At 61.6% G+C, this 88,651-nt stretch carries 91 protein-coding genes and 1 tRNA gene; 54 read left to right on the top strand and 38 right to left on the bottom strand.

Annotation, left to right across the window (positions count from 1 at the left end):
* Positions 1-92 precede the first annotated feature (92 nt).
* Entirely contained in the window at positions 93-479 is a 387-nt protein-coding gene (locus C8N42_RS15405) for a hypothetical protein (protein ID WP_107817472.1), read from the bottom strand.
* A 308-nt stretch (positions 480-787) separates the two neighbouring features.
* Between C8N42_RS15405 and tig the strand changes: the two genes are divergently transcribed.
* Together tig and aqpZ are read left to right on the top strand one after the other, a co-directional pair.
* A complete protein-coding gene (tig, locus tag C8N42_RS15410; RefSeq protein WP_107817473.1) occupies positions 788-2,116 on the top strand; it encodes a trigger factor in 1,329 nt (442 codons plus the stop codon).
* 176 nt (positions 2,117-2,292) lie between these two features.
* Positions 2,293-2,985, top strand: coding sequence for an aquaporin Z (aqpZ, locus tag C8N42_RS15415; protein ID WP_107817474.1), 693 nt, complete (start codon positions 2,293-2,295; stop codon positions 2,983-2,985).
* 148 nt (positions 2,986-3,133) lie between these two features.
* Here the strand turns inward: aqpZ and C8N42_RS15420 are convergent, their stop codons facing one another.
* The 4 genes from C8N42_RS15420 to rpsF form a co-directional block, all read right to left on the bottom strand.
* On the bottom strand, positions 3,134-3,604 hold the full coding sequence (locus tag C8N42_RS15420) for a transglycosylase SLT domain-containing protein (RefSeq protein ID WP_107817475.1): 471 nt from the start codon (positions 3,602-3,604) through the stop codon (positions 3,134-3,136).
* Positions 3,605-3,886: 282 nt separating this feature from the next.
* Complete coding sequence (gene rplI / locus C8N42_RS15425; protein WP_107817476.1) at positions 3,887-4,495, bottom strand: 50S ribosomal protein L9; 609 nt, start codon at positions 4,493-4,495, stop codon at positions 3,887-3,889.
* A gap of 12 nt (positions 4,496-4,507) precedes the next feature.
* Complete coding sequence (gene rpsR, locus C8N42_RS15430) at positions 4,508-4,735, bottom strand: 30S ribosomal protein S18 (protein ID WP_028957713.1); 228 nt, start codon at positions 4,733-4,735, stop codon at positions 4,508-4,510.
* Positions 4,736-4,759: 24 nt separating this feature from the next.
* Positions 4,760-5,116 (bottom strand): 30S ribosomal protein S6, encoded by a 357-nt coding sequence (gene rpsF / locus C8N42_RS15435; protein WP_107817477.1) that lies wholly within the window; start codon positions 5,114-5,116, stop codon positions 4,760-4,762.
* Positions 5,117-5,453: 337 nt separating this feature from the next.
* Between rpsF and C8N42_RS15440 the strand changes: the two genes are divergently transcribed.
* The 4 genes from C8N42_RS15440 (at position 5,454) to C8N42_RS15455 (ending at position 8,429) form a co-directional block, all read left to right on the top strand.
* Positions 5,454-6,098 carry a hypothetical protein gene (locus C8N42_RS15440; RefSeq protein ID WP_107817478.1) on the top strand — a complete coding sequence of 215 codons (645 nt, stop codon included), beginning with the start codon at positions 5,454-5,456 and terminating at the stop codon, positions 6,096-6,098.
* Positions 6,099-6,210: 112 nt separating this feature from the next.
* Positions 6,211-7,140: an ACP S-malonyltransferase gene (gene fabD, locus C8N42_RS15445; RefSeq protein ID WP_107817479.1), complete on the top strand. Its 930-nt coding sequence runs from the start codon at positions 6,211-6,213 to the stop codon at positions 7,138-7,140.
* A 90-nt stretch (positions 7,141-7,230) separates the two neighbouring features.
* Complete coding sequence (gene fabG, locus C8N42_RS15450) at positions 7,231-7,968, top strand: 3-oxoacyl-ACP reductase FabG (protein WP_107817480.1); 738 nt, start codon at positions 7,231-7,233, stop codon at positions 7,966-7,968.
* Positions 7,969-8,195: 227 nt separating this feature from the next.
* Complete coding sequence (locus C8N42_RS15455; RefSeq protein ID WP_009571390.1) at positions 8,196-8,429, top strand: acyl carrier protein; 234 nt, start codon at positions 8,196-8,198, stop codon at positions 8,427-8,429.
* 85 nt (positions 8,430-8,514) lie between these two features.
* Here the strand turns inward: C8N42_RS15455 and C8N42_RS15460 are convergent, their stop codons facing one another.
* Entirely contained in the window at positions 8,515-9,663 is a 1,149-nt protein-coding gene (locus tag C8N42_RS15460; RefSeq protein WP_107817481.1) for a PilZ domain-containing protein, read from the bottom strand.
* A 137-nt stretch (positions 9,664-9,800) separates the two neighbouring features.
* On the opposite strand from C8N42_RS15460, the gene fabF reads away from it, so the two are divergent.
* The 3 genes from fabF to C8N42_RS15475 all read left to right on the top strand — a co-directional run bounded on the left by fabF (position 9,801) and on the right by C8N42_RS15475 (position 13,494).
* Complete coding sequence (gene fabF, locus C8N42_RS15465) at positions 9,801-11,063, top strand: beta-ketoacyl-ACP synthase II (protein ID WP_107817482.1); 1,263 nt, start codon at positions 9,801-9,803, stop codon at positions 11,061-11,063.
* A 1-nt stretch (position 11,064) separates the two neighbouring features.
* Positions 11,065-12,240 carry an endolytic transglycosylase MltG gene (gene mltG, locus C8N42_RS15470; RefSeq protein ID WP_107817483.1) on the top strand — a complete coding sequence of 392 codons (1,176 nt, stop codon included), beginning with the start codon at positions 11,065-11,067 and terminating at the stop codon, positions 12,238-12,240.
* A 63-nt stretch (positions 12,241-12,303) separates the two neighbouring features.
* Positions 12,304-13,494 carry an APC family permease gene (locus C8N42_RS15475; RefSeq protein WP_107817484.1) on the top strand — a complete coding sequence of 397 codons (1,191 nt, stop codon included), beginning with the start codon at positions 12,304-12,306 and terminating at the stop codon, positions 13,492-13,494.
* Positions 13,495-13,546: 52 nt separating this feature from the next.
* Here the strand turns inward: C8N42_RS15475 and C8N42_RS15480 are convergent, their stop codons facing one another.
* Entirely contained in the window at positions 13,547-14,320 is a 774-nt protein-coding gene (locus C8N42_RS15480) for a potassium channel family protein (RefSeq protein ID WP_107817485.1), read from the bottom strand.
* A gap of 292 nt (positions 14,321-14,612) precedes the next feature.
* Between C8N42_RS15480 and C8N42_RS21400 the strand changes: the two genes are divergently transcribed.
* The 19 genes from C8N42_RS21400 to C8N42_RS15570 all read left to right on the top strand — a co-directional run bounded on the left by C8N42_RS21400 (position 14,613) and on the right by C8N42_RS15570 (position 31,348).
* Entirely contained in the window at positions 14,613-14,939 is a 327-nt protein-coding gene (locus tag C8N42_RS21400) for a hypothetical protein (protein WP_146168281.1), read from the top strand.
* Positions 14,824-16,233: a DNA-packaging protein gene (locus tag C8N42_RS15485; RefSeq protein WP_107817486.1), complete on the top strand. Its 1,410-nt coding sequence runs from the start codon at positions 14,824-14,826 to the stop codon at positions 16,231-16,233. Before C8N42_RS21400 ends, C8N42_RS15485 begins: the two co-directional genes overlap by 116 nt.
* Positions 16,234-16,554: 321 nt before the next feature.
* Entirely contained in the window at positions 16,555-17,796 is a 1,242-nt protein-coding gene (locus C8N42_RS15490; RefSeq protein ID WP_107817487.1) for a phage portal protein, read from the top strand.
* Between the two features lies 1 nt (position 17,797).
* A complete protein-coding gene (locus C8N42_RS15495; protein ID WP_107817488.1) occupies positions 17,798-18,385 on the top strand; it encodes an HK97 family phage prohead protease in 588 nt (195 codons plus the stop codon).
* Between the two features lie 51 nt (positions 18,386-18,436).
* Positions 18,437-19,642: a phage major capsid protein gene (locus C8N42_RS15500; protein ID WP_107817489.1), complete on the top strand. Its 1,206-nt coding sequence runs from the start codon at positions 18,437-18,439 to the stop codon at positions 19,640-19,642.
* Positions 19,643-19,802: 160 nt separating this feature from the next.
* Entirely contained in the window at positions 19,803-20,399 is a 597-nt protein-coding gene (locus tag C8N42_RS15505; RefSeq protein ID WP_107817490.1) for a head-tail connector protein, read from the top strand.
* Entirely contained in the window at positions 20,399-20,740 is a 342-nt protein-coding gene (locus tag C8N42_RS15510) for a head-tail adaptor protein (RefSeq protein WP_107817491.1), read from the top strand. Before C8N42_RS15505 ends, C8N42_RS15510 begins: the two co-directional genes overlap by 1 nt.
* On the top strand, positions 20,737-21,147 hold the full coding sequence (locus C8N42_RS15515; RefSeq protein ID WP_107817492.1) for a DUF3168 domain-containing protein: 411 nt from the start codon (positions 20,737-20,739) through the stop codon (positions 21,145-21,147). The genes C8N42_RS15510 and C8N42_RS15515 overlap by 4 nt, the downstream gene beginning before the upstream one ends.
* 24 nt (positions 21,148-21,171) lie before the next feature.
* Entirely contained in the window at positions 21,172-21,585 is a 414-nt protein-coding gene (locus tag C8N42_RS15520; protein WP_107817493.1) for a phage major tail protein, TP901-1 family, read from the top strand.
* Positions 21,586-21,588: 3 nt separating this feature from the next.
* Entirely contained in the window at positions 21,589-21,903 is a 315-nt protein-coding gene (locus C8N42_RS15525) for a gene transfer agent family protein (protein WP_107817494.1), read from the top strand.
* Between the two features lie 27 nt (positions 21,904-21,930).
* Positions 21,931-22,176, top strand: a complete 246-nt coding sequence (locus C8N42_RS15530; RefSeq protein WP_425430533.1) for a rcc01693 family protein — start codon at positions 21,931-21,933, stop codon at positions 22,174-22,176.
* The gene (locus tag C8N42_RS15535; protein WP_107817496.1) at positions 22,169-22,849 is read left to right on the top strand and encodes a phage tail tape measure protein; all 681 of its coding nucleotides are present in this window, start codon (positions 22,169-22,171) and stop codon (positions 22,847-22,849) included. Before C8N42_RS15530 ends, C8N42_RS15535 begins: the two co-directional genes overlap by 8 nt.
* Positions 22,850-22,867: 18 nt before the next feature.
* Positions 22,868-23,500 (top strand): DUF2460 domain-containing protein, encoded by a 633-nt coding sequence (locus C8N42_RS15540; protein ID WP_107817497.1) that lies wholly within the window; start codon positions 22,868-22,870, stop codon positions 23,498-23,500.
* On the top strand, positions 23,500-24,399 hold the full coding sequence (locus C8N42_RS15545; RefSeq protein ID WP_107817498.1) for a DUF2163 domain-containing protein: 900 nt from the start codon (positions 23,500-23,502) through the stop codon (positions 24,397-24,399). Before C8N42_RS15540 ends, C8N42_RS15545 begins: the two co-directional genes overlap by 1 nt.
* A 10-nt stretch (positions 24,400-24,409) precedes the next feature.
* Positions 24,410-24,865 carry an NlpC/P60 family protein gene (locus C8N42_RS15550; protein ID WP_107817499.1) on the top strand — a complete coding sequence of 152 codons (456 nt, stop codon included), beginning with the start codon at positions 24,410-24,412 and terminating at the stop codon, positions 24,863-24,865.
* Entirely contained in the window at positions 24,865-28,785 is a 3,921-nt protein-coding gene (locus tag C8N42_RS15555) for a baseplate multidomain protein megatron (protein WP_107817500.1), read from the top strand. The genes C8N42_RS15550 and C8N42_RS15555 overlap by 1 nt, the downstream gene beginning before the upstream one ends.
* Complete coding sequence (locus tag C8N42_RS15560; RefSeq protein ID WP_107817501.1) at positions 28,778-29,494, top strand: DUF2793 domain-containing protein; 717 nt, start codon at positions 28,778-28,780, stop codon at positions 29,492-29,494. The genes C8N42_RS15555 and C8N42_RS15560 overlap by 8 nt, the downstream gene beginning before the upstream one ends.
* Positions 29,495-29,616: 122 nt before the next feature.
* A complete protein-coding gene (gene cysE / locus C8N42_RS15565; protein WP_107817502.1) occupies positions 29,617-30,438 on the top strand; it encodes a serine O-acetyltransferase in 822 nt (273 codons plus the stop codon).
* 22 nt (positions 30,439-30,460) lie between these two features.
* Positions 30,461-31,348 (top strand): glycosyltransferase family A protein, encoded by an 888-nt coding sequence (locus tag C8N42_RS15570; RefSeq protein WP_107817503.1) that lies wholly within the window; start codon positions 30,461-30,463, stop codon positions 31,346-31,348.
* Here the strand turns inward: C8N42_RS15570 and C8N42_RS15575 are convergent.
* The 8 genes from C8N42_RS15575 to C8N42_RS15610 form a co-directional block, all read right to left on the bottom strand.
* Entirely contained in the window at positions 31,327-31,662 is a 336-nt protein-coding gene (locus C8N42_RS15575) for a carboxymuconolactone decarboxylase family protein (RefSeq protein WP_107817504.1), read from the bottom strand. The genes C8N42_RS15570 and C8N42_RS15575 overlap by 22 nt on opposite strands.
* A 182-nt stretch (positions 31,663-31,844) precedes the next feature.
* Complete coding sequence (locus tag C8N42_RS15580) at positions 31,845-33,149, bottom strand: pyruvate dehydrogenase complex dihydrolipoamide acetyltransferase (protein ID WP_107817505.1); 1,305 nt, start codon at positions 33,147-33,149, stop codon at positions 31,845-31,847.
* 12 nt (positions 33,150-33,161) lie between these two features.
* A complete protein-coding gene (locus C8N42_RS15585) occupies positions 33,162-34,529 on the bottom strand; it encodes a pyruvate dehydrogenase complex E1 component subunit beta (RefSeq protein WP_107817506.1) in 1,368 nt (455 codons plus the stop codon).
* Between the two features lie 18 nt (positions 34,530-34,547).
* Entirely contained in the window at positions 34,548-35,549 is a 1,002-nt protein-coding gene (pdhA, locus tag C8N42_RS15590; protein ID WP_107817507.1) for a pyruvate dehydrogenase (acetyl-transferring) E1 component subunit alpha, read from the bottom strand.
* A gap of 437 nt (positions 35,550-35,986) precedes the next feature.
* On the bottom strand, positions 35,987-36,559 hold the full coding sequence (locus C8N42_RS15595; RefSeq protein ID WP_107817556.1) for a transglycosylase SLT domain-containing protein: 573 nt from the start codon (positions 36,557-36,559) through the stop codon (positions 35,987-35,989).
* 73 nt (positions 36,560-36,632) lie between these two features.
* A complete protein-coding gene (locus C8N42_RS15600; protein ID WP_107817508.1) occupies positions 36,633-36,935 on the bottom strand; it encodes an FtsB family cell division protein in 303 nt (100 codons plus the stop codon).
* A 211-nt stretch (positions 36,936-37,146) separates the two neighbouring features.
* The gene (locus tag C8N42_RS15605) at positions 37,147-38,040 is read right to left on the bottom strand and encodes a fructose bisphosphate aldolase (protein ID WP_107817509.1); all 894 of its coding nucleotides are present in this window, start codon (positions 38,038-38,040) and stop codon (positions 37,147-37,149) included.
* A 265-nt stretch (positions 38,041-38,305) separates the two neighbouring features.
* A complete protein-coding gene (locus tag C8N42_RS15610; RefSeq protein WP_107817510.1) occupies positions 38,306-39,493 on the bottom strand; it encodes a phosphoglycerate kinase in 1,188 nt (395 codons plus the stop codon).
* Positions 39,494-39,676: 183 nt separating this feature from the next.
* Here C8N42_RS15610 and C8N42_RS15615 point away from each other — a divergent pair, with 183 nt between their 5' ends.
* Positions 39,677-40,183, top strand: a complete 507-nt coding sequence (locus C8N42_RS15615; RefSeq protein ID WP_107817511.1) for a peptidylprolyl isomerase — start codon at positions 39,677-39,679, stop codon at positions 40,181-40,183.
* Entirely contained in the window at positions 40,176-40,733 is a 558-nt protein-coding gene (locus C8N42_RS15620; protein ID WP_107817512.1) for a peptidylprolyl isomerase, read from the top strand. The genes C8N42_RS15615 and C8N42_RS15620 overlap by 8 nt, the downstream gene beginning before the upstream one ends.
* Positions 40,734-40,815: 82 nt before the next feature.
* Here C8N42_RS15620 and C8N42_RS15625 read toward each other — a convergent pair whose 3' ends face one another.
* Together C8N42_RS15625 and tyrS are read right to left on the bottom strand one after the other, a co-directional pair.
* Positions 40,816-41,661, bottom strand: a complete 846-nt coding sequence (locus C8N42_RS15625) for a hypothetical protein (protein ID WP_146168282.1) — start codon at positions 41,659-41,661, stop codon at positions 40,816-40,818.
* A 104-nt stretch (positions 41,662-41,765) separates the two neighbouring features.
* Positions 41,766-43,019 (bottom strand): tyrosine--tRNA ligase, encoded by a 1,254-nt coding sequence (gene tyrS, locus C8N42_RS15630; RefSeq protein WP_107817514.1) that lies wholly within the window; start codon positions 43,017-43,019, stop codon positions 41,766-41,768.
* Between the two features lie 72 nt (positions 43,020-43,091).
* Here tyrS and C8N42_RS15635 point away from each other — a divergent pair, with 72 nt between their 5' ends.
* Entirely contained in the window at positions 43,092-44,198 is a 1,107-nt protein-coding gene (locus tag C8N42_RS15635; RefSeq protein WP_107817515.1) for an anhydro-N-acetylmuramic acid kinase, read from the top strand.
* A 489-nt stretch (positions 44,199-44,687) separates the two neighbouring features.
* Positions 44,688-44,954 carry a DUF2798 domain-containing protein gene (locus tag C8N42_RS15640; RefSeq protein WP_107817516.1) on the top strand — a complete coding sequence of 89 codons (267 nt, stop codon included), beginning with the start codon at positions 44,688-44,690 and terminating at the stop codon, positions 44,952-44,954.
* 118 nt (positions 44,955-45,072) lie between these two features.
* Here C8N42_RS15640 and C8N42_RS15645 read toward each other — a convergent pair whose 3' ends face one another.
* On the bottom strand, positions 45,073-45,510 hold the full coding sequence (locus C8N42_RS15645; RefSeq protein ID WP_107817517.1) for a cupin domain-containing protein: 438 nt from the start codon (positions 45,508-45,510) through the stop codon (positions 45,073-45,075).
* A gap of 128 nt (positions 45,511-45,638) precedes the next feature.
* Between C8N42_RS15645 and C8N42_RS15650 the strand changes: the two genes are divergently transcribed.
* Positions 45,639-45,917, top strand: a complete 279-nt coding sequence (locus tag C8N42_RS15650) for a glycine zipper 2TM domain-containing protein (protein WP_107817518.1) — start codon at positions 45,639-45,641, stop codon at positions 45,915-45,917.
* A 58-nt stretch (positions 45,918-45,975) separates the two neighbouring features.
* Here C8N42_RS15650 and C8N42_RS15655 read toward each other — a convergent pair whose 3' ends face one another.
* The 8 genes from C8N42_RS15655 to C8N42_RS15690 all read right to left on the bottom strand — a co-directional run bounded on the left by C8N42_RS15655 (position 45,976) and on the right by C8N42_RS15690 (position 53,967).
* Entirely contained in the window at positions 45,976-46,584 is a 609-nt protein-coding gene (locus tag C8N42_RS15655) for a DUF2238 domain-containing protein (RefSeq protein WP_107817519.1), read from the bottom strand.
* A 196-nt stretch (positions 46,585-46,780) separates the two neighbouring features.
* Complete coding sequence (locus C8N42_RS15660; RefSeq protein ID WP_107817520.1) at positions 46,781-47,410, bottom strand: GNAT family N-acetyltransferase; 630 nt, start codon at positions 47,408-47,410, stop codon at positions 46,781-46,783.
* Between the two features lie 74 nt (positions 47,411-47,484).
* Positions 47,485-48,270, bottom strand: a complete 786-nt coding sequence (locus C8N42_RS15665; RefSeq protein ID WP_107817521.1) for a DUF4238 domain-containing protein — start codon at positions 48,268-48,270, stop codon at positions 47,485-47,487.
* A gap of 73 nt (positions 48,271-48,343) precedes the next feature.
* Entirely contained in the window at positions 48,344-49,621 is a 1,278-nt protein-coding gene (gene eno, locus C8N42_RS15670) for a phosphopyruvate hydratase (RefSeq protein WP_107817522.1), read from the bottom strand.
* Positions 49,622-49,820: 199 nt separating this feature from the next.
* Positions 49,821-50,729: a DMT family transporter gene (locus tag C8N42_RS15675; RefSeq protein ID WP_107817523.1), complete on the bottom strand. Its 909-nt coding sequence runs from the start codon at positions 50,727-50,729 to the stop codon at positions 49,821-49,823.
* 332 nt (positions 50,730-51,061) lie between these two features.
* Positions 51,062-51,895: a PhzF family phenazine biosynthesis protein gene (locus tag C8N42_RS15680; RefSeq protein ID WP_107817524.1), complete on the bottom strand. Its 834-nt coding sequence runs from the start codon at positions 51,893-51,895 to the stop codon at positions 51,062-51,064.
* On the bottom strand, positions 51,892-53,163 hold the full coding sequence (locus C8N42_RS15685) for a cation:proton antiporter (protein ID WP_107817525.1): 1,272 nt from the start codon (positions 53,161-53,163) through the stop codon (positions 51,892-51,894). Before C8N42_RS15685 ends, C8N42_RS15680 begins: the two co-directional genes overlap by 4 nt.
* Before the next feature lie 102 nt (positions 53,164-53,265).
* Positions 53,266-53,967 carry an endonuclease/exonuclease/phosphatase family protein gene (locus C8N42_RS15690; protein WP_342747977.1) on the bottom strand — a complete coding sequence of 234 codons (702 nt, stop codon included), beginning with the start codon at positions 53,965-53,967 and terminating at the stop codon, positions 53,266-53,268.
* A 63-nt stretch (positions 53,968-54,030) separates the two neighbouring features.
* Between C8N42_RS15690 and C8N42_RS15695 the strand changes: the two genes are divergently transcribed.
* On the top strand, positions 54,031-54,687 hold the full coding sequence (locus C8N42_RS15695; protein ID WP_107817527.1) for a DUF2238 domain-containing protein: 657 nt from the start codon (positions 54,031-54,033) through the stop codon (positions 54,685-54,687).
* A 22-nt stretch (positions 54,688-54,709) separates the two neighbouring features.
* Entirely contained in the window at positions 54,710-55,273 is a 564-nt protein-coding gene (locus tag C8N42_RS15700) for a putative glycolipid-binding domain-containing protein (RefSeq protein WP_107817528.1), read from the top strand.
* A 3-nt stretch (positions 55,274-55,276) separates the two neighbouring features.
* Here the strand turns inward: C8N42_RS15700 and C8N42_RS15705 are convergent, their stop codons facing one another.
* The 3 genes from C8N42_RS15705 to C8N42_RS15715 all read right to left on the bottom strand — a co-directional run bounded on the left by C8N42_RS15705 (position 55,277) and on the right by C8N42_RS15715 (position 58,372).
* Positions 55,277-56,677 (bottom strand): protein adenylyltransferase SelO, encoded by a 1,401-nt coding sequence (locus C8N42_RS15705; RefSeq protein ID WP_107817529.1) that lies wholly within the window; start codon positions 56,675-56,677, stop codon positions 55,277-55,279.
* 170 nt (positions 56,678-56,847) lie between these two features.
* Positions 56,848-57,798, bottom strand: a complete 951-nt coding sequence (locus C8N42_RS15710; RefSeq protein WP_107817530.1) for a nucleoside hydrolase — start codon at positions 57,796-57,798, stop codon at positions 56,848-56,850.
* Between the two features lie 73 nt (positions 57,799-57,871).
* Complete coding sequence (locus tag C8N42_RS15715) at positions 57,872-58,372, bottom strand: hypothetical protein (RefSeq protein WP_107817531.1); 501 nt, start codon at positions 58,370-58,372, stop codon at positions 57,872-57,874.
* A gap of 165 nt (positions 58,373-58,537) precedes the next feature.
* Here C8N42_RS15715 and C8N42_RS15720 point away from each other — a divergent pair, with 165 nt between their 5' ends.
* Positions 58,538-58,948, top strand: coding sequence for a SufE family protein (locus C8N42_RS15720; protein ID WP_107817532.1), 411 nt, complete (start codon positions 58,538-58,540; stop codon positions 58,946-58,948).
* A 31-nt stretch (positions 58,949-58,979) separates the two neighbouring features.
* Here the strand turns inward: C8N42_RS15720 and C8N42_RS15725 are convergent, their stop codons facing one another.
* The 4 genes from C8N42_RS15725 to C8N42_RS15740 all read right to left on the bottom strand — a co-directional run bounded on the left by C8N42_RS15725 (position 58,980) and on the right by C8N42_RS15740 (position 60,935).
* Positions 58,980-59,630, bottom strand: coding sequence for a DUF1638 domain-containing protein (locus tag C8N42_RS15725; RefSeq protein WP_245890191.1), 651 nt, complete (start codon positions 59,628-59,630; stop codon positions 58,980-58,982).
* A complete protein-coding gene (locus C8N42_RS15730; RefSeq protein ID WP_107817533.1) occupies positions 59,627-59,941 on the bottom strand; it encodes a YbjQ family protein in 315 nt (104 codons plus the stop codon). The genes C8N42_RS15725 and C8N42_RS15730 overlap by 4 nt, the downstream gene beginning before the upstream one ends.
* Before the next feature lie 15 nt (positions 59,942-59,956).
* Positions 59,957-60,172 carry a hypothetical protein gene (locus C8N42_RS15735; RefSeq protein WP_107817558.1) on the bottom strand — a complete coding sequence of 72 codons (216 nt, stop codon included), beginning with the start codon at positions 60,170-60,172 and terminating at the stop codon, positions 59,957-59,959.
* 61 nt (positions 60,173-60,233) lie between these two features.
* Positions 60,234-60,935: a corrinoid protein gene (locus C8N42_RS15740; protein WP_107817534.1), complete on the bottom strand. Its 702-nt coding sequence runs from the start codon at positions 60,933-60,935 to the stop codon at positions 60,234-60,236.
* Between the two features lie 88 nt (positions 60,936-61,023).
* Here C8N42_RS15740 and C8N42_RS15745 point away from each other — a divergent pair, with 88 nt between their 5' ends.
* Complete coding sequence (locus C8N42_RS15745) at positions 61,024-62,127, top strand: PA0069 family radical SAM protein (RefSeq protein ID WP_107817535.1); 1,104 nt, start codon at positions 61,024-61,026, stop codon at positions 62,125-62,127.
* A 19-nt stretch (positions 62,128-62,146) separates the two neighbouring features.
* Here C8N42_RS15745 and bmt read toward each other — a convergent pair whose 3' ends face one another.
* From bmt to C8N42_RS15760, 3 genes are all read right to left on the bottom strand, one after another.
* Positions 62,147-63,160 (bottom strand): betaine--homocysteine S-methyltransferase, encoded by a 1,014-nt coding sequence (gene bmt, locus C8N42_RS15750; protein ID WP_107817536.1) that lies wholly within the window; start codon positions 63,158-63,160, stop codon positions 62,147-62,149.
* Positions 63,161-63,336: 176 nt separating this feature from the next.
* Complete coding sequence (locus tag C8N42_RS15755) at positions 63,337-65,376, bottom strand: phosphatidylglycerol lysyltransferase domain-containing protein (RefSeq protein WP_107817537.1); 2,040 nt, start codon at positions 65,374-65,376, stop codon at positions 63,337-63,339.
* Between the two features lie 330 nt (positions 65,377-65,706).
* Positions 65,707-66,018 (bottom strand): DUF1476 domain-containing protein, encoded by a 312-nt coding sequence (locus tag C8N42_RS15760; protein ID WP_107817538.1) that lies wholly within the window; start codon positions 66,016-66,018, stop codon positions 65,707-65,709.
* A gap of 245 nt (positions 66,019-66,263) precedes the next feature.
* Here C8N42_RS15760 and purC point away from each other — a divergent pair, with 245 nt between their 5' ends.
* From purC to C8N42_RS15775, 3 genes are all read left to right on the top strand, one after another.
* On the top strand, positions 66,264-67,031 hold the full coding sequence (purC, locus tag C8N42_RS15765; RefSeq protein WP_107817539.1) for a phosphoribosylaminoimidazolesuccinocarboxamide synthase: 768 nt from the start codon (positions 66,264-66,266) through the stop codon (positions 67,029-67,031).
* Positions 67,032-67,089: 58 nt separating this feature from the next.
* Positions 67,090-67,320 carry a phosphoribosylformylglycinamidine synthase subunit PurS gene (gene purS, locus C8N42_RS15770; protein WP_107817540.1) on the top strand — a complete coding sequence of 77 codons (231 nt, stop codon included), beginning with the start codon at positions 67,090-67,092 and terminating at the stop codon, positions 67,318-67,320.
* Between the two features lie 148 nt (positions 67,321-67,468).
* Positions 67,469-67,795, top strand: a complete 327-nt coding sequence (locus C8N42_RS15775; protein WP_107817541.1) for a hypothetical protein — start codon at positions 67,469-67,471, stop codon at positions 67,793-67,795.
* A gap of 77 nt (positions 67,796-67,872) precedes the next feature.
* Here C8N42_RS15775 and C8N42_RS15780 read toward each other — a convergent pair whose 3' ends face one another.
* Positions 67,873-68,892, bottom strand: a complete 1,020-nt coding sequence (locus tag C8N42_RS15780; protein ID WP_107817542.1) for an LLM class flavin-dependent oxidoreductase — start codon at positions 68,890-68,892, stop codon at positions 67,873-67,875.
* A 202-nt stretch (positions 68,893-69,094) separates the two neighbouring features.
* Here C8N42_RS15780 and C8N42_RS15785 point away from each other — a divergent pair, with 202 nt between their 5' ends.
* From C8N42_RS15785 to C8N42_RS15805, 5 genes are all read left to right on the top strand, one after another.
* Positions 69,095-69,553 carry a DUF1203 domain-containing protein gene (locus tag C8N42_RS15785; RefSeq protein WP_107817543.1) on the top strand — a complete coding sequence of 153 codons (459 nt, stop codon included), beginning with the start codon at positions 69,095-69,097 and terminating at the stop codon, positions 69,551-69,553.
* 76 nt (positions 69,554-69,629) lie between these two features.
* The gene (locus tag C8N42_RS15790) at positions 69,630-70,526 is read left to right on the top strand and encodes a DUF1176 domain-containing protein (protein WP_107817544.1); all 897 of its coding nucleotides are present in this window, start codon (positions 69,630-69,632) and stop codon (positions 70,524-70,526) included.
* Positions 70,527-70,634: 108 nt separating this feature from the next.
* Entirely contained in the window at positions 70,635-71,303 is a 669-nt protein-coding gene (purQ, locus tag C8N42_RS15795) for a phosphoribosylformylglycinamidine synthase subunit PurQ (protein ID WP_107817545.1), read from the top strand.
* Between the two features lie 117 nt (positions 71,304-71,420).
* Positions 71,421-73,202 (top strand): sensor histidine kinase, encoded by a 1,782-nt coding sequence (locus C8N42_RS15800; RefSeq protein ID WP_425430532.1) that lies wholly within the window; start codon positions 71,421-71,423, stop codon positions 73,200-73,202.
* 54 nt (positions 73,203-73,256) lie between these two features.
* A complete protein-coding gene (locus C8N42_RS15805; RefSeq protein ID WP_107817546.1) occupies positions 73,257-74,591 on the top strand; it encodes a sigma-54-dependent transcriptional regulator in 1,335 nt (444 codons plus the stop codon).
* Positions 74,592-74,665: 74 nt separating this feature from the next.
* Here the strand turns inward: C8N42_RS15805 and C8N42_RS15810 are convergent, their stop codons facing one another.
* Positions 74,666-75,214, bottom strand: a complete 549-nt coding sequence (locus C8N42_RS15810) for an NADPH-dependent FMN reductase (protein WP_107817547.1) — start codon at positions 75,212-75,214, stop codon at positions 74,666-74,668.
* A 709-nt stretch (positions 75,215-75,923) separates the two neighbouring features.
* Between C8N42_RS15810 and C8N42_RS15815 the strand changes: the two genes are divergently transcribed.
* From C8N42_RS15815 to C8N42_RS15855, 9 genes are all read left to right on the top strand, one after another.
* The gene (locus tag C8N42_RS15815; protein ID WP_107817548.1) at positions 75,924-78,791 is read left to right on the top strand and encodes an Rne/Rng family ribonuclease; all 2,868 of its coding nucleotides are present in this window, start codon (positions 75,924-75,926) and stop codon (positions 78,789-78,791) included.
* A gap of 149 nt (positions 78,792-78,940) precedes the next feature.
* Positions 78,941-79,693: a cytochrome c biogenesis CcdA family protein gene (locus C8N42_RS15820; protein ID WP_107817549.1), complete on the top strand. Its 753-nt coding sequence runs from the start codon at positions 78,941-78,943 to the stop codon at positions 79,691-79,693.
* 173 nt (positions 79,694-79,866) lie between these two features.
* Positions 79,867-81,075 (top strand): hypothetical protein, encoded by a 1,209-nt coding sequence (locus C8N42_RS15825; protein WP_107817550.1) that lies wholly within the window; start codon positions 79,867-79,869, stop codon positions 81,073-81,075.
* Positions 81,072-82,466 carry a cytochrome P450 gene (locus C8N42_RS15830; protein ID WP_107817551.1) on the top strand — a complete coding sequence of 465 codons (1,395 nt, stop codon included), beginning with the start codon at positions 81,072-81,074 and terminating at the stop codon, positions 82,464-82,466. Before C8N42_RS15825 ends, C8N42_RS15830 begins: the two co-directional genes overlap by 4 nt.
* Positions 82,467-82,590: 124 nt before the next feature.
* Entirely contained in the window at positions 82,591-83,649 is a 1,059-nt protein-coding gene (locus tag C8N42_RS15835) for a cysteine synthase A (RefSeq protein WP_107817552.1), read from the top strand.
* Entirely contained in the window at positions 83,646-86,090 is a 2,445-nt protein-coding gene (locus C8N42_RS15840; RefSeq protein ID WP_107817553.1) for a DUF3772 domain-containing protein, read from the top strand. Before C8N42_RS15835 ends, C8N42_RS15840 begins: the two co-directional genes overlap by 4 nt.
* Positions 86,087-86,803: an alanyl-tRNA editing protein gene (locus tag C8N42_RS15845; RefSeq protein ID WP_107817554.1), complete on the top strand. Its 717-nt coding sequence runs from the start codon at positions 86,087-86,089 to the stop codon at positions 86,801-86,803. The genes C8N42_RS15840 and C8N42_RS15845 overlap by 4 nt, the downstream gene beginning before the upstream one ends.
* Before the next feature lie 136 nt (positions 86,804-86,939).
* Positions 86,940-87,029 (top strand) — tRNA-Ser (locus C8N42_RS15850).
* Positions 87,030-87,303: 274 nt separating this feature from the next.
* Positions 87,304-88,398 carry a tRNA-dihydrouridine synthase gene (locus C8N42_RS15855; RefSeq protein WP_107817555.1) on the top strand — a complete coding sequence of 365 codons (1,095 nt, stop codon included), beginning with the start codon at positions 87,304-87,306 and terminating at the stop codon, positions 88,396-88,398.
* Positions 88,399-88,651: the final 253 nt, after the last annotated feature.

Below are 88,651 nucleotides of genomic sequence, written 5' to 3' on the forward strand. Positions count from 1 at the left end.
CTGCCGCAAGAAGGGAAAAAGTGGACGACTTTTACGCCGCCCGCACCGTCAATACGACGGCGCTACCGTGGTCTAATTTTGCACCGCCGTTCTCAACCGCTCAGAGGGTCATGCGTACTGCCGTAATCGAGGAAGGTGTTGTAGAGTTTGCCTTCCACAGTGCCTTCGCCGAAATCGGCTTCCATGGTCATTTCTCCGACCATGGTTCCGGGAATTCCGCCTGTTGAAGCAATGGTATCAGCCGCAAAGACACCGCTCATCGAGGCGGTGTCCTGAGTGGGTGCGGTGTCAACCCGTGTCGCGGCACTCATATCCGCTGCGACACTGTCTGCCGCCACCGCATTTTCTTCATACCGGTTCCAATCCGGTTGATTGCCGGTCACGCCGCCACCGCTGCCGGACTCTTCATCCGTACTCTCGCCACAGGCGACAAGAGTGAGGCAGGATAGGGCGATCAGGGCGGAGGGGATGAGTTTCATGATGGAACCTGCTCATTGTAAATTCTTGATTGGTGACTGTGTATCAGCCGTATTGTAACCGGAGCAAGGACTTGGGGCGCTTGCGGTATGCCGCCCGGCCAATCGCCTCGGCGGTGTTGCACGCGCTCCACAAAAGCGGTTGAGGCGGCACCGGGATTATCCGGTCTTCAAGGGGGACGGAATCGCCTTGCACGATGGGCTTTGACCGCCTAGAAGGGCGACTGATTTACACGGTCGCCTTTCGTTGCGGCCTGACTGGACGTACAGACGTATCAAACAGACGTACAAGACGTAAGAAGGACGCCAAGATGCAGGTCACCGAGACCCTGAACGAAGGTCTGAAGCGCGGCTATCAGATCACCATCACCGCCGCCGAGCTGGACGACAAAGTTACCGCCAAGCTCAAGGAAGCCCAGCCGGAAGTCGAAATGAAAGGCTTCCGCAAGGGCAAGGTGCCGCTGGCGCTGCTCAAAAAGCAATTCGGCCCGCGCGTTCTGGGCGAAGCCATGCAGGAAACCGTCGATGCGGCGATGAACGACCACTTCGAGGCCTCTGGCGACAAACCGGCGATGCAGCCGAACGTCACCATGGAAGGCGGCGAAGAGTGGAAAGAGGGCGACGATGTCATCGTCACCATGACCTACGAAGCCCTGCCGCAGATTCCGGAAGCCGATCTCTCCACCGTGACGCTCGAAAAGCTCGTTGTCAAAGCCGGTGCGGATGAAATCGAAGATGCGCTGAAGAACCTCGCAGCGACCGCGCAGAACTTCGAGGACAAGGACGGTGCGGCCGAAGATGGCGATCAGGTCGTGATCGACTTCAAAGGGTTCGTCGATGGAGAAGCTTTCGAGGGCGGCGAAGCGGAAGACTACCCGCTGGTGCTGGGCTCCGGCTCCTTCATTCCGGGTTTCGAAGAGCAGCTTGTCGGTCTGAAAGCCGGTGACGCGAAAAACGTCGAAGTGAAATTCCCCGAAGAGTACGGCGCCGCCAACCTCGCCGGTAAAGACGCCACTTTCGAGTGCACTGTCAAAGCCGTGAAAACCCCGGTAGCGGCCGAGATCGACGACGAACTGGCGAAAAAATTCGGAGCCGAAGATCTCGTTGCGCTGAAAAACCAGATCACCGAGCGTCTCGAAGCCGAGTATGCCGGTGCGGCCCGTGCGATCATGAAGCGTGGTCTGCTTGACCAGCTCGACACCAAAGTGTCCTTCGAACTGCCGCCGAGCCTTGTCGAAGCCGAAGCCAAGCAGATTGCGCACCAGCTCTGGCACGAGGAAAACCCGGACGTGCACGGCCACGATCACCCGGAAATCGAGACCACCGAAGAGCACACCAAACTGGCCGAACGCCGCGTGCGCCTTGGTCTCCTGCTGGCTGACATCGGCCAGAAACAGGAAATTCAGGTCACCGACGCCGAGTTCACTCAGGCCGTGCTGACCCAGGCCCGTCAATACCCGGGTCAGGAGCGTCAGTTCTTTGAATTCGTGCAGCAGAACCCGCAGATGCGTCAGCAGATCCAGGCTCCGCTGTTCGAGGACAAAGTGGTCGACTACATCGCCGAGCAGGCTCAGGTGACGGAAAAAGAGGTCTCGAAAGAGGACCTCGAAAAAGCCGTCGAAGCGCTCGACGAAGAATAAGACATAAGCCTGAAAAGGGCATCTCGCATCGAGCGAGGGACAGAGGGCCGCTCCTGAAAAGGAGCGGCCTTTTCCGTCAAAACGGCCATTCGATATGACTGCGCCATCATGGAATTCCCCATGTCAGAGAGACCGCCCGGTGCTACGGGAAAGGAAATCTGTACAGGAGAAACTTCATGATGAAGAAACTTATGGCGGAAGGTCTTGGGACTTTCTGGCTGGTATTCGGCGGATGTGGCAGCGCAATCTATGCCGCCGGGGTACCGGATGTCGGCATCGGTTACGCGGGTGTGGCACTGGCCTTCGGTCTGACGGTGCTAACCATGGCCTATGCGGTCGGGCATATCTCGGGCGGTCATTTCAACCCGGCGGTGACGCTGGGTCTTGTGGTGGCCGGGCGTCACCCGGCCAAAGAGCTGCCGGTCTATTGGGGCGCGCAAGTCGTCGGGGCCATTCTCGCGGGGGCGGCGCTTTATGTCATTGCCTCCGGCATGACCGGGTTCGCGGGCACGGGCGGTTTTGCGTCCAACGGCTACGGCGAACTGTCGCCGCAGGGGTATTCCCTGCTGGCCGCTCTGGTGATCGAGATCATCCTGACCGCAGGGTTCCTCTTCATCATCCTCGGCTCGACCTCGAAAGGCGCACCGGCAGGGTTTGCGCCGATTGCTATCGGTCTCGGTCTGACGCTGATCCACCTGATCTCCATTCCGGTGACCAACACTTCGGTAAACCCGGCACGCTCGACCGGCGTGGCCCTGTTTGCGGAGACGGCCGCGTTGGGTCAACTCTGGCTGTTCTGGGGGGCGCCGCTCGTCGGGGCCGTGATCGGCGGGGTGCTCTGGAAACTGGTGTCGACGACCGAGGATTGATCCTCAGGACCGCTTTGAGACACAGGGAAAGGCTGCTTCGGAAACGAGGTAGCTTTTTTCTATTCGGGATGTGTCACAAGCAAAGAAAAAGGGGGCTCTGCCCCCTCGCTTCGCTCACCCCCGGGATATTTCCGGACAAAAGAAGCGTTTAGCTGCGTAGCCCCGTCTCATACAGAAGGCCTTGTTTCTTGGCCTCATAGTAATAGCCGCGCGCGTACCAGCCCATGGCGCGGTCGATGTCGCCGCCGGAGACGAGATAAGCGCCACGCAGGTATTTGCCCGCGTATTTCAGGTTTACATCTGCGTTCAGAAGGTCTCTCGGTTCGCCCTGAAAGCCCATGGTGCGCGCGGTTTGCGGCAGGATTTGCAGGAGGCCCCAATACGGCCCGTTGCGTGCCGCCGGGTTATGGGTGCTTTCACGCACGGCCTGACGATGTACCAGCTCACGCGGAATTTCGTAATGGTCGGCCCATTTGTTGATCAACGCCCGCAGTTCCGGTGTCTCATTGGGGTAGAGCGGCGGATCGAAGGAGCGGGCACGGGAGACTTCAGCCTTGTTGCCACAGGCTGCGAGGGCGAGGGCGGACAAGAGGAAGGTCCGGCGGGCGACTGCGGTCATTCGAGAACTCTTTGAAAGTTGAACTGAGTTTATTGACCATGTTTCGGACTCTCTGCCAAGTCTCGCGAGAACGTATCGGCAAAACCCCGCCGTTCCGGTTTTTGTGCTTTAAAGCGTTTTTCTTTTTATCTGAGGCAGGGAAAAAGAAAAACGCAGTGCAGCATATAAACGTTGTGAGCTTTTCACACTAAATCTGTGATTCAGCTTTAATGCGAAACGCTTTAGCCAAAGAAAAAGCCCCGCCGGTGAGCGGGGCTTTCAAAATCGTGGAGAGGAAGAAGATTACTCTTCTTCGGTCTCGGCAGCCGGAGCGGCGAAGTCTTCGTCGTCGGAGGCGGCGCCACCGATGTCGTCGAAAAGCTCCGCGATCTCGAATTCGGCCTGGGCTTCGGCTTCGGCGGCAAGTTCCTGAATGGATTTGCCAGCGGACTGAAGCTCGGCTTCTTCTTCCGAGCGGGCCACGTTCAGGATGATCGTGGCGTCGACTTCCGGGTGCAGGAGGACGTGCACTTCGTGCAGGCCAAGTTCCTTGATCGGGGCTTTCAGAGCGACCTGTTTGCGGTCGATGGAGAAGCCGCCGGCGGTCGCGGCCTCGGCGGCGTCACGCGGGGTGACGGAGCCGTAGAGCGAACCGGAGTCGGAGGCGGAGCGAATCACGACGAATTTCTCGCCGTCGAGTTTCGCGGCCAGAGCCTCGGCCTCTTTCTTGGTCTCAAGGTTGCGGGCTTCGAGCTGGGCTTTCTGAGCTTCGAAAGCCTTGATGTTCGCCTCGGAGGCACGCAGCGCCTTTTCCTGCGGCAGCAGGAAATTGCGGGCGTAGCCGTCCTTGACGGACACGACATCGCCCATCTGGCCAAGCTTGGCCACGCGTTCGAGAAGGATAACTTCCATTGGATCTACTCCTTACTTCACAGCGTAGGGCAGCAGGGCGAGGAAGCGAGCGCGTTTGATGGCACGGGCCAGTTCACGCTGTTTCTTCGCAGAGACTGCGGTGATGCGGGACGGGACGATCTTGCCGCGCTCGGAGATGTAGCGCTGGAGAAGACGGGTGTCCTTGTAGTCGATGGCGGGCGCGTTCTCGCCAGAGAACGGGCAGACTTTACGACGGCGGAAAAACGGTTTAGCGGCCATGGGTTAGGTCCTTTCCAAACAAGATTACTGACGACGCGGACGACGCTCTTCGCGGTCGTCGCGTTTCTGCATCTGGACGGAGGGGCCTTCCTCATGAGCGTCGACCTTGATGGTCAGGACGCGCATCACGTCGTCGTGCAGACGCATCAGGCGTTCCATTTCCTGAATGGCATCCGACGGAGCGTCGGTGCGCAGGAAGGCGTAGTGGCCCTTGCGGTTCTTGTTGATCTTGTAGGCCATCGTTTTGACGCCCCAGTATTCGGATTCGACGACTTTACCGCCGTTGTCCGACAGCACGGTGCCAAAATGTTCGATGAGACCTTCGGCCTGCGCGTTGGACAGATCCTGACGCGCAATGAAGACATGCTCGTAAAGCGGCATGGAGACTCCAGTTCATTTCAGGCGCATTTCATAGGGCGGGCGTTTGGCCTTTTCGCGGCCCGTCCACGAGAGACTGCGCGGTTCATACGTGTCTTGCGAAAAGGATGCGCCTTTATACGCATCCTGCGTGTTGGCGCAAGGGAGAATTCCCCGCAATTTGCCCGTGATTTACCAAGGCTTGTCCGGGTCGGACAAGCCAATGCGGAGTTGCCGCTACGGCAATGGGCGAATGGCGGGCAATGGCGCGAAAACTCCGTCTGCAGGCCACAATCCCGCCCAGATTAACCAGGATGACTCAACCTCAGGTGGATGAGACAACAATGAGGGAAAGAAGGTGATGACCTTTTCTTCCGGTCTGGAAAAAGATGCGCACTTCGGAAACGGGACAATCGCCCGTCTCGAACGCGGCTGGGGCTACAGCCTTGTGCGCAAGGATGGGATGGACGGGATGCGGGCGCGGGCGGAAACGCTGTTGCGGATCGGCTCCGTCCTGTGTTTTGCGGGCATGGCCGGGCTCTGGCTTTTGCCGGGGTCGACATTTACGTTCGGCGTTCTGGGGATCAAGGTCGGGCTTTCGGTCGCTCTCGGCCTGATTGGGTTGGCCTTCGGTCATCTCTCTGAGCGCGGGCTGATGCGCGAGGTGCAGGTCGATCTGCAACGCGGGCAGTTGCGCTTGGTCTGGCGCAACCGGAAATCGGAGGCCCGGCTGAACACGGTGATCGGGTTCGCCGAAATCGGATCGGTGTTCCTGCGACGCCTGCCCGGAGCGGGGCGGCTGACCCAGTTGAACCTGCGATACGGACGTTCTGGCGAGGTCATGACGCTGTTCACGGGGGAGGAAAATCTGATGCGTGAGGTCTGGTACGATCTGAACGGCGATCTGCACCCGGAGGAGCAGGAACAGGTGCAGCCGTCGCGGGTGAAGGCCGCGCCCTCGGGACAGACTGGCGTGACACGGAGCCTGCCGCGGGCTTTGCGCTGATCTATCCGCGTTTTGCCGGGTTCACCCTTCTTTCCGTCTGTGCTGCCTTGCCGTGCGGGCGCGGGATCGTTAGACCCGTGTCCGACAGAGACAGACATGTGGAGGGGCGGGCATGACGCGCGCATTCGTGTTTCCGGGGCAAGGCGCCCAGACGATCGGCATGGGCAAGGCTTTGGCCGCGGCCTATCCGGCGGCGAAAGCCATTTTCGATGAGGTGGACGAGGCGCTCGGCGAAAAGCTCTCCGCGCTGATCTGGGAGGGGGATATCGAGACTCTGACCCTGACGCAGAATGCCCAGCCGGCGCTGATGGCGACCTCTCTGGCGGCGATGCGGGCACTTGAGGCCGAAGGGTTTGCGGTGACGGACGCGGCATTCGTGGCCGGGCATTCGCTTGGCGAATATTCCGCGCTGGCGGCGGCGGGCGCGATTTCCGTGGCCGACACGGCGCGGCTTTTGCGCACACGCGGTCAGGCGATGCAGGCCGCCGTTCCGGTGGGCGTGGGCGCGATGGCCGCACTTCTGGGTCTCGATTTCGCGACGGTGAAAGAGGTGGCCGAAGAGGCCGCGCAGGGTCAGGTTTGTCAGGCCGCCAATGACAACGATCCGGGGCAGGTCGTGGTCTCCGGTCACAAGGACGCCGTGGAGCGAGCAGTCGAGATCGCCAAGGAGAAGGGTGCGAAACGCGCGGTGCTTCTGCCGGTATCCGCACCGTTCCATTGTGCTCTGATGGGGCCCGCGGCGGATGTGATGGCCGAGGCGCTGGACGATGTGGAGATTTCGGAGCCGGTTGTGCCGTTGGTGGCCAATGTGCGCGCCGCCGCCGTGACCGATCCGACGCTGATCCGCGCGCTTCTGGTCGAGCAGGTGACGGGGTCGGTGCGCTGGCGCGAATCCGTGGCCTATATGGCGGAGCAGGGTATCACCGAAATCTGGGAAATTGGCGCGGGCAAGGCACTTTCTGGGATGGTGCGGCGGATCGAGAAATCCATCGCCTGCACCGCGATCGGCACGCCTGAGGATATTGCAAAGCTGAAGGAATAAGGGGCGCTGCCCCTCACCGCGCCTTTTGGCGCGGCTCACCCCGGGATATTTAGAGACAAAAGAAGCAGGATGCTTCGGGAGAGAGTGGAAATGTTTGATCTGACTGGGAAAAATGCGCTGATCACCGGTGCGTCCGGCGGCATTGGCGGGGCGATTGCCAAGGCGCTTTACGATGCGGGCGCAACGGTCGCACTGTCCGGCACGCGGGTCGAGCCGCTGGAGGCTTTGGCGGCGGAACTCGGTGAGCGGGCGCATGTGCTACCCTGCAACCTTTCGGACAAGGAGAGTGTCGAGGCGTTGCCGAAACAGGCCGCCGAGGCCATGGGGTCGGTCGATATTCTGGTGAACAACGCCGGCATCACGCGCGACAACCTGTTCATGCGCATGTCGGATGACGAATGGGACAGCGTGCTAAACGTCAATCTGACCTCGACCTTCCGTCTGTGCAAGGGTGTGCTGCGCGGCATGATGAAGGCGCGCTGGGGCCGGATCGTCAATATTTCCTCCATCGTGGGGGCGACCGGCAATCCGGGGCAGGGCAACTATGCTGCGTCCAAGGCGGGTATGGTCGGCATGTCCAAATCGCTCGCTTATGAGGTGGCGACGCGGGGCATCACGGTGAACTGCGTGGCGCCCGGTTTCATCGCAACGGCGATGACCGAAAAGCTGACGGACGACCAGAAAGACAAGATCAACGCCCAGATCCCGGCGGCGCGCATGGGCACGCCGGAAGAGATCGCCGCGGCGGTGTTGTATCTGTCCTCTCAGGAAGCGGGCTATACCACCGGCACGACGCTGCACGTCAACGGCGGCATGGCTATGCTCTGAGCGCATAAGTCCCTTCCCGACGTGGCGTCACAAAACATTTGCCACCGGGGTGGATTGTGCTATGAGCAGCGCAGATTGAGCCACGCGGGCAGGTGTTTGCCAGTTGTTTGTGTGGTGCATGACCCGAGGACGGGGTTGCAATGACCCGGTTCCGGCGGCATGTAGAACGAGTGGCCCGAGGGCCGGATCTAAATTGGGCATCGGGCCCGAAATTGTGAGGAAAGAACATGAGCGACATCGCAGATCGCGTGAAAAAGATCGTTGTCGAGCATCTCGACGTGGAAGAAGACAAAGTGACGGAAACCGCGTCCTTCATCGACGATCTGGGCGCTGACAGCCTCGACACCGTCGAGCTGGTCATGGCTTTTGAGGAAGAGTTCGGCATCGAGATCCCGGACGACGCTGCCGAAACCATCCAGACCTTCGGCGACGCGGTGAAGTTCATCACCGAAGCTTCCTGATCGGATCACTCCGAGCGGGCCCCGTTCGGGGCGGAATTTCAAGACGGCGCGCTCGGTGAGTGCGTCGTTTTCTTTTGTGGGTACCTCAGGCGGCAAGCTCGGGATGAGGATCGCCGCTCCCCGTGTCGTCCGGAGGATCGTCCTCCTTTGCCAGAGCCCCGAAAGCCAGCGCTTCGGCACGATCTGCGGCGATCTGTGCGGCATGGGGGCCGAGCAGGCCCTTGAGTTCCGCCTCGGTCAGTTGGCGGTCGAATTTCAGGCCGAGAAAGTGGTTGTTGCGCCAGATCACGCGGGCTTTGCACTCGACCGGGCCACAGGTCAGTCGCACCCTCTGGCGGAGCTGCAATTCATGGCTGCTTTCGATCTTGCAACCCACCTGGCTGATGTCGAGCACCTCACCGATGACCGGCAACACCCCGTCGAAAATCACCACGGGCAGCGCGCATGGGTAACGAATGGCCCGGCGCTGCACAATGCCGCAGCGCATCCAGATCCAGACGGCGATGGCGGTGATGAAGGTGAACATGCCCAGCACGAAGGCGACGTTGCCCGACGGGCTGAGCGGCATGGCAGACGTTGTACTGCGCGCCGGCTTTTGCCCGGCCGGGCGGAAGTCATCGAAATTGTCCGGATCGACCGGGGGCTCTGGTTCGGTCTCTTCCTGCGACATGGAGGTGACGATTTTCGAAATTTCCTGCATGCCACCGGTGAGACGGGCCATCAGGCTGTCCTTAGGTGTGTCGCTGGCGTTGAGGTGATCGGGCGCGGTTGGGTCGCAGGGCGTGGCGGTGAGATAGCGCGAAAGGCTGTCCGCCTGCGCACCAAAGCGCGGATCGCCGCCGTACCTTTGGGCCATTTCGCCCCAGTTTTCCTGATGCAAATCCAGAAGATGCCGTCGCGAGGAAATGAAATCCATCAGCGGTTTTTCATTGACGCCGAGATCGGCCTCGTGGATCTGTTTCAACAGATGGTCGCGTTCATAGCGCTCCATTTCGGTGCGAAACTGGCGCGCACTGTCGTGCTCCTTCAGGGTGCCGAGGTCGGCGACATAGGAATTGGCGCTGTCGTTGAGTGCCGTGAGCCAGCCTTCCAACCCGCAGGAGGGATCGGCGGAGGCGGTACGCACAACGGGACCGCCAGGTATCGAAACGAGGCAGAGAGCCAGAGTAAACCAGCGCCGGCGCAGGGCGGTGAAGGGCCAAACCTGCCACATATCGGGACCAAAATCGCGCATGTCCCTATTGATATGCCCGAAACCCTCAATATCTGGTTACCGGCATACCGCCGATTTGGGGTTCCGGGTGCGTCCCGGTCTTCCATCGGGGGGCGGAGCCGTGTAAGAAAACGCAGACGAAAAATGAGGGGGCACGGATGCGCCGAGTAGTTGTCACTGGACTTGGGATGGTTTCGCCGCTGGCTTGCGGTGTGGAGGAGACCTGGACGCGAATTCTGGCTGGCGAGTCCGCCGCCGGAACGATCCAGCGGTTCGATGCGAGCGGGCTTGCGACGGATTACGCCTGTGAGGTGAAATTCGGCGACGGGACGAACGGCACGTTCAATCCGGACGACTGGATGGCCCCGAAAGACCGCAAGAAGGTCGACGATTTCATTCTGTTCGGCATGGCGGCGGCGGAACAGGCGCTCACCGATGCCGGGTGGAAACCCGAGGATGAGGAAGATCGTCTGCGCACTGGCGTGCTCATCGGGTCGGGCATCGGGGGGTTGTCCTCCATCGCGGATGCGGCGATCATCCTCAAGGAAAAAGGTCCGCGCCGGATTTCTCCGTTCTTTATCCCCGGTTCTCTGATCAACCTGATCTCCGGTCAGGTGTCGATCCGCTACGGGTTCAAAGGGCCGAACCATGCAGTGGTTACGGCCTGCTCCACGGGCGCGCATGCCATCGGCGATGCATCGCGGCTTATCATGCTGGGCGATGCCGATGTCATGGTCGCGGGCGGTGCGGAAGCGGCGATCTGCGAACTGGGCATTGCGGGCTTCAACGCCTGCAAGGCGCTGTCGACCAAGCGCAAGGACGATCCCTCCCACGCCTCGCGCCCCTATGACGCGGATCGCGACGGGTTCGTCATGGGCGAGGGTGCAGGCATCGTGGTTCTGGAAGAATACGAACACGCCAAGGCGCGCGGCGCGAAAATTTATGCCGAAGTGGTGGGCTATGGCCTGTCGGGCGACGCCTATCACATCACCGCGCCTTCTGAGGACGGGGACGGCGGCTATCGCGCGATGCAGGCGGCACTGGCGCGGGCTGGTCTTGAGCCGAAGGACGTGGATTACATCAACGCCCATGGCACTTCGACCATGGCCGATGTGATCGAACTGGCGGCGGTCGAGCGCCTCTTGGGCGATGCTGCAGACACCGCGACCATGTCCTCGACGAAATCGTCCATCGGTCACCTTCTGGGCGCGGCTGGCGCGGTCGAGGCGATCTTCTGCGTGCTGGCGATCCGCGATCAGGTGGCACCGCCGACGATCAACCTCGAAAACCCGGCGGTCGAGGCCAGACTCGATCTGGCGCCGAATGCCAAGCGCGAGCGCAAGATTGACGTGGCTCTGTCGAACTCCTTCGGCTTCGGCGGCACCAACGCCTCTCTGGTTCTGAAGAAGGTGGACGGCTGACATGTGGCGATCCATCGCCTCGAATGCGCTGACCCTGTTCATCGTCGTCCTCATCGCTCTGGCGGGGGGGATTGCCTGGGGCAAGCGGCAATATGTGGCCAAGGGGCCGCTCGATCAGGCGATCTGCCTGCGTGTGCCGTCGGGCTCGACCATGCGGCGGGTGTCGGAGGATCTGGCGGAACAGGGCGCGATTACCAACCCGTCTGTTTTCCGCATCGGGGCGGAGTATTCCGACAAGTCGCAACAGCTCAAGGCCGGGGCGTTCCTCGTGGACGAGGGCGCGTCGATGGCGCAGATCGTGGATATCATCACTCGTGGGGGGGCCTCGACCTGTGGCACGGAAGTGGTCTATCGGATCGGGGTGAACCGCGCACTGATGCAGGTGCGCGAGCTTGATCCCGCGACCCAGAGCTATGTCGAGACGGTGGAATTCCAGCCCGGTCCCGAGGGCGAGGAAGGCGATGCCATCCCCGAGGGCTACACCAAAGTGCGCAGCGATGCGAACACCCGTTACCGGGTTCTGGTGGCCGAGGGCACGACGGTTTGGCGTGTGGTCGAGAGCCTGAAGGGGGCGGATTTCCTCACGGGGTCCGTCGAGGCGGAGGAGATGCCGTCCGAAGGGATGCTGGCACCCGACAGTTACGAGGTGAGCGAGGGCACTGACGTGGACGATCTGATCGCCCGCATGGTCGCCTTGCAACAACAGCGTATCGACACGGTCTGGGCGACGCGTGTGGACGGGTTGCCGTTCGACACGCCGGAGGAAATGCTCACCATGGCCTCGATCATCGAGAAGGAAACCGGTGTTGCCGAAGAGCGGCGTCAAGTGGCCTCGGTGTTCGAGAACCGCTTGAAACGCGGTATGAGGCTGCAAACCGACCCGACGGTGATTTATGGCGTGACCAATGGGATCGGTGTTCTGGGGCGTGGCCTGCGCCAGTCGGAACTGCAATCGAACAGCCCCTACAACACCTATGTGATCGAAGGGATGCCGCCGGGACCGATCGCCAATCCGGGACTTGAGGCGATGCAGGCGGCGGTGGAGCCGGACGAAACGCCGTATCTGTTCTTCGTGGCCGATGGCACGGGCGGGCATGCGTTTGCGGAAACGCTCGCGGAGCACAACGCCAATGTCGCCAGGTGGCGGGAGATCGAGGCGCAGCGCGCCAGCGAGTAATGTTTTGATATGGATTGAAAAAGGCGCGGCGCGGGTCGCGCCTTTTGTTTTGGGAGAGCGCCCATGGAAACCATCGCCATCATCATCGCGACGCTCGCGGTTGCGGGGCTTTTGAGCTGGCCACGGCTCTCGGGGGCAAAACTCTGGAAAGCGACGATCACGCCGCTCGCGTCAATCATCGGTTCGGGTTTTCTCGTCCTCGGGCCGATCCTGGCACAGGCTTACGGCGCGTGGACCCCGCTCGCCATGGCGCTTCTGTGCGCGCTTGCCTATGCCATCGGTGCCGCGGTGCGGTTCAATATCGCGGCTCTGGCGCGTGCGCCGCATGGCCCGCGTACGGCGTGGATGGAACGGCTCGCCTCCTGGGCTCTGGCCTTCGCCTATGTCATCTCGGTCGCTTATTATCTCAACCTTCTGGGGGCTTTTGCCGTCAGCCTCACGCCATGGGACACGCAATTGGCCGGGCGCATCGTGACCTCGGCAGTGTTCGGCGTGATCCTGATCGTGGGCTGGACGCGGGGGTTCAAGGCGCTGGAGCGGATGGAGCAGGTTTCCGTAGGCCTCAAACTCGCCATTATCGCCGGGCTTTTGATCGGGCTTGGATGGTTCTTTGTGGGCAAGGCGCAGGGCGGGACGCTGATCGTGACGCCCGCGAGCCTGACCGGATGGGCGGGGCTGAGCCTGTTGTTCGGGCTGATCGTCACCGTGCAGGGGTTCGAGACCTCGCGCTATCTGGGCGAGGAGTATGACGCCGCCACGCGGGTGCGTTCGATGAAGCTTGCGCAATGGGTCTCGACCGCGATCTACATGGTCTATGTCGTGCTCATGGCCTACGTGTTCCGTCCCGATCAGATCGAAACCTCGGAAACCGCGATCATCGACATGATGCGGATTGTCGCGCCGGTCCTGCCCGTGATGCTGGTGATCGCGGCGCTTGCGGCACAGTTCTCTGCAGCGGTGGCGGATACCTCTGGCTCCGGTGGACTGGTCGAGGAACTCACAAAGGGGCGTGTGCCTGTGAAGGTGGGCTATGCGGTGCTGGTCGTGCTCGGGCTGGTGCTCACTTGGGCGCTCGACGTGTTCCAGATCATCTCATGGGCATCCAAGGCCTTTGCCGCCTATTACACGGTGCAGGGGGCGATTGCCGTGGGGCTTGCACGGCGGGAGGACAAATCCATAGCCCATGTCGCCTTCTTCACCACTGTCACAGGGATCGCGGCCATGGTGACGCTGTTCGGGACGGCTGTGGAATAAGCCGCGTGGCTTTCCGATGTGAAAATACTCCCGCCGGAGGCATCCCACGTTCTCAGTTCAGCCCTTCGGTGTCGATATGCACCACCGCGCCGCAATGCTTGCAATGCACCGCATCCGCGTCATGCAACATCAGCCCGCAGGTCTGGCATTCGTAACGTACCTTCGAGGGGCGAAACAGCACCTGCGCCAGACGCAGGAAAAGGGTGACGCCGAAAAACATCACTGCGATGGAGACCATCCGTCCCGACGTGCCCGGCAGGGTGATGTCGCCAAAGCCCGTGGTGGTCAGTGTGGTGACGGTGAAATAGAGCGCATCCGCGTAGTTGCGGATCATCGGGTTGTGGCCGTGTTCCAGCGCATAGATCAGCCCGGTGGTGACGAAGATGAACACCAGAAGGTTGATCGCGGCGACGATCACCTCCTCATGTTTACGGAACAGTTTGAAGTCCTGCCGCAGCCGGTTCATCAACTGATAGGTGTGCAACAGCCGCAGCGTGCGCAGGATGCGCAGAAAACCAAGTCCTTCTCCCGCCAGAGGTGCCAGAAAAGAGATCATCGCAACGATATCGGCCAGTGTCGAAGGCCGCGTGAGATAGCGCAGCTTGTTTTTGGCGACATAGACCCGTGCCGTGAAATCCGTCAGGATCAGCACGCCAAAGACCATATCCGTGATTTCGACCCAGAGCGGATGGGGGAAAAAAGAGGTGACGATGACGAAGAGGATCGTCACCAGATCGAAGGCCAAAAGCACATAGCGAAACAGATGCGCGCGGTCGCTGTCGCCTTCGTAAAGCTCGCAGAGCGTATCGTGCAGGGCGCTGGCCATGGTCTTTCTCCTCGTCGGTTCCGAGCAATGCGGGAAAAAAACCGTTCTGACAAGTCCATGGGTTTTTCTCAGGGCGGTTGGGAAAGAGTTAACGGAGATGAAGACACTGCCGCGCGCCGGTTTTAACCAATCTTATGTTCTTTGGATCAGTCTCACAGAAGCTGGAAGACGTGGGCGATGGCGCCTCCGGGACCTGAGGGGGTGTCGGGACCCATCGAAGAGGGAAACGGGGCCCTCGGGAAACGCCTGCGTCTCTCGTGCGGAGATCATTCAGGCATGAGAGGCGAAGACCATGAAAGTGACTTCATCTGTGGGGGATGAGTTCGAAACGGTGGATCAGATCGAGGCGTCGGTCAAACAGAGCCTGCTCTGGGCGATCATGGCGCTGGACGATGTGATCGACAGGCTTCTGGAGGGCGAGAAGGCCGGGAAAGAGGTGAAACCTCTGATCGCCGACCTGATGCGCGCGAAACTGGCCGCTGTCACGGAAAGGCAGAAACTCGATGACGAAAAACGCAAACGTGCAGAGCTTGGCGAGGGAGAAATCGACTTCGACGCCGCAAGAACTGAGATCCTTGATCGGCTGGCTCGCCTCAAGGCCAGAAGCCGAGCAGAGTGAGTTTTTGGAAAGTCTGGGGGAGGGGGCGCTTCTGGCGCTCCCTTACCTGTTCGAGGCATGGGCGCTGGAGCATCAACTGCCGCCCGGGGGCGCGTGGCGCACATGGGTGATCCTGGGCGGGCGCGGTGCGGGCAAGACGCGGGCCGGTTCGGAATGGGTGCGCTCCATGGTCGAGGGGGCCCGCGCGACACAGCCGGGGCGTGCCAAACGTGTGGCCCTGATCGGCGAGACCTACGATCAGGCGCGCGAGGTGATGGTGTTTGGCGACAGCGGTCTCCTCGCATGTTCTCCCCCCGACAGGCGCCCGCAATGGAGCGCGACGCGGCGCACATTGGTGTGGCCGAACGGAGCGGAGGCGACGGTGTTTTCCGGGAGCGACCCGGAAGCCTTGCGCGGGCCGCAATTCGATGCGGCCTGGGTCGATGAACTCGCGAAATGGCGCAAGCCGCAGGAGGCTTGGGACATGCTGCAATTCGGGCTGCGCCTTGGCGACGATCCCCGCGCGGTGGTGACGACCACGCCGCGCAATATCGGCATTCTGAAAGCGCTTTTGACACGCGACAGCACGGTGGTGACGCACGCGCCGACCGAGGCGAATGCGACGAACCTTGCGGCCTCTTTCCTCGAAGAGGTGAAGGCGCGCTATGCGGGCACGCGGCTCGGGCGGCAGGAGCTGGATGGCGTGCTGCTCGATGAGGAGGAGGGGGCTTTGTGGTCGTTGTCGCGGTTTGAGGAAATGCGCGCGGGCCGTCTGCCGGAGTTCGACCGGATCGTCGTGGCGGTCGACCCGCCAGTGACCGGGCACAAAGGGTCGGACGAATGCGGCATTGTCGTGGTGGGCGCGGTGACGAAAGGCCCGTCGCAGGACTGGCGCGCCTATGTGCTGGAGGATGCCTCCGTCTCGGCCTCATCGCCGACGGTCTGGGCCGGTGCTGCGATCAGTGCGCTGGAGCGCTGGGAGGGCGACAGGATCGTGGCGGAGGTCAATCAGGGCGGCGATCTGGTGGAAACCGTGCTGCGCCAGATCGACCCGCTGGTGCCCTATAAATCCGTGCGCGCTTCGCGCGGCAAGGCGGCGCGGGCGGAACCGGTGGCCGCACTCTACGATCAGGGGCGGGTGTATCACACGCGCGGGCTCGGTGCGTTGGAGGATCAGATGATCAGGATGACGGCGCAGGGCTATCAGGCGCCGGGAAGCCCCGACCGGCTGGATGCGCTCGTCTGGGCGATAAGCGAACTGATGATCCTGCCTGCTGCCGGGGCGGGGCGGCCAAGGGTGAGGCTGTTGGGATGACACAGCTCATACATCTGTTGAAAGCCTCGCCATTGCGGCGGGGCTTTTTCTTTTGCGACAGGAAGGCAAGGGGACAGAGCACCCTGTTGCGCCAAACGCCGCCCCGCGCACGCCCTGCTCAGACCTTCTTTCCTCCTCTCCTTTAGAACTCGTTTTCACCGGCGGCGCGGATGTTTTTCACGAGGTCCTGAGCCGACGGGCGACCGGACGGGTGCGGGCTGGGCGCGGCGGATGTCTGCGCCGGTCCCCCGCCCGGGAAGCACGGATTTGAGCGATTGGCAGGTCGGGAAACTGGACCGGAAGATGAGGAGAGACACGGATATGGTGTTTGACTTTCTGAAGCGGGGCGACGTGCCCGAAACGAAAGCCTCGGCGACCGGGCCGGTTGTGGCGGCGGTCTCGGGTGTGGGCCGTGTGGCCTGGAGCCCGCGGGACACGGTGACGCTGACGCGTGTGGGCTTTACCGGCAACCCGGTGGGCTTTCGCGCGGTCAAGCTGATCGCCGAAGCGGCGGCGGCTCTGCCTCTGGTGTTGCAGAACCACGCGGAACGGTTCGAGGTGCACCCGCTTCTCAATGTCATCACCCGTCCGAACCCGGCGCAGGGGCGCGCGGAACTCTTTGAAGCGCTCTATGCGCATTTCCTCCTGTCCGGCAACGGTTATCTCGAAGCGGTGGGTGAATGGGGGCAAATCCCGACCGAACTGCATGTGCTGCGCTCGGATCGCATGGCGCTCGTGCCCGGCGCGGATGGCTGGCCGGTGGCCTATGAATATTCGGTGAGCGGGCGCAAACATCGGTTCGATGTGATCGAGGGCCATTCCCCGATCTGCCACATCAAGGCGTTTCACCCCTCGAACGATCATTACGGCCTTTCGCCCATTCAGGCGGCGGCGACGGCGATTGACGTGCACAATGCGGCGTCTCGCTGGTCGAAATCGCTTCTGGACAATGCCGCACGGCCTTCTGGCGCGATTGTCTACAAGGGCGCGGATGGCAATGCGGCGATGAGCGCGGATCAGTACGACCGCCTGCTCTCTGAGATGGAGAGCCATCATCAGGGCGCGCGCAATGCCGGTCGGCCGATGCTCCTGGAGGGCGGTCTGGACTGGAAACCGATGGGGTTCAGCCCGTCGGATATGGAGTTCCAGAAGACCAAGGAAGCGGCGGGGCGCGAGATTGCGCTCGCCTTCGGGGTGCCGCCGATGCTTTTGGGTATTCCCGGCGACATGACCTACGCGAATTATCAGGAAGCGAACCGGGCGTTTTACCGGCTGACCGTTCTGCCGCTGGTGCAGAAGGTGACGGCGGCGATCGGGCATTGGCTGTCGGAGATGACGGGCGAGCCGGTCGAACTGAAACCCGATCTCGATCAGGTGCCAGCGCTGTCGAGCGAACGCGATGCGCAATGGAACCGGATCGCGGGCGCGGATTTTCTCACCGATGACGAAAAGCGCGCGATGCTGGGCCTGCCGCCTCTGGCGCCGGAACCGGTGTGCGAGGTGCTTCCCGAAGAGATCGGAGAACCGTCGGACGAAGATGTCGGGTCCGGGGAAGGGAACTGAGATGCAAAAGGATTTCTACAGCGGCCTTGAGCACAAATTCGCCCGTCTGGGTGAAGAGGTGACCATTGAAAACGGTGTGAGGATAGAGGGTTACGCCTCTCTCTTCGGGCAGCGTGACAGTGGCGGCGACATCGTGATGCAGGGCGCTTATGCCAAATCTCTCGCGGCGCTGAAGGCCAAGGGGCGCAGCGTGAAGATGCTCTGGCAGCACGACCCGGCGCAACCCATCGGGATCTGGGACGAGGTGCGCGAGGACGCGCGCGGTCTCTATGTCAAAGGACGTTTGCTGACCGACCTGCAAAAAGGTCGCGAGGCGGTGGCGCTGATCGAGGCGGGGGCGATTGACGGGTTGTCGATCGGCTACCGGACCTTGCGCGCCCGGAAGGATCAGAAAGGCGCACGCCTTTTGTCGGAACTGGAGCTTTGGGAGGTCTCTTTGGTGACCTTCCCGATGCTGCCGGAAGCGCGGCTTTCCGCAGAGCAGAAGGGCGATGAGGCCCTGATGTCTGAGGCGGTGCTGCGCGATCTCGCGGAGGCCTTGAACGGTGCCCGCAAGCTGCTGGCCGGAGGTGGCTTCAGAGATGACTGAGGCCAGCGCATTCACCCGCGAAACCCAACATCAGGACAAAGGAATGTTTGGATGAGCACACCCGAAAGAGAGACCCGACAGTCGGGTTCGGCCCCAGATCTGGCCCATGAGGTGAAGACCGCTCTGGCCGGTTTCATGAGTGATCTCAAAGACTTTCAGATCGAAATCAAATCGAAACTTCAGCATCAGGAAGAGCGACTGACCATGCTTGATCGTAAATCTCACAGCTTTGCCACCCCGGCAACCCGTCCGGCCCTGTCCGCGCGGCCCGAGGTGGATCTGTCCCACAAGACGGCCTTCACCACCTATGTGCGCAATGGCGACGACGACGCGCTGCGCGGTCTTGCGCTTGAAGGCAAATCCATGTCCGCCGCTGTGAATGGCGATGGCGGTTACCTTGTCGATCCGCAGACCGCCGACGTGATCAAATCGGTGCTGAAATCCACCGCTTCGATCCGGTCCATCGCCAATGTGGTGAATGTCGAGGCGACCTCCTACGACGTGCTGATCGACACCACCGATCTCGGCTCCGGCTGGGTGACGGAGACCGGCACGGTGGGCGAGACCGCGACCCCGACCATCGACCGCATCTCGATCCCGCTCTATGAGCTGTCCGCCCTGCCGAAAGCTTCTCAGCGTCTGCTGGACGACAGCGCCTTCGACATCGAAGCCTGGCTTGCGGGTCGCATCGCCGACAAGTTCGCCTCCGCCGAGGCGTCTGCCTTCATCAATGGCGATGGCGTCGACAAGCCGACCGGCATTCTGAACCACACGCAGGTGGATAACGACAGCTGGGCCTGGGGCGCGCTGGGTTACATCGTCACCGGCACCGATGGCGGGTTCGACGCCACCGATCCGGCGGATGCGATTGTCGAGCTGGTCTATGCGCTGGGCGCTCAGTACCGCACAAACGGCACCTTCGTGATGAACTCCAAAACGGCGGGTCAGGTGCGCAAGCTCAAAGATGCGGACGGTCGTTTCCTCTGGTCCGACGGTCTCGCCGCCGGTGAACCCGCCCGTCTGATGGGCTACCCGGTTCTGATTGCCGAGGACATGCCGGACATCGCCTCTGACGCCGCCGCGATTGCATTCGGCGACTTCAACGCGGGCTATACCGTGGCCGAGCGTCCGGATGTGCGCATCCTGCGCGATCCGTTCTCCGCGAAACCGCATGTGCTGTTCTACGCGACCAAGCGCGTCGGTGGTGACGTGTCCGATTTCGCGGCGATCAAGCTGCTGAAATTCGGCATCGCCTGAGGTTTCTGAACGACTTGCCCCGGTCCATTGGGCCGGGGCAGCGGATGCGCGGTCCATTTCTCCCCGTGTTGTCTAGCAGCTCCCCCTCCGTCCGAGTGACACGGGGGGCCGCGCATCCGAATTCGCAATTTCAAGGGGGACCCGGATACGGAGTTGTACCATGATGTTGATGGAGCAGACCCAGGTGGCCTCAACGGCGCTGCCGGTCGCTGAGTTCAGGGACCATATGAGACTGGGCACCGGGTTTGACGACGACGGGGTTCAGGACGGGGTTCTGGAGACCTTTCTGCGGGCGGCCATGGCGGCGGTCGAGGCGCGCACGAACAAGGTGCTGATCGCCCGAGATTTTCTTTACACGGTCACCGCATGGCGCGATCTGAGCGCGCAGGTTCTGCCGGTCGCGCCGGTTACGGCGGTCGCGAGCTTTGTCATTGTGGACCGGCTCGGGGCCGAGACCACGGTGGACAGCGCGAAATACATGCTGGAGCAGGACACGCACCGGCCGCGGGTGGTCTCGACCGGCTTCATCCTGCCTCAGATCCCGGTGGCGGGACAGGCGAAGATCGCGTTCACGGCGGGCTTTGCCGCGAGTTGGGGCGATCTGCCCGCCGATCTGGCGCAGGCGGTGTTCCTGCTGGCCGCGCATTATTACGAGCACCGGCATGAGACGGCGGTGGGCGAGGCGGTGATGCCGTTTGGCGTCAGCACGCTTCTGGAGCGCTACCGCAACCTGCGTCTCTTCGGAGGGCGGGGCTGATGTCGGCGGTGGTGCATCTCAATCGCAAGCTCGTGCTTGAAGAGGCCGAACGGGTCTCTGACGGCGCGGGCGGTTATGTCGAAACCTGGGTCCGGCTCGGAACGCTCTGGGCGTCGATCCAGCCCGGCACCGGCTCCGAGACCTCTCAGGATTTCCTCACCGTGTCGCGTGTGCCGATGAAGATCATCGTGCGCGGCGCGCCAGTGGGTTCGAAACGGCGTCCGAAACCGGATCAGCGCTTTGTCGAAGGCGGGCGGGTGTTTCGCATCCTTGCCGTGACCGAAACGGATGCGCAGGGCCATTACCTGACCTGCAATGCGCGTGAGGAGGTGACGTCATGAGCTACGGAGTGGCTGCGGCCCTGCAAACGGCGGTTTATCAGGCGCTTGCCTCTGATGCGACGCTCGCGGGGCTTGTCGGCGGCGCGATCTATGATGCGGCGCCTGCGGGCACGATCCCGGCGCTTTATGTGAGCCTCGGGCCGGAGGACGTCACCGACGCCTCGGACAAGACCGGGCATGGCGCGCGGCACGAGCTCACCGTGTCGGTCGTCTCCGACAGCGCGGGGTTTCTCACCGCGAAACAGGTGGCCGCGCGCCTTTCCGACATCCTCGTGGATGCCGATCTCATCTTGTCGCGGGGCACGCTTGTCGGGCTCTGGTTCGTGTCGGCCAAGGCCCGGCGCGTTCAGGACAGCGATGTGCGCAGGATCGACCTGAAATTCCGCGCGCGCGTCGAAGACAACTGATTTTCCAAGACGGAGTAAACGACCATGGCTGCCCAAAACGGCAAAGACCTCCTGATCAAGCTGGACATGAACGGGTCCGGCACATTCGAGACCATCGCGGGGCTGCGCGCCACGCGGATTTCCTTCAACGCGGAAAGCGTCGATGTCACCTCGCTCGAAAGCTCTGGCGGCTGGCGTGAATTGCTTGGCGGCGCGGGCGTGAAAAGCGCCGCGATTTCCGGCTCGGGCGTCTTCAAGGACGCAAGCACTGACGAGCGCGCGCGTCAGATCTTTTTCGACGGCGAAGTGCCCGAATTCCAGGTGATCATCCCGGATTTCGGCACGGTGCAGGGCGCGTTCATGATCACCTCGATCGAATATGCGGGCGCGTACAATGGCGGGGCGAGCTATGAGCTTGCCATGGCCTCGGCGGGCGCGCTGAGCTTCACGGCGGTGTAAGCCATGGCGAACCCCTTCCAAGGCGAAGTGGCGCTGACGCTGAACGGTGAGCGCCATGTTCTCAAACTCACGCTCGGGGCGCTGGCCGAACTGGAGGCCGGGCTTGAGACCGACACGCTGGTGGCGCTTATCGAGTGCTTTGAAGCGGGGCGGTTTTCTTCGGCGGACGTGCTGCGCGTGGTCGTGGCGGGGCTTCGGGGTGGCGGCTGGAAGGGCGGTTATGACGACATCCTGACCGCGGAGATCAAGGGCGGACCTCTGGAGGCGGCGCGCGTTGGTGCGGAGCTGATCGCGCGCGCTTTCACGGTGCCCGCGTAAGGCCGGAACAGGGAGAACGCCATGAGCATGATTTCCGCCACTGGCGGGTTCGAATGGCCCGCACTGATGCGGCTCGGGATCAGGGGGCTGGGCCTCAAACCCGCCGAGTTCTGGGCGCTCACGCCGGCCGAGCTTTTGCTCATGCTGGGCGCGGGATCGGGCACGGCTCCGATGGGGCGCGCGCGACTTGAGGAACTGGCCAGGGCCTTCCCCGACGAACATGCGGGCGAAGGCGGATTGAAAGGGCAAGACAAGGGGCAACATCATGGCTGACGAGTTGAACGGCACGGATATCAACGGCTTGAGCACGTTCGAGGATCGGGTCGAACAGATGGAGAGTGCCATCGGCGGGGCCGAGGCCATGGCGGCGGCGTTCAATCAGGAAATGACGCGGCTTCAGGCCACGGTGGCGGAGACCCAGCGCGAGGTCTTCAAGTTGGAGAGCGGCATTTCACGCGGGCTCAAGAAGGCGATCGACGGGCTGGTGTTCGATGGCGACACGCTGGCGGAGGCTTTGAAAGGCGTCGGACAGTCGATGCTGACCGCCGCCTATAATGCCGCCGTGACGCCGGTGACGAGCCATGTCGGATCGGTTCTGGGCACCGGGCTTGAGGGCATCATTCAGGGGCTTCTGCCTTTTGAGAAAGGCGGTGCCTTTGCGCAGGGCAAGGTGATGCCATTCGCCAACGGCGGTGTGGTCTCGCAGCCCACCTATTTCCCGATGCGCGGCGCCACGGGTTTGATGGGAGAGGCGGGCGCGGAAGCGATCATGCCGCTCACCCGTGGCGCCAATGGCAAGCTGGGGGTGCAGGCCTCCGGATCGTCGCGGCCTGTCAACATCACGATGAACGTCACCACGCCCGATGTCGCGGGCTTCCAGCGCAGCCAAAGCCAGGTGGCCGCGCAACTGAGCCGCGCTTTGGGGCGCGGTTCGCGCAACCAGTAATCGCAGGAGGGGCAGACCATGGGTTTTCATGAGGTGAGATTTCCCGCCAATCTGAGCTTTGGCTCCGTCGGCGGACCGGAGCGGCGCACCGATGTGGTGACGCTCGCCAACGGGTTCGAGGAGCGCAACACGCCCTGGGCGCATTCGCGCAGGCGCTATGACGCGGGGCTCGGTATGCGCTCGCTCGACGACATCGAGACGCTGATCGCGTTTTTCGAGGCGCGGCAGGGGCAACTCTACGGATTTCGCTGGAAGGACTGGTCGGACTACAAAAGCTGCAAACCCTCCGTGGCGACCGGGTTTCAGGATCAGGTGATCGGCGAGGGCGATGGCGAAACCACGGTGTTTCAGCTCTCCAAGACCTATCGTTCCGGCGATGTCTCCTATGTCCGTCCGGTCAAGAAGCCCGTGTCGGGCACGGTGCTCATCGGTGTGGGCGGGCAACAGGCGTTCGAGGCGATCGACTGGGAGGTGGACACCGCCACCGGTCTGATCACGTTTGGCACGCCACCCACGGGAGGCGCGGAGATCACCGCAGGGTTCGAATTCGACGTGCCGGTGCGCTTTGACACCTCCAGCATCTCCACCTCGGTCTCCTCGTTTCAGGCGGGTGAAGTGCCGAATGTGCCGGTTGTGGAGGTGCGTGTCTGATGGCCTTTTCCGGGGAACTTCAAACCCATCTCGCGTCCGGTGTGACGACGCTGTGCCGCGCCTGGGCGCTGGTGCGCAAGGATGGCACGACCTTTGGCTTTACCGATCACGACAACGATCTGAGTTTCGAGGGCGTGAGCTTCAAGGCCGATACCGGGTTGACCGCCAATGCGCTTGAGCAATCCACCGGGCTTTCCGTGGACAACACCGAAGCGCTGGGCGCGCTCTCGGCGGCGTCTGTCACGGAAGAGGACATCCGCGCGGGGCGGTTCGACGGGGCGCATGTGCGGTCGTGGCTGGTGAACTGGGTCGATGTTTCCGAGCGTGCGCTGTTGTTTCAGGGCACGTTCGGCGAGATCACCCGTGTCTCCGGCGGGTTTCGTGCCGAGTTGCGTGGCCTTACCGAAGAGTTGAACCAGCCGCAGGGGCGCGTCTATCAGTCCGGCTGTTCCGCCGTTCTGGGCGGTAAAGGTTGCGGTTTCAATACGTCGCAGCCGGGCTATTTCACCGAAGTGACGGTCGAGAGTGTCGAGAAGGGCAAGATTTTCGCCTTCGCCGATCTCACCGGTTTTGACGACCGTTGGTTCGAACGTGGGCGTCTGACCGTGCTGTCCGGTGCGGCCAAAGGGCTTGTGGGGATCGTGAAGAACGACCGGCTGTCGGCGGACGGGCGCAGGGTCGAGCTTTGGGAGGAACTGCGCGCCGAAATCACCGTTGGCGACACGATCCGCATCGAGGCGGGCTGTGACAAGCGCGCGGCGACCTGTCGACTCAAGTTCGACAATTTCCTGAATTTTCAGGGGTTTCCGCATATTCCGGGTGATGACTGGCTGGCCACCTATCCGGTCCGCTCGGGCCGGAACGATGGCGGCAGCCTGATGGGCAGCGGATCGGTGTGAGGAGGCGGCGATGACGGATGTGAGCATTGCGGATCGCGCGCGGGCCTGGATCGGGACGCCCTATCTGCATCAGGCCTCCTGCAAGGGGGCGGGGGCGGATTGTCTCGGGCTTTTGCGCGGGGTCTGGCGGGAGATTTACGGCTGTGAGCCGATCAACATTCCGCCTTACACCGCCGACTGGAGCGAACCGCAGCGCGATGAGCGCATGTTGCGCGCCGCGCAGGAAAACCTCGTCGAGAAACCGCTCGCCGAAATGGCGGCGGGCGATGTGTTGCTGTTTCGGATGCGTGACGGGGCGGTCGCCAAACATCTCGGCATCGTCGGGCGCACGGGCGCGGCACCGTCGTTCATCCATGCCTACAGCGGGCATGGTGTGATCGAAAACGCGCTGAGCGGCCCCTGGAAACGCCGGGTCGTCCGGTGTTTCGCCTTTCCGCCTGTTTTAACCACGCAAGGAGGTCTCTGATGGCGACGCTCGTACTTTCCGCCGCAGGCGCGGCAATCGGGGCATCCGTCGGCGGCGGGGTCTTCGGTCTCTCCTCCGTGGTCATCGGTCGCGCGATCGGCGCGACCATCGGGCAGGCCATCGACCAGCGCCTCATGGGCGCCGGCAGTCAGACGGTCGAAACGGGTCGCGTCGAACGTTTTCGCCTCACCGGGGCCTCCGAAGGCGCGTCGGTCGCGCAGGTCTATGGCCGGATGCGGGTCGGCGGACAGGTGATCTGGGCCACCGAATTTCTCGAACATACCTCCACCCGCCGCGTGGGGGGCAAGGGCACGTCTTCCTCCAGCACCAAGGTCACGGAATACAGCTATTCCGTCTCGCTTGCCGTGGCGCTTTGCGAGGGCGAGATTTCGCGCGTGGGCCGGGTCTGGGCCGATGGCTCCGAAGTGGACAAGAGCACGCTGACCATGCGGGTCTATCATGGCACCGGGGATCAGTTGCCGGATGCCAAGATCGAGGCGGTCGAGGGCGCGGGGCGTGTGCCCGCCTATCGCGGTATCGCTTACGTGGTGCTCGAAGATGTGGACCTGACGCCTTTCGGCAACCGGGTGCCGCAGTTCACCTTCGAGGTCATGCGGCCCGATCAGGCCGACGAACCGTCGGATCTGACCCATCTGGTGCCCGCCGTGGCGATGATCCCCGGCACCGGCGAATACGCGCTGGCGACCGAGCCGGTCTATCTCAGGGACGGGGCGGGCACGGTGCTTGTGTCCAACATGAATTCCTCCTCCGGTCAGCCGGATTTCACCACCTCGCTCGACGCCATGACCGGGGAACTGCCGAACTGTGGCTCCACCTCTCTGGTGGTGTCGTGGGTCGGCGACGATCTGCGCTGCGGGTCGTGTCAGATTCAGCCGAAGGTCGAACAGAGGGCGCTTGATTCCTCGGACATGTCGTGGCGCGTGTCCGGTGTGACCCGCTCTGCGGCGGAGGTGATCGCGCGTGACGAGGAGGATCGGGTGATCTACGGCGGCACGCCCACCGATCAATCCGTCGTGCAGGCGATTAGGGCGTTGCATGAGGCGGGGCAGGAAGTGATGTTCTACCCGTTCATCCTGATGGATCAGATGGCGGGCAATGGGTTGACCGATCCGTGGACCGGGACGGGGGAACAGCCCGCACTGCCCTGGCGGGGGCGGATCACCACCTCGCTCGCGCCGGGGATCGGCGGCACGACGGATGGCACCGCCGCCGCCGAGGCGGAGGTTGCGGCCTTCTTCGGCACGGCACAGAGGGGCGATTTCACCGCCTCGGGGCGGACCGTCAACTACACCGGCCCGGCCGAGTTCTCTTTTCGCCGGATGATCCTGCATTACGCGCATCTCTGTGCTCTGGCGGGCGGCGTCGAAGCCTTCTGCATCGGTTCGGAAATGCGGTCTCTGACCCGCATTCGCGGCGCGTCGGGCTTTCCGGCGGTGGATCAGTTCGTGCGGCTTGCCGCCGATGTGCGTGCGATCCTCGGGGCGGGCTGCAAGATCGGCTATGCCGCCGACTGGTCGGAATATTTCGGCTATCAGATCGACGGCAATCTCTATTACAACCTCGATCCCCTGTGGGCGGACGCCAATATCGACTTCATCGGCATCGACAATTACATGCCGCTCTCCGACTGGCGCGAGGGCGACGATCATCTCGATGCGGATTGGGGCGCGATCTACAATCTCGACTACCTCAAATCCAATATCGAGGGCGGCGAGGGCTATGACTGGTATTACGCGCATGACAACCATGACGCGGCCCAGATCCGCACGCCGATCACCGACGGGGCTTACGGCGAGGATTGGGTCTGGCGCTACAAGGACATCCGCAACTGGTGGCAGAACGATCACCACGAGCGCATTGATGGTGTGCGCAGCGAGACGCCGACGCTTTGGGAGCCGCGTTCGAAACCCGTGTGGTTCACCGAAATGGGCTGTGCCGCGATCGACAAGGGCACCAACGAGCCGAACAAGTTTCTGGATGCGAAATCCTCGGAAAGCGCGCTTCCGGCCTATTCCAACGGGCGACGCGACGATTTCATCCAACTGCAATATGTCCGGGCGATGACCGAATACTGGGGGGATGCGGCGCGTAACCCGACGTCCGATGTCTACGGCGGGCCGATGATCGACATGAGCCGTGCCCATGTCTGGGCCTGGGATGCACGGCCCTATCCGGCCTTTCCGGCGACCACCGACGTCTGGTCGGATGGCGACAATTACGCCCGGGGCCATTGGCTCAACGGCCGCTCCACCGCGCGGTCTCTGGCCGATGTGGTGCGCGAAATCTGCGCCCGTTCCGGTGTCGAAGAGGTGGATACCTCGGAACTTTGGGGCGTGCTGCGCGGCTATGACGTTTCCGACATTTCCGGGGCGCGTTCGGCGCTGCAACCTTTGATGCTGGCTTACGGTTTCGAGGCGGTCGAACGGGAGGGGCAGTTGGTGTTCCGCTCGCGCGATGGCAAGTCCCTGCTCGATCTGAGCGAAGAGCAACTGGCCGAGAACGACGAGATGGACGGACTTCTGGAGCGGGTGCGCGCGCCCGAGGCCGAGGTCGCGGGCCGGGTGCAGCTCACCTTCGTGGATGCCGATGACGATTACGGCGCGCGCTCGGAGGCGGCGATCTTCCCCGATGAAGAAACCCGGCTGATCTCACAATCGGAGCTGCCTCTGGCACTCACCCGGGCCGAGGGGCGGCAGATCACCGAACGCTGGCTTTCCGAGGCCCGCGTGGCGCGCGACACGGCGCGGTTCTCCCTGCCGCCCTCTTTGATGGGGATCGGTGCGGGGGACGTGATCACGCTCAAGAGCGCTGAGGGCGATCTGCGCTACCGGATCGACCATGTGACCCTCGGCATGCAGCAACAGATCGAGGCGGTGCGCATCGAGCAGGAGATTTACACCCCTTCCGAGGCGGTGGAGGAGAACGTCGAGGCGCGGGCCTTTTCCGCCCCGGTGCCGGTTTATCCGCTGTTCCTCGATCTGCCGCTTCTGACCGGCGAGGAAGTGCCTTACGCGCCCTATCTTGCGGTGACGGCGGAACCCTGGCCGGGATCGGCGGCGGTCTATACATCGGCCTCCGACAGCGGGTACGAATTCAACACGCTGCTGCCGACCTGGGCCACCATCGGCGTCACGCAGACCGAACTGGACCCCGCCGCGCCCGGGCTTTGGGATCGTGGCGCGGCGCTTCGGGTCAGGCTCACCAAGGGGCAACTGTCCTCCGCCGAGATGCTCGACGTGCTCAACGGGGCCAATATCGCGGTGATCGGGGACGGCACCTCGGCCAATTGGGAAGTGTTCCAATTCGCCACTGCCGAACTGGTTGCCCCGCTGACCTATGATCTGTCGCTGCGCCTGCGCGGGCAGCTTGGTTCCGACGGTCTGGGCGAGGGTGGTCTGGCACCGGGTTGGCCCGCAGGGTCGCGCTTCGTACTTCTCGACAGCGCATTGCGGCAGATCGACCTTGCGCAATCCGCCCGCGGGCTGGCCCGTCATTACCGCATCGGCCCGTCGAGCCGGGGCTATGACGATCCGAGCTATCAGCATTATGTCGAGGCTTTCGAAGGGATCGGCCTGCGCCCCTATGCGCCCGCCCATCTGCGCGCCACAGTGACGAGCGCTGGGGATACGAAGGTGAGCTGGGTGCGGCGCACCCGGATCGACGGCGACAGCTGGCAGTCCTACGAGGTGCCTCTCGGTGAGGCTTTTGAGCTGTACCTCCTGCATGTGGTGCAGGGCGGGGCGGTATTGCGCGAGACCACCGTCGCCAGCACCGTCTGGACCTACACATCCGCTCAGAAAACCAGCGACGGTCTGACCGGCGCCTATGAAATCCATGTCGCCCAGATGTCCGACAGCTTCGGACCGGGCCTCTTCCGGGAGATCGAAATCCATGACTGACACACCCCGCTTCGCCCTGCCGCTGCTTGAGGCCTCTCAGGCGCAGAAACATGTCACCGTGAACGAGGCGCTCGCGCGTCTCGACGGGTTGATGCAGCTCACACTGATCTCCGTGACCGAAACCACGCCGCCCCTGACCCCGCAGGAGGGCGATGCCTATGGCGTGCCGTCCGCCCCGGTCAACGACTGGTCCGGGCAGGGCGGCAAGATCGCGCTCTACGTCAACGGTGGCTGGGTGTTCGTGCCCGTGACGCTCGGTATGCGCGCCTATGTGACCGATCAGAACGGCTGGGCCGGGTTCGATGGCAGCGGCTGGGTGTTGGGCCTCATCACGCTTTCGGCGCATGGCGCGGGGATGGTGCAGAAAGTGATCGAACTGGATCATACGATCACCGCTGGCGCCACTTCCGTCGTGAGTTCCGCCATTCCCGGCCAGTCGGTTGTCTACGGTGTCACGGGCCGGGTCCTGTCGGGGATCACCGGCACCGGGCTCACCGGGTTCTCGCTGGGCGTGGCCTCATCCTCGAACCGGTACGGATCGGGACTGTCGCTGACCCAGGGCAGCTGGCTGCGCGGTCTGACCGGCACTCCGTTGACCTATTACAGTTCCGAGAACCTGATCCTCACCGCCGAAGGTGGAGATTTCAATGCGGGTGGCGTGATCCGGCTCGCGATCCATTGTGCGCAGTTCGCTTTGCCGTCCGAATGACGTTTCAGTCATCCCGGAATATGCCCCGTGCAGAATTGCGCGGGGCTTTTTTATGCCGCTTGCACTTGCGCTTTGGCATCGGGAGCTATCTATAGTAGGCTTCCGCAAAAGAGGACCCGCGCATGGCCAAGATCCGCACCACTCTCAAGGAACTCGATCCCGTCTGGAGCCGCATCGTCTCCGAGGCGCGCGACGCCGTGGCGGAGGAACCGCTTCTCGGCGGGTTGGTCCATGCCTGTATCTTGCATCACGAGACGCTCGAAGATGCGCTGGCCTACCGGATCGCGCAGAAGCTTGCCTCCGGCGACATGTCCGAACAGCTCATCCGGGAGATCGCCGATCAGGCTTATGCCTCCGATCCCTCGATTGCCGAAGCCGCGCGCGCCGACATCTGCGCGGTTTTCGATCGTGACCCGGCCTGCCACCGCTATATCCAGCCTCTGCTCTATTTCAAAGGCTTTCAGGCGACGCAGGCGCATCGCGTCTCGCACTGGCTCTGGAAAGAGGGGCGTCGTGACCTCGCCTATTTCTTCCAGATGCGCATGTCCGAACAGTTTTCCGTCGACATCCATCCGGCCTGTCAGATCGGTAAGGGGCTGTTCCTCGACCATGCTCATGCGCTGGTCTTCGGCGAAACCGCCGTCATCGGCGACAATGTTTCGATCCTGCATGACGTGACGCTCGGCGGCACGGGCAAGGAGGACGAGGACCGTCATCCGAAAATCGGCGACGGCGTGCTGATCGGGGCCGGGGCCAAGGTGCTCGGCAATATCCGGATCGGCTGCTGCTCGCGCATCGCCGCGGGTTCCGTGGTTCTGGCCGAAGTGCCCCCTGCCACCACCGTCGCGGGTGTGCCCGCCAAGGTTGTGGGCGAGGCGGGCTGTTCCCAGCCGTCGATCTCGATGAACCAGTTGATCGGTGCGCGCACCGGCGATCGGGGCTAAGGCACAAAAGGGCGATACCGGAATGGATGTGAAATCGCTGCTCGCCACGGGCTATCGGTGGCTCTTTGCGAAACCGCACCGGCCCGGCTCCTCGCCGCTGATCGTGGTGATGATCCCGCTGATCGGCAAGGCGCGGGCGCAGGACTGGCAACGGGTGTGCGACATTCTCGAAGACACGCTCGCCTCGCTGCGCGCCCAGTCCTATCGGAATTTCGAAGTGCTTCTGTGCTCTCAGGACCGGCCTGACAATTTCCCGGATGGGGAAAACCATCATTTCATCCCTGCACCGCCTCATAATGCTGCGCCGAACGTGTCGGATCATCGGTTGAAAATCCGGTTGATGACGGAATATGCCGCGCGGAGTTTCGACCGGTTCAGCTATGTCATGCACCTCGACGCCGACGATCTGTTACACCCGGACCTGTTTCGCTATGTGGCGCAGGACAATAACGGGCGCGGTTATCTGGTCGGGCAGGGCTATATGATGGATGCGCAAACAAGACGTCTGGCACCTCTGGGGCGCGCCATCGGCGGCAAGACCGAATTCTGGGAACATTGCGGCTCCTGCGCCTTTTTTGCGGTGGACTGGGGCAAACAGCGGTTTCCCGTCTTCTTCCTGCGCCTGATGGGGAAGGGCCATAAGAACTACGCAGATCGGGCCAGACGTCTGGGATATCCTCTGGCCGCCATCCCGTTTCCGGCGATGCTCTATGTGGTCAACCACGGTGACAACTTACAGACCCGCAAGGGCAACGATAAACTGCGCTATCTGACACATCTCGAAATCACGGAGCCCGAACGCCTTGCCGCCATTCGCGCGGAGTTCGGGCTGTCCGAAGGAACTGACGAACATGGCGTGGAGGGCGGGCGGGCTCTGCTTCGTTCCTGTCAGCCGGTCATTTCGTCATAGGCGTCCAGCGCTTTTATGCCATACATATAGGACGGCCCGCCGCCCATCAGGATCGCCACGCCGACGGTTTCGGCGATTTCCTCGCGGGTGGCCCCGGCCTCGATCGAGGCTTTGACGTGGAATCCGATGCAGTTCATGCATTGTTTGGTGATCCCGATGGCAAGCGCCTGCAATTCCTTATGTTTGACAGAAATTGCGCCCTCAGCCGTTGCCGCCGCATGCAGAGCGTTGAAACCCTCCCCGACGGAGGGAAGCGTCGTACCGTAGTCCATCATGCCACTTTGTACGGTTTCAAGTTCCGATGACCAGCTCATGAGAAGCCTCCTTTGTGCAAATCTTTCGCGAGAAATCCGCCACATAGGTGGACCGCAACTTCTCCGAACATGGCGCGACGCTAGCACAGAGTGGCTCAAGGGACCTTAAGCTGGATCAGTTGGCAAGAAAAAGCCCCGCGGACCGTATCTGCGGGGCTTTGGGGTTTGATATATGTGACCGGTCAGGCCAGCATCGCCACCGGGTTTTCCAGGTTCTCGACGATGGCCTTCAGGAGTTCCGCCCCAAGTGCGCCGTCGATCACGCGGTGATCCACCGACATGGTGACGCTCATCACGGTCGCGACCTTGATCTCGCCATCTGCGCCAACCACCGGTTTCTTGACCCCGGTGCCGACCGCCAGAATGCCCGCGTGCGGCGGGTTCACGATGGCGTCGAAATTGTCGATGCCGAACATGCCGAGATTAGAGATCGCAAACGACCCGCCCTGATAGTCCTGCGGTGCGAGCTTGCGGTCGCGGGCGCGGGCGGCGAGGTCTTTCATCTCTTTCGACAGGGCAGAGAGCGATTTTATGTCGGCGTCTTTCAACACCGGCGTGAATAGCCCGCCTTCGACGGCCACGGCCACGGCCACATCGGAGGCTTTCATCTGAAGCACCCGGTCACCGGCCCAGACGGCATTGGCGGTGGGCACCTCTTGCAGCGCGTTCGCCACGGCCTTGATGATGAAATCGTTGACCGAGAGTTTCACTCCCTTGCCTTCGAGCTGTTTGTTCAACTCGCCACGGAATTTCATCAGCGCATCGAGTTGGATGTCGCGGCGCAGGTAGAAATGCGGGATGGTCTGTTTCGCCTCGGAGAGACGCGCGGCGATGGTTTTACGCATGCCGTCGAGCTTGATTTCCTCGTATTCGCGGCCTTCGTACATTTTCGCGACCATATCCGCCGAGGGACCCGCCGGAGCCGCAGCCGCCGGGGCAGCCACAGCAGGAGCGGCGGCTTTCGGGGTCTCAGTTTTCGGTGCGGAGGTGGCACCTTCCACATCCGCTTTCACGATGCGGCCTTTCGGGCCGGAACCCGCAATCGCCGACAGATCGAGACCTTTCTGAGCGGCGATGCGACGCGCGAGCGGCGAGGCAAAGATGCGCTCGCCGGAGGCCGCGACGGGGGCTGCCGGGGCAGGGGTGGCCGCAGGGGCGGGGGCCGGAGCGGCGTCTGCTTTCGGGGCTTCCGCCGCCACAGGGGCGGGCGCTGCACCGACATTGTCTGCCGCCGATGCATCTTCCCCTTCTTCGAGCAGCACCGCGATGGGCGCGTTCACTTTCACGCCCTCGGTGCCCTCGGCCACGAGGATCTTGCCGACGACACCTTCGTCCACGGCTTCGAATTCCATCGTCGCCTTGTCGGTCTCGATCTCCGCGATCACGTCGCCCGACGACACGGTGTCGCCCTCCTTGACGAGCCATTTCGCCAGCGTGCCTTCCTCCATCGTCGGAGACAGGGCGGGCATCAAAAGTTCAATCGCCATGACGGGCTCTCCTTAACGGTAGGTTACTTCTTTGCAGGCGGCCACGACTTCGTCGGTGGTCACAAGCGCGAGTTTTTCGAGGTTGGCGGCGTAAGGCATCGGAACGTCCTTGCCCGTGCAGTTGATCACCGGCGCGTCGAGATAGTCGAAAGCGCGCTGCATGATCGTGGCCGAGATGTGGTTGCCGATGGAACCGACCGGCCAGCCCTCTTCGACGGTGACGCAGCGGTTGGTCTTCATCACAGAGGCCAGCACGGTGTCATAGTCGATGGGCCGCAGCGTCCGCAGGTCGATGACCTCGGCGGAGATGCCCTCGGCGGCCAGCTTGTCGGCGGCTTCCAGAGCATAGGTCATGCCGATGCCGAAGGAGACGATGGTCACATCTGTGCCCTCGCGCCAGATGCGGGCCTTGCCGAACGGGATGGTGAAATCTTCGAGATCCGGCACCTCAAAGGACTTGCCGTAAAGGATTTCATTCTCAAGGAAGATCACCGGGTTTGGATCGCGGATCGCGGTTTTCATCAGGCCTTTGTAGTCGGCGGCCGAGTAGGGCATGACCACTTTGAGGCCCGGAATTTGCGCGTACCAGGCGGCGTAGTCTTGCGAGTGCTGGGCACCCACACGGGCGGCGGCACCGTTCGGGCCACGGAACACCATCGGAGCGCCCATCTGGCCGCCCGACATGTAAAGCGTCTTGGCGGCGGAGTTGATCAGGTGGTCGATGGCCTGCATCGCGAAGTTGAAGGTCATGAATTCGACGATGGGACGCAGACCGCCAAAGGCCGCACCCGTTGCGATGCCCGCAAAGCCGTGCTCGGTGATCGGCGTGTCGATCACGCGTTTCGGGCCGAATTCGTCCAACATCCCCTGAGAGATTTTATAGGCGCCCTGATATTCGGCGACCTCTTCGCCCATGAGGAAAACGGTCTCGTCGCGGCGCATCTCTTCGGACATCGCGTCGCGCAGTGCTTCGCGCACGGTCTGGGTCTTCATCTTGGTGTCTTCCGGGAAATCCGGGGAGGCTTTGGAGATGACTTCGACAGGGGCGGCGGCTTTCGCGGGGGCCGAGGCCGGAGCCTCGACCACCGGCGCGGCCTCAGCGGCGGGGGCCGGGGTCGCCACATCGTCGGCGCTTTCGCCCTCTTCGACGAGCACCGCAATCGGTGTGTTCACTTTCACGCCTTCGGTGCCTTCGGCCACGAGGATCTTGCCGACGATGCCTTCGTCGACCGCCTCGAATTCCATCGTGGCCTTGTCGGTTTCAATTTCCGCGATGATGTCGCCGGCGGAGACGGTGTCGCCTTCCTTGACCAGCCATTTCGCGAGCGTGCCTTCCTCCATGGTCGGAGAGAGGGCGGGCATCAGAAGTTCGGTTGCCATGGTTTCGTTCCTCCCGGATCAGGCGTAAATATCGGTCCAGAGCTCTTCGAGCGCCGGTTCCGGGCTGGTTTTCGCGAATTCTGCGCTCTCGTTGACGACGGCCTTGATGTCCTTGTCGATGGCCTTGAGATCGTCCTCGCTCGCGTGACCGCCGGTCAGCAGGATAGACCGCACCGCCTCAATCGGGTCGCGTTCCTCGCGCATTTTCTGCACTTCCTCGCGGGTGCGGTATTTCGCCGGGTCGGACATGGAGTGACCGCGGTAGCGGTAGGTCTTGACCTCAAGGATGTACGGACCTTTGCCCGCCCGGCAATGCGCTACGGCGCGCTCGCCCGCTTCCTTGACGGCCAGAACGTCCATGCCGTCCACTTCCTCGCCCTCGATGCCGTAGGCAAGGCCGCGACCGTAGAGCGTGGTCGATTTCGTGGATCGTTGAACGGAAGTGCCCATGGCATATTGGTTGTTCTCGATCACGAAAACGACCGGCAGGTCCCAAAGCTCGGCCATGTTATAGGTCTCGTAAACCTGACCCTGGTTCGCCGCGCCATCGCCGAAATAGGCGAAGGTCACATTGTCGTTGCCCTTGTACTTGTCGGAGAAGGCGAGCCCCGCGCCAATCGGCACCTGTGCGCCGACGATGCCGTGACCGCCGTAGAAATGCTTCTCTTTCGAGAACATATGCATCGAGCCGCCCTTGCCCTTGGAATAGCCGCCCTCGCGACCGGTCAGTTCGGCCATCACCCCGTTCGGGTCCATGCCGCAGGCGAGCATATGCCCGTGGTCACGGTAGGAGGTGACGCGCTTGTCACCTTCTTTCGCGGCGGCTTCGAGCCCGACCACGACGGCTTCCTGACCGATGTAGAGGTGGCAGAACCCGCCGATCAGGCCCATGCCGTACAACTGGCCGGCCTTTTCCTCGAAACGACGGATAAGAAGCATGTCTTTGTAATAGGCAAGAAGCTCGTCTTTCGAGACGTTGGCTTTGCTTGCTGGTTTGGATGGTGTTTTCCGGGGTGCCATGCGGCCTCCTCCTCCAAGGTTCGCAGCGAATAGTTTAGCGTTAAACTATATGATAAAGGAGGCGAGCCGCGATTGCACGGATTTTCTGATATGCGCTGTGGGAGGCAGCTATGCGTTTGGGGAATGGCGGGTTTTGCCTGACATTGTTTTATGCAGAAAGAGTGGAAAAGAGACCAAAACGGACAGTCGGGTTTTGTTGTGGACAAGTCTGCCCGTGGGGTGGTGATTTGGGGTATGAGGTCTACGCTGTATCCCGGTCAAATCTATGAAAGTTCAATCTGTTGTGTGCGGGTGACAATGCGTCAGCCCGCCGGAACGGGCAGGCGCAGGCGCGGCGGCTTCGCCTTGTTCCGCGCCGATTGCGGCTTCGTTCGGCGGATCTTGTATTTTGGAGCGTGCGGAGCAGAATGCATGCTTGCATCTAACCGAGCGATCCCTCACCGACGACAATACCCCAGTTGCGCCTCGTACCGTGCCGCCCGTGCCGCAACCCCATCCGCCGTGTTCAAGAGCCATGTTTTGCCATTGTGCGAGCCGCGGGCGTAGCCCGTGCGGCCTTCGTGATAGGCGAGATAGCTGTTGCGCGCATCCGAGTTGGAGATGCCCAGAGCGGCGTTGTTTGTGGACACATACCAGCCGATGAAATCGGTGGCGTCGCGGATGTTGCTGCGGCTGGCGCCTGCGCGGCCCGGGCCGTTGCGGTAGTCGTCCCATGTGCCGTCGAGCGCCTGTGCGTAGCCGCGTGCGGAGCTGGCCCGGCCTTTCGGGATGATGAAGAGCACATAGCGCTTTGGCGGGCGGGCGGTCGCGCGGAACGTGGATTCCTGATAGATCAGTGCCATCTGCACATGGATCGGCACGCCCCATTTGCGTTCCGAGGCCTCAAGGGCGGAGCGGTAATGCGGGCGTTCGCGGAAGATCGCGCAGGCATCTTCGGGGTTTGAGGGCGCGCCGCCATAACCGCCGCCACAGGCGGACAGCGTCAACAGTCCTGCGCTGCCGATAATCATGCGGCGGCGGGTGAGAAGCGGTGTGATATCGGTGGTTCTCTGTGTCATCGGATGCCTTTCGGGGCAGGGGATGTCAGCGGATCACGATCTCGTCGGCGCGCAGATACCCGAGAATGTCGCGCGCCTGTTCGTCCAGCAGATCGAGATCGAGGTAGGTGTCGGACATGCGCAGGGTCTTGTTGCGCATGACGGCCAGCTCATCGTCGAGCTGTCCGCTCACCGTTTGCAGTTGAGACAGTTCTGCCTCGATCTGCAAACGGCGAAACAGCCCATATTCCCCTTGCACGGCGGCAAAGGTGAAATAGCCACCGAGGGTGACCATGACGCCACTGTACAACAGCACAGTCAGCGACGGGCGTTTGCGCGGATGAGCCATGATAGGCTTCTTACCTTGTATGAAAGGTGCCTGATGGCACCTGCTCTGCCTCACGGGGCTCTCTCTTTGGTGGATCGCCTCCGTAAACTGTTTATGACACAGGCGATTCGCCCTGTGAATCCCAAAAACGAATCATCCGCAAAAAAATGCTGAAACGAAAAAGGGCGCCCCGGAGGGACGCCCTGAAAAACCTGATGGTCTTCTCGGGAGATCAGCCCGCGATGGAGGCTTTGTAGATGCTGTCCACGGCGTCCGCGAGCGTCGCGTTGAACTCCTCGTCGGTCTGTTTCGCGTTCAGCCCTTCGGAGAGCGCGCGGGAGAAGGAGGCGATCATGCCGGTGTTTTTGCTAAGGATTTCGTTGGCCTCGTCGCGGGCATAGCCGCCGGAGAGTGCCACGACCTTGAGAACACGCGGGTGATCGACCAGCGGTTTGTAGAAATTGGCCTCAGTCGGCAGGGAAAGCTTGAGCATCACCTGCTTGTTTTCCGGCATGGCGTCGAGATGCTTGAGAATCTCTTCGCGCAGGATGGCTTCGGCCTCGGCCTTGTCGGAAATGGTGATGGTCACCTCGGGTTCGAGGATCGGCATCAGCCCTGCGGCGATGACCTGATCGCCCACGGCGAATTGCTGATCCACCACGGCCTTGATGCCTTCCGGGTTGGCGGCATTGATCACGGAGCGTTCTTTCGTGCCAAACACGCCGAGTTTGTACGCGCGGGCCAGAAGGTCGTCGAGGCCCGGCATCGGTTTCATGAGCTGCACGCCGTTTGCCTCGGCCTCAAGGCCTTTGTCGATCTTCAGGAACGGCACCACGCCCTTCACATCCCAGAGGTAGGAGGGGGTCGGTTTGCCCTCGACCATACGGTCCATGGTCATCTCAAAAAGGATCGCGCCGATCACCTTCTCGCCGGTGAAGGCGGGCGAGGTCATGATGCGGGAGCGCATTTCGTGGATCAGGTCGAACATCTGCTCTTCGCCGGAATATTCGTTTTCCTCGATGCCGTAGAGTTTCAGCGCTTTCGGTGTGGACCCGCCCGACTGGTCGAGTGCTGCGATGAAGCCCTGGCCTTCGCCGATCTTGGCGGTCATTTCCTGAATGGACATGTCTTTCCTCTTTTGGCTCAAATCTGTCCCCTGAGGGGAGTTCCGGAGTTCCCGACCGGGTTAACCCGCCCGGCATTCTGTCGCAATCGTGGTGGCGCTAACGCCTTGATTTTCTTTCCTGTGGTGGCGCTAACGGGCGATTTCGCCCAGAAGCTAGGCCCTTTTGTGGGCATATGGCATGATCTGGCGCAAGCTCCGGTTTCATAACTGCCATGCAGCGGGATCAGAGCATGAAAAAGCCCGCACGCGGCGGGCTTCTCCAGAGTTATCCAAGCGCCACGACGCCCGGAAGGTCCTTGCCTTCCATCCACTCAAGGAAAGCGCCGCCCGCCGTCGAAATATAGGTGAAGTCGTCCGCAGCCCCCGCCTTGTTCAGCGCCGCCACCGTGTCGCCGCCGCCTGCGACCGACACCAGCTTACCGGCCTTGGACAGTTCTGCGGCCTTTTTCGCCGCCGCATTGGTCGCCGCGTCGAAAGGTTCGATCTCAAAGGCTCCGAGCGGGCCGTTCCAGATCAGGGTCTTCGCCTCTTCGAGAATGGCGGAGATTTTTTCGACCGATTTCGGGCCGGCATCGAGAATCATCGCATCCGCCGGGCATTCCGTAGTCGGCACGGTCTCGTTCTCGGCATTGGCCTTGAACTCGCGCGCCACGACCACATCGACCGGCAGCACGATTTCGCAGCCTGCTTCACCAGCTTTCTTGGTGATCTCGCGTGCGGTTTCGGCCAGATCGTGCTCGCACAGCGATTTGCCAACGTCCACGCCCTCGGCGGCGAGGAAGGTGTTCGCCATGCCACCGCCGATCACCAGATAATCGACCTTGCGCACCAGATTGCCCAGAAGGTCCAGCTTGGTCGAGACTTTCGCACCGCCGACAACCGCCACGACAGGGCGTTCCGGGGTGGAAAGTGCGCCTTCGAGCGCAGAAAGCTCGGCCTGCATCAGGCGACCGGCGCAGGAGGGCAGGAGTTTCGCCACACCTTCGGTCGAGCCATGCGCACGGTGCGCGGCGGAGAAGGCGTCGTTCACATAGACATCGCCAAGTGCTGCGAGCGAGGCGGCGAACTGGCCGTCATTGTCGGTTTCGCCCTTGTGGAAGCGGGTGTTTTCCAGGAGCAGAACCTCGCCTTCGCCAAGCTCCGCCACGGCTTCCTTGGCCGGGCCGCCGATGCAGTCGGAGGCGAATTTCACCGGTACGCCGAGCACATCGGCGACCGCGTCCTTGATCAGGCCGAGGCTCATATCGGGGACCACCTGACCTTTCGGACGGCCGAAATGCGCCATCAGAACCGGTTTGCCGCCCTTGGCGAGAATGTCGTCGATGGTGGGCTTGATCCGCTCGATCCGGGTGGCGTCCGTAACTTTGCCGTCCTTGACGGGCACGTTGATGTCGACGCGCGTCAGCACCACCTTGCCGGAGAGATCCATGTCGTCGAGGGTTTTCCAGGCCATGTCGAAAAGTCCTTGTCTAAGAAGGTTGGGCATCTGTCGCTAACTGTTTGACGGCTCCTCACCGCTTCGTCAACCGCGCGTGAGCGGGAGAGGGCATCCGGGCGCAGATCGGCCTTTCCCTTGGTCTTCCGGCACTCTAAACTGCGCAAAAATCTGACCCGTTCTCACCCGGAGGAGGCATTCATGGCCGAGATCAAGGACCCCGAAAACACGATCATCATCACGCTCGACGGCGGTGAGGTGGTTATCGAGCTGCTGCCCGATATCGCCCCGAAACATTGCGAACGGATGAAGGAACTGGCCCGTTCCGGTGCCTATGACGGTGTGGTGTTTCACCGTGTGATCGACGGTTTCATGGCGCAGACGGGCGACGTGAAATTCGGCAATCAGAACAAGGATTTCGAATTGCGGCGCGCGGGCACCGGCGGGTCCGACCTGCCGGATCTTCCGGCCGAATTCTCCGGTATTCCGCACGATCGCGGCACGCTGGGCGCAGCCCGCTCGATGAATCCGAACTCCGCCAACTCGCAGTTCTTCATCAACTTCGCCGACAATCACTTTCTCAACCGGCAGTACACGGTCTATGGCCGCGTGATCTCCGGCATGGACGCGGTGGACAAGATCACCCGTGGCGAGCCGCCGATGTATCCGGATGCGATGATTTCCATGAAGGTGGCCGCCGATGCTTAAGTCTCTGACCCTGATCGCCGCTCTGGCGACCGGCCCGGCCTTTGCCACCGGGCTCGACATCGTGGTGGAAGGCGAGGCCAACGGGCTCGTCCACATCGACCTGTTCGAGGACGTTGCGCCCGGCCATGTCGATCAGATCACCAAGCTCGCCAATGAGGGCGCTTATGACAACGTTGTCTTTCACCGGGTGATCGACGGCTTCATGGCTCAGACGGGCGATGTGCAATATGGCAAGATGGGAACGGCGGATTTCTCCATGCAGATGGCCGGACGCGGCGGGTCGCACTATCCGGACCTCAAGGCCGAGTTTTCCGATCTTTCCTTTGACGAAGGCGTCGTCGGCATGGCGCGCAGCCAGAACCCGAATTCCGCCAATGCACAGTTCTTCATCATGTTCGCCCCCGCGCCGCATCTGAACGGCCAGTACACGGTGGTGGGCAAGGTGACCTCCGGCATGGATGTGGTTCACGCGATCAAGAAGGGCAATGGCCCGAACGGCGCGGTGATCGGTCAGCCGGATGTGATGACCTCGGTGAAGGTCACGGAGTGAAGCGATCTCGCGGAGATTAACGGAAGGGCGTTCTCGGACGCCCTTTTTCTTTGGAGTTTTCCTTGTCTGAGTGGTGTCGGTGTCAGAACTCGAACCGCAAAGCGGCATTCGCAAGCCCGTCTCCGGCCCCGTAGCCACCCGAAACATCGAGGGAGGTGCTGCCCCGGAGGTAGATATTCGCCCCCAGAAGTGCGACCCCATCCTCGGGTTCTTCAATCGGCACGGAAACCAGTTCGGTCAGCGCCACCCGGTCGCTCAGGGCGTGACGATAGGCCAGTTCCATCGCGGCAGGGGCATCGTTCGCCTCGTTATAGGAGAACGTGCCGGTGATTTCACCGGGGCCCAACACACGGCTGCCCTGCACCTTGGCATTGGCGTCGGAGCCATCGCCGTCGATATATTCCAGCGCCGCCTCGATCCGCCAGTCTCCCGCGTTCCAGCCGCCGCCAAGCCCCAGAACCGTGGTGTCGTAATCCTCGACATAATGCAGCGACAGCGCCATTCCCGTATCGCTGTAGCGCAGCCCGTAGGGCAGGTAATTGTCCACGTTGATCGTCCCGTCGGTCAGGCGGCTGAACCCGCTTTCCGTTCGTATCAGTGCTTCCGGCAGCATGACGTTCGAGATCAGCGGACGCGCGAAACTGTCATAAGCGGGGCGGGGATTGCCGATTTCGTAGCACGCGCTTCCAAGGCTGTAGCTCAGCGCGGCATAGGTTTCGTGCTCGCGCCCCAGCGTGCCGAAGGCTCCGAAGGTCAGCCCCAGCCCGTTCCAGGCGGTTCTCCATGTGCCATCGCCGCCCAGCCAGACGTCCTGATCCTCGACCGTCGAGCCGCCAAGCGCAATCCAACCATCGCCGGTCAGCCAAGGCTCGGCCTGTGCCGCGCTGGCGAAGCACAAAACAAGAGGGAGGAGGGCAATTCGCTTCATACGTGTATTCTGCACCTGAAAATGGAAAAAATCCATGAATTTCAAATCACAAAACCGCGCGCGGATTGCTCTGCGCGCGGTTTGCAAAAGATTGGGTGGGGGGGTTAGCCTTTGAGCACCACGAGAGCGTGGCGTTTTTTGCCCGCCGAGAGCTTCATCGGCTCCTTGAGCATCTCCGCCGTGACCAGAAATCCCGCGTCCTTATGATCTTCGTCATTCACCTTGGCACCGCCCTCGGCAAACAACCGTTTTGCCGCTTTGCCAGAGTCCGCCAGACCCGATTTGACAAACAATTGCACGATGGAGATGCCATCGCCGATGTCTGCAGGCGAAAGCTCCACGGTCGGAAGGTCATCACCCACGCCGCCTTTCTCGAACACCTCGCGCGCGGTGGCTTCGGCGGCTTTGGCGGCCTCTTCCCCGTGCAGAAGCGCCGTGACCTCATTGGCGAGGATGATCTTCGCTTCATTGATTTCGGAGCCTTCGAGCGCACCGAGGCGATCACATTCCTCGACCGGCAGATCGGTGTAGAGCTTGAGGAAACGGCCTGTGTCCGCGTCCGTGGTGTTGCGCCAGAACTGCCAGAATTCGTAGGGCGAGAGCATCTCGGCATTGAGCCAGACCGCGCCGCCCTGCGATTTGCCCATCTTGCGCCCGTCGGACGTGGTCAAAAGCGGCGTCGTCAGCCCGTAAATCTCGTTGTCGAGAACCCGGCGTGTCAGGTCGATGCCGTTGACGATGTTGCCCCACTGATCCGATCCGCCCATCTGCAACAGACAGTCGTAGCGGCGGTTCAGTTCGAGGAAGTCGTAGGCCTGAAGGATCATGTAGTTGAATTCGAGGAAAGACAGCGATTGCTCACGGTCCAGACGCGATTTCACGCTCTCAAACGACAGCATCCGGTTGACGGAGAAATGCCGCCCGATGTCACGCAGGAAATCGAGGTAGTTCAGATCGTCGAGCCACTCGGCATTGTTGCGCATGAGCGCTGCGTTCTCGCCATGGTCGTAGTCGAGGTAACGGGCAAAGACCTTTTGCATGCCGTCGATGTTGGCGTCGATCTGTTCCGGCGACAGAAGCGGACGCTCATCGGAACGGAAGGACGGGTCGCCCACTTTCGTCGTGCCGCCGCCCATGAGCGTGATCGGCTTGTGCCCGGTCTTCTGGAACCAGCGCAGGAGCATGATGTTGAGCAAATGGCCCACGTGCAGGGACGCGGCGGTTGCGTCATAGCCGATATAGGCGGTCACCATCCCTTTGCTCAGCGCTTCGTCCAGCTCTTGCAGATTGGTGCAATCGGCCAGAAATCCGCGCTCGATGATCACGCGCAGAAATTCCGATTTGGGATGGTAGGTCATCTCTCACATTTTCCATTCAATGGTCGGTCGCGGCCTGATATATCGGGGCGCGCACCAAAGGGAAAGAGTGTGATGAGCGGTAAGAGCAAAGCGGTGCCCCTGTGGGTTGCGGGCTGTATGTCGGGAACCTCTCTCGACGGGGTGGATGTGGCGCTGTTGCGGACCGACGGGGTGGAGATTTTCGAGTTCGGCGACACGGGCTTTCGCCCCTACAGCACGGCGGAGCAGGAGATGTTCCGCGCCGAGCTTGGCACTTGGCGGGCCTCTGAGGCGCTCACCGAATTGATCGAGACGGCCCATGCAGAGGCGCTTTCAAAGCTCGACGGTTTCGAGCTGATTGGTTTTCATGGCCAGACCCTGGCCCATGCGCCCGACGAGGGGCGGACTTATCAGGCAGGCGACGGTGCGGTTCTGGCCGAGGTCACGGGCGTGCCGGTGGTCTGGGATTTCCGCACGGCGGATGTCGAAATGGGCGGGCAGGGTGCGCCCTTGGCCCCATTCTATCACCATGCGCTGTCGCGGTTCATCGGGGCGCAAGGTCCCGTCGCCTTTCTCAATCTCGGTGGCGTCGGCAATCTGACATGGGTCGATCCCGTGTTGTCCGATCCGGCGGCCAAAGGCGCTTTGCTGGCGTTCGACACCGGGCCCGCCAATGCGCCGGTCAACGATCTGATGCGGGCGCGCAGGGGTGAGACGTTCGATGCAGGCGGGGCACTGGCTTCGGAAGGGCAGCCGGACATGGAGATCGTTGCCAAGGGGCTGGAGCATCCCTATTTCTACAAGATGCCTCCGAAGTCTCTGGACCGGAACGATTTCCATGGTGTGCTCAAGGCTGTCGAAGCACTCCCGGACGCCGATGCCGCCGCCACGCTGACGGCTTTCTCGGCGGCCTCCGTCGCCCGCGCCATGGAGCATTGCCCGTCTCCGCCCGAAGCGCTCTATGTCACTGGCGGCGGGCGGCACAACGCCACGCTGATGGCGATGATCGCGGCGGGGGTGGATTGTCCGGTGATGCCGGTCGAGGAGGTCGGCCTCGATGGCGATATGCTTGAGGCGCAGGCCTTTGCCTATCTGGCGGTCCGTGTTCTGCGGGGCCTGCCGACCTCTGCGCCCACGACAACGGGGGTGCGTGCGGCCATAGGGGGGGGACGGGTGTCCCGTCCGGACGGTCAGGCCTGACCGATCAGACGTGCGGGGATCGACGCTTCGCCACTGTCGGGGCCGCTGGGCACCGGCGCGGGAAATGGGAGGGGAAACAGGCGACTGACAGTGGAAAGATCGGGGCCACCCCTGACTTTCCCCTCATCAGCGCCATACTCGGTACTCCGGGAAAACGAGCGGTCACATGTTTCCCCTCCGGTACTGATTAACCTGCCCAGATTAACCTGACGTCAGTTCAGCGCCAGTGCGGAAAACCTTACCATTCGATGAAATCTGCCGGGAAACGCGAAATGCTTTCCCCTTACTGCTCCGGGCTCTGTGCAAAATCTCTCTCTTGACGGGAAAAAGCTGTGCAGGTAACACGCACACCTGCCGAAAAGCGTTAGGGCGGTTGGTTATCCCGCCCCTCGGATTTCCGAGCGCAAGTCGAAAGAACCCACGGCATCCTTTTCCTGCGGGAGATGGGTGCCAATTGTGCTCCTCCCGCCTAATTTATGAGAGTGAGCTATGCTGGACGACAGAAAACGTAAGAAAGACAAGATCACCATCCTGTTGGCGCAGGCATTCATCTCCTGCATCATGGCATTTCTGATGACCCTGATCGTGAGTGAGTTGATTCCCGGGTTTCAGGAAGGTTTCACGCCGGGATGGCCCCGTGAATGGTTGACGCGCTACATCACCGCCTGGCCGATTGCCTTCGTGCTGTCGCTTGGCGTCGGGCCGATCGCCTTCTTTCTCTCCCATGCCGTCATGGGGCGGTTGATGCCGGAGTGAATACCCGACCCCGGTAGGGCGCAAGTCTTCTGGTGCGGCGAGGAGGAGCGCCGTTACCCGACCGGATCATCTTTCGGATGACTGTCTTGTTCCTCTCCGGGCCCTTCTGTATCCACGCTCATCTCGGAATGTCGAAACCCGGCGCGGCCAGTTCGAAGCCCTCGAAGCGAAATCCCGGTGAGACGGTGCAGCCGACCAGCGTCCATGCGCCCGTGCTACGCGCCGCCTGCCAGTGGTCCTTGGGCACGATGAGTTGCGGTGCCTGACCGGCGACGAGATCAGGGCCGAGGATCAGATCGCGGGCCGGGCCGCTCTCCGTTTCCGCCATCGACAGCACCAGAGGCGCCCCCGCGTAATAATGCCAGATTTCGGTGGCATCGACCCGGTGCCAGTGGCTGTTCTCTCCGGCTCTGAGCAGGAAATAGATGCAGGTGCCAGCGGGGCGTTCATTCCCCTCGGATTCTGCGATCCAGGTTTGGCGATACTGCCCGCCCTCGGGATGAGGTGAGAGGTTCAGCTGTGCGATGATGTCATCGGCCGACAGGTTTTGTGTCATGGTTTCAGTGCTTTGTTAACGTCCTTGGGAGAGCATCTCGGGAAGGCATGTGGCGGCGCGAAAAAAATCGGAACCGAAAGTCGTCGGCTGCGTTATTCTCTCAGAGATAAAGACAACGGGAGACTTCCATGTCCAAGAAAATTCTTCTGGCGCTCGCTTTTGCCGCGCCGACGCTCGCTGCCTGTACCACCATGAGCAACACCGATGCGAGCACTGCGTTCGGTGCGGCTACGGGGGCCGGTCTCGGCTATCTGACCGCCGACGCGCTCGGTTCGAGCGACGAGTGGAAAGTTCTTGCCACGCTGGGTGGTGCGGCCGCCGGTTCGATGGTGGCGAAGAACACCAACTCCGCGACCTGCGCCTATTCCAACGGCGACGGCACCTATTACACGGCGCCGTGCCCGTAAGGGGGTTCAGTTCCCAGTATTCCGGTACGAAAAGGCCCCCTCGCGGGGCCTTTTTGCATCAGTCGGTTGGTTTGACCCTGTTGAGCCGCGTGACCAGAACCATGGCGCAAAGCGCGCCGGAGGCATTGAACACAAGATCGAGCGCCGTGTTGACATAGCCGCCCACGTTGGTGTCGGGAACGAGTAGAACGGCGGTGAATTCGATGATCTCATTCACCGATCCGAGCCCCATTGCACCGAAGGCCGGCAGGGCGAAGGCGGTTTTCGTGCCTTTGAGCACCGGGAAGGTGTGGGTCATGATGTGCCACAAGAGCCACGCGGTCACGCCGAAGCCGTAGAAATGCACGATCTGGTCGTATTTCAGAAGGGTCATCTCGCCCTCGCTGACGATTGGGATCAGTTGCAGCGTGTAGAGCACCGATCCGTTGAGCGGCACGCCGCCGCCCGCCATGTGCAAAAGCCCCCAGAGCGAGAGCGCCCACAGCAGTTTGGGAGGATAGTCCACCATGCGCAGGCTGGTCGCGACGAGGCCGATCAGGATCAGCATGGTCGCGACATAGATGACGAATTCGAAATTCCCGATGGCAAAGAACCACAGGGTGAAACCGAGGACATAGACGGCGGTGAACAGGCCGACCTGTTTTTCCGCGCGGGTGACGGGGCCCATGGGGATCTCCTTCTTTTTCGCCGATCATCTCTGTGATGTGGCGGGAAGGGAAGGGGGAAACTTCACCACTTAAAGTGTTCGCCCAAAAAGCCTCAATCACAGCTTTTGGCCGAACGCCGTGCAACATATGAACGTTGCACGCGCCCTGCCTTTATCTGATGTCTCAGGTTAAAGGCCGGATGCTTTAGGGACGGGTTCAGATCAGCGGAATCTGCGGCGCGGCCGTCTCGGACAGCGGGCCGTTCATGCGCGGATCGTCCATCACCTCGATGGCGCGCCCATAGGGTTTGAAGCCCGAGCGGATGTAGAAACCCACGGCCTGCGGGCTGTCGAGCGTGCAGGTATGGACGAAGAACCGTTTGATCGGGGGCCGTTTTGTCGAGGGGGCAAACGCCTTGTCCAGCGCATGCTCCATCAGCCACCGCCCGGTGCCGCCGCCGATCAGGCCGGTGTCCAGCCCGAAAAACGCCAGTTCGGTGTTGTCGGGATCGCGGAAATCGAGTTCCAGAAGCCCGAGGTCAACACCCTCCTTGCGGACCGAATAGACCTCCACATTCGGGTCGGTCAGGATCGCAGAGAGCTTCGCGTCCTCCATGTACATCCTTGAAAACCAAAGCCAATCCTCGCCGATGCGGCGGTAAAGCGCACGATACCAGTCGAGGGTCGGGGCCTCATGGCGGACAAGCTCCAATCCCGGCTGCTCCGGTACGGACCGGGGCGCAGGGCGGGCGAACATTTCGAGGTAGGTGACAACGGCGGCAAGCTTGCCGGTGGGCAGGTCGTGAATGCCATCGGGGAGGGGGCTGGGGAGATGGGATTTGGTCATGGGGGGACATTGATGTAGGATAACCGGATTGGCAAGTTGTGCTTCTGAGGACATTGCTCGCCTGCGAAATCACTTTATTCGGTATGTTCAAACCTTTTAGCCAAATCGGCTACTTGAGTTTTTGAGCATCCAGCAAAACTTGTGCTTTGTGCGGCCAGTCGTTCATTCCATTCCAAAACTTGTTTGCTTTCCAAATGGACGGTGTTTGGTCCCCTCCAATCTGGGACAAAACCAACGGCGAGCTGAGAGCCGAAAGCTGCCCATAATTCCATTTTCCCGTCGATAAGACTTCCAGATGTCTCTCCTTGGTTCAAGAGGTGCATCACAGGATTGCTGCCGACTATGAAGAAATCTATAGGATTTGACGGTTTTGCAATCACAACTGGTATCATTGATAAAAAGTCGAGAAGATCCTTTGGCTGGTCGCCCAAGGTTTTGACCCGTATGTTGTCGATTTTCTGCGTCGAAAATTCTGTGTCAGGTGCGTGACGCTTTAGCATAGGCCCGTGCACGTCAGGTGAACAAAGCATGTGATTGTAAAAGAATTGAATGAGAATTGTTTCTTCATCGTGGGACAATGCTTCCGGGTTCAACGTAAATTGCGATCTCAATTTTCTTATGATTTGGGGAAGATAGTTCTCGAAATTCCTATCGTAAAAGATTTCAAGTGAATTGTCTTCCATACCATCAGGCAGATGAAGTGTATTCAGGTGCTTTTTGTAAAATATCGTTTTAAACGATCTCCATTTTGTACCTTCTGCTGGTTTCTCCTTGTCGTAGAAAAAGAGTCCCTTTTTGCCTTGTGAAGCAAATTGGCGTTGTAGCGTGACTGGTATGAAATGATGATTATTCTTGCTCATCGGCTTGCCCGCTTTGAAACAAAAAGCCCCACCAATCTGGCGGGGCTTTCTCTATTTCGTCAAGCGATTACGCTCACTTCTTCAAAATCGAAGCCCCGGCATATTCCGCCGTCGCGCCAAGCTGTTCCTCGATACGGATCAGCTGGTTGTATTTCGCCATCCGGTCAGAGCGCGACATGGAGCCGGTTTTGATCTGACCGCAGTTGGTGGCCACAGCGAGGTCGGCAATCGTCGCGTCTTCGGTCTCGCCCGAGCGGTGCGACATCACGTTGGTGTAGCGGGCGCGGTGGGCCATATCGACGGCTTTGAGGGTCTCCGATAGCGAGCCGATCTGGTTCACTTTCACGAGCATGGAGTTCGCAACGCCCTGTTCGATACCCGACGCCAGACGCTCGGGGTTGGTCACGAAGAGATCGTCGCCCACGAGCTGCACCTTGTCCCCCAGCTTGGCGGTCAGGAGTTTCCAGCCATCCCAGTCGTCCTCGGCCATGCCGTCTTCGATGGAGATGATCGGGTAGTCGTTGCACAGCTCGACGAGGTAGTCGGCGTTTTCCTCGGAGGTGAGCGATTTGCCTTCGCCCTTCATCTCGTATTTGCCGCCCTCGTAATATTCGGTCGAGGCGCAGTCGAGGGCGAGGTAAATGTCCTTGCCCGGTTCGTAGCCCGCCTTCTTGATGGCAGCGAGGACGAAATCCAGCGCTTCGCGGGTCGAGGAGATGTTCGGGGCAAAGCCGCCTTCGTCGCCGATCCCGGTGTTGTAGCCCGCCGCCGACAGCTCTTTTTTCAGCGTGTGGAACACTTCGGAGCCCATGCGGATCGCTTCTTTCACGCTGGTCGCGGAGACCGGCATGATCATGAATTCCTGAAAGTCGATCGGGTTGTCGGCATGCTCGCCGCCGTTGATGATGTTCATCATCGGCACCGGCAGGACGCGGGCGGCGGAACCGCCGACGTAGCGGTAAAGCGGCAGGGCGGAGTAATCGGCGGCGGCTTTGGCACAGGCGAGCGAGACGCCGAGGATGGCGTTGGCGCCGAGGCGGCCTTTGTTTGGCGTGCCGTCAAGCTCGATCATCACGGCGTCGATGGCTTCCTGTTCGGTGGCGTCCATGCCGACAAGCGCTTCAAGGATTTCGCCGTTCACGGCGGCCACGGCCTCCAACACGCCCTTGCCCATGTAACGGGACTTGTCGCCGTCCCGTTTTTCCACGGCCTCATGCGCGCCGGTCGAGGCGCCCGAGGGTACGGCGGCGCGGCCCATGGTGCCGTCTTCGAGGATGACGTCCACTTCCACGGTCGGATTGCCGCGGCTGTCGAGGATTTCGCGACCAATGATGTCGATGATGGTGCTCATGGCTTTATGTCCCTTTGCAAAGTTTGATTGGCGGGCCAGTCGCCTGTCTGAATATCAGCCGGGGCGGGCAGGTCAACAAGGCATGCGCTAACATGGCGCGTCTCTTTGCGTGCAAACGTGGGTAAAGCCGCGCAGTGCAAAGCTTTTGTGACGATTGCCCCAAAAATCACCCTGAAAATCGCCTCGGAAACGGGCGCGCTCAGACCCGGGGCGTCTCAAGATCGGCGCTCAGGGTCTCCCGATCCAGCCGCGCCAGTTTGCGTTCCCGAAGGAAGGTGTAAAGCCCGGAGGCGATGATCAGCGCGGAGCCTGCGAGCGTCATCAGATCGGGCCGCTCGCCAAAGATCAGCACGCCGCCGATCATGGTGAATACGAGGCGCGAATAGCGGAACGGGGTCACGGCGGAGGCATCGCCAAGGCGCATCCCCGCGACGATCAGCGTATAACCTGCGGCCCCGGCGACGATTGCAAAGAGCGTCTTGATCATGAGCGGCAGGTCGGGGGCCAGCGGCGTTGCGCCTGAGAGCCAGAGGTTCAGAAGGGCTGCGGGGATCACGGCGAGGAAGGCCTGAAAGGAGACGACGGTGGAGGGCACGGCGGCGTCCATCACCCGGGTCATCAGATCGCGGGTGGCGACCGCAACGACGGAGACGAGCACCCAGAGCGCCTGCGGCTCGAAGCCGGAAACCCCGGGGCGGATGATCATCAATACGCCGATGAAGCCCACGACGATGGCGCACCAACGTCGCCAGCCCACACTTTCCTTGAGAAACACCGCAGCGCCCAGCGTCACGGCCAGAGGCATGGATTGAAACACCGCGCCGACGGTGGAAATGTCCACCCGGGAAAGGGCGGTGACGAAAGCGACGGAGGCGACGGCTTCGGTGGAGGCGCGGATCAGGATCAGCGGTCGCCAGTTGCGCGCCACAAAAACCGGATCATGGCGGACAAGCGCCCAGATCAGGAAAATCGCGGCACTCGCCACGGCGATGGACAACAGCACCTGACCCACCGGGAGAAAACCGGAGAGATGTTTGATGAACATGTCTTCCACGGTGAAAAACGCCATGGAGCCGATGATCAGAAGGATGGCGCGCAGGTTGTGCATGGGAATGTCCTTGGAATGCGTTCTTCTGCCATGCCCTGTGATCGGCGTTCTGGCAATTGCGCAGAGCCGCAGACGGGGGTGCGGGAAAGTTCTCAACTCTTCTTCTGACGTCGTAAGGCGTGCAACGGTGGCTTGAGTTCCTAACCGGGTTTTTCGGCGATGTCATCTCGAAGTGCTTTGCCCTCCGGCTTTCTGCCGAATGCCGGTTCAGAAAGGATTAAGGTTAATCCAGTTAACCTTAATGCGAAAATGCGAAGAAAAAGGGGGACCGGTACGCGGGTTTCGCAAACGCGTCTGCCTCCGGGTGAGCGGAATACGCTGACAGGCCCGTCTCAGAAGACGAGCCTCCCCTCCATCATCCGCAAGGCCCGCCCGCCGATGGTGACACTCCCGGTTTCCACCGAAACCGTGATGCGCGAGGGGCGGCCCATGTCGTCGCCCTGATGGACGGTGAAGGCCAGCGCTTCGCCGGTCTCATCGAACAGCAACCGCCCAAGCGCCGCCGCCGCCGAGCCTGTGGCCGGGTCCTCGGGGATGTCGTCAAGCGGCGCGAACATGCGCATGTGCACGGTGTCGCCATCCCGCCACCATGGCACCTGGGCGAAATCCAATCCCATCGGATAGCGGGCATGGCCCTCGCGGAAACGCGCGACATCGGGGGCGATCCGCGACAGGGCTGCGCGCGAACTAAGTTCGGTGAAGGTGAAGGCCAGCCCCATGCCCGCCATGACGGGAGCGCCATTGAGATCGTCCTCTTCCAGTCCGAGCGCTCTGGCGACCAGCGCGGCGTCGGGCCGGGCGAGGGTGTCGAGCGGTTGACGGGCGGTAAAATGCGCCGCGCCATTCCCGGCCTGTGCGGTGATCAGCCCGACCTTGAGTTCCAGCCGCAAGTCGGGCCCGAAGCCCATCTCGGAGAGCGCAACCGCCGCCCCGATGGTGGGGTGTCCGGCGAAGGGCACCTCCATCGTCGGCGTGAAAATCCTGAGCCGCGCGGTGTTCGCCGCGTTCTCCGGTGGGTAGAGAAACACCGTCTCCGAATAGTTGAACTCGCGGGCGATCTTTTGCAGCCGCTCTTCGGGCAGGTTTTCCGCCTCGGGGACGACCGCAAGGGGATTGCCGCCAAAGGGCCGGTCGGTGAAGACGTCATAGGTGAGATAGCAAGTCATAGTTTCAGCTCCGGTTCGCGCCCGACGCGTTTGGCAAGTGGTCCGACGGTGAGGCCCTGCACGATGATCGAGAAGACGACGATGACATAGGTGGCCGCGAGGATCACGGGTTTCCATTCGCTGTCCGGCAGAGAAAGGGCGAGCGCGACGGAAATCCCGCCCTTGAGACCGCCCCAGGTCATGATCGGCACGGCTCCGCGCGAGAACGGTGTTACATTGTGCAGCAGGATGGCGGGGACGGTGACGGAAATCAGCCGGGCGACGAGCGCCAGCACGATGGCCAGAGCGGCGGCCTTGATCGTGACCATGTCGAAGACCACGGCGAAGACTTCGAACCCGATCATCAGGAAGAGAACGGCGTTGAGGATTTCGTCCACCATGGTCCAGAAAGCGGCGACATATTTGCGGGTTTCTTCCGACATGCCGTATTTCGTGCCGACATCGCCAATCAGAAGTCCGGCGCAAACCGCCATGATCGGGGCGGAAACACCGAGAGCCACGGCGAGTTCGTAGCCGCCGAAGGCGAGCCCCAGCGTGATCAGCACCTCAAGCGAATAATCGTCGATGAGCCGCATCACGCGGAAGGTCAGCCAGCCGAGGACAAGGCCCAGAACCGCGCCGCCCACTGCCTCGCGGAAAAAGAGCTTGCCGACCATGAGCGCCATGTTTTCCTCTTCGCCTGTGCCGCCATGACCCGAAGAGGTGGCACCAAAGGCCAGCCCCGCGAGGATCAGATAGACCACATAGCCGACGCCATCGTTGAACAGGCTCTCCCCGGCGATCTTGGTTTCCAGGCTTTTCGGCAGGTTCGCGTCCTTGAGCACGCCCAGAACCGCCACCGGATCGGTCGGCGAGATCAGTGCGCCGAAGGTGAGCGCGATCAGAAGTGGCATGCCGGTGAGCCAGGAAAATCCCACGCCGACCACGGCCGTGGAGAGCGCCACTCCGAGAGTCGCCATGAGGATGACCGGCAGCCACTGGTCCTTGAGATCGTCGAGTTTCACATGCAGGGCACCGGCGAAGAGCAGGAGGCCCAACATGCCGTCCAGAAGCGTGTCGGTGAAGTCGAACTCCTGTACGGTGGCGCGTATCTCTTCCTCGAACACGGTCGTGGGAAACAGAAGGTCTACGCCAATGATGACCAAAGAGGTGATCAGAGAGACGACGAGAATACCGATGGTGCTGGGCAGGCGTAAAAACAGGTAGTTAATCGCGCCAAAAGCCCCGGCAAGGACGATCAGCAGAGAGGCAAGTTGCAATACGGTCATGGGAGAAGCTCACGGGATGAAAGGCATCTCCTGTGTATCACCTTGGCGAAAATGGAAAAAGGGAGTTTGCGACCGCTGCCGTCTCCCCGCTGTGTTCCCGTATCAGGGCGTTGACACCGCAGGTCTCAAATCGGCCCAGATCGGCAGGTGATCGGAGGCGCGTTGGGACAGGATGGTCTGGACCACCCCGGCATTGCGCATCTCGAACCGGTCGGTGAAGGCGATTCGGTCCAGCGCCGCGACGGGGCGGTTGGCATGAAACGAGCGCCCGGGAGCATGAATCTCGAAAGCGTCCCGCAGCGGATCGAGCCCCTGGCTGCGTGACCATTCGTTGAAATCTCCGAGGATGACGGTGGGTCTCTCGTCAAGGGTTTTGAGATGCGCGCGAATGGCATGGAGCTGTTTCTGCCGTGAACTGCGCAACAGGCCGAGATGCACGCCGACCACCCGCAACTCCGGCAGATCGACCGCCACCGCGCCGCGCGGTTCAAGACCGGGAAGATCGAACCGGTGTACCGCGTCGACCTTTGCCTCCTTGCGCACGAGAATGGCGTTGCCGTGCCAGCCCACCGACACCGGCGAAGTGTTGACCGGCAGGGCGATGAAATCGGTATGGCTCTCGATCATCCGGCTGGGCAGGGCGGCGGGGCGGGGGCCGAGCCGCATGTCGGCTTCCTGAAGCGCCACGACATCCGCGCCAATGTCGTTGATCACATCGAGCACGCGCGCGGGCGCGCGTTGCCCGTCGGTCCCGCGACATTTGCGCAGATTGTAGGAGGCCAGCCTCAGAGCACCTGTTTCCACTTTTGGTTGCATGAGGTTAAGATAGGGTCACACCGCCGCCGTTTCATCACCACCAGAGGCACAATGCGCAAGTTTTTTCGCACATTCCAACGGGAACCGATCGTCATGCGGCTGGTCTGGTTGGCGCTGTTGTCGGAAGCCGTCGTCTCTCTGGCGACCGGGCGCTATGCCTCGACCTTTATCGCGCTGGGCACGTTTGGACTGACGCTTGTGCCCATGGCCCTGAGCCGTCGGTTCCGGATTTACATTCCACGCAGTTTCATGGCGGGGATCGTCGTGTTTCTCTTCGCCACCCTGTTTCTCGGTGAGGTCGGCGATTTCTATTACCGCTACTGGTGGTGGGACGTGGTGCTGCATGGCGGCTCCGCGCTTGGTTTCGGTCTGGTGGGCTTTGTCGCCATCTTCATGCTGTTTCAGGGGGACCGCTACGCCGCACCGCCCTGGGCGATGGGTCTGTTCGCCTTTTGCTTTGCCATGTCGATCGGTGCGCTGTGGGAGATTTTCGAGTATGCCATGGATCAGATTTTCGGCACCAACATGCAGAAGTCCGGGCTTCAGGACACCATGTGGGACTTGATCGTTGACGCGGGCGGTGGTTTGATCGGGGCGCTGTCCGGGGTGATTTACCTCAAACGCGACCGGGGCGCGCCCTTTGCCGGACTGATCCGGGATTTCATTTATCGTAACGGAAAATTTTTCACGAAATATCGGGACAAGTGATCCTGTCGAAGGGAGAGCGCTCATGTCAGTGCAGATTGCGGTTCGGTGGAGTGCCTGGGAAACGGAGGGTCTGGAGCATTGCCACGTCTCGCTGGATACGGACGGGGTGCAGATCAGGGCGGCGCTGAGTCGTAATCGCTCCATACCCTATGCCGTCCAGTACCATGTCCGGGCCGATGCGGGCTTTCGCACGCGGGAGGTCTGGGTCGATTGCATCGGCGGACCGCGGCTCCACGTGACAAGCGACGGGCAGGGGCATTGGCACGACCTGATACGCGATGATCCGCTTCCGGGGCTGGAGGGCTGTCTCGACGTCGATCTCGCGGTGACGCCCGCGACGAACATGTTGCCGATCCGACGTCTCGGCCTTGCACAGGGCGAACATGAGGAAATATCCGTGGCTTTCGTGCCGCCGCCCGATGAGATCGTCGGGCGTTTTCTGCCGCGCAAGCTGCCGCAGCGTTACACCTGCCTTGGGGATGGGCGCTATCTCTACGAGGGGCTCACCACCGGGTTTTCCGCCGAAATCGAGGTCGATGAGCACGGTCTGGTGATCGACTATCCGGGGGCGTTTCGCCGCCTGTAGATTTCAGGTGCCGCAGAAGGTCTGATGCACCATCTGGTCTTCGGTCGGAGGATGGCTCAAAGCGCGATCCGCTTCGGCAAGATCGAAGGGCTGGGTGAGAACCTCGGTCAGCCGTTCCGCCTTGCTGTCATCCCCTGCGAGCGCGGCGGCAATCGCCTCCTCAATCCGATGATTGCGCGGAATGACGGCGGGGCTCGCTTTGGCGACGATCTCCTGCCAGTCGGGCGCGCGGCGCTCCTGCCAGCGCGCGGCCCAGGTGTCGAAAGCCTCACGATCCAGCATCCAGTCCCGTGCCGAGCCGTCAAGCAGGCCCCGGAAGGTGTTGGTGAAATCCGCGCCATCTTTCGCCATCAGCCCGAGCAGGTCCTGTATGAGCGCGACATCCTCTTCCGCCGGATCAGAGATCCCGAGTTTCGCCCCGAACACCTTGCGCCATTCCGCCTGATACAGTTCGGGGAAGCTGTGCAGCACCTCGGTCAGCGCATCAATTGCCTGCTGCTGCCCGCCCAGTTCCTCCTCCATCTGCGGCACGAAACAGGACCCGAGTTGCGCAAGATTCCAATGCGCCATGGTCGGCTGTTGCTCATAGGCATAGCGCCCGTGGGTGTCGATGGAACTGTAGACCGCTTTCGGAGAATAGCCGTCGATGAAGGCGCAGGGGCCAAAGTCGATGGTCTCGCCCGACACCGCCATATTGTCGGTGTTCATCACGCCATGGACAAACCCGAGGCCCATCCATTTCGCGATCAGTTTCGCCTGCGCGCTGACCACCTCCTGATAGAATTCGAGCGTGTTCGTCGCCTGTGGGAAATGCCGGGCGCGGGCGTGGTCAGTCAGAATGCGCACCGCCTCGTAATCCTCGCGGGCGGTGAAATACTGAAACGTGCCGACGCGAATGTGAGAAGAGGCGACTCGCACCAGAATGCCGCCGGGATAGGCGCGTTCACGTTGCACCCGTCCGCCGGTGCGCACCGCTGCGAGCGCCCGCGTTGTCGGCACGCCCGCCGCATGCATGAACTCGCTGACGATGAACTCGCGCAGCACCGGCCCGATCCATGCCCGCCCGTCGCCATTGCGGGAATAGGGTGTCCGGCCCGCGCCTTTGAGATGAATGTCGAAGCGGCCCTTGTCTGTGACGACCTCACCCAGCATCACCGCGCGCCCGTCGCCAAGCTGCGGCGACCAGCCGCCGAACTGATGCCCGGCATAGACCTGTGCAATCGGATCGGCGCCGTCGGGGATGACATTGCCCGCGCAAATCTCCGCGTTCCAGTCGGCGACGCCCAGCTCTTCTGCGAGCGTCGCGTTCCAAAGCACCATTTCGGGCGCAGGCGCGCGTTCCGGGGCGATGCGGGTGAAGAAGCGGTCGGGCAGGCGGGCGTAGGAATTGTCGAATTGGGTCATGGGGCTTATCTAAAGCGTTTTTCGTTTAATCTGAATCAGATTCAGCGAAAAACGTTACAACACTGCTTCGATATTGCTACGTTTCTCAAGATTGAGTGCCTCAAGTTTTTTAGAAACGCTTTAGGGCGTCTTCTTCTTGGCACAAATACTCAGAGATTCAGGCCACTGTTTCAACTCAGGCGTCGCACCCGTTCGGTCAGGAGATCGAAGAACCCTTCCGCATCCGCATCCCCCATGAACATCGCATTCGCAGGCCGGCGGGTGACGCCCCACCAGTCGGCGACGGTCATGCCGCGGGTCAGATCGGATCGGGTCTCGATCTCGACATTGATGAACCGCCCGGAGAACAGCTCTGGCCGGATCAGCCAGGCGATCACGGTCGGATCGTGCAAAGGCCCGCCTTCGGAGCCGTATTTTTCGATATCGAAGCGTTCGAAGAAATCGAGCCAGCCCGCGACCACATCGCCAAGGTGATTGCCGAAATCCTTGAACACCTGCAAGCGCGGCGCTGTGACCAGCAGCTTATGGGTGACGTCGAGCGGCATGACCGTGAGTTTCACGCCAGATTTGAACACGATTTCGGCGGCTTCCGGGTCGACATAGATATTGAACTCGGCGGCGGGGGTGATGTTGCCCACTTCGAAATAGGCCCCACCCATGAGCACGACTTCCTGCACGCGCTCCACGATGTCGGGGGCTTTTTCAAACGCGGTCGCGATGTTGGTGAGCGGTCCCATGGCGCAGAGCGTCACTGTGCCGGGAGGTTCGTTGCGCAGGGTTTCGATAATGAAATCGACGCTGTGCTGGTCTTGCAGCGGCATTTTCGGTGTGGGCAGCTCGATGCCGTCGAGCCCGGTCTTGCCATGGACATGTTCGGCGGTCACCAGCGTGTGGGCAAGCGGGCGGTCACAGCCCGCGAACACCTTCACATCGGGCCGCCCGGCCACTTCGCAGACCTTACGGGCGTTTTCCGAGGTGCGTGCGATTGGCACATTCCCGGCTACCGCCGTGATGCCCAGAAGGTCGATTTCCTCCGGCGAGCCGAGCGCCAGAAGGATCGCCATGGCGTCGTCCTGACCGGGGTCTGTGTCGATGATGATCTTGCGCGGAAAGCCGGACATGTGCGTGCCTCAGTGTTGTTATGAGGCGAGAATGAGCCGGGTCTCCGCGATTGTCAAAGCGCTTCCGCCGATCTTAGCGGCGCACCTGCCGTGCGCCGTCTGCACCCTGGACGATGATCGTGCGAACGCCTGCGATCTCGTCGAAAGAGAGCGAGCGCGCGGCGGTGATCCTGCGTTGCGCGGCTGTGCCTGCGGGGGCGGCCCCTTCGGGCGTGCGCAGGCGGAAGTCAAGCACCAGCGTATCGGCGCGTTCCGTGGCCACGGGGACCAGTTCGGCGTCGAAATAGCCCGTGGAGGGCAGGGCGGCGGTGGCGGTCACGATGGCGCCGGAGGCGGATTGCACGACCTGCACGTCGCTGATCGTTGGCGCGAGCGGGCGGGTGTCCACGAAGACCGGATAGCCTTTGCGCGGGGCAAGGGATTTGAGTGTGACGACCTGCTGGCCGTTTGCATCGACCGCGACGGGTTCCGATTTGCCGAACCAGTTGAGCGGGTTGAACCGCGACTCTTTCACCGAGGCACAGCCCGCCAGAAGCGACAGAACCAGCCCTGAAATGATCACCTGACGCCGCATCGGCCTCTCCCTTTCACGTCCACGCCCAAAGGGCTACCCGAAAAGGTCCGCGTTGAAAAGGGCAGGTTGAAAAGGTCCGGGTGCAAAAGCGCGCGGCTGGACCTTTGCCGGACGAGCGCGTAAGAAATTCCCGAATGCAGACAGGTGCGCGAGCAAGGGGACATCATGGCGAATGAGAATTTCGAAGAGATTGTCGAAACCTTCGAGTTTCTGGACGACTGGGAAGATCGCTACCGCCATGTGATCGAGATGGGCAAGGCCTTTCCGCCGCTCGACGACGCCTTGAAAGTGCCCGCCACCAAGGTCGAGGGCTGTGCCTCTCAGGTCTGGCTGGTGCCGACCATCGAGGATGGGAAGTTCGAATTTCAGGGTGCCTCGGACGCGATGATCGTGCAGGGGCTGATTGCGATCCTGCATGAGCTTTTCGCCGGGCTGACCGTGCAGGAGGTTCTGGCCGTGGATGCCCATGCGGAGCTTGCGCGGCTTGGTCTCGATGAGCACCTGTCCTCGCAGCGCTCGAACGGGTTGCGCGCTATGGTTCAGCGCATCCGGGAAACGGCGGAGCGGGCGGCCTGAGCCACGCTGAGGGTTTTCCGGCAAAGGAAACTCAGGAACGCAGGAAGCGTTGCAGATCGCCATATCCCGTAAAACGCCGTTCGAAGGGTAGTTCGAGCCGCGCGGCGCAGGTTCTGGCGGTCTCGGTCAGGGCCGGATCGTCGGTTTGCGCCAGATAAACCAGCTTTTCGTAATTGCCGAAATAGGCGTGGAGCAGGTCCGGGTAGCGGTCGAGACCCAGAGGTTTCCACACGAAGGCATCGAACTGGCGCGCGAGAAAATCGGTGAGGTAATAGGTGGTCGGCTCGTCACGGTTGGGAAACTGATCCATCCCGTCGAAAAACGCATAGCAATGCGGGGCGTCGATCATGGTCACACCCTTTTTTTCGCAAAGCACCTGCAACAGCCCGCCGGTGCCGCAATCGCCGTAGGCGATCAGGATGTGATCGTAATCCGCGCGGTGTTCGTCAATCGCACGCTCGACGGCGGCGGGAATCTTTGCCGGATCGTTGTGCAGGATCGCGGGCAGGCAGGTCAGCGTCAGGTGATCCAGCCCGTTGAGCCGGATGATCGCAAGCACCTCGCGGGCCAGAGCGCCACAGGCGATGACCAGTGTCTTACCCGTGCCGGTCTGGGCGAGGCCTTGATCGCGCAGGTTTTCGTCGCGCAGGGCTTCGTCATTTATGTCGGGGGCGTCGCTCACTTGAGCTTCACGGCGGTGCCGTAGCACAGGACCTCGGAGGCGGATTGCGCGATGGCGGAGGTCTGGAAACGCATCGCGACGATGGCGTCCGCGCCCTGAACGCGGGCCTCTTCGATCATGCGGTCGAGCGCCTGTTCGCGCGCGCCGGCCAGAAGCGAGGCATATTCCTTGACCTCGCCGCCGACGATATTGCGCAGGCCTGCCACGATGTCGGAGCCGATATGTTTGGCGCGAACCGTGGAGCCGCGAACGAGGCCAAGGGCGGTGTCGATTTCGCGACCGGGAACGGTTTCAGTTGTCACTATGATCATGGTCGGAAAACCTCTTCACTTTTCAATCTTGTCATAATGGTCGTCCTCGGCATTGCGCAGACGATCTTCGATCACGCGCCAGACTACATAGCCCGCAATCCCGGCGGGGATGAGAAGCAGCCAGCCGAAGGCCAGTTGCAGCGTGGCGGCCAGAAGCGTGAGGAGCCAGAAGGTGATGCCGACGGTGGCCAGAACGGCCACGACGATCAGTACGAATTTGTCCAGCGCCATATGCACCTCATGACTGGTCCCCTCCCGCATGTGGGAAGGGGCGCGGTATATGCAAGCTCTGTTACGCGGTGACGCTGTTGTGACGACGGCTGATCAGCGCTTTCGCCGTTTCCACCGCAATCGCCGCATCGTCGCAATAGGCATCCGCGCCGATGGCCCGACCGAATTCCTCGTTCAAAGGCGCGCCACCGCAAAGCACGATATACTTGTCGCGCAGGCCCTTCTCGTTGAGGGATTCGATGACGGTTTTCATGTAGGGCATGGTCGTCGTGAGCAGCGCAGACATACCGATGATATCCGCCCCCTCGCGTTCGGCGGTGCCGATGTAATTCTCGGCTTCGGTGTTGATCCCGAGGTCGATGATCTCGAAGCCTGCGCCCTCCATCATCATCGCGACAAGGTTCTTGCCGATGTCGTGGATGTCGCCCTTGACCGTGCCGATCACCATCTTGCCCATCTTCGGTGCGCCAGTCTCGACCAGAAGCGGTTTCAGGATCGCCATGCCGCCCTTCATCGCCTGCGCCGCGCGCAGCACTTCGGGCACGAACAGGATGCCATCGCGGAAATCGTCGCCGACGATGGCCATGCCGGGTACAAGTGCCTTGGTGAGGATGTCATAGGGCGTCCAGTTGCGCTCCAGAAGGATGGTCACGCCTTCCTCGATCTCGTCTTTGAGACCGTCGTAGAGGTCGTCCATCATCTGTTCGGTCAGCTCCCCGTCATCGAGCTCGGACAGGATCAGATCGTCATCTTCATCAGACATGGGCGTTTCCTTTCATCAGGCAGGTCTTTGCCGTTGAAGCCTCTTTGTGCTCTTGGCAAATGTTCTCATTTTGTTCTAGTCTTGCGGCATGAGCCGCGAATCCACCCTGTTCTTTTCCGACACGCTTCCGCTCGGTCTTGTGCCGAAAGTGCGGGGGGCGGGGTCGAATGCCTCGGGCCGGTTCGAACGGCTTGCGCGCGAGACTTTTCTCGACGGTTGGGACAGTGAGGTCGAGACGAAGACTTTGGGCACCACGACGGTGGACGAGCGCCCGAAAAAGATCATCACCCGCAACGACAGCCCGGACATTCCCTTCGACCGTTCGATCAACCCTTACCGGGGCTGCGAGCACGGCTGTTCCTACTGTTTCGCGCGCCCGACGCATGCCTATCTCGGTCTCTCCGCCGGTCTCGATTTCGAAACCCGGCTGACGCGGAAGGTGGGGGCGGCGGAGGTCTTGGCGCGTGAGTTGTCCGCCAAAAGCTATGAATGCGCCCCCATCGCCATGGGCACGAACACCGATCCCTACCAACCCATCGAGGCGCGTGACCGGATCATGCGTGGCATTCTCGAAGTGTTGCGCGATCACAATCATCCGGTGGGGATCGTGACCAAGGGGACGCTGATCGAGCGCGACATCGACATTCTGGCCCCCATGGCGCGCAAGGGTCTGGTGCAGGTAGGGATTTCCATCACCACGCTGGGCTCGCGCCTGTCGCGTCAGATGGAGCCGCGTGCCCCGGTGCCTGCGCGACGGCTGAAAACCATCCGCGCGCTGTCCGACGCGGGCATCCCGGTGCGCGTCATGGCCGCTCCGATGATCCCGGCGCTGACCGATCACGAACTGGAGGCGATCCTGACGGCGGCGGCCAGCCACGGGGCCAGAACCGCGTCCTATATCATGCTGCGCCTGCCGCTGGAGGTCGCGCCCCTGTTCGAGGAATGGCTTGAAACCCATGTGCCCGACCGCGCCGCCCGTGTGTTGAACCGGGTGCGCGAGCTGCGCGGGGGCAAGCTCAACGATCCGCGCTTTGGCAAGCGGATGAAGGGGGAGGGAGAATGGGCGGAGCTGATGGCCAAACGCTTCGAGATCGCGCTCAGCCGTACCGGGCTTGCGCGGAAGGGGCCGGGTCTCAGGACCGATCTCTTCGCCGTGCCACCCAAACCGGGCGACCAGCTCTCTCTGTTTTGACCGAAGATCCGACATGATGTTACCGGCGGCGACGCCCGGAGCGTTCGCGTTTCGCCGGACCTTTGTCATCCGTACCGTCGGAGGCGGAAGAAAACGGTCCGAGTTTCTCGACGATTTGTTCGAGCGTCGGACGCGGCCCGCGCGGGCGGGTTTCCAGCGCTTCTTTCATGGCCCTGAGATGTTCCGGCGTGGTGCCGCAGCAGCCGCCGATGATTTTCGCCCCCGCATCGCGTGCCAAAACCGCATATTCGGCCATCAGCTCCGGGGTGCCGTCATAGTGAATATGACCGTCGACATAGCGCGGAATACCGGCGTTGCCCTTGGCGATGATCGGGCGTTCGTGGCCTTGCGCGGCAAACCCCAGAACGGTGCGCAGGAGGTCCGAAGACCCGACGCCGCAGTTCGCGCCATAGGCCACGGGCGGCGTGGGCAGTTTCTCGACCATGTCGGAGAGCTGTGCGGAGGTGACGCCCATCATGGTGCGTCCTGCCGTGTCGAAGCTCATGGTGCCGATCCAAGGCAGTCCGGCCTTGGCGGCGCCTTCGGCGGCGGCCTTGTATTCCTCGGGGGCGGAGATGGTTTCGATCCAGGCGATGTCGGCGCCGCCCGCCTTGAGACCCTTGGCCTGTTCATAGAACATCTCGACGGCGCGCTCGTAGGACAGGGGGCCCATCGGTTCCATGATCTCGCCGGTCGGACCCATCGAGCCCGCGACGATCACCGGGCGCCCGGCGGCATCGGCAACCTTGCGGCCGATCTCGGCGGCGGCCTTGTTAAGTTCGAACACGCGATCTTCCGCGCCATGGAGTTTCAGGCGCGAGGCGGTGCCGCCGAAGGAGTTGGTCAGGAAGATGTCGGAGCCGGCATCGACCGCGCCCTGATAGAGCTTTTCGATGTTTTCCGGCTTGTCTATGTTCCAAAGCTCCGGTGCGTCGCCCGAGGACAGTCCCATGTTGAACAGCGTCGTGCCCGTCGCGCCATCGGCCATCAGCCAGTCGCGGGTCTCAAGAAGTTTGGTCAGGGCGTCGGTCATGAGGCCTCCGGGTCTTTGCATCGCACCGTGAGGTGCGCGCGGGGTCAAAAGGGGATCGCCCGGACGGAAGACCGCCGGGCGTTTGGGCTGATGTGCCACGTCTGGGCGATATTTTCAAATTCAATCAGGTCATAAAGATCATGAGCCGCAACTCACATTGCTCTTCGCAGGCTGCCCTATGTGCGCCGCCCCGGAAACAGCCGGGACAAGCGCAGGGTGCTGTGGGTGGCGAAGCGCGCGGCCTTCATCGGGTTGCCCGTGGGTTTTGGCGGCGGGGCCGTGACCCGGCGCAGGATGTCCATGGCGGAGACGGCAAGGGCGATCCGGGAGGGGGCGACGAGATAGAGCGTTTCCCAATGCGGCGCGAAGGCGGCCTTGAACCGGCGCAGACCGGCGGCCCCGGAGCGGGCGAGGAATTTAGCGCGCAGGCGGCGGATGAGCGGATCGCGATCCTCGCCCTGCCACGGTACGGCGGCCAGCGACAGGCGCGGCACACCCTGCGTCCGGGCGCTTTCGATGGCGGTGGCGATCAGAAGTTGGATCGTGCCATCGGGGGCGGCGGGGCCGAAGCGCATCAGATCGAGGGTCATCTCATGGTGGCTTTCATGGAATGTCACGAATGCCACGAGAGTTGTGCCCTGCCAGGCGAGGAAGACGCGCTGACAGGAGATGTAGTCGCGGTCATAGGTGCCCATGGAAAAGCCGCGTTCGCACCCGCGCAGGTGCAGCCATTCGGCGGCGACGCGGTCCATCTGGTCGAGCGGCAGCTCGTGTGTGCCTTCGCTGACCGTGATCCCGGCCTCTTCTGCCTTGCGCAGGATGCGGCGCAATTGACGGTATTGCGGGCCTTCAAGGGAGAATTCCGCAGGATGCAGCCAGGCTTCCTCGGCGGTCGGAAGCACGCGCCAGCCCGCGCGGCGGGCGGCGGCGGCCATGCGCGCGCCGCATTTGTAGATCGCGGGCATACGGTAGCGGCGTGCGGCGGCGCGGGCCAGCGCTTCGCGTGTGGCGGAGGGGCAGGCGCGGGCGGCGAGTGGGTCGGAGAGCATGACGAGCGACTGGCCGATGGGCGCGGCAAGGCCGAGGCCGGTGCCGTCGCTTGCGGTCAGAAGCGAGAAATCGCGGGTGCGCAAAAGCCCTGCCTCTGCGCGGGGGGCGGCGAAAATCTGCCCTTCGAGCTGTGGCGAGAGGAAGGGCGAGGGGGCGGTTTTGACCAGTTTCGGTTCCTGCGCCAGATTGCTTTTGCGCGGGCCGCGCAGGATCACGAGGGTGGAGAGCGCCGCCGGGATGACGTAGTAGACCAGACGGAACGCCACGACCGCACCCAGAAGCGGTTCCAGAGGGATGTCGGGCAGGAGCGAGGCCAGCGTCGCCTCGAACGGGCCGACGCCGCCGGGGGTGGAGGCGATGAGGCCCGCGCCCAAGGAGAAGAGATAGGCGGAAATCGTGTGCCCGAGCGGCAGGTGGAGATGTTCGGGCAAGAGCGCGTAAAGCGCAAGCCCGGCAAAGATCGTGTCGATGGCCGTAAGACCGATCACGGTCGCCATGGTGCGCAGAGAGGGCCAAGGCAGGCGTACAAGCGGTCTTGGCGGAAAAAACGAGAGGATCGCCATGGTGGCGGAGAGCAGGACCGCGCCGGTGGCCAGCGTCCTGATCCATGGCAATTCGGGCTGAAAAAACATCAGCGCGGCGGCGGCGACCACGGCCCACCCCGCGAGGAACGACAGCGCCACGGCGGCGGACAGCCGCGCGGCCTGCCACAGGGTGAGTTCCGGCAGCATGCGCCAGCGGATCAGCGTGCCGGTCAGCGCGCCAAAGCCGAGAAACTGTGCCAGACCGATGGCGACGATGCCGCTTTTGCGTGCCGCGCGGTCGGAAATGCCAGTGCCGAGCTGGGCGTGCAGCACGCGGTCATATTGGCCCACGGCCCAGAAACTGCCGAGTGTGGCGAGTCCGGCGAGTCCCCATTGCGCGGGTTGGATGTTCGCGATGGTGGCGAGCACGGCATGAATGTTGAGATGGGCGACCTTTTCCCAGAGGAGCCAGCCGAAAAACAGCATGACCGCCAAAGGCAGCGCCTGTTTGCCGACGAGCCTGCGCAGGCCGGAGGGATCGGAGGGCGGGGTGCGTTTGGGATCGTCCGGGCGTTCAGGGCGTGTTTCGGCTGGCTGCGTAAGGTCGAGGGCTTTCTCGATCTCGATCGGGCTGTGTTGCATCGGACCCGTGCTCCTCTTTCGGGCGATTTTCGGGGCGGCACCGTTACGGGACGGTGTGAATCCCCGAAGGCATAAGCGCTCTTTGCCAAGATTCACTTATAAGCCTTTCGCGAAACGCATTGACTGCGGAGTGATCGAAGAGTGGTCACGGCACAGGAGGGACCCGTGCTCTGCGCCGTTTCTCTTCAGTTCAGCGAAGGGCGAGAGGGTGGGTCTTTGGCGCATGTCGGCGGATTGGGGGCAAAAAACAAGGGTCCGTATCGGAATACGGACCCTGAAGCCTGTCACTTTGAGGTGAGGCTTTGGTGAAGCCAGCCGTACAATTCGTTCTTAGCTGGCAGTCAGCTCGGCCTTGGCTTCGGCCAGAAACGCCGCATATTTCTCACGTACGGTCATGGTTGTTGCGACCGGGGCGAGATCGGCGGCCACCTTTGCGATCACATCTTCCGGGCCGGCTTCCTTGAGATCGGCTCGAATCACCTCTGCGGTGTAGCTGTCGAGTTCGCTGGCGGATTTGCCGAGCTGTTCGGCCGCCCATTGAGCGAGTTTACGATTGGCGCGCGCCTCCAGGCGGAACTGAAGCTCGGCGTCATGCGCATATTTGCTCTCGAAGGCCGCTTCGCGTTCGTCGAAGGTGGTCATAGCAGGCTCCTCCTCTGTAACCTCTTGTTTGAAATTATGCCCTTGCGGGCAGGGAGGAACAAGGATGTAAATCAATATTCTGTTTAAACTTTGAGCGAACCCGGCGCGTTTTCAGGCCGAACTCAGGCCAAACTCCTGTCGCGGAGACCCGTGGCCACCTTGCCCCCGCGCCTCCCTTGCCCTAAAGAGCGCATCTGAAGTGGCCGGTCGCGATGATTCCCGGCCCCATTAGCTTTGGAGGCCCCATGGCGCGCCGCAAGAAAATCTACGAAGGCAAAGCGAAAACGCTCTATGAAGGTCCGGAACCGGGCACTCTGGTGCAGTATTTCAAGGATGACGCGACCGCGTTCAACGCGCAGAAACACGCGACCATCGAGGGCAAGGGCGTGCTCAACAACCGCCTCTCCGAGTTCTTCATGAACGGCTTAACCGCCTTGGGCATTCCGAACCACTTCATCAAGCGTCTGAACATGCGTGAGCAACTGATCCGCCAATGCGAGATCGTGCCGCTCGAAGTGATCGTGCGCAACTATGCCGCGGGTTCCATGGCGAAACGTCTGGGCCTTGAGGAAGGCATGCGCCTGCCGCGCCCGATCATCGAGTTTTCCTACAAGGACGACGCTCTGGGCGACCCGCTTGTGCCCGAGGAATATATCATCGCTTTCGGCTGGGCCTCGCAACAGGATCTCGACGATATCGTGGCGCTGGCGTTGCGGGTCAACGATTATCTGTCCGGCGTGATGTACGGTGTCGGCATCCGTCTGGTTGATTTCAAGATCGAGATCGGCCGGGTCTGGGACGGCGATTACATGCGTTTGATCGTGGCCGACGAAATCTCGCCGGACAGCTGTCGTCTCTGGGACATCGAGAGCGGACAGAAGCTCGACAAGGACGTGTTCCGCCGCGATCTCGGGTCTCTGACCGACGCCTACACCGAAGTGGCGCGTCGTCTGGGCGTACTGCCCACGAACGGTCCCATCGAAGATACCGACACGCCCAAGATCATCAATTGAAAGCCCCGAGTGGTGCGCATCTGAGCGCGCCGAGTGGACCACTGAGAGGAACGACTTCATGAAAGCCCGCGTCTTTGTCATGCTGAAAAACGGTGTTCTGGACCCGCAAGGCGAGGCCGTGCGCCACGCGCTCGGAGCGATGGGCTTTGATGGCGTCGAAGGCGTGCGTCAAGGCAAGGTGATCGAGCTCGATCTGGCCGAGGGCACGACGGAAGCGACCATCACGGAGATGTGCGAAAAGCTGTTGGCCAACACGGTGATCGAAAGCTACCGGGTCGAATTGCTCTGAGGTATCAGAGGATTGAATGAGAGAAGCCGCCTTGGGGGAGATACAGCCTGCGGGCGGCTTTTTTGTATCCTTTTGTGTGGAGACCTGTAGTCTGTACGGCGCGCAGACATTGAAGCCGCAGATATCATTTTGAATTGTGAGTTGAACCATGAGCACAAAGAACGATCCCGCCTACAAATATGTGCCCAAATCCAAAGCAAAACCGACCCAAGGAGAGGGCGGAGAAGACATGGCCTCTGCCGGAATGGTCAAGCATGGCCTGTTCACCGATATTGCCTATGTGACCGCTTGGGCGGTTGGACTTCTGGGGAGTTTGGCAGGCCTTATGATTCTGTTGCCAGCACTGGAAGGGGGCTATAACGCCTCGTACAATTTGATGAGCGGGATCGGAATTTTCGCGGGAAGCTGGGTGTCCGCCTCCGGTCTTGGCGTCTTGGCAGAAATTAGCCGCAAGCTTTCTATGCGGGCGTCCTAAAATCTGAACAGATAATGGTGTCGCTCTGACATTCTAAAAGCCGCCCCGAGGGACGGCTTTTTTCTTATGTGCGGGCCTTACCGCCACCCGAGTGCGGGGGCGACCTCTTTCAGGATCGCCTCCAACACATGGACGTTGTACTCGACGCCCAGCATGTTCGGTACGGTCAGGAGAAGCGTGTCGGCTTCGGAAATCGCCTCGTCGGTTTTGAGTTGGTCGATCAGCTTGTCCGGCTCGTCGGCATAGCCCCGGCCAAATATCGAGCGCGTCTGGTCGATCATGCCGATCTGGTCGCTGTCCTTGCCGCCCCGGCCGAAATACATCCGGTCCGTGTCATTCACGAGCGCGAAGATCGACCGGCTGACTGAGACGCGCGGTCTGCGCGTGTGCCCGGCGGCTTTCCATGCCGCGCGATAAGCCCGGATTTGCTTGGCCTGCTGCACATGGAAGGGCTCGCCCGTTTCGTCGTCCTTGAGCGTCGAGCTTTGCAGGTTCATACCCAGCATCGCGGCCCATTTCGCAGTGGCGTTGGAGCCGGAGCCCCACCAGATGCGGTCGATCAACCCTTCGGAATGCGGCTCAAGGCGCAGCAATCCCGGCGGATTCGGGAACATCGGGCGCGGGTTCGGTTGGGCAAAGCCTTTGCCTTCAAGCTGTTGCAGGAACACTTGTGTGTGACGGCGCGCCATGTCGGAGGCGTCTTCGTCCTCAGCGGGTTGATAGCCGAAATAGCGCCAGCCGTCGATCACCTGCTCGGGAGAGCCACGGCTCAGGCCAAGCTGCAACCGCCCGCCCGCGATCAGATCGGCGGCTCCGGCGTCTTCGGCCATGTAGAGCGGGTTCTCGTAGCGCATGTCGATCACGCCCGTGCCGATCTCGATCTTCGAGGTCTTCGCACCGATGGCGGCCAGAAGCGGGAAGGGGGAAGCCAGTTGGCGGGCAAAGTGGTGGACGCGGAAATAGGCCCCGTCGAGGCCAAGTTCCTCGGCGGCGACCGCGAGGTCGATGGATTGCAGAAGCGCGTCCGAGGCCGAGCGCACCGCCGAGCCGCGCTCGGGCGCCCAATGGCCGAAGGAGAGGAAACCGAGGTTTTTCATGACATATCCTTTTGTCGCCGCAGCGCAAGGAGGGGCTGCGGCCTGTTGCTCTCAACCTAAGAAGTCGGGGCCGGTGGCGGCAAGGGGGGGGGCTCTGTTCTCTCAGGCACAGGATCGGTGCGAAGGCGCTTTGCACAAGATCCGGGTCGCCAGAGCAGAGGGGATTTTCCTATGTCGGAGAAAATGAAAAGGAGCTTTCACGATGATCTTTCAGGGATTGCCGACCCTTACCGTCCATGCGCTGCGCCTCGGAAAACCCGATGCCAACGGGCAGGAGCCGGAATTCGTTCTGAACCCTTATGAGGCGGCACCTTGCCGCCATTGTCTTTGCAACATTCCCAAAGGTCACGGGATGCTGATCTGTGCGCACCGGCCCTTTGAAACACGCAATCCTTATGCGGAAACCGGACCGATCTTTCTCTGTGCGACCCATTGCGCGCCCTATCGGGGGGAGGGGTTGCCGGAGGTGCTGAGCACTTCGCCGGATTATCTGCTCAAGGGCTATTCTCTCGACGAGCGGATCGTCTACGGAACCGGACGGGTGACGCCGCAGGGAGAGATCGAAGCTTATTGCGCAGAGCTTCTGTCGCGCGACGAGATTGCCTTTGTCGATATTCGCTCGGCCCGCAACAATTGCTGGCAGGTCCGGGTGACGCGGTAAGCGGGGGGTGGCAGGGAAGGCGCCAGTCGCGTATCAGGGGAAACAGTTTCTCCGTTGCCGATCAAAAGGTTTCCCGATGCTCCTGCGCCTTACGACATTTGCCGCTTTGCTGACGTTTCTCGGGGGGCAGGCTCTCTTGCCCACCCGCGCAGAGGCGGATGCGCTTGGACATTTCCACTACAAACAATGGCACGCGCAGTGTGGACCGGATTATTGCAAACTGACCCCGCGCGCGCATCCGATCCTGTCGCTGGTGCGGGCTCATACGGGCGGATCATGGCTGCTGAGTTTTCGCAACCGGGAGATGGTTGAGGAAGGCACCATCCTGATCGACGGGGTCGAGATGGGCTGGCAGGACGAGGTCGAAATGGCTTTTCCGGGACCGCTGCTCGATGGGAATATCCTTGAAATCGTCTATGAGGCGGAAGGGTTCAGCGAAGGCGTCTCTCTGGCGGGGATCAAGGCGGCGATGCTTTGGGTGGAGGAGCAACAGGGCCAATTTGGCGTGCAAAACCTTCGGATTCATCACCCCGATTGGCAAGCCTTGCAGGCGCAGGCCCAAACGATGACCACCGAGATGTGCGACGGGTCCGCACCCTGGGTGGAGGAAAATGAGAGTGCGCCGCAGGAGATCGAGGGGCACCCGGAGCTTCGGGTGCTGGCGCAGCTCTGTTGGACGGCGGCCTATAATGTCGGCTCTCAGGTCTATCTGCTGGGGCCGGTGATGGACGGGGTGGACCCTGTACGTGTGGCGGCGGTGGACCCGGATGGGATGCCCGTGCCGGAACTGGCAATTTGGGGCATCGACGGCAATACGCAGGTGCTCGACAGCTACTACAAGGGGCGGGGTCTCGGCGATTGCTTTACCCATGAGACCTATCGGTTTGATGGTTTCAACTATGATTTGGAGCGCCGCGTGGTCGATGACGCCTGTGACGGGAAAATCATTCCCCAAGTCGTCTGGCCCGAATGACACAGGTCGTTGTCGGCTTACAGGAGGTGTGAAGAGTCTTGAAGAGTCCGGGGACAACGCGTATCAGGCGCTCAACACATCCCGTGACACGCCAAGGAGTCCCGCCCGATGAAAGCCGCCGTTCTGCAATTCCCCGGCTCCAACTGCGACCGCGATATGTATATGGCGCTCAAAAATGCAGGCGCGGATGTCAGTATGGTCTGGCACAAGGATGCCGAACTTCCGGCGGGCGTCGATGTGGTGGGTGTGCCGGGCGGGTTTTCCTATGGCGACTATCTGCGTTGCGGGGCGATTGCGGCGAATTCGCCGGTGGTGGCCTCTCTCAAGAAACACGTCGAGCGTGGCGGCTATGCCTTCGGTATCTGCAACGGGTTTCAGGTGCTGACCGAGGCGCGGCTTCTGCCGGGCGCTCTGCTGCGCAATGCTGGTCTGAAATACATCTGCAAGACCGTGCCGCTTGTGGTCGAGACCACCGACAGCCCTTATACCTCCGCCTTCGCGCAGGGCCAGCATATCGGCATCCCGATTGCGCACCATGACGGCAATTTCACCGCCGACGAGGAGACGCTCGACAGGCTCGAAGGCGAGGGGCGTGTCGCCTTCCGCTATCTCGACAATCCGAACGGCTCGAAACGCGACATTGCGGGCATCCTGTCGGAGAACCGTCGGGTGCTCGGTATGATGCCTCACCCGGAGCGCGCCGCCGAGGCGGCCCATGGCAATCAGGACGGCAAGCTGTTCTTCACCTCGCTGATGGACGCTCTGGTTTCCGCCTGAACGCCTGTTGTACAGGCGGGAATTTGCTCAAATTGCATGGAAATCCTGAGATGCGGGGAGGATCGCCCCTGTACGGCCCCTTGCGGGGGCCCATGAGGCGCGCGTAATCTGGGCGTCATGAGTGATCGCGATATCATCGGGGGTGGACAGCGGGCCGGACGGGCGCGCACCATGGGCTGGGCCTGGCGGCTGGCGCTTGTGGCTTTTGTCGCGCTGGCCATCGGGGTGATCTGGGTCAGCAACCTGCTGCTCACCGAACGCTTCACGACATTGACACGCAACCGCGCCGAGGTGCGTCAGGCGTTGTACGCCGGCAACCTGATGAGCGAATTGCAGCGCAATTCCATCGTGCCCATCCTGTTGTCGCGCGATCCGATCCTTGTCGGTGCGCTGACCTCGCGGGATTTCTCCCAGACTTCGCAGCACCTGATCGCCTATGTCGATGAGATCGGTGCGGCGGGGATCACGCTTCTGGACGAAACCGGACGGGTGGTGGCGGCCACGGATCGTTCGCTTCTGGGGGCGAACAATCGCCAGTCGCCGTCCTTCATCGACGCGCTGCGCTCCAACGATACGATTTTCAAGACCACGGCGCTCGACAACAACGCCTATGAATTTACCTATTCGCGGCGGATCGACGTCAACGGCGCGCTGGCGGGGGTGATCGTCGTGAAGGTCGATCTCGCCAAGTTCGAAAAGAGCTGGGCGGGGATTTCCGACGCGGTGATTGTGGTCAATTCGGAGGGCAATATCATCCTCTCGACCGAACCGCGCTGGCGCTCGAAATCGGAAGGTGAGGCGCTCGCCACCCGCGACGCGCCGACCGCCATCGAACGCGCCTTCCAACTCACGACAGACTGGTCGCCGAACCCGGATGAAACCTATCTGGGCGGCGAGGCAGTGATGCGTCTGGAGAGCCGCATTCCGTTTCGGGGCTGGCGGATGACCTCTTTCACCACCTATTCCTCTGTGCGCGAGCGGGTGAACGCGGTTCTGGCGCTGGAGATTATGGGCTTTGCGATCCTTCTGGCGGGGGCGTTCTATATGACCTCCCGGCGCGCGGTGTCCCGCGCCGGGTTGTTCCAGCGCGAAAGCGCTGAGCTGCGTCAGCTCAACGCCGCGTTGCAACGCGAGATCGCCGAACGCAAGCGCGCGGAGAAAAGCCTCGAAGTTGCCGAGCAGACGCTCGCGCAGTCCTCGAAGCTTGCGGTTCTGGGCGAGATGTCGGCGGCGGTGAGCCATGAGCTGAACCAGCCTTTGGCGGCGATGAAAACCTATCTTGCCGGTGCGCGCCTTCTGATCAAACGCAAACGTTCCGAGGAGGCGCTGGCCTCCTTCGGGCGGATCGACGACCTGATCGAACGCATGGGCGCGATCACCAAGCAACTCAAATCCTATGCCCGCAAAGGTTCCGACCAGTTGCAGCCCATCGACCTGCGCGACTGCGTGTCCTCGGCACTTTCGATGATGGAGCCGCAGTTTAAACAGGGCGCGGTGGAGATCATCCGCAGCCTGCCGCCGGAGCCGGTTGTGGTCGATGGCGACCGGGTGCGGTTGGAGCAGGTGCTGGTGAACCTGTTGCGCAACGCTTTTGACGCCAGCAAGAACTCGGACGAACCGCAGATTGAAATTCTGGTTACGGGCGGGGCCGCGGGAGGCACTCAAGCAAGCGTGACCGTGCGTGACAACGGCACCGGGATCAAGGACCTCGACACTTTGTTTGAGCCTTTTTACACCACCAAGGCCCCGGGCGATGGGGTCGGGCTTGGCCTCGCGATCTCCTCGGGGATCGTTTCTGAGCTGGGCGGGCGGCTCATGGCGCGCAACCGGCCGACGGGCGGTGCGGCCTTTGAAATGGTGCTGCCTCTGTCGGAAGAGGCAAAACACGCGGCGGAATGATTTCGCTCACACGTTGAATGTCCGGTCAGGACCGGAAGAAGAAGGGAAGAGACCATGGCGACGGCAATGAAAATCGCGATTGTCGATGACGAACAGGATATGCGGCAGTCGATCAGCCAGTGGCTGGCCCTGTCGGGGTTCGACACGGAAACCTTCGCGAGCGCGGAGGATGCGGTGAAATCGCTCGGCTCCGACTATCCGGGTGTCGTGATCACCGACATCAAGATGCCCGGCATGGACGGTATGCAGTTTCTCAAGAAGCTGATGAGTGTCGACAGTGGCCTGCCGGTCATCATGATCACCGGCCACGGCGATGTGCCGATGGCGGTGGAGGCGATGCGGATCGGGGCCTTCGATTTCCTTGAAAAGCCGTTCAACCCGGATCGGATGACTGAGCTTGCGAAGAAAGCCACCAATGCGCGTCGGCTGACCCTAGACAACCGGATGCTGCGGCGCGAATTGTCCGATGGCACCGGCATCATGAACAAGCTGATCGGGGCAAGCCCGGTGATGGAGCGGTTGCGCGAGGACATTCTCGATCTCGGGCAGGCCGATGGGCATGTGCTGATCGACGGGGAGACCGGGACGGGCAAGACGCTCGTGGCGCACGCGCTGCACGCGGTGGGAACGCGGGCTTCGAAAAAATTCATCACCTTCGCCTGTGCCGGGCGTGACGAGGCCGATCTGACGAAACGGTTGTTCGGGCCGGACCCGGACGGGCAGATTCAGCCCCTCATCGAAGAGGCACGCGGCGGCACGCTGGTGCTCGAAGATGTCGAGGCCATGCCAATGCCGCTTCAGGCACGGCTTTTGAAATGGATGGATGAGCAGGGCACGCCGCCGGAGACCCGCGTGATCGCGATCTGCAACCTTCAGGAACAGGGCCGGACCTGTGAAAGCGCGCTGCGTCCGGATCTGTATTTCCGTTTGGCGGCGATGAAGATCACCACGCCGCCTCTGCGCCAGCGGGGCGAGGATATTCTCTTGCTGTTTACTCAGCTTTCTCAACAGTTTGCCGAGGAATATGGTTGCGACGCGCCAGAGGTTTCCGCGCAGGAGGCGGCCCAGCTTTTGCAGGCGCCCTGGCCGGGGAATATTCGCCAGTTGATCAACGTGGCCGAGCGCTCCGTGCTGCAAAGTCGTCGGGGATCGGGGTCGATTACCTCGCTTCTGCTTTCCGAGTCAGACGCCCCGGAACAACAGACCATGACGACAGAGGGCAAGCCCCTCAAGGAATATGTCGAGGCCTTCGAGCGCATGCTGATCGACAACACGATGCGCCGTCACAAGGGCTCCATCGTGGCTGTGATGGATGAGCTGTGCCTGCCGCGCCGAACGCTTAACGAGAAGATGGCGAAATACGGGTTGCAGCGGTCGGATTATCTGTAACTCTTACGACTGAAACGAAAAAAAGGCGCTCCATTGCGGAGCGCCTTTCCACATCCGAGGTCGGGGGGAGTGCCTCAGATGTGATCCGAGACCCATTTCGCATAGGCTTCCATCCAGGATTTGAGAAAATCCTCGGTGCCTTCGGTGACGATCCTGCCGTTCTCATCGAACAGGTTCCACAGGTTGCCGATATAGGCTTCGGGCTGTTGCATGGTGGGCATGTTTAGGAACACCAGAGGCTGACGCAGATGGTGGTTGGCGCCGAAACCGCCAAGGCCGGAGGGGCTCGCGGTCACGATGCCGGCCGGTTTGCCGTTCCAGACGCTCTGGCCATAGGGGCGTGAGCCGACGTCGAGCGCATTCTTGAGGGCGGCGGGCAGGGAGCGGTTGTATTCCGGCGTCACGAAAAGCACGCCATCGGCGGCCTTGACCTCTTCGCGGAACCGCGTCCAGGAGGCGGGCGGTGTGTCGGTGTCGAGGTCCTCGTTGAAGAACGGCAGATCGCCGATTTGCACGAAATCGAATTCCATGCCTTCGGGAGCCAGTTTGGTAAGGGCTTGGGCGAGTTTCAGGGTCTGGGAGGCCTTGCGGAGCGAGCCGACCAGAAGAGCGATGCGGGTCATGATATGTCCTTTCGGCTTGCGCAGGGTTCTGCGCATTTATGCATTTTTCTTAATTTAATTTAATGTTTCTGATCGAAAATGAACATCATGATTTATGTGCGGTGTGGCACCCTATCTCTGTTCTGCCGCACAGCGGCTGGCACACAGGTTTGTGTAAAGCGTCCTGCCTTTAGCCCGAGACATCAGCTAAAGGCATAACGCTTTAACCATTTTGCCGCAAATTTGAGGGGAAACCGCCGGTGAATCCCATCTCGATGGGCGAAAATGGCGTTTCGATGAATTTGCGTGTTGTCTAAAGGCACATGCATCACTACTGATATAAGAACGCAGGTCCGTCGGACGCTTGGACGTCCCGGAAACCGCGTGAGACAGATTCGCTGCATGCGTGTGTTGGAACTCAGGGACATTCCCGACGCTTCCCCGCAGAGCAGACCGATACCGCCGGGCGGCATGACAAAACCACCGGCACGAACCGCCCGAAGCCTCATCAAAGGTCAGAGGGATTTGAACGGGCGCCGAGGGGCCGATGCCTCACTACGCGCCGGAGAAGAACCGCGATGCAACGCGCAGAGGCAAGATCAGAGCACAGAGCGGGCGCCAGCGCCCCCGCCGTCTTGCCCGCACTGCTCGCCCCAAAACATCACCCGGATCAAAGCGTGACCTGCCGCAGGGGAGGGACGCCCGTTTCGGGTGCCGGAAGACAAACTCAATGGCAAAGAAAATGCTCATCGACGCCACCCACGCGGAGGAAACCCGCGTCGTGGTGGTGGACGGAAACAAGGTCGAGGAATTCGACTTTGAATCGGAAAACAAACGCCAGCTCGCTGGCAACATCTATCTCGCAAAGGTAACACGCGTCGAGCCGTCCTTGCAGGCGGCTTTCGTGGATTACGGCGGAAACCGTCATGGGTTCCTCGCCTTCTCCGAGATTCACCCGGATTATTACCAGATCCCGCTGGCCGACCGTGAGGCGTTGCTGGCCGAAGAAATGGAATATGCCAAGGCTCAGGAAGAGGAAGAGGAAAAACCGAAGCGGTCCCGCCGTTCGCGGTCGCGTTCTCGTTCCAAAACCAAGGCTGAGACCAGAGCTGAGGACGTGAAGTCCTCGGATGCGATCGAGACCCGTGAGGTCTCGCTCGATAACGAAACCGGTCAGGGCGCTGAGCAGGACGGGGCCTCGGTTGCGGGCATGGATGTGATCGAACCGGAAGCTTCCGAGGCTGACGCGATGATCGCCGGGGAACATGCAGAGGTCGAAGAGGGCACGTCGCCCGCTTTCACCGTGCAGGACACGCCGGTCGAAGAGCCTGAAGAAGCTGCGGAGGGCAACGCTGAAGACGCCGGTTCCGAGGATGACGCTGACGAGGCGTCCGAGGAGGATGCGGCTGAGGACGAGACCTCTGAGGAGGAAGGCTCCGAAGACGACGCGGATGAAGATGAAGACGATGCGGACACCGCCTCCGACAAGGACGACGACATCGAAAGCGTGGCCGATGACGACACGACCGAGGAAATCCGCCCGCGTCGCAAACCGCGTCCGCGCAAATACAAGATTCAGGAAGTTATCAAGGTGCGCCAGATCATGCTGGTGCAGGTCGTCAAGGAAGAGCGCGGGAACAAGGGCGCGGCTCTGACGACTTACCTGTCGCTGGCCGGTCGCTATTGCGTATTGATGCCGAACACCGCGCGCGGCGGTGGCATTTCCCGCAAGATTACCAATGCCGCAGACCGCAAGAAACTCAAAGAGATCGCAGGCGAGCTTGAAGTGCCGCAGGGTGCCGGTCTGATCATCCGCACGGCGGGCGCACAGCGCACCAAGACGGAGATCAAGCGCGACTACGATTACCTCAAACGGATGTGGGAACAGATCCGCGAGTTGACGCTGAAATCGGTGGCACCCGCGAAGATCTACGAAGAGGGCGATCTGATCAAACGGTCGATCCGCGATCTCTACTCGAAGGATATCGACGAGGTGATCGTCGAGGGCGAGACCGGCTATCGCGAGGCCAAGGACTTCATGAAAATGATCATGCCGTCCCACGCCAAGAACGTGAAGCATTACGCCGAAACCCTGCCGCTGTTTGCGCGCTATCAGGTCGAAAGCTACCTCGCCGGCATGTTCAACCCGGTGGTGCAGCTCAAATCCGGCGGTTACATCGTAATCGATGTGACCGAGGCCTTGGTCGCCGTGGACGTGAACTCCGGTCGCGCCACGAAAGAAGGCTCGATCGAGGAAACCGCGCTCAAGACCAACCTTGAGGCCGCCGAAGAGGTCGCCCGTCAGGCGCGTCTGCGCGATTTGGCCGGTCTGATCGTCATCGACTTCATCGACATGGAAGAGCGACGCAACAACACGGCGGTCGAGAAACGTCTCAAGGACAAGCTCAAAACCGACCGCGCCCGCATTCAGGTCGGTCGCATTTCGGGTTTCGGCCTTCTGGAGATGTCGCGTCAGCGTCTGCGTCCGGGGATGCTTGAGGCCACGACCCAGCCCTGCCCGCATTGCCATGGCACCGGTCTTATCCGCTCCGACGATAACATGGCGCTGACCATCCTGCGCCAGCTTGAAGAAGAGGGCACGCGCAAGCGTTCCCGTGAGGTGCTGCTCAAGGCGCCGGTCGCCATCGTCAACTATCTGATGAACATGAAGCGCGAAAAGATCGCCCAGATCGAGGCGCGCTACGGCATGGCGGTGCGGATCGAGGCCGATCCCTTCCTGATCTCGCCGGATTTCTCGATGGAGCGCTTCAAGACGGCCACCCGCGTGGTGCCCGAAGCGGTCGCCCCCGTGATCTCCGCCTCCGCCGATCTGATGGAGGATTACGAGGAGGATGAGGCCGAGGATCAGGTGGAAGAAGAGACCTCCGTGATCGAGGAGGCCGTGGAGGACGAGCAGAAGCCCAAGAAACGCCGCCGTCGCCGTCGCCGTCGCAAGAAGACCGATACGGTCGAAGGACAGGAGAACGGTTCCGAGGACGCATCCGATGAGGACGACAGCGCCGAGAGCGAGGCTTCCGATGGGGCAGGCGCTGAGGAGGCGCAGGTTGTTGAAACCGTGACCGAAGCTGCTCCTGTCGAGACCGAGGAAAAGCCGAAGCCACGTCGTAAGCGCCGGACCAAGGCGGAGATCGAAGCGGACAAAGCCGCGAAAGCCGCCGAGGCGGAGGCCGCAGGGGAGACGGTTGAGGAAAAACCGAAGCCGAAGCGCAAGCGCCGGACCAAGGCGGAGATTGAAGCGGACAAAGCTGCGAAAGCCGCTGCCGAGGCGGAAGCTGCGGCAGAGACCCCTGCGGAGGCAGTGGTGGAAACGCCGGTCGCGGAGCCGGTGTCCGAACCGGTGAGCGAGGCACTGACGGAGGTCGCCGAAGTGCCTGAGCCGGTTGCCGAAGAGGTACACGAGGCGCAGCCTGTTACAGAGGCGCCGTCCGAGCCTGAAACGGTTGCAGAAGACGCGACCGCCGGGGAACCTGTTGCCGAAGCTCCCGCAGTCGAAGCTCCGCGGGAGCCGGAACTGGCCGAAGCGAGCGTGCCCGAGGCCGAAGACAAGCCGAAGCGCCGGGGCTGGTGGAGCCGCTGAGCGGATCAAAAAAATCGTGAGAACGGCCGGGCTTGTCCCGGCCGTTTTTCGTTGCGCGAGGTACACGAAACATAAGCCAACGCGAATGTGAGCACCCGCGACAAACGAGGCGCTAGGCGGGGCGGTGGTTTTCTGGCATGAGGCTCTCTATGTTCGGAATTGATCTTTTTGACGCAACGCTCCTGCCTTCGATGCTCGTGGCCCTTGCCGCGGGTATGGTATCGTTCCTGAGCCCCTGCGTGCTGCCCATCGTGCCGCCCTATCTGGCTTATATGTCCGGGATTTCCATGAATGAGCTGACCGGCGGCGGCAAAGCCTCGCGCAAGGCGATTCTGCCCGCCCTGATGTTTGTTCTCGGGCTCTCGACGGTCTTTCTGTTTATGGGCTTTACGGCTTCGGCCTTCGGGATGTTTTTCCTGAAAAATCAGGTGCTTTTCGCGCGCATTTCCGGCGTTGTGATCATCATTCTCGGCCTGCATTTCCTTTCCGTGTTCCGTATTCCGATCCTTGATCGCGAGGCGCGGCTGGATGCGGGGGACAAGGGCGGCACTGCTTTCGGGGCCTATATCCTTGGGCTCGCCTTCGCTTTCGGCTGGACGCCCTGCATCGGGCCGCAGCTCGGTGCGATCCTGTCCATGGCTGCTTCCGAGGGCTCCGTGTCGCGGGGTACGACGCTTCTGGCGACCTATGCCATCGGGTTGGGATTGCCCTTCCTTTTGTCGGCGATTTTCATCACCCGCGCGGTCGGTCTGATGAACCGTCTGAAACGCCACATGGGGCTGATCGAAAAGATCATGGGCGGGCTTCTCCTGCTTGTCGGCCTTCTGATGGTCACCGGCGCCTTCTCGGGCCTGTCCTACTGGTTGCTGGAAACCTTCCCCGCATTGTCGCAGCTCGGTTAAAACGCCACGCCAGCAAACTGAAACACAGGATTCTGGCGGGGCGTTCGCAACGCTCATATGTTGCACGGCGCTCCGCCTCATCCCTGTCTCAGATATAAGACGGGGCGCTTTAAAGGGGCTTAATTTCGCCCGAAATCCACATTAGTGTTCCGAAAACGTTAAAGGTTTTCATTATGGTCGAGCGGGGGAAAGAAGTGAAACGACGTCGGGTGTTCTACATCCCCGGCTACGATCCTATTCCGCCGCGCCGCTACCGCGAACTTTACCGCAAGGAAGGCGCCGCACAGGCGGAGATTTCCGGCTATGCACTGAGCCTCTCCCTGAAGAAGGGCGGCAATTTCGGTTGGTCCGTCGAAGGCGAAATCGACGGTGCAAAGACTCATAGCGAGATCGACGTGCTGGTCTGGTCCGACATCGTACAGGAGAGCATGGAGGCGGGGATTTTCCGCACCTACCTGATCCTTGCGCGCACGGCCTGGACCTATATTTCCACGGGCGCTTTGTTTCGTTTGATGAAGCTCCGGCGCGGTCCGGTGATTGCGGCGCTGTATCCGATCGGGGTTCTGCTCGCACAGCTTCTCATCGCCTTGCTGATTTTGGGGCTGATCACCTGGATCGGCAGCCTGTTTGGGGTTGCATGGGGCGGGCTGGTTCTGGGCCTCATCGCGGCTTATCTGCTTTTGCGCTGGTTCAAGGCGAAAGACGGCGAGGTTTTCGCCTATTATCTGATGCATGACTACGGGTTTTCCGCGCGTTGGCGCGGGGCCGATCCGCCGCCCCTGCGCGCGCGAATGGACGAGTTCCGCGCAGAGATCGCGGAGGCGCTGACGCAAGACTGGGACGAGGTTCTGGTCGTCGGTCACAGCTCCGGCGCGCATCTGGGCATTCAGATCCTTGCCGATCTGATCCGCTACGGGGAGGTGTCCGCGCGCGGCCCGGCGCTCTCTTTCCTCACCCTCGGCCATGTCGTACCCATGGTGTCCTACCTGCCGGAGGCCAGGGTGTTGCGTCGTGATCTGGCCTATCTTTCTGCCCGCGACGAGATGTTCTGGCTCGATGTGACCGCGCCCGGCGACCCGTGCTCCTTCGCGCTCTGCGACCCGGTCAAGGTGTCGGGTGTTGCGCCCGAGGATCAGAAATGGCCGCTGGTGATTTCGGCGGCCTTTACGCAGACGCTTTCTCCGGAGAAACAGGCCGCGATGAAGCACCGGTTTTTCCGGCGGCATTTCCAGTATCTTTGCGCTTTTGATTGCCCCGAAACCTATGACTATTTCAAGATCACCGCAGGGGGAGAAACCCTCTCGACCCGTTTTCACGCGCAGCTTCCCAGTCCCAGCCGGATCGACACGCCGGCCAACCGTTTCAAGGATATGGCGACATGATCCCGCCGAAGCCGACGCCCCGCCCCGAGAAAACCAGCCTGCGCAATTACGTGAAACTCTTTCGCAAGGACATCCTTTCGGCCCAGCCGGAAAAGCTCTACCGCGCCTGGATGGCCGAATATAAAACGCCGTTCTTCCGCAGTTTTCTGGTGAACCAGCCCTCTTTGGTGAAACGTGTGCTCAACGAGGAGCCGATGGATTTTCCGAAATCCGCCCGCGTGGCGGAGGGGCTGCGGCCTCTGCTCGGCAATTCGGTGTTTCTCACCAATGGCGAGACATGGCTGAAACAACGCCGCATCATCGACCCGGCCTTTGAGGGCGGACGGCTCAAGGACACGTTTCCGGCGATGCTCAGGGCGGGGCAGGCGATGGTGGCGCGGCTCTCCACGCAGGAGGGTGCGTTCGACATCGAACCTTTCGCCTCCGAAGGTGCGGCGGATGTGATTTTCCGCACGCTCTTTTCGATCCCGATCACCCATGAGGCGGCGGCGAAAGTGTTCGAGGAGTTTCAGGGCTATCAGCGCGCCCAACCGATCCTCAACATTGCCGCCTTCATTCCGCTGCCAAACTGGTTGCCGCGTTTCCATCGCAAGAAAACGCGCGAGGGGGCGAAGGCGATCCGCAAGCTGATCACCGATCTGACGGCCGCGCGGATGACGGAGATCGCGGCGGGGACCGCGCCCGACGATCTGGCGACGAAGATCATGACCACCGCCGATCCGGTGACGGGGGAGCGGTTTGACACGGAGGAGATGGTCGATCAGGTGGCGATCTTTTTCCTTGCGGGACATGAGACCTCGGCCACGGCGCTCGGCTGGGCGCTCTGGCTTCTGGCCGCGAACCCGGAGATTCAGGAACGCGCGGCGGCGGAAGCGCTGAGCCTGCCGGAAGAACCGTCTTTCTCCGATCTCTCGAAACTGCGGTTCATCAAGGATGTGTTCCGCGAAACCCTGCGTCTTTACCCGCCGGTGCCGATGATGGTGCGCGAGGCGAAATGCCCGGTGCGGTTTCGCGAGCGCGACGTGCCCAAAGGGGCGCAGATCGTGCTCTCTCCCTGGCATCTCGGACGGCATCAGATCTTCTGGGAGCGCCCGGACGAATTCGACCCGGACCGGTTCAGGACCGAAAATGGCAAGACGTGTTTGCGCGATGCTTTCATCCCGTTTTCTTCCGGTCCGCGGGTCTGTACCGGGGCGGGATTTGCCATGGTCGAGGGACCGCTGTTTCTGGCGCTGATCCTGCGTGCGTTCCGGCTTGAAACGGTGGAGGGCAAGACGCCGGTTCCTGTGGCGCATCTCACCGTGCGCTCAAAAGATGGCATCTGGTTGCGTCTTGCGCCGCGTCCGGGGTTTTCCGATGATGAAAATACTCATGCGATGCCGGGCGAATGAAAACACGCGTTCCGGCATCTTGCGAAAAGCCGGAACGCTCTCCCTGAGTTTCGGCGCCTGTCTTGAGTTCACAGGATGTACGTCCTACACATTCAGGGACTGCGAGATTTAAAGGACGACCAATATGTCTGCGCCCGGCACCCGGAATTCGCCTCTGAAACGCGATATGATCGACAGCATCGGCAATACGCCCCTGATCCGGCTCAAAGGCCCGTCGGAGGCCACAGGGTGCGAGATTTACGGCAAGGCGGAGTTCATGAACCCCGGCCAGTCGGTCAAGGATCGTGCGGCCTTGTTCATCATTCAGGATGCTCTGAAAAAAGGGACTCTGAAGCCCGGCGGCACCATCGTCGAGGGCACGGCGGGGAACACCGGTATCGGTCTGGCTCTGGTGGGCTCGGCCCTTGGCTTTCGCACGGTGATCGTGATCCCGGAGACCCAGAGCCAGGAAAAGAAGGACATGATCCGTCTCGCCGGTGCGGAACTGGTGCAGGTGCCCGCCGCGCCCTATTCCAATCCGAACAATTACGTGCGCTATTCCGAACGATTGGCCCGGGAACTGGCCAAGACTGAACCGAACGGCGTGATCTGGGCCAACCAGTTCGACAATACCGCGAACCGTCAGGCGCATATCGAAACCACCGGTCCCGAAATTTGGGAGCAGACCGGCGGCAAGGTGGATGGCTTTATCTGTGCGGTCGGCTCGGGCGGCACCTTCGCGGGGGTTGGCATGGCGCTTCAGCCCAAGGGAGTGAAAATCGGCCTCGCCGATCCGATGGGCGCGGCGCTCTACAGCTATTACACCACCGGCGAGTTGAAATCGGAAGGCGGCTCGATCACCGAAGGCATCGGACAGGGTCGGATCACCGCCAATCTCGAAGGCTTCACCCCGGATTTCGCCTATCAGATTCCCGATGAGGAAGCGCTTCCCGTCGTCTTCGATCTTCTGGAGCACGAAGGGCTTTGCGTGGGCGGATCGTCCGGCATCAACGTCGCGGGCGCGATGCGCATGGCGCGCGAGATGGGGCCGGGGCATACGATCGTCACCGTCTTGTGCGACTACGGCACGCGCTATCAGTCCAAGCTTTTCAATCCTGAGTTCCTCAAGGAAAAACAACTTCCTGTGCCCGAATGGCTTGACCGTGGACCGCGCGCCCTGCCTGACGTATATGAAGGTGCATGATCGCGCGAATTTTTGCCCGCCTCCTCCTGATCCTGTGCCTTGCGCTGCCGCTTGCGGTCAGCGCACAGGACAGCACATCACCCGACTACGCCCAATGGGATAAGGCTGCGAGCGCAGCCGAGGTCCAAATCGAAGACAATGGCACGAGCAATGCCGATCTTGAGCAGTTGCGCGACGCTCTCGTGGTCTGGCGCGAAAGTTTTCTGGCCTCGGAAAATGCCAACGGTCCGCGAATCGATACGCTCAAGGCCCAGATCGAGGCTCTGGGGCCGGCGCCTGGCGAGGGCGAAAGCGAAAGCGCCGAGATTGCGCAGCGGCGCAAGGAACTGAACAAGCAACTCGAAGCCGCACAGGCCCCGGTCAAGACCGCCGAGGAGGCCTATACCCGCGCCAACGGGCTGATTGCCGAGATCGACCAGGTGTTGAACGAGCGGCAGGCCGATGCGTTGATGGAATTGGGGCCGAGTCCGCTCAACCCGACGCTCTGGCCCGGGGCGTTTGGCGCGCTCAGCCATACCGCTGTTGAGGCCTGGTCCAGTGTGGCGGAAAATGCCGCCTCGAAAACCGGGCAGGCAACGCTGAAATCCAATGCGGCGACACTGCTTTTGTATTTGCTGATCGCGCTGGTTCTGGTCACTCGGGGGCGTGCGTGGTCGGAGCGGCTGACCGGCTTCGTGCGGGCACGGGTGAGGGGCGAGGCGGGCCGTGGTGTGATCGGGTTTGTCGCGTCGCTGAGCCAGATCGTCGTGCCGCTGCTCGGCCTCGTGGCGATCACGGAGGCGGCCCGTGTCTCCGGGCTTCTGGGGCCGCGGGGCGAGGTGGTGTTTGCCGCCGTGCCTCGTATCGGGTTGGCCTATTTTTTCTCACGCTGGATCACCGGGCGGCTGTTGTACGCGACCGGATCGGCGGAGCCGGTCTTCGATCTTTCACCTGCGCGGAGGATCGAGGCGACGGGCATGGCGACACTAGCCGGGCTGATGCTGACGCTCGACGGGATGTTGAGCGCTCTGGTGGAGATCGACGCCTATGACGCCGGGGCGCAGGCAGTTCTGGCTTTTCCGCTGGTGGCGCTCGCCGCCTTTGCGCTGTTCCGTCTGGCGCGCATCTTGCAAGCAACCAAGCCGCATTCGATCAGCGAAGGGGGAGCGTCGGGCGAGGAGCAAAGCGACACTGGATTTGCGGTCCTGATTGCGGGCGCGGTGGCGCGGGCGGTGCTTCTTGCCTCTGTCCTGGCGCTGGCGCTCGGCGCGGTGGGCTACATGTCGGCGGCCACGGGCATCCTTTATCCCCTGACGCTCTCGCTGGCGCTGATGGCGCTTCTGGTCGTGCTGGCCCGTCTGGCCTACGATCTCTACGGGCTTGTGACCCGCCATGAGGATGGCGCGCGGGAAGCTCTTGTGCCGGTGCTTCTCTCCTTCGCGCTGGTGGTCGTGTCGTTGCCGTTCTTTGCGCTGATCTGGGGGGTGCGGGAGGACCGGCTTTGGGAAATCTGGGCCCAGATGCGCGAAGGCGTCTCTCTCGGCGGGGTGCAGATTTCGGTCACCGATTTGCTGATGCTGGTGGTCGTTTTTGCCTTCGGTCTCGGGGTCACACGCCTGTTCAAAGCGGCGCTGCGCTCGGCAATCCTGCCTAAGACCCGGCTCGACAAGGGCGGGCAGAACGCGGTGATCGCGGGGGCGGGCTATGTCGGGGTGTTTCTCTCGGCGATTGTTGCGATCACTGCCGCCGGGATTGACCTGTCCGCGCTGGCCATCGTCGCCGGGGCGCTGTCGGTCGGGATCGGTTTCGGCCTTCAGAACATCGTGCAGAACTTCGTATCGGGCATCATCCTTTTGATCGAGCGACCGATTTCGGAAGGCGACTGGATTGATCTCGGCAATGGTTCGATGGGGATCGTCAAGGATATTTCCGTACGCTCGACGCGGGTGGAGACCTTTGACAAGACCGACCTGATCGTGCCCAATGCCGATCTGATTTCCAATCAGGTGACCAATTACACGCGTGGCAATCTGATCGGGCGTGTGATCATCCCGGTCGGCGTCGCCTATGGCACCGACACGCGCAAGGTCGAAGCGATTCTGCGCGAGATTGCCGAGGATCAGGCGATGGTGGCGGTCAATCCGAAACCGCAGGTTTTGTTTCTGAACTTCGGGGCGGATGCGCTTGAGTTCGAGATCCGTGCGATCCTGCGCGACGTGACCTATATTCTGGCGGTGAAAAACGACATCAACCACGCAATTGCCAAACGCTTTGCGGAAGAGGGGATCGAGATTCCCTTCGCGCAGCGCGACATCTGGCTGCGCAATCCTGAGGCTTTGCTGCCGAAACCGGCGCAGCCCGCAGTACCGGACGCGACCGAACCCGAGCGCGAGATGATCGAGCCTTCCGATCTCCACGAGCAAAGCGATGCGGAAGGCGATGCAGAGGGAGAAAGCACATGACCGAAGCGCTGTTTCGCGAGGATGCCTATCTGCAAGAGACTTACGGCACGGTGAGCGGCCACACGCCGGAAGGCGGCGTGATTCTCGACCGGACGATTTTCTACGCTACCGGCGGCGGACAACCCGGCGACAGCGGCTGGCTCGACTGGTCGGGTGGCAGTTTGCCGATTGCCACGGCGATCAAGGGGGAAGGGCAGGAGATCATCCTCGTGCCCGCCGAACCCGCCTCGCTGCCGCCCGTCGGTGCGGAGGTCACGCAAAGGCTCGACTGGATGCGTCGCCACCGCCACATGCGGGTCCACACGGCGCTGCATCTTCTGTCTGTGGTGATCCCTCTGCCGGTCACGGGCGGTTCCATCGGCTCGGAGAAGGGGCGTCTGGACTTCAAGATGGATGAGCCGCCCGCCGACAAACAGGCGCTTGAAGATGCGCTCAACGCATTGATCGAGCGCGATCTTGTGGTCAGCGACGACTGGATCACCGATGAAGAATTGCTTTCTAACCCGGCGATGATCAAGACCATGTCGGTGATGCCGCCGACCGGGCAGGGTCGGGTGCGTCTCGTGCGTATCGGGCAGGGGGCGAATCAGGCCGATCTTCAACCCTGTGGCGGGACCCATGTGGCGCGAACCTCGGAAATCGGTCGCATCCGCTTTGGCAAGGTCGAGAAAAAGGGCCGCGACAACCGGCGTGTGACGATTCATCTCGACTGAGGGCCGGGGTGCCGGAGGGTTCGGGACGCGGCGAAGCCGGTGAAAAAAGGCTTTCGCAAGCGCATGTTAAAAAACATTCATTTTCTGACATTCCGGGGGTTGCATCCCCCTCCCGATCTCCACTATAGACGCCGGCGGAGAGGTGGCCGAGTGGTCGAAGGCGCACGCCTGGAAAGTGTGTAGGCGGGGAACCGTCTCGAGGGTTCGAATCCCTTCCTCTCCGCCACTTCGGAACAAAACCGGGAACGCCGGTTTGGGCCGCTGACCACGCGTAGATGTCCGTCTCGCAGCGAAATCAAATTGTAAGTTGAACTGTATTGCGGCCCTTGCGTGCGATTAAAGCGGTTTGCGTTGCCGACAAGGACCGTACTGTTTTTTGAGCATTCTGCCGCGTTTTCCGTTGTTTTTTTATCAATGTGGCTGTTTCGCAGGGATAATCGTTGACTTTTTTCGGGCCAATCGAGGTATTTTACCAGGAGGTAAAATAAAGGCATGCTGCAGTGAACAAACTCGCGACAACTTTCACAGGCCTGGAATTCGTCAATCCATTCGTTCTGGCGTCCGCACCGCCGACGGAAAGCAAACGCAAAATTCTCAAGGCTTTCGAGTCCGGCTGGGGTGGGGTCGTGACCAAAACGATCGGTTTGCATCCGGTTGAAAACGTAGCTGGTCCGAGAACGATCTTTCAACGCGCAAGCGAGACGAAGCCCTATGTGTCGCGCTCCAAACGACCGGACACGGTCTCGCATTCTTCCTGGAACTGGGAATTGATCTCGGATCAGCCGCTGGACGTGTGGCTTCCTGAACTTGAAGAGATCAAGAACACCTACCCGGACCGCATGCTGATTGCTTCGATTATGGCGGGGGCCGGCAGTGAGGAAGAAATGGACAATTGGCGCAGGCTGGCCACCGCATGCGTGGATGCCGGGTGCGATGCGCTGGAGTTGAATCTGTCCTGCCCGCATATGGACCGCAAGGATATGGGCGCTCATATTGCCGATGACGAAGTGATCATCCGGTCTATCCTTGAGGCCGTGACGGGTGTGGTGACTGTGCCGGTCTGGGCCAAGCTGACACCCGCGACCTCGTCACTCGTCGATGCCGCCAGAGTGGCTTATGACGCCGGGGCCTCGGCCATTTCACTATGTAACACGTTCCCCTCCATGCCTTTGATGGACCCCGAGACCATGAAATTCGAGGTAGAGGTCGATGGTCTTGTGTCCTCTGGCGGGCTGGGTGGGCTGGCGATTGTGAACCAGGCTTTGCAATGTGTGTCGGATCTCTCGCGGGCCTTCCCGGATCAGCCCATTTCCGGCATCGGCGGCATCAAGGGCTTTCACGAGGCGTTCAACTTTATCGCCCATGGCGCGGGCAACCTACAGATTTGCACGGCCGCGATGGAAGAAAAGGGCAGCGGCGGTGTCGGGGTTAAACTCATTCAGGAGCTGAAAGACGATCTGGAAGATTACCTGACGCGCAAAGGGTTTGCCTCGCTCGAAGAGTTTCGGGGCATCGCGCGTTCACGGGTTGTGGAACACTCCCAGATCCGCCGGAAGAGTGAGAATTACAACGGAGGCTATGAGAAATCGGCGTAAATCCTGCGCCCGGGCATCTCTTTTGTGCTGACTGAAACGCCTGTGGAGGATGATCCGCAGGCGTCTTTTTTCGGCTCACATGTTCGTAACTGCGGGCGGCGTTGAAGGCTGTGCACTGGATTACAATCCGAAAACCCCCGGCCAAAAGACCATCAGCATGAGAACGGCGGTGCAAAATTAGACCACGGTAGCGCCGTCGTATTGACGGTGCGGGCGGCGTAAAAGTCGTCCACTTTTTCCCTTCTTGCGGCAG

The organism is Celeribacter persicus (assembly GCF_003050785.1).
Lineage (GTDB): Bacteria > Pseudomonadota > Alphaproteobacteria > Rhodobacterales > Rhodobacteraceae > Celeribacter > Celeribacter persicus.

Excerpts from the sequence above, each read along its gene's own strand:
- C8N42_RS15405 (WP_107817472.1), bottom strand. The coding sequence starts at position 479 with ATGAAACTCATCCCCTCCGCCCTGATCGCCCTATCCTGCCTCACTCTT.
- tig (WP_107817473.1), top strand. The coding sequence starts at position 788 with ATGCAGGTCACCGAGACCCTGAACGAAGGTCTGAAGCGCGGCTATCAG.
- aqpZ (WP_107817474.1), top strand. The coding sequence starts at position 2,293 with ATGATGAAGAAACTTATGGCGGAAGGTCTTGGGACTTTCTGGCTGGTA.
- C8N42_RS15420 (WP_107817475.1), bottom strand. The coding sequence starts at position 3,604 with ATGACCGCAGTCGCCCGCCGGACCTTCCTCTTGTCCGCCCTCGCCCTC.
- rplI (WP_107817476.1), bottom strand. The coding sequence starts at position 4,495 with ATGGAAGTTATCCTTCTCGAACGCGTGGCCAAGCTTGGCCAGATGGGC.
- rpsR (WP_028957713.1), bottom strand. The coding sequence starts at position 4,735 with ATGGCCGCTAAACCGTTTTTCCGCCGTCGTAAAGTCTGCCCGTTCTCT.
- rpsF (WP_107817477.1), bottom strand. The coding sequence starts at position 5,116 with ATGCCGCTTTACGAGCATGTCTTCATTGCGCGTCAGGATCTGTCCAAC.
- C8N42_RS15440 (WP_107817478.1), top strand. The coding sequence starts at position 5,454 with ATGACCTTTTCTTCCGGTCTGGAAAAAGATGCGCACTTCGGAAACGGG.
- fabD (WP_107817479.1), top strand. The coding sequence starts at position 6,211 with ATGACGCGCGCATTCGTGTTTCCGGGGCAAGGCGCCCAGACGATCGGC.
- fabG (WP_107817480.1), top strand. The coding sequence starts at position 7,231 with ATGTTTGATCTGACTGGGAAAAATGCGCTGATCACCGGTGCGTCCGGC.
- C8N42_RS15455 (WP_009571390.1), top strand. The coding sequence starts at position 8,196 with ATGAGCGACATCGCAGATCGCGTGAAAAAGATCGTTGTCGAGCATCTC.
- C8N42_RS15460 (WP_107817481.1), bottom strand. The coding sequence starts at position 9,663 with ATGCGCGATTTTGGTCCCGATATGTGGCAGGTTTGGCCCTTCACCGCC.
- fabF (WP_107817482.1), top strand. The coding sequence starts at position 9,801 with ATGCGCCGAGTAGTTGTCACTGGACTTGGGATGGTTTCGCCGCTGGCT.
- mltG (WP_107817483.1), top strand. The coding sequence starts at position 11,065 with ATGTGGCGATCCATCGCCTCGAATGCGCTGACCCTGTTCATCGTCGTC.
- C8N42_RS15475 (WP_107817484.1), top strand. The coding sequence starts at position 12,304 with ATGGAAACCATCGCCATCATCATCGCGACGCTCGCGGTTGCGGGGCTT.
- C8N42_RS15480 (WP_107817485.1), bottom strand. The coding sequence starts at position 14,320 with ATGGCCAGCGCCCTGCACGATACGCTCTGCGAGCTTTACGAAGGCGAC.
- C8N42_RS21400 (WP_146168281.1), top strand. The coding sequence starts at position 14,613 with ATGAAAGTGACTTCATCTGTGGGGGATGAGTTCGAAACGGTGGATCAG.
- C8N42_RS15485 (WP_107817486.1), top strand. The coding sequence starts at position 14,824 with ATGACGAAAAACGCAAACGTGCAGAGCTTGGCGAGGGAGAAATCGACT.
- C8N42_RS15490 (WP_107817487.1), top strand. The coding sequence starts at position 16,555 with ATGGTGTTTGACTTTCTGAAGCGGGGCGACGTGCCCGAAACGAAAGCC.
- C8N42_RS15495 (WP_107817488.1), top strand. The coding sequence starts at position 17,798 with ATGCAAAAGGATTTCTACAGCGGCCTTGAGCACAAATTCGCCCGTCTG.
- C8N42_RS15500 (WP_107817489.1), top strand. The coding sequence starts at position 18,437 with ATGAGCACACCCGAAAGAGAGACCCGACAGTCGGGTTCGGCCCCAGAT.
- C8N42_RS15505 (WP_107817490.1), top strand. The coding sequence starts at position 19,803 with ATGATGTTGATGGAGCAGACCCAGGTGGCCTCAACGGCGCTGCCGGTC.
- C8N42_RS15510 (WP_107817491.1), top strand. The coding sequence starts at position 20,399 with ATGTCGGCGGTGGTGCATCTCAATCGCAAGCTCGTGCTTGAAGAGGCC.
- C8N42_RS15515 (WP_107817492.1), top strand. The coding sequence starts at position 20,737 with ATGAGCTACGGAGTGGCTGCGGCCCTGCAAACGGCGGTTTATCAGGCG.
- C8N42_RS15520 (WP_107817493.1), top strand. The coding sequence starts at position 21,172 with ATGGCTGCCCAAAACGGCAAAGACCTCCTGATCAAGCTGGACATGAAC.
- C8N42_RS15525 (WP_107817494.1), top strand. The coding sequence starts at position 21,589 with ATGGCGAACCCCTTCCAAGGCGAAGTGGCGCTGACGCTGAACGGTGAG.
- C8N42_RS15530 (WP_425430533.1), top strand. The coding sequence starts at position 21,931 with ATGATTTCCGCCACTGGCGGGTTCGAATGGCCCGCACTGATGCGGCTC.
- C8N42_RS15535 (WP_107817496.1), top strand. The coding sequence starts at position 22,169 with ATGGCTGACGAGTTGAACGGCACGGATATCAACGGCTTGAGCACGTTC.
- C8N42_RS15540 (WP_107817497.1), top strand. The coding sequence starts at position 22,868 with ATGGGTTTTCATGAGGTGAGATTTCCCGCCAATCTGAGCTTTGGCTCC.
- C8N42_RS15545 (WP_107817498.1), top strand. The coding sequence starts at position 23,500 with ATGGCCTTTTCCGGGGAACTTCAAACCCATCTCGCGTCCGGTGTGACG.
- C8N42_RS15550 (WP_107817499.1), top strand. The coding sequence starts at position 24,410 with ATGACGGATGTGAGCATTGCGGATCGCGCGCGGGCCTGGATCGGGACG.
- C8N42_RS15555 (WP_107817500.1), top strand. The coding sequence starts at position 24,865 with ATGGCGACGCTCGTACTTTCCGCCGCAGGCGCGGCAATCGGGGCATCC.
- C8N42_RS15560 (WP_107817501.1), top strand. The coding sequence starts at position 28,778 with ATGACTGACACACCCCGCTTCGCCCTGCCGCTGCTTGAGGCCTCTCAG.
- cysE (WP_107817502.1), top strand. The coding sequence starts at position 29,617 with ATGGCCAAGATCCGCACCACTCTCAAGGAACTCGATCCCGTCTGGAGC.
- C8N42_RS15570 (WP_107817503.1), top strand. The coding sequence starts at position 30,461 with ATGGATGTGAAATCGCTGCTCGCCACGGGCTATCGGTGGCTCTTTGCG.
- C8N42_RS15575 (WP_107817504.1), bottom strand. The coding sequence starts at position 31,662 with ATGAGCTGGTCATCGGAACTTGAAACCGTACAAAGTGGCATGATGGAC.
- C8N42_RS15580 (WP_107817505.1), bottom strand. The coding sequence starts at position 33,149 with ATGGCGATTGAACTTTTGATGCCCGCCCTGTCTCCGACGATGGAGGAA.
- C8N42_RS15585 (WP_107817506.1), bottom strand. The coding sequence starts at position 34,529 with ATGGCAACCGAACTTCTGATGCCCGCCCTCTCTCCGACCATGGAGGAA.
- pdhA (WP_107817507.1), bottom strand. The coding sequence starts at position 35,549 with ATGGCACCCCGGAAAACACCATCCAAACCAGCAAGCAAAGCCAACGTC.
- C8N42_RS15595 (WP_107817556.1), bottom strand. The coding sequence starts at position 36,559 with ATGATTATCGGCAGCGCAGGACTGTTGACGCTGTCCGCCTGTGGCGGC.
- C8N42_RS15600 (WP_107817508.1), bottom strand. The coding sequence starts at position 36,935 with ATGGCTCATCCGCGCAAACGCCCGTCGCTGACTGTGCTGTTGTACAGT.
- C8N42_RS15605 (WP_107817509.1), bottom strand. The coding sequence starts at position 38,040 with ATGTCCATTCAGGAAATGACCGCCAAGATCGGCGAAGGCCAGGGCTTC.
- C8N42_RS15610 (WP_107817510.1), bottom strand. The coding sequence starts at position 39,493 with ATGGCCTGGAAAACCCTCGACGACATGGATCTCTCCGGCAAGGTGGTG.
- C8N42_RS15615 (WP_107817511.1), top strand. The coding sequence starts at position 39,677 with ATGGCCGAGATCAAGGACCCCGAAAACACGATCATCATCACGCTCGAC.
- C8N42_RS15620 (WP_107817512.1), top strand. The coding sequence starts at position 40,176 with ATGCTTAAGTCTCTGACCCTGATCGCCGCTCTGGCGACCGGCCCGGCC.
- C8N42_RS15625 (WP_146168282.1), bottom strand. The coding sequence starts at position 41,661 with ATGAAGCGAATTGCCCTCCTCCCTCTTGTTTTGTGCTTCGCCAGCGCG.
- tyrS (WP_107817514.1), bottom strand. The coding sequence starts at position 43,019 with ATGACCTACCATCCCAAATCGGAATTTCTGCGCGTGATCATCGAGCGC.
- C8N42_RS15635 (WP_107817515.1), top strand. The coding sequence starts at position 43,092 with ATGAGCGGTAAGAGCAAAGCGGTGCCCCTGTGGGTTGCGGGCTGTATG.
- C8N42_RS15640 (WP_107817516.1), top strand. The coding sequence starts at position 44,688 with ATGCTGGACGACAGAAAACGTAAGAAAGACAAGATCACCATCCTGTTG.
- C8N42_RS15645 (WP_107817517.1), bottom strand. The coding sequence starts at position 45,510 with ATGACACAAAACCTGTCGGCCGATGACATCATCGCACAGCTGAACCTC.
- C8N42_RS15650 (WP_107817518.1), top strand. The coding sequence starts at position 45,639 with ATGTCCAAGAAAATTCTTCTGGCGCTCGCTTTTGCCGCGCCGACGCTC.
- C8N42_RS15655 (WP_107817519.1), bottom strand. The coding sequence starts at position 46,584 with ATGGGCCCCGTCACCCGCGCGGAAAAACAGGTCGGCCTGTTCACCGCC.
- C8N42_RS15660 (WP_107817520.1), bottom strand. The coding sequence starts at position 47,410 with ATGACCAAATCCCATCTCCCCAGCCCCCTCCCCGATGGCATTCACGAC.
- C8N42_RS15665 (WP_107817521.1), bottom strand. The coding sequence starts at position 48,270 with ATGAGCAAGAATAATCATCATTTCATACCAGTCACGCTACAACGCCAA.
- eno (WP_107817522.1), bottom strand. The coding sequence starts at position 49,621 with ATGAGCACCATCATCGACATCATTGGTCGCGAAATCCTCGACAGCCGC.
- C8N42_RS15675 (WP_107817523.1), bottom strand. The coding sequence starts at position 50,729 with ATGCACAACCTGCGCGCCATCCTTCTGATCATCGGCTCCATGGCGTTT.
- C8N42_RS15680 (WP_107817524.1), bottom strand. The coding sequence starts at position 51,895 with ATGACTTGCTATCTCACCTATGACGTCTTCACCGACCGGCCCTTTGGC.
- C8N42_RS15685 (WP_107817525.1), bottom strand. The coding sequence starts at position 53,163 with ATGACCGTATTGCAACTTGCCTCTCTGCTGATCGTCCTTGCCGGGGCT.
- C8N42_RS15695 (WP_107817527.1), top strand. The coding sequence starts at position 54,031 with ATGCGCAAGTTTTTTCGCACATTCCAACGGGAACCGATCGTCATGCGG.
- C8N42_RS15700 (WP_107817528.1), top strand. The coding sequence starts at position 54,710 with ATGTCAGTGCAGATTGCGGTTCGGTGGAGTGCCTGGGAAACGGAGGGT.
- C8N42_RS15705 (WP_107817529.1), bottom strand. The coding sequence starts at position 56,677 with ATGACCCAATTCGACAATTCCTACGCCCGCCTGCCCGACCGCTTCTTC.
- C8N42_RS15710 (WP_107817530.1), bottom strand. The coding sequence starts at position 57,798 with ATGTCCGGCTTTCCGCGCAAGATCATCATCGACACAGACCCCGGTCAG.
- C8N42_RS15715 (WP_107817531.1), bottom strand. The coding sequence starts at position 58,372 with ATGCGGCGTCAGGTGATCATTTCAGGGCTGGTTCTGTCGCTTCTGGCG.
- C8N42_RS15720 (WP_107817532.1), top strand. The coding sequence starts at position 58,538 with ATGGCGAATGAGAATTTCGAAGAGATTGTCGAAACCTTCGAGTTTCTG.
- C8N42_RS15730 (WP_107817533.1), bottom strand. The coding sequence starts at position 59,941 with ATGATCATAGTGACAACTGAAACCGTTCCCGGTCGCGAAATCGACACC.
- C8N42_RS15735 (WP_107817558.1), bottom strand. The coding sequence starts at position 60,172 with ATGGCGCTGGACAAATTCGTACTGATCGTCGTGGCCGTTCTGGCCACC.
- C8N42_RS15740 (WP_107817534.1), bottom strand. The coding sequence starts at position 60,935 with ATGTCTGATGAAGATGACGATCTGATCCTGTCCGAGCTCGATGACGGG.
- C8N42_RS15745 (WP_107817535.1), top strand. The coding sequence starts at position 61,024 with ATGAGCCGCGAATCCACCCTGTTCTTTTCCGACACGCTTCCGCTCGGT.
- bmt (WP_107817536.1), bottom strand. The coding sequence starts at position 63,160 with ATGACCGACGCCCTGACCAAACTTCTTGAGACCCGCGACTGGCTGATG.
- C8N42_RS15755 (WP_107817537.1), bottom strand. The coding sequence starts at position 65,376 with ATGCAACACAGCCCGATCGAGATCGAGAAAGCCCTCGACCTTACGCAG.
- C8N42_RS15760 (WP_107817538.1), bottom strand. The coding sequence starts at position 66,018 with ATGACCACCTTCGACGAACGCGAAGCGGCCTTCGAGAGCAAATATGCG.
- purC (WP_107817539.1), top strand. The coding sequence starts at position 66,264 with ATGGCGCGCCGCAAGAAAATCTACGAAGGCAAAGCGAAAACGCTCTAT.
- purS (WP_107817540.1), top strand. The coding sequence starts at position 67,090 with ATGAAAGCCCGCGTCTTTGTCATGCTGAAAAACGGTGTTCTGGACCCG.
- C8N42_RS15775 (WP_107817541.1), top strand. The coding sequence starts at position 67,469 with ATGAGCACAAAGAACGATCCCGCCTACAAATATGTGCCCAAATCCAAA.
- C8N42_RS15780 (WP_107817542.1), bottom strand. The coding sequence starts at position 68,892 with ATGAAAAACCTCGGTTTCCTCTCCTTCGGCCATTGGGCGCCCGAGCGC.
- C8N42_RS15785 (WP_107817543.1), top strand. The coding sequence starts at position 69,095 with ATGATCTTTCAGGGATTGCCGACCCTTACCGTCCATGCGCTGCGCCTC.
- C8N42_RS15790 (WP_107817544.1), top strand. The coding sequence starts at position 69,630 with ATGCTCCTGCGCCTTACGACATTTGCCGCTTTGCTGACGTTTCTCGGG.
- purQ (WP_107817545.1), top strand. The coding sequence starts at position 70,635 with ATGAAAGCCGCCGTTCTGCAATTCCCCGGCTCCAACTGCGACCGCGAT.
- C8N42_RS15800 (WP_425430532.1), top strand. The coding sequence starts at position 71,421 with ATGAGTGATCGCGATATCATCGGGGGTGGACAGCGGGCCGGACGGGCG.
- C8N42_RS15805 (WP_107817546.1), top strand. The coding sequence starts at position 73,257 with ATGGCGACGGCAATGAAAATCGCGATTGTCGATGACGAACAGGATATG.
- C8N42_RS15810 (WP_107817547.1), bottom strand. The coding sequence starts at position 75,214 with ATGACCCGCATCGCTCTTCTGGTCGGCTCGCTCCGCAAGGCCTCCCAG.
- C8N42_RS15815 (WP_107817548.1), top strand. The coding sequence starts at position 75,924 with ATGGCAAAGAAAATGCTCATCGACGCCACCCACGCGGAGGAAACCCGC.
- C8N42_RS15820 (WP_107817549.1), top strand. The coding sequence starts at position 78,941 with ATGTTCGGAATTGATCTTTTTGACGCAACGCTCCTGCCTTCGATGCTC.
- C8N42_RS15825 (WP_107817550.1), top strand. The coding sequence starts at position 79,867 with ATGGTCGAGCGGGGGAAAGAAGTGAAACGACGTCGGGTGTTCTACATC.
- C8N42_RS15830 (WP_107817551.1), top strand. The coding sequence starts at position 81,072 with ATGATCCCGCCGAAGCCGACGCCCCGCCCCGAGAAAACCAGCCTGCGC.
- C8N42_RS15835 (WP_107817552.1), top strand. The coding sequence starts at position 82,591 with ATGTCTGCGCCCGGCACCCGGAATTCGCCTCTGAAACGCGATATGATC.
- C8N42_RS15840 (WP_107817553.1), top strand. The coding sequence starts at position 83,646 with ATGATCGCGCGAATTTTTGCCCGCCTCCTCCTGATCCTGTGCCTTGCG.
- C8N42_RS15845 (WP_107817554.1), top strand. The coding sequence starts at position 86,087 with ATGACCGAAGCGCTGTTTCGCGAGGATGCCTATCTGCAAGAGACTTAC.